The 115,343-nt window shown below is 41.8% G+C and carries 93 protein-coding genes (2 of these 93 only partly in view); 37 read left to right on the top strand and 56 right to left on the bottom strand.

The window, feature by feature from the left end:
* The 4 genes in view from GVN16_RS05695 to GVN16_RS05710 are tightly spaced (at most 10 nt apart) and all read right to left on the bottom strand, a layout consistent with a single transcriptional unit that may run on beyond the window.
* Positions 1 to 146: the beginning of a hypothetical protein gene (locus tag GVN16_RS05695; protein ID WP_166562882.1), read on the bottom strand. Its footprint begins 598 nt before the window's first position; only the first 146 of its 744 coding nucleotides appear in the window; it begins with the start codon at positions 144 to 146; the stop codon falls past the left edge of the window.
* A complete protein-coding gene (locus tag GVN16_RS05700) occupies positions 133 to 678 on the bottom strand; it encodes a YceI family protein (RefSeq protein ID WP_166562883.1) in 546 nt (181 codons plus the stop codon). The genes GVN16_RS05695 and GVN16_RS05700 overlap by 14 nt, the downstream gene beginning before the upstream one ends.
* Positions 668 to 1,576, bottom strand: coding sequence for a DUF5777 family beta-barrel protein (locus tag GVN16_RS05705; protein WP_166562884.1), 909 nt, complete (start codon positions 1,574 to 1,576; stop codon positions 668 to 670). The genes GVN16_RS05700 and GVN16_RS05705 overlap by 11 nt, the downstream gene beginning before the upstream one ends.
* Positions 1,577 to 1,586: 10 nt before the next feature.
* Positions 1,587 to 2,006 (bottom strand): Rieske 2Fe-2S domain-containing protein, encoded by a 420-nt coding sequence (locus GVN16_RS05710; RefSeq protein ID WP_166562885.1) that lies wholly within the window; start codon positions 2,004 to 2,006, stop codon positions 1,587 to 1,589.
* A 168-nt stretch (positions 2,007 to 2,174) separates the two neighbouring features.
* On the opposite strand from GVN16_RS05710, the gene GVN16_RS05715 reads away from it, so the two are divergent.
* The 11 genes from GVN16_RS05715 (at position 2,175) to GVN16_RS05765 (ending at position 15,194) form a co-directional block, all read left to right on the top strand.
* On the top strand, positions 2,175 to 2,744 hold the full coding sequence (locus tag GVN16_RS05715; protein ID WP_166562886.1) for an RNA polymerase sigma factor: 570 nt from the start codon (positions 2,175 to 2,177) through the stop codon (positions 2,742 to 2,744).
* 3 nt (positions 2,745 to 2,747) lie between these two features.
* Complete coding sequence (locus GVN16_RS05720; RefSeq protein ID WP_166562887.1) at positions 2,748 to 3,950, top strand: hypothetical protein; 1,203 nt, start codon at positions 2,748 to 2,750, stop codon at positions 3,948 to 3,950.
* Between the two features lie 160 nt (positions 3,951 to 4,110).
* Complete coding sequence (locus tag GVN16_RS05725; protein ID WP_166562888.1) at positions 4,111 to 5,724, top strand: sulfatase; 1,614 nt, start codon at positions 4,111 to 4,113, stop codon at positions 5,722 to 5,724.
* A 121-nt stretch (positions 5,725 to 5,845) separates the two neighbouring features.
* Positions 5,846 to 7,345 (top strand): sulfatase, encoded by a 1,500-nt coding sequence (locus tag GVN16_RS05730; protein WP_166562889.1) that lies wholly within the window; start codon positions 5,846 to 5,848, stop codon positions 7,343 to 7,345.
* A 1-nt stretch (position 7,346) separates the two neighbouring features.
* A complete protein-coding gene (locus GVN16_RS05735; RefSeq protein ID WP_166562890.1) occupies positions 7,347 to 8,126 on the top strand; it encodes an SUMF1/EgtB/PvdO family nonheme iron enzyme in 780 nt (259 codons plus the stop codon).
* A 427-nt stretch (positions 8,127 to 8,553) separates the two neighbouring features.
* The gene (locus GVN16_RS05740) at positions 8,554 to 9,912 is read left to right on the top strand and encodes an FAD-dependent oxidoreductase (RefSeq protein WP_166562891.1); all 1,359 of its coding nucleotides are present in this window, start codon (positions 8,554 to 8,556) and stop codon (positions 9,910 to 9,912) included.
* 1 nt (position 9,913) lies between these two features.
* Positions 9,914 to 10,885 carry a phosphotriesterase gene (locus GVN16_RS05745; protein ID WP_166562892.1) on the top strand — a complete coding sequence of 324 codons (972 nt, stop codon included), beginning with the start codon at positions 9,914 to 9,916 and terminating at the stop codon, positions 10,883 to 10,885.
* Between the two features lie 5 nt (positions 10,886 to 10,890).
* The gene (locus tag GVN16_RS05750) at positions 10,891 to 12,090 is read left to right on the top strand and encodes a Gfo/Idh/MocA family protein (protein ID WP_166562893.1); all 1,200 of its coding nucleotides are present in this window, start codon (positions 10,891 to 10,893) and stop codon (positions 12,088 to 12,090) included.
* A gap of 278 nt (positions 12,091 to 12,368) precedes the next feature.
* Positions 12,369 to 13,313 (top strand): fasciclin domain-containing protein, encoded by a 945-nt coding sequence (locus tag GVN16_RS05755; RefSeq protein ID WP_166562894.1) that lies wholly within the window; start codon positions 12,369 to 12,371, stop codon positions 13,311 to 13,313.
* Between the two features lie 53 nt (positions 13,314 to 13,366).
* Positions 13,367 to 14,416, top strand: a complete 1,050-nt coding sequence (locus GVN16_RS05760; RefSeq protein ID WP_166562895.1) for a sensor histidine kinase — start codon at positions 13,367 to 13,369, stop codon at positions 14,414 to 14,416.
* Between the two features lie 13 nt (positions 14,417 to 14,429).
* Positions 14,430 to 15,194: a LytTR family DNA-binding domain-containing protein gene (locus GVN16_RS05765; RefSeq protein WP_166562896.1), complete on the top strand. Its 765-nt coding sequence runs from the start codon at positions 14,430 to 14,432 to the stop codon at positions 15,192 to 15,194.
* A 127-nt stretch (positions 15,195 to 15,321) separates the two neighbouring features.
* Here GVN16_RS05765 and GVN16_RS05770 read toward each other — a convergent pair whose 3' ends face one another.
* Complete coding sequence (locus tag GVN16_RS05770; protein ID WP_166562897.1) at positions 15,322 to 19,371, bottom strand: hybrid sensor histidine kinase/response regulator transcription factor; 4,050 nt, start codon at positions 19,369 to 19,371, stop codon at positions 15,322 to 15,324.
* 163 nt (positions 19,372 to 19,534) lie between these two features.
* Here GVN16_RS05770 and GVN16_RS05775 point away from each other — a divergent pair, with 163 nt between their 5' ends.
* The 5 genes from GVN16_RS05775 (at position 19,535) to GVN16_RS05795 (ending at position 30,456) form a co-directional block, all read left to right on the top strand.
* Complete coding sequence (locus tag GVN16_RS05775) at positions 19,535 to 22,813, top strand: TonB-dependent receptor (protein ID WP_166562898.1); 3,279 nt, start codon at positions 19,535 to 19,537, stop codon at positions 22,811 to 22,813.
* 16 nt (positions 22,814 to 22,829) lie between these two features.
* Entirely contained in the window at positions 22,830 to 24,608 is a 1,779-nt protein-coding gene (locus tag GVN16_RS05780) for a RagB/SusD family nutrient uptake outer membrane protein (protein ID WP_166562899.1), read from the top strand.
* 578 nt (positions 24,609 to 25,186) lie between these two features.
* The gene (locus GVN16_RS05785; protein ID WP_166562900.1) at positions 25,187 to 26,419 is read left to right on the top strand and encodes a glycoside hydrolase family 88 protein; all 1,233 of its coding nucleotides are present in this window, start codon (positions 25,187 to 25,189) and stop codon (positions 26,417 to 26,419) included.
* A gap of 719 nt (positions 26,420 to 27,138) precedes the next feature.
* Positions 27,139 to 29,067 carry a heparinase II/III family protein gene (locus tag GVN16_RS05790; RefSeq protein WP_166562901.1) on the top strand — a complete coding sequence of 643 codons (1,929 nt, stop codon included), beginning with the start codon at positions 27,139 to 27,141 and terminating at the stop codon, positions 29,065 to 29,067.
* Positions 29,068 to 29,724: 657 nt separating this feature from the next.
* Positions 29,725 to 30,456: a tyrosine-protein phosphatase gene (locus GVN16_RS05795; protein ID WP_166562902.1), complete on the top strand. Its 732-nt coding sequence runs from the start codon at positions 29,725 to 29,727 to the stop codon at positions 30,454 to 30,456.
* Positions 30,457 to 31,182: 726 nt separating this feature from the next.
* Here the strand turns inward: GVN16_RS05795 and GVN16_RS05800 are convergent.
* Positions 31,183 to 32,586, bottom strand: a complete 1,404-nt coding sequence (locus GVN16_RS05800; protein WP_166562903.1) for an undecaprenyl-phosphate glucose phosphotransferase — start codon at positions 32,584 to 32,586, stop codon at positions 31,183 to 31,185.
* Between the two features lie 1,292 nt (positions 32,587 to 33,878).
* On the opposite strand from GVN16_RS05800, the gene GVN16_RS05805 reads away from it, so the two are divergent.
* The gene (locus GVN16_RS05805) at positions 33,879 to 34,205 is read left to right on the top strand and encodes a GIY-YIG nuclease family protein (RefSeq protein ID WP_166562904.1); all 327 of its coding nucleotides are present in this window, start codon (positions 33,879 to 33,881) and stop codon (positions 34,203 to 34,205) included.
* Between the two features lie 467 nt (positions 34,206 to 34,672).
* Here the strand turns inward: GVN16_RS05805 and GVN16_RS05810 are convergent, their stop codons facing one another.
* From GVN16_RS05810 to GVN16_RS05825, 4 genes are all read right to left on the bottom strand, one after another.
* Positions 34,673 to 35,893, bottom strand: coding sequence for a YjbH domain-containing protein (locus GVN16_RS05810; protein ID WP_166562905.1), 1,221 nt, complete (start codon positions 35,891 to 35,893; stop codon positions 34,673 to 34,675).
* Positions 35,886 to 36,728, bottom strand: coding sequence for a YjbH domain-containing protein (locus tag GVN16_RS05815; RefSeq protein WP_166562906.1), 843 nt, complete (start codon positions 36,726 to 36,728; stop codon positions 35,886 to 35,888). Before GVN16_RS05815 ends, GVN16_RS05810 begins: the two co-directional genes overlap by 8 nt.
* An 11-nt stretch (positions 36,729 to 36,739) precedes the next feature.
* Positions 36,740 to 37,801: a hypothetical protein gene (locus GVN16_RS05820; protein WP_166562907.1), complete on the bottom strand. Its 1,062-nt coding sequence runs from the start codon at positions 37,799 to 37,801 to the stop codon at positions 36,740 to 36,742.
* Between the two features lie 1,075 nt (positions 37,802 to 38,876).
* Complete coding sequence (locus GVN16_RS05825) at positions 38,877 to 39,278, bottom strand: VanZ family protein (protein ID WP_166562908.1); 402 nt, start codon at positions 39,276 to 39,278, stop codon at positions 38,877 to 38,879.
* 326 nt (positions 39,279 to 39,604) lie between these two features.
* On the opposite strand from GVN16_RS05825, the gene GVN16_RS05830 reads away from it, so the two are divergent.
* On the top strand, positions 39,605 to 39,931 hold the full coding sequence (locus tag GVN16_RS05830; protein WP_166562909.1) for a GIY-YIG nuclease family protein: 327 nt from the start codon (positions 39,605 to 39,607) through the stop codon (positions 39,929 to 39,931).
* A gap of 403 nt (positions 39,932 to 40,334) precedes the next feature.
* Here GVN16_RS05830 and rfbD read toward each other — a convergent pair whose 3' ends face one another.
* The 22 genes from rfbD to rpsJ form a co-directional block, all read right to left on the bottom strand.
* Positions 40,335 to 41,186: a dTDP-4-dehydrorhamnose reductase gene (gene rfbD, locus GVN16_RS05835; protein WP_166562910.1), complete on the bottom strand. Its 852-nt coding sequence runs from the start codon at positions 41,184 to 41,186 to the stop codon at positions 40,335 to 40,337.
* 140 nt (positions 41,187 to 41,326) lie between these two features.
* The gene (locus GVN16_RS05840; protein ID WP_205748790.1) at positions 41,327 to 42,718 is read right to left on the bottom strand and encodes a nucleotide sugar dehydrogenase; all 1,392 of its coding nucleotides are present in this window, start codon (positions 42,716 to 42,718) and stop codon (positions 41,327 to 41,329) included.
* A gap of 755 nt (positions 42,719 to 43,473) precedes the next feature.
* A complete protein-coding gene (locus GVN16_RS05845) occupies positions 43,474 to 43,932 on the bottom strand; it encodes a hypothetical protein (RefSeq protein ID WP_166562911.1) in 459 nt (152 codons plus the stop codon).
* Positions 43,933 to 44,020: 88 nt separating this feature from the next.
* Positions 44,021 to 44,779, bottom strand: a complete 759-nt coding sequence (locus tag GVN16_RS05850) for a WecB/TagA/CpsF family glycosyltransferase (protein ID WP_166562912.1) — start codon at positions 44,777 to 44,779, stop codon at positions 44,021 to 44,023.
* Between the two features lie 44 nt (positions 44,780 to 44,823).
* Positions 44,824 to 46,608 (bottom strand): right-handed parallel beta-helix repeat-containing protein, encoded by a 1,785-nt coding sequence (locus tag GVN16_RS05855; RefSeq protein ID WP_166562913.1) that lies wholly within the window; start codon positions 46,606 to 46,608, stop codon positions 44,824 to 44,826.
* 26 nt (positions 46,609 to 46,634) lie between these two features.
* Complete coding sequence (locus tag GVN16_RS05860) at positions 46,635 to 47,633, bottom strand: NAD(P)-dependent oxidoreductase (protein ID WP_166562914.1); 999 nt, start codon at positions 47,631 to 47,633, stop codon at positions 46,635 to 46,637.
* On the bottom strand, positions 47,630 to 48,712 hold the full coding sequence (locus GVN16_RS05865; protein ID WP_166562915.1) for a glycosyltransferase family 4 protein: 1,083 nt from the start codon (positions 48,710 to 48,712) through the stop codon (positions 47,630 to 47,632). The genes GVN16_RS05860 and GVN16_RS05865 overlap by 4 nt, the downstream gene beginning before the upstream one ends.
* A 13-nt stretch (positions 48,713 to 48,725) precedes the next feature.
* Complete coding sequence (locus GVN16_RS26190) at positions 48,726 to 49,217, bottom strand: serine O-acetyltransferase (protein ID WP_166562916.1); 492 nt, start codon at positions 49,215 to 49,217, stop codon at positions 48,726 to 48,728.
* A gap of 7 nt (positions 49,218 to 49,224) precedes the next feature.
* Positions 49,225 to 50,385, bottom strand: coding sequence for an O-antigen ligase family protein (locus GVN16_RS05875; RefSeq protein ID WP_166562917.1), 1,161 nt, complete (start codon positions 50,383 to 50,385; stop codon positions 49,225 to 49,227).
* A gap of 1 nt (position 50,386) precedes the next feature.
* Positions 50,387 to 51,379 carry a glycosyltransferase gene (locus GVN16_RS05880; protein WP_166562918.1) on the bottom strand — a complete coding sequence of 331 codons (993 nt, stop codon included), beginning with the start codon at positions 51,377 to 51,379 and terminating at the stop codon, positions 50,387 to 50,389.
* Position 51,380: 1 nt separating this feature from the next.
* Positions 51,381 to 52,379, bottom strand: coding sequence for a glycosyltransferase (locus tag GVN16_RS05885; RefSeq protein WP_166562919.1), 999 nt, complete (start codon positions 52,377 to 52,379; stop codon positions 51,381 to 51,383).
* An 18-nt stretch (positions 52,380 to 52,397) separates the two neighbouring features.
* A complete protein-coding gene (locus GVN16_RS05890; RefSeq protein ID WP_166562920.1) occupies positions 52,398 to 52,910 on the bottom strand; it encodes a DapH/DapD/GlmU-related protein in 513 nt (170 codons plus the stop codon).
* A gap of 67 nt (positions 52,911 to 52,977) precedes the next feature.
* Positions 52,978 to 53,991, bottom strand: a complete 1,014-nt coding sequence (locus GVN16_RS05895; protein WP_166562921.1) for a glycosyltransferase family 2 protein — start codon at positions 53,989 to 53,991, stop codon at positions 52,978 to 52,980.
* Positions 53,991 to 55,127 carry a polysaccharide pyruvyl transferase family protein gene (locus tag GVN16_RS05900; protein ID WP_166562922.1) on the bottom strand — a complete coding sequence of 379 codons (1,137 nt, stop codon included), beginning with the start codon at positions 55,125 to 55,127 and terminating at the stop codon, positions 53,991 to 53,993. Before GVN16_RS05900 ends, GVN16_RS05895 begins: the two co-directional genes overlap by 1 nt.
* A gap of 113 nt (positions 55,128 to 55,240) precedes the next feature.
* Complete coding sequence (locus GVN16_RS05905) at positions 55,241 to 56,980, bottom strand: thiamine pyrophosphate-binding protein (RefSeq protein WP_166562923.1); 1,740 nt, start codon at positions 56,978 to 56,980, stop codon at positions 55,241 to 55,243.
* Positions 56,981 to 57,006: 26 nt separating this feature from the next.
* Positions 57,007 to 58,071: an NAD-dependent epimerase/dehydratase family protein gene (locus GVN16_RS05910; protein ID WP_166562924.1), complete on the bottom strand. Its 1,065-nt coding sequence runs from the start codon at positions 58,069 to 58,071 to the stop codon at positions 57,007 to 57,009.
* A 19-nt stretch (positions 58,072 to 58,090) separates the two neighbouring features.
* Positions 58,091 to 59,551, bottom strand: a complete 1,461-nt coding sequence (locus tag GVN16_RS05915; RefSeq protein WP_205748791.1) for an MATE family efflux transporter — start codon at positions 59,549 to 59,551, stop codon at positions 58,091 to 58,093.
* A 334-nt stretch (positions 59,552 to 59,885) separates the two neighbouring features.
* Positions 59,886 to 62,276: a tyrosine-protein kinase gene (locus tag GVN16_RS05920; protein WP_166562926.1), complete on the bottom strand. Its 2,391-nt coding sequence runs from the start codon at positions 62,274 to 62,276 to the stop codon at positions 59,886 to 59,888.
* A 56-nt stretch (positions 62,277 to 62,332) separates the two neighbouring features.
* A complete protein-coding gene (locus GVN16_RS05925; RefSeq protein WP_166562927.1) occupies positions 62,333 to 63,154 on the bottom strand; it encodes a polysaccharide biosynthesis/export family protein in 822 nt (273 codons plus the stop codon).
* 242 nt (positions 63,155 to 63,396) lie between these two features.
* A complete protein-coding gene (locus tag GVN16_RS05930; protein WP_229244061.1) occupies positions 63,397 to 63,912 on the bottom strand; it encodes a UpxY family transcription antiterminator in 516 nt (171 codons plus the stop codon).
* 654 nt (positions 63,913 to 64,566) lie between these two features.
* A complete protein-coding gene (gene gmd / locus GVN16_RS05935; protein ID WP_166562928.1) occupies positions 64,567 to 65,661 on the bottom strand; it encodes a GDP-mannose 4,6-dehydratase in 1,095 nt (364 codons plus the stop codon).
* A gap of 707 nt (positions 65,662 to 66,368) precedes the next feature.
* Positions 66,369 to 66,674, bottom strand: a complete 306-nt coding sequence (gene rpsJ, locus GVN16_RS05940) for a 30S ribosomal protein S10 (protein WP_166562929.1) — start codon at positions 66,672 to 66,674, stop codon at positions 66,369 to 66,371.
* A 624-nt stretch (positions 66,675 to 67,298) separates the two neighbouring features.
* Between rpsJ and ispE the strand changes: the two genes are divergently transcribed.
* From ispE to recO, 3 genes are all read left to right on the top strand, one after another.
* Positions 67,299 to 68,105 carry a 4-(cytidine 5'-diphospho)-2-C-methyl-D-erythritol kinase gene (gene ispE / locus GVN16_RS05945; RefSeq protein ID WP_166562930.1) on the top strand — a complete coding sequence of 269 codons (807 nt, stop codon included), beginning with the start codon at positions 67,299 to 67,301 and terminating at the stop codon, positions 68,103 to 68,105.
* A gap of 261 nt (positions 68,106 to 68,366) precedes the next feature.
* A complete protein-coding gene (locus GVN16_RS05950) occupies positions 68,367 to 68,954 on the top strand; it encodes a cytochrome c oxidase subunit 3 (RefSeq protein WP_166562931.1) in 588 nt (195 codons plus the stop codon).
* Positions 68,944 to 69,633, top strand: a complete 690-nt coding sequence (recO, locus tag GVN16_RS05955; RefSeq protein ID WP_166562932.1) for a DNA repair protein RecO — start codon at positions 68,944 to 68,946, stop codon at positions 69,631 to 69,633. The genes GVN16_RS05950 and recO overlap by 11 nt, the downstream gene beginning before the upstream one ends.
* A gap of 24 nt (positions 69,634 to 69,657) precedes the next feature.
* Here the strand turns inward: recO and GVN16_RS05960 are convergent, their stop codons facing one another.
* The 6 genes from GVN16_RS05960 to GVN16_RS05985 all read right to left on the bottom strand — a co-directional run bounded on the left by GVN16_RS05960 (position 69,658) and on the right by GVN16_RS05985 (position 79,512).
* Positions 69,658 to 70,920 carry a hypothetical protein gene (locus tag GVN16_RS05960; protein WP_166562933.1) on the bottom strand — a complete coding sequence of 421 codons (1,263 nt, stop codon included), beginning with the start codon at positions 70,918 to 70,920 and terminating at the stop codon, positions 69,658 to 69,660.
* Positions 70,921 to 71,043: 123 nt separating this feature from the next.
* Positions 71,044 to 73,677, bottom strand: coding sequence for a valine--tRNA ligase (locus tag GVN16_RS05965; RefSeq protein WP_166562934.1), 2,634 nt, complete (start codon positions 73,675 to 73,677; stop codon positions 71,044 to 71,046).
* 297 nt (positions 73,678 to 73,974) lie between these two features.
* Positions 73,975 to 75,174 (bottom strand): DUF1501 domain-containing protein, encoded by a 1,200-nt coding sequence (locus GVN16_RS05970; RefSeq protein WP_166562935.1) that lies wholly within the window; start codon positions 75,172 to 75,174, stop codon positions 73,975 to 73,977.
* 21 nt (positions 75,175 to 75,195) lie between these two features.
* Entirely contained in the window at positions 75,196 to 76,629 is a 1,434-nt protein-coding gene (locus tag GVN16_RS05975; RefSeq protein WP_205748792.1) for a DUF1800 family protein, read from the bottom strand.
* A 222-nt stretch (positions 76,630 to 76,851) separates the two neighbouring features.
* On the bottom strand, positions 76,852 to 78,903 hold the full coding sequence (locus GVN16_RS05980) for a prolyl oligopeptidase family protein (protein ID WP_166563127.1): 2,052 nt from the start codon (positions 78,901 to 78,903) through the stop codon (positions 76,852 to 76,854).
* A gap of 153 nt (positions 78,904 to 79,056) precedes the next feature.
* Positions 79,057 to 79,512 carry a GreA/GreB family elongation factor gene (locus tag GVN16_RS05985; protein WP_166562937.1) on the bottom strand — a complete coding sequence of 152 codons (456 nt, stop codon included), beginning with the start codon at positions 79,510 to 79,512 and terminating at the stop codon, positions 79,057 to 79,059.
* A 56-nt stretch (positions 79,513 to 79,568) separates the two neighbouring features.
* On the opposite strand from GVN16_RS05985, the gene GVN16_RS05990 reads away from it, so the two are divergent.
* Both GVN16_RS05990 and GVN16_RS05995 read left to right on the top strand, forming a co-directional pair.
* Positions 79,569 to 80,690, top strand: a complete 1,122-nt coding sequence (locus tag GVN16_RS05990) for a hypothetical protein (protein WP_166562938.1) — start codon at positions 79,569 to 79,571, stop codon at positions 80,688 to 80,690.
* 96 nt (positions 80,691 to 80,786) lie between these two features.
* Positions 80,787 to 81,950, top strand: coding sequence for a hypothetical protein (locus GVN16_RS05995; RefSeq protein WP_166562939.1), 1,164 nt, complete (start codon positions 80,787 to 80,789; stop codon positions 81,948 to 81,950).
* On the opposite strand, the gene GVN16_RS06000 is transcribed toward GVN16_RS05995, so the two are convergent.
* The 3 genes from GVN16_RS06000 to GVN16_RS06010 form a co-directional block, all read right to left on the bottom strand.
* Positions 81,951 to 83,201, bottom strand: a complete 1,251-nt coding sequence (locus GVN16_RS06000) for a glutamate-5-semialdehyde dehydrogenase (protein ID WP_166562940.1) — start codon at positions 83,199 to 83,201, stop codon at positions 81,951 to 81,953.
* Positions 83,202 to 83,282: 81 nt separating this feature from the next.
* Positions 83,283 to 84,155 (bottom strand): alpha/beta hydrolase, encoded by an 873-nt coding sequence (locus GVN16_RS06005; RefSeq protein WP_166562941.1) that lies wholly within the window; start codon positions 84,153 to 84,155, stop codon positions 83,283 to 83,285.
* Between the two features lie 31 nt (positions 84,156 to 84,186).
* Positions 84,187 to 85,860, bottom strand: coding sequence for an alpha/beta hydrolase-fold protein (locus GVN16_RS06010; protein WP_229244062.1), 1,674 nt, complete (start codon positions 85,858 to 85,860; stop codon positions 84,187 to 84,189).
* Between the two features lie 226 nt (positions 85,861 to 86,086).
* On the opposite strand from GVN16_RS06010, the gene GVN16_RS06015 reads away from it, so the two are divergent.
* From GVN16_RS06015 to GVN16_RS06025, 3 genes are all read left to right on the top strand, one after another.
* Positions 86,087 to 87,136: a 6-bladed beta-propeller gene (locus GVN16_RS06015; protein WP_166562943.1), complete on the top strand. Its 1,050-nt coding sequence runs from the start codon at positions 86,087 to 86,089 to the stop codon at positions 87,134 to 87,136.
* Between the two features lie 165 nt (positions 87,137 to 87,301).
* The gene (gene upp, locus GVN16_RS06020; protein WP_166562944.1) at positions 87,302 to 87,946 is read left to right on the top strand and encodes a uracil phosphoribosyltransferase; all 645 of its coding nucleotides are present in this window, start codon (positions 87,302 to 87,304) and stop codon (positions 87,944 to 87,946) included.
* An 18-nt stretch (positions 87,947 to 87,964) separates the two neighbouring features.
* Complete coding sequence (locus GVN16_RS06025; protein ID WP_166562945.1) at positions 87,965 to 89,224, top strand: MFS transporter; 1,260 nt, start codon at positions 87,965 to 87,967, stop codon at positions 89,222 to 89,224.
* Positions 89,225 to 89,433: 209 nt separating this feature from the next.
* Here GVN16_RS06025 and GVN16_RS06030 read toward each other — a convergent pair whose 3' ends face one another.
* Together GVN16_RS06030 and GVN16_RS06035 are read right to left on the bottom strand one after the other, a co-directional pair.
* Positions 89,434 to 90,708, bottom strand: a complete 1,275-nt coding sequence (locus GVN16_RS06030; RefSeq protein WP_166562946.1) for a sterol desaturase family protein — start codon at positions 90,706 to 90,708, stop codon at positions 89,434 to 89,436.
* 218 nt (positions 90,709 to 90,926) lie between these two features.
* A complete protein-coding gene (locus GVN16_RS06035; protein ID WP_166562947.1) occupies positions 90,927 to 91,793 on the bottom strand; it encodes an aldose 1-epimerase family protein in 867 nt (288 codons plus the stop codon).
* A 111-nt stretch (positions 91,794 to 91,904) separates the two neighbouring features.
* On the opposite strand from GVN16_RS06035, the gene GVN16_RS06040 reads away from it, so the two are divergent.
* From GVN16_RS06040 to GVN16_RS06050, 3 genes are read left to right on the top strand one after another with little or no spacing between them, the layout of a single operon-like run.
* On the top strand, positions 91,905 to 92,231 hold the full coding sequence (locus GVN16_RS06040; protein ID WP_166562948.1) for a nucleotide pyrophosphohydrolase: 327 nt from the start codon (positions 91,905 to 91,907) through the stop codon (positions 92,229 to 92,231).
* 6 nt (positions 92,232 to 92,237) lie between these two features.
* On the top strand, positions 92,238 to 93,128 hold the full coding sequence (locus GVN16_RS06045) for a hypothetical protein (protein ID WP_166562949.1): 891 nt from the start codon (positions 92,238 to 92,240) through the stop codon (positions 93,126 to 93,128).
* Between the two features lie 34 nt (positions 93,129 to 93,162).
* Entirely contained in the window at positions 93,163 to 93,669 is a 507-nt protein-coding gene (locus GVN16_RS06050) for a DUF2480 family protein (protein WP_166562950.1), read from the top strand.
* A 78-nt stretch (positions 93,670 to 93,747) separates the two neighbouring features.
* Here GVN16_RS06050 and GVN16_RS06055 read toward each other — a convergent pair whose 3' ends face one another.
* The 10 genes from GVN16_RS06055 to GVN16_RS06100 all read right to left on the bottom strand — a co-directional run bounded on the left by GVN16_RS06055 (position 93,748) and on the right by GVN16_RS06100 (position 103,812).
* Positions 93,748 to 94,335: an OmpH family outer membrane protein gene (locus GVN16_RS06055; protein ID WP_166562951.1), complete on the bottom strand. Its 588-nt coding sequence runs from the start codon at positions 94,333 to 94,335 to the stop codon at positions 93,748 to 93,750.
* 47 nt (positions 94,336 to 94,382) lie between these two features.
* A complete protein-coding gene (locus tag GVN16_RS06060; RefSeq protein WP_166562952.1) occupies positions 94,383 to 94,904 on the bottom strand; it encodes an OmpH family outer membrane protein in 522 nt (173 codons plus the stop codon).
* Between the two features lie 103 nt (positions 94,905 to 95,007).
* Positions 95,008 to 97,635, bottom strand: a complete 2,628-nt coding sequence (locus tag GVN16_RS06065) for an outer membrane protein assembly factor (protein WP_229244063.1) — start codon at positions 97,633 to 97,635, stop codon at positions 95,008 to 95,010.
* Between the two features lie 5 nt (positions 97,636 to 97,640).
* On the bottom strand, positions 97,641 to 98,384 hold the full coding sequence (locus GVN16_RS06070; protein ID WP_166562953.1) for an isoprenyl transferase: 744 nt from the start codon (positions 98,382 to 98,384) through the stop codon (positions 97,641 to 97,643).
* Positions 98,385 to 98,495: 111 nt separating this feature from the next.
* On the bottom strand, positions 98,496 to 99,227 hold the full coding sequence (locus GVN16_RS06075; protein ID WP_166562954.1) for a DUF6089 family protein: 732 nt from the start codon (positions 99,225 to 99,227) through the stop codon (positions 98,496 to 98,498).
* Between the two features lie 73 nt (positions 99,228 to 99,300).
* The gene (locus GVN16_RS06080; protein ID WP_166562955.1) at positions 99,301 to 100,368 is read right to left on the bottom strand and encodes a DUF6089 family protein; all 1,068 of its coding nucleotides are present in this window, start codon (positions 100,366 to 100,368) and stop codon (positions 99,301 to 99,303) included.
* Positions 100,369 to 100,448: 80 nt separating this feature from the next.
* Entirely contained in the window at positions 100,449 to 101,336 is an 888-nt protein-coding gene (locus tag GVN16_RS06085) for an NAD kinase (protein ID WP_166562956.1), read from the bottom strand.
* 49 nt (positions 101,337 to 101,385) lie between these two features.
* A complete protein-coding gene (locus GVN16_RS06090; RefSeq protein ID WP_255490225.1) occupies positions 101,386 to 102,051 on the bottom strand; it encodes a CBS domain-containing protein in 666 nt (221 codons plus the stop codon).
* A 15-nt stretch (positions 102,052 to 102,066) separates the two neighbouring features.
* On the bottom strand, positions 102,067 to 102,852 hold the full coding sequence (locus GVN16_RS06095) for an alpha/beta fold hydrolase (RefSeq protein ID WP_166562958.1): 786 nt from the start codon (positions 102,850 to 102,852) through the stop codon (positions 102,067 to 102,069).
* Positions 102,853 to 103,071: 219 nt separating this feature from the next.
* Positions 103,072 to 103,812, bottom strand: coding sequence for a 1-acyl-sn-glycerol-3-phosphate acyltransferase (locus tag GVN16_RS06100; RefSeq protein WP_166562959.1), 741 nt, complete (start codon positions 103,810 to 103,812; stop codon positions 103,072 to 103,074).
* A gap of 261 nt (positions 103,813 to 104,073) precedes the next feature.
* Between GVN16_RS06100 and GVN16_RS06105 the strand changes: the two genes are divergently transcribed.
* The 8 genes from GVN16_RS06105 to pnuC all read left to right on the top strand — a co-directional run bounded on the left by GVN16_RS06105 (position 104,074) and on the right by pnuC (position 113,136).
* Positions 104,074 to 105,054 carry an acyl-ACP desaturase gene (locus GVN16_RS06105; RefSeq protein WP_166562960.1) on the top strand — a complete coding sequence of 327 codons (981 nt, stop codon included), beginning with the start codon at positions 104,074 to 104,076 and terminating at the stop codon, positions 105,052 to 105,054.
* 400 nt (positions 105,055 to 105,454) lie between these two features.
* Positions 105,455 to 107,281: a translational GTPase TypA gene (typA, locus tag GVN16_RS06110; protein ID WP_166562961.1), complete on the top strand. Its 1,827-nt coding sequence runs from the start codon at positions 105,455 to 105,457 to the stop codon at positions 107,279 to 107,281.
* 85 nt (positions 107,282 to 107,366) lie between these two features.
* A complete protein-coding gene (locus tag GVN16_RS06115) occupies positions 107,367 to 107,657 on the top strand; it encodes a YciI family protein (RefSeq protein WP_166562962.1) in 291 nt (96 codons plus the stop codon).
* Between the two features lie 10 nt (positions 107,658 to 107,667).
* Complete coding sequence (gene ribD / locus GVN16_RS06120) at positions 107,668 to 108,678, top strand: bifunctional diaminohydroxyphosphoribosylaminopyrimidine deaminase/5-amino-6-(5-phosphoribosylamino)uracil reductase RibD (protein ID WP_229244064.1); 1,011 nt, start codon at positions 107,668 to 107,670, stop codon at positions 108,676 to 108,678.
* Between the two features lie 99 nt (positions 108,679 to 108,777).
* Positions 108,778 to 109,374 carry an RNA polymerase sigma factor gene (locus tag GVN16_RS06125; protein ID WP_166562964.1) on the top strand — a complete coding sequence of 199 codons (597 nt, stop codon included), beginning with the start codon at positions 108,778 to 108,780 and terminating at the stop codon, positions 109,372 to 109,374.
* A gap of 1 nt (position 109,375) precedes the next feature.
* Positions 109,376 to 110,824 carry a hypothetical protein gene (locus GVN16_RS06130; RefSeq protein ID WP_166562965.1) on the top strand — a complete coding sequence of 483 codons (1,449 nt, stop codon included), beginning with the start codon at positions 109,376 to 109,378 and terminating at the stop codon, positions 110,822 to 110,824.
* Positions 110,825 to 110,912: 88 nt separating this feature from the next.
* Positions 110,913 to 112,469: an amidase gene (locus GVN16_RS06135; RefSeq protein ID WP_166562966.1), complete on the top strand. Its 1,557-nt coding sequence runs from the start codon at positions 110,913 to 110,915 to the stop codon at positions 112,467 to 112,469.
* A gap of 10 nt (positions 112,470 to 112,479) precedes the next feature.
* On the top strand, positions 112,480 to 113,136 hold the full coding sequence (gene pnuC, locus GVN16_RS06140) for a nicotinamide riboside transporter PnuC (RefSeq protein WP_166562967.1): 657 nt from the start codon (positions 112,480 to 112,482) through the stop codon (positions 113,134 to 113,136).
* A gap of 39 nt (positions 113,137 to 113,175) precedes the next feature.
* On the opposite strand, the gene GVN16_RS06145 is transcribed toward pnuC, so the two are convergent.
* From GVN16_RS06145 to GVN16_RS06155, 3 genes are all read right to left on the bottom strand, one after another.
* Positions 113,176 to 113,880 (bottom strand): SDR family oxidoreductase, encoded by a 705-nt coding sequence (locus GVN16_RS06145; RefSeq protein ID WP_166562968.1) that lies wholly within the window; start codon positions 113,878 to 113,880, stop codon positions 113,176 to 113,178.
* Positions 113,881 to 113,973: 93 nt separating this feature from the next.
* Positions 113,974 to 114,576, bottom strand: coding sequence for a hypothetical protein (locus GVN16_RS06150; protein ID WP_166562969.1), 603 nt, complete (start codon positions 114,574 to 114,576; stop codon positions 113,974 to 113,976).
* Between the two features lie 456 nt (positions 114,577 to 115,032).
* On the bottom strand, positions 115,033 to 115,343 hold the 3' portion of the coding sequence (locus tag GVN16_RS06155; protein WP_166562970.1) for a hypothetical protein. It continues 391 nt past the right edge of the window; 311 of the gene's 702 nt are visible here — the last part of the coding sequence; its start codon lies off the right edge, out of view — the gene reads right to left on this strand; its stop codon occupies positions 115,033 to 115,035.

A 115,343-nucleotide genomic window follows, 5' to 3' on the forward strand; every position in this document is an offset into this window, starting at 1 on the left:
GTGCATTTAAGAGCTACCTCCGCAATATCAGGAGATGGGCCAGCCGGATTCGGCTCATCATTTTTCTCGTATAAACACGAATACATGATCACAGTAGACAAAACAAACCCTGCAATCTGTTTCAGTAAAGATTTATTTTTGTACATAAATCATCTTATTTTTTACAGTTATCACTTCAGAAACTTTGGTTATAAGCAGTGAAGGCACTTCAATATTGAATTCTTTAAGCACAATATCCATGTTACTAAGAAGGACGATCTGCCCGTTGCTGATCGACACTTTACCTTTCAGAAGCATGTCCTTCGTTACGCCATGTAAACTGAGAGCCCCTCTGGCAGAAATATCATATGTCCCGTTCCTGCCCCAGTCAATTTCTTCCTGTATTTTACCTTTGAAAATACTTACGGGATATTTTTCTGACTCAACATAGTTTTCATTAAAATGTTCTTCCATCAGATGATTCTGAAATTTAAAATCTGTCAGATTCATTCTCACGGCGATCTCTCTTTTTGCGATGTCAATAATAGAAACCACATTCTTATTCTGTGCAGAGATATTTTCAATGACAGTCTCAGAGAAAAAACCCGTTTCTCCTTTTTTACAAATCCATTGATTCTGTTGAGAAAAGGCTGCTCCTGAACAAAGGCAGAAAATCAAAAACCAAAGTTTATTTTTCATATTTTTTCTTTTTATCAAAACTAAATGTCCGTGAAATATTGAACCCATAATGAACATCTCCTTTTCCCCACTGACCTTCAGTCTGGGTAATAAACTGCCGTTCAATCATTCCCGGAGAATTGGTAAAATGCAACTGAAACACATGCCCCCCTGTTTCAATATCAAAACCAAGTGATAGTGAATTATGATAAGCGGGATTGGGTTGCAATCCTTTTTCGAGACTAAACGGAAGCCTGTAAAAATACTCAGCATTGAAGGAGGTCCTTTTGCTTATTTTTATCCTTCCCCCAAGCCCTAAAGCAAAAATATCATTGGGGTCGGCCGAAGTTTCTACTTTGTTTCTGTGAATGAAGGTAGGACTCAGTTGCATTGAAAGTCTCTCTCCGAATTTTCTGGCGATGAGCAACTGCCCCACGTAAGTAAGCCTCTCCATGTTGTTGTAAAACTTAAACTGGGGACTCGTATTAAGTGAGATGGCATCAATAGCTCCAAATGCAGTAATGCTTACAGGAATACCTCCATTTGCGGAAGATTGTCTGACTATCTTATATTTTGCGAAATAATCAAAAGCTTTCTGACTTGTACTCCTACCAAACCCCAACATAAGTTTATCTGTCACTCCATATTCGAAACTCATCCGCATTGTGGCCTGATCTAAGCCGAAAAAATTATACGCTCCATCATTCAACATTCCAAAACGGTGAGCAATTCTGAAATCAAGGTGATTTCTGGCTATGGTCTCCACAGAATGCCCGTTAATAATACGGGTGGATTTAAACGTAGCGGCAGCGAAAGCTTTTTTTGGTTTGGCTACTTTATCCAGCTCGTCCAGTAAGTCCTGTCCTGAAGCAAGCAGATGAATGAGTACCAATACAATGGTACCGATAACATTTTTCATATCAAAACAATTAAGCTGTTATGGTAAGAGTATTTCCAGATAACGACGTATTATAAACGAACAAGCCTTTTTTCCCTTCAGAATTTAGTCCTTTGCCTGTAGTATCAAATCTTGCTCCGTGAGCTGTACAATACCATTCTCCGTTTTTAAAAGTAATCTGTTCCCTCCCTTCATGACTGCATATCAGCGTAGCTGCAATATAATTTACACCCACCCTTGCAATTACCACATTGTTGTTGATTACATAGCCGCCATCTTTGGCCAGATTGGCGTTTGAAGCAGCTGAAAGATCGAGGGAGAAGGTTCCGGATGGTGTAATATTACTTTCATTCTGGCAGCTGTCAAGGGTATACAAAGCCAGTAAAGAAGCCCCGGTGAATCCTAATTGCTTCAAAAAATCATTGCGGTTAATCTTTTCTTCTAAATTCATATCATTAAAGTATTTTAAATATTTACATTTACATACGCCCCGGATTCCCCTTTGCTTCCAGCCGGACATTTTTTTTATTTAATTCATATTCAAACTAAATAAAGGAAGCAAACCCGGCACTGGTTGCGTAAGTGTTTTAAGAAACCCACTGTATCCAGTAATTAAGAATTGATTTTTAAAAGACGAAACAAGGATTCTGACCTGTCAGGAATCATTGAAGGTTGTGTACGAAAAAAGCCTCTGGCAGAGAGAGAGCTTTTTGACCGCTATGCCAACTTTGGCAAGAATATTTGCATGAGATATGCTTCAAGCGACAGCGAAGCAGAGGAGATGCTATGTGACGGATTTTTGAAAATCTTTACGAATATCCAGAAATACGACCTTTCTCAACCTTTTGAAGCATGGTTCAGGACAATAATGGTGCATTCAGCCATAGATTACTTCCGTAAAAACCATTCCAGGATAGAATTTACCCATCTTGAAAATGCAAGAGACATCGAAAACAGCGAAGAGCATCTTAAATTGTTATCCACGGAAGAGATCATGGATTTTGTACAAAGACTTTCTCCCGTTTACAGAATGGTCTTTTCGCTCTCTGTAGTAGAGGGATATTCCCATCAGGAAATCTCTCAGTTACTGGGTACCACCGAGAGTGCTGTCAGGGCAAATCTGGCAAAAGCACGGGCAAACTTACAGAACTGGATCACTGAATATATATCAAAACAATCAAAAATATAATCTATGTCCAACGATCTATTTGATAAAAAAATAAAAGAGGAACTTGAATCAGCCAGAAGGCAGGTAAGTTCCGGACTGTGGCAAAAAATACAAAAACAAAGGCCTCTTCCATGGTATTTCGATTTCGGGAGAAGGTTTGGGTTTCCTTTATATTCCTTCATTACTACGCTGGCACTACTTTGGGGCATAAAAAAGTATAACGATATTGAGCAACAATTTAAACTATTGAATGATAAAATCTCTGAATTCCGTACGATAGAGCCACAGTCAACAGAACAGACCATAATTCATAAAGACACCATCTACATTGAAAAAACCGTCTTCGTAATAAATAAACAGTCATCTGTTCCTGACCTGGCAACTGAAGCTCATTCGGAAACAGGCAAAAATGAAGTGCAGGAATATTTCAGTTCTACACCAAAAATAACAACCGGTGAAACCACCACCCGGGAAGAATCTACTGATGAAACGAAAAACAGAGACAAAAAAGCCGGTGATCAGGAAAATGCAGTTGTAGCTTTGAAAGAAGAGAGCTTAAAGGACAGCACTCATCTGATCATCCCGAAAAAAACATTATCTGAAACACCTCCTGAAAAGAAGTTTCCATGGCCAAAGCTTAACTCCCGGGTAGGCATAGCCGGTGGTGCAGGTTTCGACCGAAGTAACAACCTGGGTGCCGTATTTGAATTATTTTTCAGAAAAGACCTGAGTGTGTCTTCCGGAATTCTCATTAACAATTATCCGGAAAATGAATATGGCTCTGCCAGACATTTTAATGCCAGTACCGGAAAGAACTTCGAGCAGATTTATAAGCCTCATTTGCCTGAAAAATATGACCGGCTGGCTGAAATACAACTAAAAACTACTATTGTAGAATTACCAATAAATCTGAATTACTACCTGCCTTTAACGCGAAAACTTGACCTAAAATTTTCATTTGGAAGCCATATTGATTTAAGGACTTTCCAGAGTGTCAGGTTCGAGACCTACCAGGAAGATGAGGAAACTTATACCCGGTTTAATAATCCTGTCGGAAGAAACTATTGGCACAATCTGAATTTTTCAGCCGGCTTACAATACAAGCCGGGAAAGTTCGCTTTCCAACTTTCACCAGGATACTGGTATAGCTTCAGAGAAGTTGACTACCTGCCTTCAGGCAGCTCATTCAGGATTAACGGTTCTGTTCTGATCGATTTGAGGAAATGACCAGAAAAGACTTATATCTTTGGCCATTTCCTATCTTGATTAAGGCCTGACCCACGATGTAAAGCTCATCTGTGAAAAAACAATCCAGGGCTTTTGCTCTGTATTTTTACAAAAAATACAGAAATTGAATGACAATTCAGATGAAATAAATATCAACCTTATGAAAATTATACTCGTATTGGCCATTTCTATTGCCTCCTCTGCCTTCATCACCAAAAGCGATACCCTTCCGAAGCAACCCAACATTCTCTGGATTACCTGCGAGGACATGTCGCCGCACCTGGGCAGCTACGGTGAGAAAATCGCCAAAACACCCAACCTCGATCAACTGGCCAAAGAAGGCGTCAGGTATTGCAATGTGTATTCGACCGCCGGTGTTTGCTCGCCCAGCCGTGCCGCCCTCATTACCGGCATGTACCAGACCTCTATCGGGGCACAGCACATGAGGACCCTGCAGACTCCGGCCACACAGAAATATTCCCCGGTACAATCTTACTCGGCTGTGGTTCCTGAGCAGGTAAAATGCTTCCCGGAATATCTGAGGAAAGCGGGTTATTATTGTACCAACAATGAAAAACAGGATTACCAGTTCATTGCTCCCGTTACCGCCTGGGACGAAAACAGCAGCAAAGCCGACTGGCGTGGGAGAAAAGACAAAAACCAGCCGTTTTTCTCTGTGATTAACCTCATGGTCACACACGAGTCGCAGGTATTCATGCGGGACAATGTGCCGCTGGAAGTCGATCCGAAAGAGGTCGTCGTTCCTCCTTACCTGCCGGACAATGACATCATCCGGAAAGATATCGCCAGGTTCCTGACCAATGTGCAGACCATGGACAGACCGGTCGGAGAAATCATTCAGAAACTCAAAGACGACGGTCTTTATGACAACACCATCATTTTCTTTTACAGCGATCACGGTGACGGCCTGCCGATGTCAAAAAGAGAACTTTATGACCGCGGACTGAAAGTCCCGATGATTGTCCGTTATCCGCATGCTGTCAAAGGCGGGACCGTCGACAAGCAACTGATCAGCTTTGTGGACCTCGCCCCTACCGTTTTGTCGTTAAGCCATATCCCTGTACCTGCTCATCTGCAGGGTCAGGCCTTCCTCGGCGATCAGAGGGCCAAAACCCCGAGAAAATACATCTATGCGGCCAGGGACAGGATGGATACTGAGCTGGACAGGGTCAGGGCGGTGAGCGACGGGCGTTTCAAATACCTCAAAAACTATATGCCTGAAAAGCCATATTACCAGGACATAGAATTCAGACTCGGGCAAAAAGGCATGAAAGAAATCCTGAGACTGAAAGACGCCGGGCAACTGAATGAAACCCAGATGCTGTGGTTCAGAACTTCAAAACCTTCGGAAGAGCTTTTTGACACCGAAAATGATCCGTATGAATTGAAAAATCTGGCCGGGAACCCTCAATACCAGGCTAAACTCAAAGAATTAAGAGCGAAACACGAGGAATGGGTAAAGCAATATGGTGACAAAGGGGCCATTCCTGAAAGAGAAATGCTTAGCCGGTGGTGGAACGGGCAGAAAGAGGCCGCGGCCACTCAAAAACCGCAGATCATTACAAAATCCGGCAAAACCGAACTTGTCAGTACCACCAAAGGGGCTTCTATCGGGTACAAAAAGCATGAAAATGACAAGTCCTGGAGTGTTTACAGCCAGCCGGTTACCCTCACCAAAGGAGACTCATTGTATGTGGTAGCCCACAGGATCGGTTATGCTCCAAGTGAAACGGTAAAACTGAAAGTAAATTAATTTTTGGAACGACCGGAAATTTCCGGCAGAGATTTATAATTTTGTTAGCATAATTCAGATCGGAATTAAAAACAGGAACCGGAGGTGTTCATCCGGTTCTCAACCTTAAATTATCAGACTCATGCTAAAAAAACTATGCTTCTTTCTGGCATTTCTCTCCATCAACGCCCTGGCACAAACCGCTCCTAAAAAGCCTAAAAATATTATTTTTATCCTGGCCGATGACCACCGATATGACGCCATGGGCTTCATGAACAAAGTGCCGTGGCTGAAAACCCCCAACATGGATAAAATGGCCAGACAGGGGGTACATGTCAAAAACGCGTTTGTCTCAACTGCCCTTTGTTCACCCAGCCGGGCTTCCATCCTGACAGGACAGTACCCGCACACCCATACCATCGTCGACAACTTTGCCCCGCTGCCAAAAGGGCTGAAGTTTTTTCCTGAATACCTGCAGAAAGCCGGCTACAAAACAGCTTTTATGGGTAAATGGCACATGGGTGACACCGATGATGCTCCGCAGCCGGGTTTTGACTACTGGCTGAGTTTCAAGGGACAGGGCATTTACACCAACCCTACGTTCAACATCAACGGCAAGCAGGTAGCTCATAAGGACAGCAGTTATATTTCTGACCTGCTGACCAACTATGCTTTAGACTGGATGGGAAGTCTCGACAAATCGAAACCTTTCTGTCTGTACCTTTCGCATAAAGGCGTTCATGCCGAATTCCAGCCTGCGAAACGTCACAAAGGCATGTACAAAGACAAGGAAATTCCTTACCCGAGATCTATGTACCTGACCAAATCCGACACCAGTAAAATCTGGGGTAAAATACCGGAACTGCCTGCTGACTACAAATACAACATGAAAGACATGCCTCAATGGGTCAAAAATCAGCGTTATTCATGGCATGGCGTTGACTTCCTATATCATGGCTATACTGATTTCAACTCTTTTTACAGGAATTATCTTGAAACACTCGCAGGTGTCGACGACAGCATCGGTAACGTAATGGACTGGCTCAAAAAGAACAACCTGGAAGAAAATACCATCGTGATTTACATGGGAGATAACGGTTTCTCAATGGGAGAACGCGGATTGATCGACAAAAGACATGCTTACGAAGAATCCATGCGGGTACCTATGCTGGTGCATGCTCCCGGTATTGCTCCGAAAGGCTTAGTGATTGAAGAAGTGATCCAGAACATTGATATCGCTCCTACTTTATTGGAATACGCCGGGGTGGCCAAACCTGCTCAGATGCAGGGGAAATCTTTCCTGCCGCTGATCAAAGGCCAGAAGATTCCATGGACCAACCGGATGTTCTATGAATATTTCTGGGAGTTTGATTTCCCGCAAACCCCGACCATGTTTGCGGTCAGAACCGATAGATACAAATACATTTTTAACCACGGGATATGGGATGCCAACGAACTGTATGATCTTGACAGCGATCCTGACGAGGTCAATAACCTGATCAGAAGTAAGGAGCACCAGGAAATTGCCAAAGGCCTCAGAGGCGAACTCATGGACTGGCTCGAAAAAACAGGCGGATTACAGATTCCATTAAAGAAAATCAATCAGAAACGAAACGATCATGTGTTCTGGGGTAACTATTAACATGAAGCATTTATCCGGATTTTTATCTGTCATTTTCTCTGTTTTTCTGCTGGCGGCCTGTCAAAACAAACCCGTAGAGAAAGACGGCATGGTGCTGATAAACGGGCATGACGACATTAAAAGCTACTGGCTGGATGTTTCGCCGGTCACGGTGGCTCAGTTTGACAAATTTGTCAAAGCCACAGGATACCAGACTGAGGCAGAGAAATTTGGCGACGGGGGTGTGTTTGATTTTAACCTCGGCGTATGGAAACTTCAGAAAGGAGTTACCTGGCAATATCCTTTCGGACAAGACTCCGGAGCAGCCAAACCTGACCATCCGGTCACTATGGTGTCATGGAACGATGCCGTAGCCTATTGCAAATGGGCCGGTAAACGCCTGCCTACGAGTGAGGAATTTATTCTGGCAGAAAAAAACGGGCACCCTGATTATGACAAAACCTATACCTGGGGACAGGATTTTAAAGAAAACGGCGTTTATAAAGCCAACTTCTGGCAGGGTAGTTTCCCCGGCAAAAATACAGTAGATGACGGCTACCTGACCACCTCTCCGGTAGGCCATTTCGGCAAAAACGAACTTGGCATATCTGACCTGGGCGGCAATGTCTGGCAATGGTGTCAGGACGACTCCGACGAAAGGCAAGGAGAAAAAGTGCAACGGGGCGGCTCCTACCTCTGCGACCCGTCCGTTTGTCATGGATTTAAAGTCGGTGGCATTGCTTCCTCTTCACCGGAAACCAGCCTGGTTCATGTCGGCTTCCGGGCGGCGAGGGATGAGTGATAACGCTTAACATTCTCTTTTTATCCTTATAAAAAACCTTCAAGGGATTGCCACGAGGGTACAAAGACACGGATTCCCATCGTAACTAAAAAATATAGAGATACAGAATATGTCGCCCCTACAGGGCTTGCCTTTGTTGATACCTCTTTGACTCCACCGATATTTTGCCCCAACGGGGCTTTTTTTATGATCAGGCTTCAAAATTCAATTCTTCGTCAGCCTTCTTCATGATTTCAACGCCACACGAACCCCCACACCCTATCATCATATCAAAATAGTATCGTAATTCTTCTCCTCATCGGTGGATTATCAACTTCTTCTGATCCAATTTTGCATATAATTTATTTTTAATTTCAATTTTCGAATATACACAAATACTTTATTTGCAGATCGTGACAGAAAGCCATTCTGCTGAACAACTCCGGATATGCAAAATACCTACAGAAATATAGCCACCCTGCCATCCGTTGACATCCTCGTCATTGGGGCCGGGTCTTCCGGCTGTATGGCCGCCCTTTCTGCTGCTGAATCCTCCGGTTATTTAGTCATGCTGGTCGAACGCTATGGATTTCCGGGAGGTTCGTCCACACAGATGCTCGACACCTTTTATGGCTTCTTCACTCCCGGCGACTCCCCCAGGAAAATTGTCGGTGGCTTACCCGACCTTGTCGTCAACGAACTGGATGGCCTGGGAGAGATATTCCTCAGACCCAATACCTACGGTGCGGGAGCAGGGGTCAATTATAACCCGGAAAGACTAAAGAACGTATGGGATAGCCTCATCCTCAGGTCAGGTATCCGTTATCTTTTACATACTACCTTAATTGACGTGAATCCTCTGACAGATGGCAGATATGAATGCATCTTCTGGAACAAATCAGGATTAAGCCAGGTAACCGCCTCAAGGGTCATCGACGCCTCAGGTGATGCGGACTTTTGTCACCTGGCCGGTTTTGCCTATGAAACCGCCGGAGAAAAAGAACCTGCCCAGAGCATGACCACCACTTTCAGGATGGCCAACGTCGACCTGGAAGCTTACGAAAAAGCAGGGGGTAAAAAGATATTAAAAGAACTCATGCAGGCTACTGCCGAACCCCTGCCCAGAAAAGAAGGCTCAGCCCATGCCATGAATGTCAAAAGCTGTATTTCGACGGTGGCCGTCAAAGTGGCCGGATTGAATGCCCTGAATGTGGAAGACCTCACCAAAGCCGAAACGGAGGGCCGCAAACAGGCCTTTGTCTTTGAAAAGTTCTTTCAAAAGGAGGTGCCGGGGTATGCCGACGCCAAAATCATTGGCTTGTCCAACCAGATCGGTGTGCGTGAAACCCGCAGGGTTTATGGTGAACACCGCCTCACCAAATCTGAATGCATGGCCGCTTCTATCCCGGACAGTTCCATATTCTTGTGTGGTGCCCCGATCGAAGACCACCGGGAAGGCAAAAACGGGGAGAGCGAGACCCACTGGGAATACATTCCGGGCAGCGGGGTCTATGGTGTGCCTTACGGAACGATCGTCCCCGAAAAGAGTCAGACGGTCTGGATGGTGGGCAGGTGCTTTTCTGCTACCCATGATGCCCATGCCTCCTGCCGCTCAATGGCACAGACCATGGCCATGGGACAGGCCGCGGGCCTGGCTGCCGTTCAGTCTCTCAGCAGGGAAGAGGCGGCTTCAGTCATAGATATCAAAGTACTCAGAAACTCATTATATAAAGCCTCCGCTGTCCTCGAGATGCCCGGTAACCCGGCAAAAACAGGGGCGGAAGAATGGAAACATAATTTTATGTAATATGTCATTTATCAGAACGATATTGGGGGATATTTCCTCAGAAGGCATAGGCATTACCTATTCACACGAGCATATCGTGATTGAAGAGGGTTTCGTCACGCGTCAGCATCCGGAATTCCTCCTCAATGATGTGGCCAAAATCACCGAAGAACTGAGAAGCCTGAAAGTTTTGGGGTGCAGCACGGTCGTCGACACCATGCCGGCCAACGCCGGGAGGAACATATTGAAGTCTGCTGAAATATCCCGCGAAACGGGCATCAACATGGTGGTGCCAACGGGCATTCATCTTGAAAAGTATTACCCGGACGATCACTGGAGGTATCACTATTCTGAAGACCAGCTCACGAGGCTGTTTATTGAAGATATTGAGACAGGTATTGACACGCATGATTACACAAGGGAAGGCGTTGAACGTGGTCCGTATAAATCAGGGCTGATCAAACTCGCTACCGGCGATGAACGCATTACCCCGCACCAGGAGAAAATATTCAGGGCCGTTGTCAATGCACATCTTCAGACAGGGGCTCCGATACTGACCCACAGCAATTACGGCAAACACGCCCTGGCCCAGGCAGAAATGTTCAGTAAGCTGGGGGCTGACCTCAATCATGTGGTCATTTCACACTTAGACAGAAACGAAGACCTGGCTTATCATCTTGACCTGATGCAAACCGGTGTAAGTGTGGAATATGACAGTGCTTTCCGTTGGAAAACCGGCGAAGAAAATCGTACATTTACCTGTCTTGAAAAATTACTGCCGCAGTTTCCGGATCAGATCGTAGTAGGCATGGATGCAGCTAAAAATACGTACTGGAAATCTTACGGAGGAAAGCCCGGACTGGACTACCTTCTGACAGATTTTACGGCAGAACTTTATAAAAGAGACCTGGGGCAGTATTTCGAGTACCTTTTTGTTTATAATCCTTCAAGAATTTTCAGTTTTACACAAACCTATACATTAAACAAACCTTAAATATTATGGCAAAAATATGTATCCTCGGTGGCGGTTTTATCGGTCGGTTTTATGCCGATGCCTTGTATGGCCGGAGAGGAAAAGACGTGGTGACCACCATGTATGCTAGAAGAGAAGAGACTGCAGCCCGCTTTGCAAAAGACTTTTCACTTACCCATTATTTTACTGACATGGAAGAAGCCATCGCTCACCCGGAATCTGAGGTGATCGTCATTTCCCTTCCCAATCACATTCACGAAGAAGCCGTCAACCTGTGTGTCAAACATAAAAAGGCCGTGCTTTGTACCAAGCCACTTGGCAGAACTGCCGAAGAAGCTCTTCGCATGACCAAAGCCTGTGAGGAAGCCGGTATTTTTGCCGGATACCTGGAAGACCTTTGTTACACACCCAAATTCCTGAAATCACTGACCAGTGTCAAAGCCGGGGCCATCGGAAGGGTACTCTGGGCCAAGTCACGAGAAACACACCCTGGCCCGCACTCCGACTGGTTCTGGGACATCAACATGGCCGGAGGCGGTGCCATCCTGGATTTGGGATGTCACTGTATCGAAATCTCGCGGAATTTTATAGGCAAGGATGTCAAACCTGTCGAGGTAATGTGCTGGGCAGACACCCAGGTAAAACCGATCGATGCAGAAGATCATGCCATAGGACTGGTTAAATATGAAAACGGGGCCATCGGCCAGTTTGAAGTTTCATGGACTTTCAGAGGCGGCATGGATCTGAGAGACGAAGTCATGGGATCAGAAGGTACGATATGGATCAACTCTTTCCTCAGAACAGGCTTCGAGATGTTTACCAGCGGTGCAGGCGACGGAGGCTATGTAGCCGAAAAAGCAGAGTCCAGCAGTGGATGGCAGTTTCCGGTGGGTGATGAAACCCACGAGCTCGGCTACACCCACATGTTTATCGACATGTTTGATGCCTACGAAAAAGGTATCCAGCCAAAGGAAACTTTTTATGACGGTTATGTGGTCAATGCGATCATCGATGCGGCTTATAAATCTGCAAAGACCAAACTCTGGGAACCGGTGCAGCTGCCTGAATGGAGAGGGCAAACCGGCCTGACCAAGCCTTCTGTTTATCAGGAATATGACGCGGGACACTGGTTTATCAAAGATGAAATATTGCCCAACGGCGATAAGAAAGTGATCCTTAAGGAAAAAGATACAGGCAAGATCATAGAACTGGAAACCTGGAAATAAACAAGGTACCCGGAGCAAGATAACAGAGCTTTGGATGAGTCCTTCAGTGGATACCATCCAAAGCTTTTATTTTTTACCGCTCGCCACTATATTTCGCAAAACCTATATTTTATTATTGTTTTACTACATATTTCTGCCCGACTTTTCACTCCGCCAATCTCCCCTGTTCACTCCGCTTATCTGCCCGTTCGTCCTGAAAGGCCCCAGGTTTTATACAGAATGAAGAAGATTCAAAGTTTTAATTGAAACGAATATTTTCACATTTTAAACACGCAAACATGAATACCTTCTTTAAACCAGCACGTCTTCTGACCTATTTTATGGTGGCTTCTTACGCCGTAGCCATGACCTCCTGTGACGACAACAGTACTCCTCCGGATCCGGAAACCGGCACCATCAAAGAAGTAGTCACTGAAACACCCCAGCTGTCAAAACTGGTCACAGCCCTCGCCAAGGCTGAGCTGGCGGATACGCTGGACAGCAACGGACCTTTTACGGTGTTTGCTCCGAACAACGATGCCTTTACCAAAGCCGGGCTTAACAACCTGGACTCTCTAAGCTCTGCCCAGCTGAAACCGATCCTGAATTCTCATGTGGTGAACGGTGAAATAAAATCGTCGGATATCCAGAGCGGGGCCAAAGAGACTGCAGGCGGCAATCACATCTATTTCTCGAAAAACTCTACAGGTCTTTATATCAACGGAACTATCAAAGTGATTTCTTCAGACCTGGATGCTTCTAACGGGGTTATTCATACCATTGACAATGTGATCACTCCTCCGACCAGTTCGCTGGTACAGCTGATCGGTGGTGACAGCGACTATTCGGAGCTGGTGGCCCTGGCAGCCAAAGCCGACACTTCGGTGGCCAATGCCCTGGCAGCCGCTGCTCAGAATGGCATGACCGTATTTGCTCCTTCCAATGCCGCATTTACAGCCCTGTATACTACCACACCTAAAGATTCGCTGTTAGCTCCCGGCAACAAGGCCATGCTGACCAATATCCTGCTCTATCATGTGCTGCCGGGAAGGGTGTTTACGACCGACCTGCCCAATGTAACAGGAGAAGTAGCAACAGCCAATCCTGCGGCTAAAGTCACCTTCGATTTGTCAGGAGGAACTAAAATTGTAGGCAAAACCAGTGGTGCATCTAATGTCACTACAACCAATATTCTGGGTACCAACGGCGTTATCCATAAGATCGACAAAGTTTTGATTCCTTAAAAGGAACCCAAAACCGGCCACATGCTGGTCCGCATCTGAAACCGCTATGCTCTATGTTTGGTATCCAATACAGATTCACATGTATGATTCTTCTGGCAGGGTATTCCTTTCTGAATGCCCTGCTGCTGGAATCTTTCGAATATTATCCCATCACTACCCATAAGCTGATTATTTTTCTGCTCTTCATTGTCCTGACCATTTGTATCTGGGAAGGAAACAGGATTTTAGATTTATATATTGCTCAACGGAACTTCCGCCAATTCTGGAAAAGTGTGATTTTCCAGTTTGGCGGAAGTTTGTTTATTACCTTCGTTCTCTCGCTGGTTTTAGGGAGTTTTACCGCTTTCCTTACCTTGTCCGGCCCCTGGCAGCACTGGATATTGCCTTTGAAACTGCTGCTGATGTTCAGTCTGAGAACCAACCTGTTTCTCAACACCATCCACCTCATTTTTGTGTATCATCAGAAACTCAAAAAGAGCCGTGAAGAACTGGAAATCTACAAAAGGATCAGCAGCCAGGCCCAGTTGCAGTCTTTAAAAAACCAGGTTAACCCCCATTTCCTTTTCAACAACCTGAGTGTGCTCAGTGCCCTGATCCCCACCGACGCCAATGCTTCTGTCGAGTTTGTCAGGCAGTTTTCCAGGGTTTACCGCTACGTACTTAAAAGTCATGAAATGGAGCTGATTGAACTCAGCGAGGAACTGGGTTTTATTGAAGCCTACTTATACCTCCTCAAAACCCGTTTTGAATCCGGCATCAGTATTAAGGTCAATGTACCACCCTCCTGCCTGTCCAGTTATATCGTCCCTATTTCCATCCAGATGCTGGTGGAGAATACGGTCAAACACAACATCGTTTCCAGGAACAAACCGCTGAAAATTGAAATCACCAGCTCCGACGGCAAGAGTGTCACGGTCAGGAACAACTATCAGCCTAAGATGGTAGAAGAAGAGGAATCGACCAAAACAGGACTCAGAAGCATTGCCAGGCGTTATGAATTCCTGGGCTATCACAGCATCAAAGTACATCAGACAGAAGAACATTTCAGCGTAACCATACCTTTGATAGGATTTAAACCCACAGACATGGCCATGACGGCCTAAACCTCTGAACTATATGAAAGTACTCATTTTAGAAGACGAAGCCCTTTCGGCCAAAAGAGCGTCACAACTGCTCACAGAACTTGACCCGGATATTGAAGTAATCGACATCCTGGAATCTATCGAAGAAGCCACCCAGTGGTTTCACCAACACGCAGAACCGGACCTTATTTTACTGGACATACAGCTTTCGGACGGACTATGCTTCAATTTGTTTGACAAGGTGTCTGTCAGCAGCCCGGTCATTTTCACCACGGCCTATGACCAGTATGCCCTCCAGGCTTTCAAAATCAACAGCATCGACTATCTTCTGAAACCCCTTGACAGCACTGAGCTCGGCAAAGCCCTGGGCAAATACCAGATGCTGAACCAGGACCGCCGGGATATTTCACCACTTGACATTAAACAGATCAGGGAATCCATGGAAACCCTCAGTAAAAAATATAAAAACAGGTTCCTCGTTAAATTCGGGGATACGATTCAATATAAGAACATCGACGAAGTAGCCTACTTTTATGCCGACGACAAAGTCATTTACCTGGTTACCAATGAAGGGAGAAAATTCCTGGTCGATTATAACCTCGAACACCTGGAAGAACTCCTTGACCCCCACTTTTTCTTCAGGGTCAACCGCAAGCTCATCATCAGGATAGAAGCGGTCCAGAAAGTAAAGACCCTGGTCAACAGCCGCCTGCAGGTATTCATTGAACCGCCCTTTGAACAGGACATCTACGTAAGCCGCGAAAAAAGCCCTGAGTTTAAGGTGTGGCTGGATAATTGATGTTGGCTGGAGAAAGCCCGCCCGGCCTGGCCGCCAGGTCGGGCGGGGAGAAAGGCTATTCAATTACAAGATTTTGCCCATTTTGATTTATCTGAAATAACCGGGGCTTCAGGCCTGAGCGATGGGGTCAGAATTTTCCTGGTGAAGTACCATATTGTTTCTTAAACTCGCGGCTGAAGTATTTCCAGTCATCAAAACCGACAGCATTGGCTACTTCGTAAACCGTCATGTCCTTTTGCTGCAGGAGCCTGACAGCATTTTTAAGGCGGATCGATTTGACAAAATCATTTACTGTCATATTGGTTACGGCCTTGATCTTTTTATAGAGTATCGGTTGGCTCATGCCCACTTCCCTGGAAAGATTGGCTACATTAAAGTCAGGATTTTCCAGGTTGTCTTCAATGATCTTAATCAGCCCGGTAAGGAAAATATCGTCGATCTTACCTGTTGTAGACAGTACGGCATTTCCGGCTGCCACCTCCTGGCTGAACATTCTTCTCAACTTTTCCCTGGATTCGAGCAGGTTCCGGATATGCAGTTCAAGAATCCTGATGCTGAAAGGTTTTGTCAGGTAAAGGTCTGCTCCCAGCTCCAGTCCACTGACCTGGTTTTCATGGGAAGTCTGGGCGGTGAGCAGGATAACCGGAATATGACTTGTCCTCGGATCAGACTTCAGTTTTTCACACAAAGCAAATCCATTCATGCCCGGCATCATCACATCCGAAATGATCAGGTCCGGGATTTGCTCTGTGGCTGTTTCCCATCCGCTGATCCCGTTATCACTTTCAATGATTTTGTACTGCTGATTCAGCGATTCCGAGAGGAAGGCCCTTACTTCCGCATTGTCTTCCACCAGCAAGACCACCGGGCTGTTTTCCGAAACCGGGATCAGTTCCCGCTCAACTTTCGGCTCCGCGATATCAGACTTGTTCATCATTTCTTTCACCGGGCCAGCTGAATGTTCTGCCTGACTTGTCAGTTGTTCCGGTTTGAAATGCCCCTTGCCTTTGGGCAGTGTCACGGTGAAAGTAGTCTGTCGCTCTTCTGCATTTTTAGGTACTTCACTCACCACGTTCAGCTGACCACTGTGCAGCTCCACAATACTTTTGGAAAGGGCGAGCCCGATGCCATAACCCGTATTCTGTGTGCCATGGTCTTCTTCCTGGAAATAATTGACAAACAGCTTGCTGATATTTTCCGGCGAAATGCCCTTGCCATTGTCAGTCACTTTTACTTCTGCCTTCTGCTCGTTTTCCAATATTTCCACCACGATTCTGCCCCCTTCAGGCGTAAACTTACAGGCATTGGAGAGCAGGTTATAAAATACCTTCTTTAGCTGCTCCCGGTCAAAATACAGGTCAATGCCTGTTTCCGGAGTTACGAGCTCTATAGAAATATTTTTAGCTTCAGCGATATTTTTAAACGACACAAAAATTTCCTCCACAAAACCCACCAGGTTGTTTTTATTCACGTGCAGCACCAGGTGTCCGGTTTCCGCCTTCCTGAAATCCATCAGCTCATTCACCAGCTCCAGCAGGTTATCTGAGTTCTTTTTAATGATTTTCAACGACTTGTTGTCCTCCCCTGACGAAAGGATCAGCTTATCCAGCGGCCCGATGATGAGCGATAAATGGGTCCGGATCTCATGCGAAATATTGGTAAAAAAATTGAGTTTGAACAGGTGCAGCTCATTCTCTTTTTTGAATAATTCCCTGAGGAAGAAAAAGCGGGAAACAAAAAAGATGAGGGCAGCAGCCAGTATAAAATAGAGACAATAAGCCCACCAGGTTCTCCAGAACGGTGGTAACACCGTGATCTTCATTTGGGCCGGTTCGCTCCAGATGCCGTCATTATTGGCCCCTTTGACTAAGAAAGTATAAGTTCCGGCCGGTAAATTGGTGTAGGTTGCATCCGGCGTATTGACATAGTTCCAGTCTTTATCAAAGCCTTCCAGGAAATAGGCATACTTGTTTTTATTCGACTTGATGTAATTCAGTAAAGCAAACTCAATCGTAATCACGTCCTGGTTGTGCCGGAGGGTAATCTCCCTGGTCATGCTCATGTCTTTTTCGAGCACCCCATCTTTCCCGTTGATTTCGACAAGATTATTAAACAGTTTTAACCCGGTAAAGAGCACGGGCGAAGCCGCTTCATTGGTCTCTACCCGGTCAGGTCTGAAACTTACAAAACCGTTGATACTTCCAAAGAAAAACTCTCCTGAGCTGCTTTTGAAATAGGCATTATTATTAAACTCATTGCCACTCAGGCCATCGCTGGTATTGTAGTTTCTGAAAGTCTTCTTAACAGGATCAAACTTGGACAAGCCATTACCCGTACTCATCCAGAAAAAACCGTTGCGGTCCTCCAGCATACCGATGACATTATTATGGACCAGGCCCTCTTTCTCCGTAAATACCTCCCCGGTTTTTGAATTCAGGCGACCGAAACCAAAATCCGTCCCCACCCAGATTTGTCTGTGATGGTCCTCCAGGATACAGAAAACATTCCTGGATTTGAGATGAGACAAGTCTGCTTCTTTGATGGTCTTCGCTCCTTTTTCAAGATAAAACAGACCTCCGCCCCCACCCATCCACAGTTTCTGGTCCGACGACTCAAACAATACGCGTGGATTAATGCTCTTGTCTCCGAAATATGTATTAGGTATTGAATCAAGACTGGTGCCGTTTCGTCTGAAAAGCTTAAGTCCCCTTTGGGTACAAACCCAGAACCTTCCCTGGCTGTCTTCCAGCACATTGGAGATCTCGGACCGGAAAGTCTCCGAATCTTCTTCCTGGTAAATAAACCGGGTAAATTTCTGCTTTTTGGGATCGTATAAATTAAGCCCTCCGGCGTGTGTACCGGCCCAGATGTTACCGTCCCTGTCTTTAAAGAGTGTCTTAATCAGGTTGGAACCCAGGGTATTGGGATTGCCCTGTTTGTTTTTGAAAGCCGTAAACTGCCCCGTCGACGGGTTGGCCGGGTTGCGTTTAAAATAATTAAGCCCGCCACCCTCCGTTCCGATCCAGAGGTTATGCTGGTCGTCTTCCTGGAAACTGCTGATCACGTTATCACTGATGCTTGAGTAATAGCTGCTGTTCTGATAAACCGTAAACGGGATGCTCTGCGGATGACTCACGTTCATTCCGCCATAATAAGTCCCGATCCAGAACGACCCTTTCGAATCCTGGAAAATACTGTAAATGGAATTCTGACTCAGGCTCTTTTTCTTATGGTCTTCATGCTGGTAAGATACCGCCGTTCCTTTTTCCGGATCAAAAATACTGAGGCCTTCCAGTGTTCCGATCCACAGTTTACCATTTTTGTCAGGCACAATCTCCCGGATATTGTTATGGATAATCCCGGAAGGAATACTCCTTGTAAAATAGGAGAATGAAGACTTTGCCCTGTCATAAAGATTCAAACCTCCGCGAAGCGTACCGATCCACAGCCTGTGAGCAGGGTCCTCATACAAAGCCGTCACGTAATCGTCATTCAGGCTACCCGCAATATTTTTGTCATGGTTGTAAATCCTGATGTCTTTCAGTGAAGACGACATGCTCACCAATCCTGTGGAAGTACCCACCCAGATCACCCCGGCGTGGTCTTGCCAGATGGCCTGAATCTCTTCCCTCCGGATCTTCTTCCCGGATTTTTCTGCCAGGGTGATTCTTTTAAACGTCTTTTTCTTTCTGTCGGTCAGCAGGTTGAGGCCGTCCACCGTACCCACCCATATCCGGCCTTTGCGGTCTTCATAAATGCATTTGATGAGATTAGAGCTCAGCGTTCCAGGCACTTTGGGATCAGCATACATCCGCTCAAAATTATCAGTCGAGTCCACATACTGATTTAATCCGTAAGATGTCCCTACCCAAAGCGTCTTACGGGAATCAAACAGCAAGGCATTGATATAATTACTCGTCAGTGCCGACGAACTCCGGGGATTGCCCCGGTACACCCTGAAGTGGGTGCCGTCATACCGGTTCAGCCCGTTGCGGGTCCCGGCCCAGATAAAGCCCCGGTCATCCTGGGTGATACACATCGCAGAATTATGCGACAGTCCGTGCTCTACATTCAGGTGATCAAAGGTAAGGTTTTGTGCCCGGCACAAGGAGAAACTCCAGGCCAGCAGGTATAGACAATATTTGATCTTTTTGGGCATTTCTATGGCTAAAATCAAAGCAAAATAAAGAAATTTATAAAATTCATCCTATTTATTTAAAAAAATCACCCCTGTTTTTTTCAGCCCCCACTCATCTTTGTCCACGGAATCTTTTCCTTTTTCCAACCTTCAGAATGTCTGTATTCTGTCTTTTAAACTCTTAACTTAAAACAATTAAAGTATGAAAAAAACTTTATTACTGAGTAATCCCCCAAACCAATGGCTGGTATTATTTTTTGGTCTGCTGATGGTGACCTGGACGGCCTCTGCCAGAGCCGCAGACATCCAGGTGTCGGGATCGGTCTCCGATGCCCAGGGACTTATGCTTCCCGGCGTCAGTATTTCTCTTAAAGGTACATCAAAAGGAACGAGCTCCGACGCAAACGGCAGCTATAAAATTACAGTGCCGCAGGACGGTGTCCTGATCTTCTCCTTTATCGGATACGACACCCAGGAAATCCCGGTAGGCGGAAGAAGTCTCATCAATGTTTCGCTGGCCGAAAACGCCAAAATCCTGAGCGAAGTGGTGGTAGTGGGTTATGGTACCCAGAAGAAAGTGAACATGACCGGATCAGTAGCCTCGGTCTCAGCCAAAGAAATCGAGAATCGCCCGGTAACGAACGTTTCTTCATCACTGGCAGGTCTTGCTCCAGGTGTGTTTGTCAGGCAGGGTTCCGGCAAGCCGGGCTCAGACGGAGCCACCATCAGGGTGCGTGGAACAGGTACGCTTAACAACAGCGACGCCCTGGTGATCATCGACGGGGTACAGGGATCAATGGATGCCGTTAACCCGAACGACATCGAAAGCATCTCTATTCTTAAAGATGCCGCGTCCGCGTCGATCTACGGATCGCTGGCCGCCAACGGGGTCATCCTGATCACCACCAAAAAAGGATCGTCCAAGAAAACAACGGTTACTTATTCAGGCATCGTTTCTTCAGCCAGACCGAGCAATCTTCCCGATTTTATTTCAGACTATGCCCGTTTTATGAGGCTGACCAACGAAAGTAACCGCAACATGGGTGTTTCTGAAGTTTATGCCGCCAACACCATCAAACTGTGGGATGAGGCCAACAAAAACCCGAACGGCACCAGTGCCAGCGGTGTGCCTAATTATGTGGCTTACCCGAACACCAACTGGGCCGACTTTGTTTTCGGTGACGAAATCGTGCAGAACCACAACGTGGCTGTGAACGGCGGAAGCGAAAAGGCTCTTTATAATGTTTCGTTCGGATTCCTGGACAACAAAGGCATCATGCCCAACACAGGCCTGAAAAGATACCAGCTGCGTGCCAACATCGAATCGAAAATCACCAAGTTCCTGACGGTAGGAACCCAGACTTTCGCCTCGACGCAATCGGCCGGAAAAGCCAATACCGACAATGCCTTCAACTATATCTGGCAAACCACGCCGGGCATTTATCCTTTTTATGACAACCGTTACGGATTTGCCCCGGCACCCGAAGAACCGGTGACCAACAACAACATCCTGACCTACCTGAACGGCACGGGCGGGATGGACAGAACTTCCCGCTTCAACACTACTTTATACGGCGTGGTGACTTTATTCAAAGGCCTTACCCTTGAACCGAAAGTCAATTTCCAGACTCGTTTTAATGAAGGCAATTCATTCAGTTTACCGATCGAAAGATGGGATTTCGCGACCAACACGCTGAAAACCCAGCTGACTACGCCTGATCAGTTGTCTACCAGTTATTCATTTAACAGGGACTACCTGGTTACTTTCGACAACGTATTGAGATACAACAAGAGTTTCGGCAGAGACCACGATTTCGGGGCTTTGGCGGGCTACAACCAGTTCTATTTCAAATACTATGACTTCAATGCCTCTAAAAAAGGCCTGATCGATTATTCAACTACCACCCTGGGGTCAGCCGGAGAGGTGTCCAACACCGCCGGAGGACAGGAATATGACCGTGCCATGCGGTCATATTTCGGCAGGGTAAGTTATGCATACCAGTCTAAATACCTTTTTGAAGCCAACTTAAGATACGACGGCTCATCCAGGTTTGCTTCTGAAAGCCGCTGGGGGGTATTCCCTTCGTTCTCGGCCGGATGGAGAATCACAGAAGAGAACTTTGCTCAGAATCTGAAAAACTATGTTCAGAACCTGAAGCTGAGGGCTTCCTGGGGTAAACTCGGCAACAACGCTTCCGGTGACTATGATTACCAGGCTACCTACAGCAAAGTACCGTATTCTTACAACAACATCACCTTCACAGGTCTGGTACAGGGCAAATACGCCAACCCCCTGCTGCAATGGGAATCTGCCACAGTCATAGACCTTGGCCTGGAAGCCACTTCCTTCCGTGGCCGCCTGAACGCCGAAATCGACCTGTATCATAAACTGACGGACGGTATCTTAACCACCCCGCCGATTTACCTGACTTCAGGTACTAAAAGTGCTCCTACGCAAAACACTGCCGCGGTGCTGAACAAAGGGATTGAGATCTCCTTAGGCTGGAGAGACAAAATCGGTGCAGTAGATTTCTCTATCTCAGGTAACATCGCCCGTAACTTCAACAAAGTGACCAACTTTAAAGGAGATCTTGTAGAAGGATGGACAACCGACGCAGCAGGAAACAAAGTGTACAACTCCAATATCGGCCTGGTGTCCAGTGGTGGAGACAACCGCATCCTGGCCGGTCACCCGATCAACGAATACCACCTGATGGATGTGTACCGTGGCAATGGCTCTCATAACAACACCGACGGTACCCTGAACATCAACGGCGGACCACAGGACGGTATGATCAGAACGGTGGAAGACATGAACTGGGTGAAAGCCATGATCGCTGCCGGGTACAAATTCCAGCCTGTGGGCACGGTCGGCAAAGGCCAGCTTTACTACGGTGACCTTATTTACGCAGATATTAACGGGGACGGCATTTACGGTAACAGCTTTGACAAGCAGTTTACCGGAGCCACCAGCACCCCCAAATACATCTTCGGTTTATCGCTGAACGCTGCCTGGAAAAACTTTGATCTATCGGTACTCGTGGCCGGAGCTTCTGGCATGAAATACCTGTATAACCAATCAGGTATCAACAGCACGAGGACCAACCTGGGTAACGCCATCGGTACGGCCATTGCAGATGATCACTACTATTTCAATGATGCCAATCCTGAAGATCCGACCAATAACCTGACCGGGAAATTCCCGAGACTGAAATGGGCTTCTTCTGACGCTCAGACCAACATTCCGAGCAAATACTGGCTTTATGATGCTTCTTATCTGAAAGTGAAAAACGTACAGCTGGGCTACACCCTGCCTGAAAGTGTGTCTTCAAAACTGGGAATGAGTCGTGCAAAAGTATTTGTAACCGGAGAAAACCTTTTCATGCTGACCAAATATCCGGGACTTGATCCTGAGGTGGGGGCCAATATCTCTTACCCGACCATGAAGCAATATGCAATAGGTTTAAATGTGTCATTTTAATTAAAAGTACTTAACAATGGAATTCAATCAATCATTATATAAAAAACTGGCCGTCAAAGCAGGGATCCTCGTCGCAGTGGTCCTGTGCAACCCGGCCTGTAAGCAGGATTTGCTCGACACGGCTCCTTACGGCTCTATCAGTTCGGCCAACATGTGGAATACCGACAACCTTACAGACCTTGGAGTAGCAGGTGTTTACAACGCCATGAGACTGGGCATTCAGAACGGTGGTGCCTCAGACAGGGAACTTTACCAGATGGATGGCCTTGGATTCACTTCCCTGGCCAGGGGAGGCAACGACATGACCAACGGCACCTCGACCACTTCAAGCGGCCGCTTCAGCAACACCTGGAAAGAACTGTACGAAGGGATACACAGGGCCAATGACGCCATTGCCAACATCACCACAAAATCACCTTCGGCACCGGAAAAGAAGGCAAGGCTGATTGCGGAATGTAAATTCCTGAGAGCTTATTTTTACCTGAGACTGAACCAGCTTTATAAGGGTGTCCCCGTTTATCTTGAACCCCTTCAGGTGACCGAAATGAACAGGGCCCGTGAAACCGAAGCCAAAGTGTGGGAAGTGATCGTTAAAGACCTCACCGATGCCATCAGTGAACCTAACCTGCCGGCCAAATACGCTGCCAAAACAGCTAATTATGGCCGCGTTACCCAGGGAGCCGCTTATGCACTGAGAGGGAAGGCTTACCTGTACATGAAGAAATATGCGGAAGCTGCCGCCGACTTCGCCAAGGTAAAAGACGCCGGTTACAAGCTTTTCCCGAACTACAAGACCTTGTTTAAAGAAGCCAACGAACAGTCGGATGAAATGATATTCTCATTGCAGCATACCGGAGTGGATACCTACGGGTCAACCACCCAGTGGTATTGCGGCACCCGCTCTTCTTTCGGATCATGCTGGAACAACTACTATGTGTCTCCGGGTGTGGTTGATTTGTTTGAAAACGCAGACGGAAGCCCTTTCAACTGGGACGATGTCATCCCCGGATACAACAGCATGCCGGTCAACAAACGTGAGGTATACTTCTTCAGAAACGGCTTAACCGCCGCTGAAATCAGCACAGGTACTTCAAAAGGCCTCGACATGAGCCAGTACCTTCCGAACGGCAACGAAGAAAGGATCGCCAAGGCATTTGCCAACCGTGACCCGCGTCTGGGAGCCAGTGTAATCGCTCCCTATGCTACCTACCTCGGACGTCCTCAGAACGGAGCCGATCAGGTGTATGTCAATCGCTGGCCGTCCAGGAACGAAGCTCCCCCGGTGCTTGATTTATTCACAGATTCGAGAAACCAGCTGTTTTACCTTCACCGCAAATTCGTTTATGAAGGTTCTGCCGAATTGCTCAACCGTCAGTTTGGTCCTATAGATTTCCCTCTGATCCGTTACGCAGACGTGTTATTAATGTGGGCTGAAGCCCTGAACGAACAGAATAAAACACAGGAGGCCGTTGCCCTGGTCAATGAAGTAAGGGGAAGAGCCGGAATTGGCTTGCTTAACACTTCCGCCTCGACGATGGTCAAAGACCAGGCAGATCTGAGAACAAGGATCCGCAACGAACGCCGTGTGGAATTCATCAATGAGGGCATCAACTACTTTGATGAACTGAGATGGGGAACACTGAAAGAAAAAGTATTTGCCACCGGCAACGGTGTTAACCAGATCTGGGGCGGCGTTACTGTGCCTTATACCTGGAAAGATAATATTACTACCTGGCCGATTCCCCAGGTGGAGATTGAGATGAACCCGAAACTCACTCAAAACCCGGGCTGGTAATGTAGTTTTTTTTCATAGGACCCTAGTCCGAATCAGACAGCCATCATGTGCTGTCTGATTCTTTATTGACAGCTATAAGCTATTTATTTCTAGACTGTTAGATTTCTTGAAATAGAAGATATAATCAAATCTGTTGGCTGGTAATTTTAATCAAAAAGGCACGAAAATAATCGACGACAAAAGAAATAATGTCCTAAGAAATGAACCATCCAGCGGAACGCCGCCCGAACTAAAATTCTCTGTCTGAGCAAAGCTAAAAATTTCCGTTGTTAAAATTTTCAGACCCTAATTTTTAGATTTGTGAGTTAGAATTTTGAGTGTTTTTTTGCGGATCGCCGCCCGGTTACTTTTTTTGAAAAAAAGTAGGGCAAAGAAAAAGGTAATCTGCGCTACAGAAATCACCTAGCCAATAAACCAACCACAAAGACACCAAGACACAACGACTGTCTGATGCGACGGTAAAACCGGGTCTCTTTTGCGACGAGTTAGCTTCGTGCCCTCGTGGTGAAAAAACCGTCTCAACAACAATTTCATAGTAAAATGAGCCTGTTAAATACATCTCCTCAATATAATAAAACATGAACCGATCAATCATTTACCTTTTTATATCAGCCCTTTCATTTATCGCAGTCGTTTCCGACCCAAAGGAAACGCAGTTTATTGATGAGAACTTTTCTCATGCCACCGGTCAGCTGAAGAGAATGCTCAAAGCAGCTGATCCTCAATCTTTCCCGCGGACCCTTGACCAGCAAGGTGCCCTCAAATCCACGAACATGTACGACTGGACTTCCGGTTTTTTCCCCGGCAACCTCTGGTATGCCTATGAATATTCCGGCGATCCGGAGCTGAAGTCAGCCGCCATCGCCTGGACAGAAAAACTGGAGCCCCTCAAAGACTTCAGAGAACACCACGACCTCGGCTTTATGATGTACTGCAGCTATGGCAATGCCTACCGGCTCACGGGCAATGAGGCTTATAAAGCCATCCTTATCCAGGCTGCACGATCACTTTCTACCCGCTTCAGTACGCAAACAGGCAGCATCAAGTCATGGAACCGTTTTGTGTCCTGGAACGACAAAAAGACCTTCGACTACCCGGTCATCATCGACAACATGATGAACCTTGAGCTGCTTTTCTTTGCCTCCAAAGTCAGCGGTGATGATACCTTCCGTAAAATCGCCCTGACCCATGCCGGTAATGTCCTGAAAAACCAGGTTAGGAAAGATTACAGCCATTACCATGTCGTCAATTATGACGCTAAAACCGGCAAAGTAGTATCACGCCAGACTGCCCAGGGCTATGCCGACAATTCCACCTGGTCACGCGGACAAGCCTGGGGGATTTACGGCTTTACGGTCATGTACCGTGAAACCAGGGACCGGAAATACCTGCTGACCGCTCAGAAAATGGCCGATTTCTTCCTGAATCACGAAAACCTTCCGGCCGACAAAGTACCTTACTGGGACTTTGATGTCAATAAACCGGGATTTGTACCGGGTCCGAACGCCTATACCCGTCACGTGGCTCCTGTTCACAGGGATGCCTCTGCTGCGGCTATCACGGCCTCTGCCCTTTTGGAACTGGCCAACTATGACCCTAAAACCAAAGCCAGGTATCATCAGGCAGCCACTCAAATGCTGCATACCTTATCCGGCCCTCTTTTCAGGGCTGAGCAAGGTGACAACGCCAATTTTATTCTCAAACACAGCGTCGGCAGCATCCCGCACAAAGCCGAAATAGATGTGCCCCTGGTCTACGCCGACTATTATTTCCTGGAGGCTTTATTGAGGTATAAGAAAATTTTGGAGTAGATGATGTCATCTGGAGGGATAATTTTACAATGCAAAAAATAATATGTAATGACGTTCAGTAATCAACCTTGGTCATTTTAGATGTCCCAGCGGGACAAAATATCTGTAAAAGTAATCTCAACTATGATTTAACATCCCGGAGGGATGGAATATTTGTGCAAGCTTTTCCTCAGACATATTAAATCCCCGCCCGACGTGATCGCCAGAGCTTGCCCCCGTAACGGGGTCGGGCGGGCCTCCGGGATAATAATTGTAAAGTAGCGTAGTCGAGAGGCAACCGGTGTTACTTTTTCAGCAGAATTATTTGCACGAACGTTGTGCATGTAAATTAACGGTTCTCGACGGGCCTGCCCGACCTGGTGTAACACGCCGGGCGGGCTCGAACTGACAATGCGGGCTCGAACAGACAAATAAATGAAACATCCGAACCAAAAATTCTCTGTCTGAGTAAAGCTGAGAATTCCCAAAGTCAAACTTTCAGCAGCTAATTCTCAGATTTACGAGTTAGAATTTTGCGGGTCGCCGCCCGTTCGCTTTTTTGTTACTTTTTTTTCAGCCAAAAAAAAGTAAGAGCGAAGAAAAAGCGAGGCTGAGAAATTGTATTTCGGTATTGTAACTATTCAAAGATCAGCATCCGGTTAAAAAACATCCCTTTCAACAGTCCTTAAAAATTCATATTTTTATCAATACAAAACAGCATATCAAACAATTCAACCTTTATGAAACCGATCTTAATCTTTTTATCCGTGTTGATCTCAGCCACTGTCAGTGCCCAGCAGATACAGCGGAATATCCTCAGCACCAAATACCCGGCAGCGGCTTTTAAAGAAAAACTCCTCCCGGCCAAAGACTGGAAACCGTATCCCAAAACTCCGGATGAATGGGCTAAGGCAGTACCCGATACTATCCTGACCCTCTTGGTGAAGGCCGGCGAAAAAGCCCTGCAGAAAGAAATGACACAGACCTCTGCCAGCCTGCTCCTGGAATACGTCAGGTCAGGAGACCGTGAGCGGTATCAGAAAGTATCCTATGACCGTAGAAACAACCTCACTGATATGGTCCTGGCAGAATCCATCGAAAACAAAGGAAGATTTACGGAAGCCATCATGAACTATACCTGGGCCATTTGTGAAGAAACCTACTGGGGTGTTCCGGCTCACCTGGGCGTTCAGAAAGCTAAAAACGGTCTTCCTGATGCTGAAGACCCAACGGTCGATTTATTTGCTGCCGAAACAGCCGGAGTGCTCGCCCTCACTGATTATTTCACGGGTGAAAAACTGGATAAAATATCGCCGCTCATCCGCAAGAGGATTTACCACGAAACCAATCAAAAGATCTTTGAACCCCTGAAACAGGCCCAGCGGTATAATTATCTCAGTAAAACCAACCTCGTCAACAACTGGAACCCCTGGATTGTGTCGAACATCGTACTGGCTGACCTCCTCCTGGAAAAAGATGAAACAAAGCGGGCACAAAATGCTTACACTTACGCGGCTTTTATGGACAGTTACCTGAACAGCCTCGGGGATGACGGAGGCTGCGATGAAGGCCCCAGCTACTGGTTTGCGGCAGGGGCCTGCGTGTATGATGCCCTGCAACTCCTGCACAGTGCCAGCGGCGGGCAGATCGACATCTATGACGACCCATTGATCAGAAACATGGCGGCTTACATCTACAAAACCCATATCGCCAATGACTATTTCGTCAATTTCGCGGATGCTGACCCGAAACTAAAACCTGACGGGCTGATGCTTTTCAATTTCGGAGAAGCCATCAAAGACACCCAACTCATGGCTTTCGGGCAATGGGCCTTCGGCAAATACCCCAACGCCATCTCCAACAACGGCTTCCACCGGATGCGTAAAGTAAACAACCTGTTGAGCCTTAAACGCATTAACAAAGAAAAATACGAATTCAAACCTGTGAAGGAAGCCTGGTTAAAAGACATCCAGGTACTGACGGCGAGTGCGTCCAACGGTTTTTACCTCGCTACGCACGCCGGACACAATGCCGAAAGTCACAACCACAACGATGTGGGTGATTTTATTCTTTATTACAACGGGGAGCCGGTCATCATTGATGCCGGAAGGGGGAATTATACCGCCAGAACCTTCTCTGCCCAGCGTTACGAGTTATGGTTTACCCAGTCAGAGTACCACAACCTGCCCATCATCAATGGCTACGGTCAGGTGGCCGGGAGAAAATATGAAGCCTCCGGCGTTTCTGCCGTCACAAACGACAAGGAAGATATTTTACTGATGGACATCGCCCCTTCTTATCATGCCGAAGCGGGCGTCCGGTCATGGAAAAGACAGGTAAAGCTTAACAAAGTCAAAAACCAGGTGGAGATTGCCGATAATTATGAGCTTAAACAGGCTCCTAAATCGCTTCAGCAGGTCTTTATGACGGTCTGTGATACTGATTTGTCGGTACCGGGGAAAATCACGTTAAAGACACCCAAAAACCAGTCCGTTAACCTCACCTATGATGCCAGACGATGGGACGTAAGCTCTGATTTACCTTCCACAGAAGGCATGGAATACAACAGTTTCAAAACCAAATGGGACAACAGACCCGTCAAAAGAATCATACTGACCGCGAAAAAACCCGGGATGAAGGATAAACATGGGTTTGTTTTGGCGGAATAATATTTCTGGTTTTAGCAAGTTACCACTTAACCATTAAGTTCATTAAGAAAAGAGCATTAAGGTCCAACGCATCCTTAATGCTCTTAATTCCTGCCCGGCCCCGATTGCCGGGACAAGCCGTGACCGTCAGAACTTGCCCGGTAATGGGGTCGGCGGGCACAATTCTTTTGCGACGAATACGCTTCGTGACTGCGTGCCGTTGTGGCATAATTACAAATAATCCGGAAAGAAAGTATGTCGCCCCTACAGGGCTTTGTTCTTTTCTGACATCTTCCCTATCCGCCAACTATCTGTCGCCCCGATGGGGCTTTAATGATTACTATTTTATTTGAATAAATCAAAACATTCAAAGCGAAAGAACCGTGACTTCGTGCCCTTGTGGCCAAAAAACAGCGAGTCCGGAAAAACCAGATGATAAAACCACGAAAATCAACTATCGATTGCCAGGCTATTTCTTCGATGCTCCGGCCTGAAGGTTATGCTTACCGTCTCAAATTCTCTCAATATCTCGGGTAAATTCTTTCTGCTTTCTCCGGTCTCCCTGTCCGACCTGGCGGCCAGGTCGGGCGGGCTTCCTCCGGAATACTTGCAAAATCAACAATCTCTCCTTAGCTTTATATCCATTACAAAAGATCAATAAATACCAAATCAGAATAAGTGCTCTCATTTTTTTCTAAACAAGACTTTTCGGACGCTTTTGCCTTTTTGCATACAGACATGCACTCACATCTGCTGCCCGGCGTTGACGACGGTAGCCCGGATGTCGAAACTTCCGTTGACCTGCTCAAAAACCTGCAGGACATCGGTTTTAAAAAGATCATCACCACCCCGCATATCTATCAGCCATTTCACAAAAACACCAAAGCCGGACTGGAAGGTGTCTACAACACCCTGAAGCCCCAGCTGAAAGACAAAGGCATTCACCTCGACTTTGAAGTAGCCTCTGAATATTTTGTAGACGAACACTTCGAAAAACTGATTCAGGACGATGAAATCATGTCTTTCGGAGATAAATATGTGTTGATCGAGATCTCTTTTGTGGCTTATCCCAAAAACCTCGACGCCATCATCTTTGAACTGACCTCAAGAGGGTATAAACCCATCCTGGCCCACCCGGAGAGGTATCTGTACCTGGCTGATAATATTAAGTTCTTCGAAAACCTGATCAGGGTAGGTTGTATCCTGCAACCTAATATCAACTCTTTTATGGGCTATTACGGCCGTAAATCTGAAGAAGTGGCGAGGTTCTTCGTAGAAGAAAAATTCGCATCCCTTTTAGGCACCGACCTGCACCACTACCGCCACCTGGATGCCCTGAAAACCCTCATGAAGAATAAAAAAATCATGAAACTCCTGCAGAATCATAACTGGCTGAACCCTGGTTTGTAGTATTTAATTCTGAATCATTAACTATTAAGGCATTAAGAAAAGAGCATTAAGGTCTTACGTATCCTTAATAGTAAAAAATCAAGTCCAGGAAAAACGAGTTTAGAGAAAGAGAGCAACGAACACCCGACCCTTTAGCGGGGAGTTTGACCAGTATTTGTGGCTAAATAACAAATAATCCGGAAAGAAAATATGTCGCCCCTACAGGGCTTTTTCTTTTCTGACATCTTCCCTATCCGCCACCTATCTGTCGCCCCGATGGGGGCTTTAATGATTACTATTTTTTTTGAATAACATTGCGAAGAGAAAGAACCGTGACTTCGTGCCATTGTGGCCAAAAAACAGCGAGTCCCGAGAAAAAAACCACGAAGACCCGCCCGACCTATTATCAAAAAATTAATCCAATCGATTATAAAAGAATAAAAAAACAATTAAATATCTGCTGAAAAAATTCTCTGTTTGAGTAAAGCTGGGAATTCCCGATGTTACTATTTCGGCATTTAATTCTCAGATTTACGAGTTAGAATTTGCGGATCGCCGCACCGTAGTTTTTTTGCGGATCGCCGCCCGGTCACTTTTTTTCGAAAAAAAAAGTAAGTCAAAGAATAAGAGAAGCGAAGAAAACGATGTTCGAATAAAAGTAAGACCGAAGACAAAATGCCTTTACTGCAAATATGCTTCGCGACTTTGTAAGTAGTCAAAAGTAAACAAGTCTTGAAAAGCTAACAGCTAGTACGCATTCTCCTCCCCCTTCAAAGCATTATATATCGTCATGAAGATGATCCTGATATCCAGCCAGAACGTGTAGTTTTCAATATACCAGATATCAAACTCCACCCTTTTCTGCATTTCATCGATCGTCTTGGTTTCACCTCTGAAGCCATTCACCTGGGCCCAGCCTGTGATGCCCGGTTTAACCCAGTGTCTTACCAGGTAGCTCTCCACTTTGTCCTGGGTTCTGAGGTTATGCTCATGAGCATGAGGACGCGGCCCTACCACAGACATTTCGCCCAACAGTACATTGATAAACTGCGGGAGTTCATCAATACTTGATTTCCGTAAAAACGCCCCCACCCTCGTAATCCGGGGGTCATTTTTCTTGGCCTGCTGAAACTCGTCTTTATCATTGACATCCTTGCTCTCCGGCCGCATCGACCTGAACTTGAAACACTTAAACTTCTGCCCGTTACGACCCCAGCGGTCCTGCTTAAAGAACACCGGGCCTTTAGATTCCAGTTTGATGATCAGGGCAATGATCGGGAACAGCCACGAAAACAAAAAGATAAATACGAGTATGGAGAAAATAATATCAAAAACACGTTTCACTACCTTCCAGTGATATTCCTGCAGGGGCTCACTCCGGAGCGTGATCATCGGGTAGTTGCCAAACATCTGGAACTGCAGCCTGCTTTGGTAATAATCTACATAATTGGGCACGATCTTCGTCCTGATGGCCTTGCTCTCTGAATACAGGAAGATCCGCTTCAGCATATCCCTGTCCAGGCGGTCCGTCGTAATGATCAGCTCATCTACCTTTATCCCGTTATTATTTTTGAAAAACTTATCCAGGTCACCCAGGTAACTGTACCCTTGTACCTCCACTTCTTCTTTGGCAATAACCCCCAGTACTTTGAAACCATAATGGGGACTTTGTATGATCTGCCTGATCAGGCTTTCGGTAATTTCGTTGAATCCCACAAAAACCACATTGCGGGTATTTCCGCCTTTGCTGCGGTAATAAACCAGTATTTTCTTAACCAGGTAACTTTTCAGGGTCAGGAAAACGAGCAGCAACACAATGTAATAAGCCACAAAAGTCCTGGAATACATGTGCTGGTTCAACAGGAAATACAACTGCCCTGCCACGATGGCCTGCACGATGATATTCTGAAACAACAGCAGTAACTCCCCTACATATTTTTCTGTCCTGAAGTCGTCATAAAGATTAGACATCTTGGCAGAGAAATACCAGGCTACCACCAGGGTAATGATGATGATACGGTCTACTTTTTCTATGCCCCGCTGACTTAAGTAAGAACCCACGTAAAAAGAAAACAGTATGATGAGGATGTCCGCAAACAGCCTCATGTAACTTATCTTATTGATCTTATCTTCCATGTATACAATCCGCAAAAATTTAAAATTTCATCTGTTTCAGGGGTGGTCAGTTCCAGATTTTCATTCGGAAGGAATTCAATGTCAACTGAATAGAACTTCCGGTAGGCGGAGATAGTTTTCGTCGCTGTTTAACGAGGCCTAAATGTAACAGAATTTAGACAATAATACTAACATTGGTCATCGATTTTTAAAGCATATTATCTTAGAATAATGAAAGTCGGTATTTTCCCTCCCGTATTTATACTTGCCGGATGTACCCCTGACGCTTATCCTGAAAAAAAAATAATTACCCAAAAAACGCCATAATCATATGCCATTTTACGAAATTATAAAATTTTCTACGGAATGCAGCTCAGAATACATTCTGGCGTGGATTTTGCACCCAACGTATAGAATGATAATAATTAAAAATAACCTAGAAAAAATACAACAGAATGGGCCGTTTTGATACCGTTGGATAAATACTTTAAATTTATCTTTTTTTTAGAAAAAAGAAGGATTAAATTTAGCTTAAATAACGCCAAAGAAAACAATTTAACATTTACAATTGCACCTCTAAAACACTTAAAAAAATGGAAAACGAATCAAGATACAATGTGACCATTTGGAAAAGGATAATCGTATTGGCAGTACTTATCGTCATCGCTTATTTAACTTATCTTTGAGGTAAATCTCAACTAGTTGGCCAGGAAACTTTATTTATCAAATGAAAAGACTTTAAGCAGATCCGCAAGGGTCTGCTTTTTTTATTGTCAGTTCGAGCATAACCTGTCCCGACCCTTCGGGAAATAAGAACGCAAGTTCGAAGTTTGCCAGCGTAGCTGCCGAGAACCGTTAATTTACATGCACAACGTTCGTGCAAATAATTTCGATGAAAAAGTAAGATCGTGCTTCAGCCTCTCGACTATCGCCTGTCCGACCTGATTTTATCGGGCGGGCTCGAGGTGACAGTGTTGTTGTCAGTTCGAGCAACCTGTCCCGACACCTCGGGATAACCTGTCCCGACCCTTCGGGAAATGAGAACGCGAGTTCGAAGTTTGCCAGCATAGCTGTCGGGAACCGCTCGAGCCCACATTGTCAGTTCGAGCGTAGTCGAGAACCGTTAATTTACATGCACAACGTTCGTGCAAATAATCCTGGTGAAAAATTAACATCTGTGCTTCAACTTCTCGACTACGCTCGAAGTGACAAAACCTCAGCCTCCCGACTACGCCCATGACGACAGGTTTCTTAAGCTGAAAAAAGATTTTCATTTTAGAAAAAAACTATACATTTGAGTCCTAAGTCTTACACTATAAATTCAGACCATGTACATTAAATCCTATTGTGTTTATATCCTCCACTGTAGTGACGATACTTACTATGTTGGCCTATCCAGTTTTCTGGAACAAAGACTTATCCAACATCGGGAAGGCTTATTCCCCGATTCCTATACCTTCAAAAGAAGGCCTGTAGAACTCCAGTTTTATGCAGAATTTACAATGGTTCACGATGCTATTGCTTTTGAGAAGAAGATAAAAAAGTGGTCCCGCTCCAAGAAAAAAGCTCTGATCGAAAGTGATTGGAACAAATTAAGACAATTGGCCGCTTGCAAAAATGAGACCAACTACAAAAACTACAACAAAGACAAATGACCCTCTGTCAGTCCGAGCCCGCATTGTCAGTTCGAGCAACCTGTCCCGACACCTCGGGGATAACCTGTCCCGACCTTCGGGAAATGAGAACGCACGTTCGAAGTTTGCCAGCTTAGCTGTCGGGAACCGCTCGAGCCCACATTGTCAGTTCGAGCATAACCTGTCCCGACCCTTCGGGAAATAAGAACGCAAGTTCGAAGTTTGCCAGCGTAGCTGCCGAGAACCGTTAATTTACATGCATAACGTTCGTGTAGATAATTTCGCTAAAAAAGTAACATCTGTGCTTCAACTTCTCGACTATGCCTGTCCGACCTGATTCATCGGGCGGGCTCGAAGTGACAAAACTTCAGGCTATCGACTGTCCGACCTGATTTTATCGGGCGGGCTCGAGGTGACAGCGGGCAAATAAAAAACCCGGCTGTTAACCGGGTTATATCAATATTATCAATTTAAAAAAGCAACTTCATTTAAAACCGCTTAGCCTGGTTCTGCCAGTAACTCTGATGATACTGACGCAGTTTCTCATCCAGCTGATAATTCAGTCTGAATTTCTCTCCGATTTTATTTCCCCGGGTATAAATATATTCCCATCTGAATTCATCCGTTGTTCTCAGCCTCGCCCTTTTGCCCTGTATGATATTTCCGGGAGGGATCGGAATCGCAAAGTTGAAACCTATGGTCGTACCGTTGGTCGTCATCAGCCCGAAGAAAGCAATCTCCACCCTCGTAAACTGGCGGATCATGTCGATCCTCGCCCCACGGTCATTGTGCATATATTGCCCGCCGGACAACTTAAAAGAAATATCATGTTTATTCATCCGATAGGCAATGTCGGCCAGCAAAACCAGGTGTGAAGGCTTCGCATATTCCAGGTAGCCCGGCACAAACCGGTAATAGCCTGAGTAAGCCCACTCAAAACCATACGACCAGGGTTTGTTGAGGTTGCTGTGCCGGTACTGCACATTCACCCCATACTGGTCCGAATAAAAGAACCCCGCCGATGCACTGATGAAGTTATGGGTGCTCAGCACCGCAAACTTATTCAGATACGTAGGAGCCAGTCTGACTTTCAATGGCTGGGAATCAATGTCATTGATGAGCGGAAAAACCACCCCGGTATTCAGCACCAGACCACGGCTCAGGTTCAGTTGCGTATTGAGCAGGATATTGGTCTTGCTCTCCACCGGGTTATTGAAATTACCAAAGTTAGCAATAAACTGCGGCTGCAGCCAGAAATCAAACTTGTAGTCTTTAAACGGAAACCATTGCTTCACCCCCATTTTCCTTTGGTAGGCTTCCTCCAGAGAGGTCAAAGTCACGGTTCTGTTCTTTTGCAGATACATCGCAAACGGCACCCCCTGTATCATCGGCACATAAGCCTGCCGTCCGGCCGTATCCCCCAAAGCATACCGCAGCCCCATAAACCCATCATAAGGATTCCGGAACAACCTCTGCTCATACGACACGACCTTCGCCGAGGTGTCCTGATGCACATTCTCAAACCCCAGCAATACTTTCTCCCTACCCTTCTGAGCTATAGCTCCTAAAGTCATCATCGTCAAAGCCAGTCCCCAAAAACCACTTTTCAATAAGTAAGAATAAACATCCTTTTTCCGGACGCTACTGCGTCTTCCTTTCTCCCCTTCCGATCTTTGATCAGGCCGGGCAGGCTTTCTCCTTCTACTCATAAAGTTTTTCAATTTTCCTAGTCGGCTTAAACAAATCCACAGCAAAAGAAGACCCGAACATCACCTGGTCAAAGTTCAGTAAACCCGCCTGCACGGTCCATCGCTTCCCGATGATCCCATAAGCACCCAGATTCAGTTTCTGAGAATCCCACTCAGCCATGAGACCTGCTTTCTTTTGATAGTCCAGTTTCACACCACCAAATGGCCCGGTCAAATACCCATTATTAAACTTGTACTCACTTTTTTTCTGCCATTTCATGTTGGAAAAGATATTAGAATTGGTAAGATTATCTTCTGACCTGTATAAAAAATACGGACTTCCATAACCTGCAGTAGCCTCCAAACCTACATTTTCACTAAGTTTGAATTGCTTGGTAGCTACAATCACCTGAGTAAGCATCGCCGCATCAATGGTAAAAGGCGTAGACAAAGCAATAGCGATAGAAGGCCATTTTTCTTTTTCTTTCATCAATAAGTATCTGATATCTAATTGTCTATCCCCGAGAGCTTCTTTTACCTTATTTTCGTTGGTAGAAATTATTTGCAATAGACTGAAGCTTATGTCTAACCTAGGAACTACAGTTAAGTTGGCAAACAATGTTCTTTCAGGATTGCTTCCTTTAGACCTTAAACCGTAATTAACAGGGTTGTAATTGTAACCTAAGCTAAACATTCCATCAGACACCTCAAGAGCGTCAGGGATATACATTAAACCGGACTTTCCTGACAAATTCATTTGCCCAAAACTTATATGGCTTAATAGAATAAAAAGAAAGGGTAACCATCTGGCACCCTTTCTTTTCTCAATAAATATAGAATATAATCTTTTCAACATTGAAGCTAAGATTAGTTTCCTCCTTGACCTTGGTCATGACACAACTTAAAGTTAGCTTCAAGTATTACCTTAAGTGGGGCCAAAGCAGCATCATAGGAGGTTTTAATTTTACCCAAATCAGTTGTTTGAACCGCCTTCAAAGCAGCAATTCTGGCAGCAGCCTCAGTATCACAAGCTTTAGTTGAAGCAGTGGCTGTAGTTACCAGAGCTCCAATTTTTACAGAATAATCAAAATAAGCAAACAAAGTCAAAAGACTACCTTGAGTTGCAGTAATGGTCTTATCAGTGACCAATTTTTGGATACCAGATAAAGAAGCATCTAAAGCAGCTTTAGCGGCAGTGGCTCCCGCCGTAAAGTTAGCAGTCACAGAGGTCTTACAAGTTGCACTACTAATTGCAGCTGAAGCGGAATTATAAGTATCATTTACAGTTTTTTCCAAGGCTGTTTTTGAATCATCCAAAATTTTCTTAGCGGACTCATAAGCCGCAGATGCCTGATCTGTACATTCAGAAGCAGTTCCTGCTACTGAGAATGACGGGTATGATAACGGAAGGGACTCCGAGTTTTCCTTAGATTCTTTTTCGATCAAAAGAGAGACCGGTGCTCCATTAACAGTTGGCAAGGTGACACTTGGTAAGTAAGCGGCCAAAGCAGCATTACCTTTTAAAGCATCAATCTCAGCTTTCAATGAAGCTGGTAATGCACCACCACTTTGAAGAGTAGAAACCACATTTGGGGTAAATGCACTGGCAATAGTTTCAGCCTTTTCTGCTGAAACAACTTTAGCCACATCTGCGGCAGTTGAAGTCACCGCAGCAGTTAAGCTACCAGATGCTAAACCAGAACTGGCAGCAGAGGCAGCAGCAGAAGCTGTAACAGAAGCAGGAGTAGTCGTTACTGCGGCAGGGGTTGAAGGAGTGATGGCAGGAAGAGGTTTAACGTCTTTGTATCCTTCTTCAAAATCAGGAATCTCCGGTTCAGTTTCTTTGGGTTTACAATTGTACAGACCTACGACCAGGCACATAGCCAAACCCAGGCTCAAAGCCTTCATAAAAGAATTACTTGTTTTCATCGTTTTTTTTAAATTTAAGTTCTTGTAAGAAATGTATTAAGTGAGTATATTTTAAAAGGTATTAAAATAAGAATTTTATGGCTATAAATCCGTCAACAAAAATAGTGTTTTCATGCTAAGGAATTAAGACTGTGATATTAAAAAATTGAAACTTTTCGAATATCTATTCTGACCTTAATTTTGCTCTAAACTATCGCTTAATGTGAAGATAACCAAATTTAATTTCAAAAATTTATTAATCGGTAGCAAGAAAATTTAAGATTCTTCTAAAATAACAAAAAAATATAAATGAAATACAATCAAGGGTTTATCCATCTTTTTGTCCTGAAACCACCCCGCTCCCTATACTTTCTGCCACTACCCTCACCATCTTCCGCAAATCCAATGCCATCCTCCTGACATCCAGATGAAAAGCTAGATTTTTTTGTATTTTTCTTATGTGCTTGTCAGTTCGAGCCCGCCCGGCTTGTTACACCAGGTCGGGCAGGCCCGTCGGGAACCGCTACAAAACATGCACTAATGTTTGTGCAAATAATTCTGCTGAAAAAGTAACATCAGTGTATCATCCTGTCGCCTGTCAGACCTGATTCATCGAGATGGTTCAATACGATAGAGGTTCAAGCCAGTTGATACATCTATTTTTTATTTTTACTGATTTTTTGAAGTTGATCAATATAATTGGGTTAAATAATATTCTTCGAGTGAGTTTATTGACGATATTCCATTTCTTAGCCTTACTTTTTCTTCGCTTTTACTTTTTTTGAAAAAAGTAACAAAAAACATTAAAAATTCTAACTCGTAAATCTGAAAATCTCTTGATTTGAAAGAAGAATTCGTTGATTTTCAGCTTTACTCAAACAGAGAATTTTTGGCTTGGATATTTTATTACTTAGGACGTTATTTATTCGCCCGCACTTTTTCTTAACTGTTCTTGAAAAAAGTGACTACTCCTCTAACGTCGAGCAGGCATTAAGGTAGTAGTATGTCTTAATGTTCTTCTTAATGCTCTTAACTCCTTAATGCCTGCCCGACGTGACCGCCAGAAGGGCCGGGCGGGGTGAAAAGCGGTGCAAAATCATTCCCCTTCAGGCGTGAATAAGAAATTAAGAAAACCACCAATCAACATCCCCGCAGTGGTGCCGGCTACGCCCCAGAAAATATCCGTGTAGGAAAAATGCCGGTGCGGCAACCGCAGCTGCCCGACTTCGACGACGACGACCAGGACAAACAGCAAAAACCAGAACCCCAGCCGCCTCATCCAGTTATTGCTTTTCTTCATCAACAGCTCAAACACAATCCCCAATAGGAAAAACGGCACTGCCGTCCGCAGGTCTCCGTTCCGGGACTCATTCGCCCAGTCCATCACCCACCCCGGCAAAAACCACGCCTCCCGCAAGTCCGGATAAGCAATCCAGCTGAAGTAAAACACACTCAAGACCAATAAAAAAGCAAGGAATATCAGGAAGATTCTTAACATCGAAAAATTATTAACTTCTCGACTACGCTCGAAGTGACAATCCTCATGTCAGTTCGAATTGCTCTGTCCTGTCAGTTCGAGCGTAGACGAGAACCGTTAATTTACATGTAAAACATTGGGTAAAAAGATATGCTAAAAAAGCAACATCCGTGCTTCAACTTCTCGAATACGCCTGTCCGACCTGATTCATCGGGCGGGCTCGAAGTGACAAAACTTCAGCCTCTCGACTCTCCCGAAGTGTCGGGACAGGCAGCTCGAAGTGACATAAATGTTCAAAAAAAATCAATTAACTTTAACCGAAAATCTCACATCAAAACACTCAGCTTATGTTTACTAAATCCTATTCCGTCTATATTCTGCTTTGCAGCGATAATACTTACTATGTTGGTCTGTCGAGTTTCCTTGAGCAAAGGCTTATTCAGCATCAGGAAGGTCACTTCCCCAATTCATATACCTTCAAAAGGAGGCCTGTAGAGCTGCAATTTTGTGCAGAATTTACGATGGTTTATGATGCCATTGCTTTTGAGAGAAAACTAAAGAAATGGTCCGCTAAAAAGAAAAAAGCTCTCATCGATAGTGCCTGGAATAAGTTAAAACAATTATCAGAATGTAAAAATGATACCCACTACAAAAATTACTACAAAGACACATGAACCCTGTCAGTTCGAGCAGCTTACCTTGTCAATTCGAGCGTAGACGAGAACAGTTCGAGCACAAATGAGAACGCAAGTTCGAAGTTTGCCAGCGTAGCTGACGAGAACCGTTACAATACATGCACAATGTTTGTGCAAATAATTCTGCTGAAAGAGTAACATTGAGCATCAGCCTCTCGACTACGCTCGAGGTGACAGATTACATGTCAGTTCGAGCCCGCAACTGTCAGTTCGAGCGTAGACGAGAACCGCTACAAAACATGCACAATATTTGTGCAAATAATTCTGCTAAAAAAGTAACATCTATGCTTTAACTTCTCGACTACGCTCGAAGTGACAAAACTTCAGCCTCCCGACTACGCCTGTCCGGCCTGATTCATCGGGCGGGCTCGAAGTGACAAAATTAGTTGAGCCTTCCGATACAAACCTCCAGGCTCTCCCTCCAATACGGCACATGAATCCCGAAAGTTGATTTAATCTTTGATTTATCCATCACTGAATACGCCGGACGTACCGCTTTGGTCACATACTCAGACGTCTTCACCGGTTTAAGTTTCACTTCTGTGCTGCTGATATCAAATACCGCCCTCGCAAAGTCAAACCACGAGGCCACCCCCTCATTGCTGTAGTGATACACGCCATAGTGAGCCTCCCCCGACTGTATAATATCCAGGATAGCACCGGCCAGGTCGATGGCGTAGGTAGGCGTACCCACCTGGTCCACAATCACCCCCAGCTCATCCCTTTCCTTGCCCAGTCGCAGCATCGTCTTCACGAAGTTGTTACCGTATTCAGAATACAACCAGCTCGTACGCAGAATAAAATGCTTGTCTAAAGCCCCTATCACGGCCGCCTCGCCTTCCAGCTTGGTCAGTCCATATATATTGACCGGCTCTGCCGGATCATCCTCCGACAACACGCCTGTCACATCTCCCTTAAAAATAAAATCTGTAGACACATGCACCAAAGCCGCTCCGTGGGCTGCACAGGCCTTAGCCACGTTCTCAGCCCCTTCGGCATTGACCCTGCGGCAAAGATCCACCTCATCTTCTGCCTTATCCACGGCCGTATAAGCAGCACAATTGATCACAAAATCAGGTTGCTCCCTGGCAAACAATTTCTCCAGCAGCTCCTTATCCAGGATATTGGCTTCTTTCTCGTCCGGGTAAATCATCCCTTCAAAATTCCTTTCTTCAGCGACTTTCTTCAGACAATGCCCCAACTGCCCCGAGGCTCCCAATACCAATATCTTCATATTTTGCTTTTTTTTCTAACCCCGCCCGACCTGTCGGTCACGTCGGGCAGGCATTAAGGCATTGAGGACATTAAGAGATCATTAAGTCTTAATGGTCCGTCCTTAATGCTCTTAATCCCTTAATGGTATTATATATAGAACTATTTTCCAATCTGATGTACCCTGAATCCTATCTCTGTTAAGGCCGCTGCATTCAATAAATTCCTGCCATCAAAGACGTGAGCCGGTTTAAGCATCTGATCATAGATCCGCTGCCAGTCATAGGTCTTAAATTCATCCCATTCCGTTAACACAGCTATCGCATGAGCCCCCTTGGTTACTTCATAAGGATCAGTGCCCACGGTCAGTAATTTCTCATTCTCCTCACTGCTACGCGTGTTCAGGTAATCCAGGTCTGCATACACCTGCTGTGCCCCTACTTTAGGATCATAAACCGCCACAGCCGCCTGCTCAAACAAGAGATGATCAGCCACATATATCGCTGCCGATTCACGGGTATCGTTGGTGTCTTTTTTAAACGCCCAACCCAGGAAAGCAATCTTTTTATCGTTTACGGTATTGTATAAAGCCTTGATGATTTTCTTGGCAAAACGCCTTTTCTGGTGGTCATTCATGATGATGACCTGCTCCCAGTAATCCGCCACATCCTCCAGTCCGTAAGTGCGGGCAATGTACACGAGGTTCAGGATGTCTTTTTGAAAACATGAGCCCCCAAAACCTACCGAAGCCTTTAAGAACTTAGGCCCGATACGGCTGTCTGCCCCGATGGCCCTTGACACCTCGTCAATGTCCGCCTCTGTATGCTCACATAACTCCGACAAGGCATTGATAGAAGATACCCTTTGTGCAAGGAAAGCATTAGCCGTCAGTTTTGATAATTCAGAAGACCAGATATTGGTGGTCAGGATGCGTTCACGCGGCACCCAGGCCCCGTAAACATTCACCAGAGCCTCTATCGCCTTTTTACCTTCCGGCGTATCATCACCCCCGATCAGCACACGGTCAGGAGCCATCAGGTCTTCCACCGCCGTGCCCTCTGCCAGGAACTCCGGGTTCGATAAAATCTGGAAATTAACCCCGTTACCGGTATTCGATAAAATATCTTTCAAGGTACTGGCCGTACGCACCGGCAGCGTCGATTTTTCTACAATGATCTTATCTGTTTGAGAAACCCTGGCGATCTGCCTGGCACACAACTCAATCCACTTCAGGTCTGCTGCCTGCCCTTTGCCTTCCCCATAGGTTTTGGTCGGCGTATTCACCGAAATAAAGATCATATCAGCATCCGCAATGGCCTGATCTACTTCTGTAGAAAAAAACAGGTTACGTCCACGGGCCTCGCCCACTACTTCACCCAGTCCGGGCTCATAGACAGGTATTTTATCCGTATCCGGATCATTCCAGGCATTGATACGGGCCTGGTTCAGGTCCACTACCGTCACCTTGATTCCCGGGTTTTTTAAAGCGATCACAGACATGGTCGGGCCACCCACATAACCGGCCCCTATACAACAGATTGATTTTACAGACATATTTTTAATACTTATAAGAGGTACTTTAATTTCATGTTACTTTTACCACAACTTTCCTACCAAAAGCCCAAGATAATACATTTTATTTAATTCACCTGTGTCAGGTCGAGTCCATTGTCAGTTCGAGCAGCCTGTCCAGCACCTCGGGATAACCTGTCCCGATCCTTCGGGAGACGAGAACCTGTTACTCAACATGCAAAACTTCCTGAACCTATAATTATACCCTCTAGAACCTATAAGAAGACCTTCCGAACCTATAATTATACCCCATAGAACCTATAAGAAGACCTTCCGAACCTATAATTATACCCCATAGAACCTATAAGAAGACCTTCCGAACCTATATTTATACCCCCTAGAACCTATAAGAAGACCTTCCGAACCTATAATTATACCCTCTAGAACCTATAAGAAGACCTTTCGAACCTGTAATTATACCCCCTAGAACCTATAAGAAGACCTTCCGAACCTATAATTATACCCTCTAGAACCTATAAGAAGACCTTCCGAACCTATAATTATACCCTCTGGAACCTATAAGAAGACCTTCCGAACCTATAATTATACCCTCTAGAACCTATATTTACAGGTTTTCAAACTTATACATATAGCTTCATATGATAAATTGCAATGGTCAGAAATGATCCGTTTATTTCTTAATGTCCTGAAAACCTTAATGGTACATTGGAGAATTAGAATAAAAATACTCCACTCATTGAGATAAGTGGAGTATTAAAATTTTCTGCTTGTGTTGATTATTCCGAGACCTTCTTCCGCTCCTTCTTATGATGCAGAGCCATTTGTTCCATCTGCACTTTAAGACCCGCATCCTTCCTGACTCCCTGCTTCAGATACCCATAAATCGAGTCGGATTCTACCATTGCGTTAGATCCGGCCATCATCCGGGTATCCTCAAGCCTGTCTGCCAGCCCTTTGACGATCACCATAATATCGTTAATTGTGTTCATTAACTGAAAATCCCTTTCCAGCTTTGCCACTTCCACGGTCGGAGGTAAGATATTGGGAAACGATTTGGCGATTCTCAGGCAATCTCCCACATAACCTTCTTTATGCCCGATTTTTCTCACTTTTTGTCTTTCAGAGCGGGTCAGCTCAACAAGGAAAGGAAGTTTAGCGGTGATTTCACCCAGTTTGGTGAGGATTTCATTTTTGTCAGCTTCGGATAGGGAAGCGTTGACTAACGTTTTACTCATGTTGATTTGGTTTAGTATTAAAAATAAATTCAATATTAAGACGACACCAACACGTTTTAGTCACATATTTTCCCCAAGAAATTATAATTCAATCTCTAGCTGGTCTGAATCCCTGCCTTGCCCATTGTTTAAATAAAAGATAAATAAAAATAGAGTTGGTAACAGCATACCTTTTAAATAATCTTTTCGGTTCCTGCATCAGACGGTATAGCCACTCCAAACTCGCCTTCTGCATCCATAAAGGAGCTCTTTTTTGCATACCAATCATAACTGGTAAAGCTCCGCCTATACCAATCATACAAGCATTAATTCGGCCCTGCATTGACGCCATCCATTTTTCTTGTTTCGGGCACCCTAATGCAACAAAGACAAACTTAGCTTTACTATCATTTATTTTATCAATAATTTCTTGTTCTTCATCTATTGTCAGTGCCCTAAACGGCGGACTCCAAAGTCCGGAAATGATCAAATCAGGATAAGAAGATTCACAATAGATTTTGGTCTTATCTAACATTTCCTGAGTACCACCGTAAAAATAAACAGGTATATTTTTTGATTCTGATTTTGCCAATAAATCAGGTAACAAATCCATTCCTGCAACTCTTTCTTGATTCAAATTGTAAAGAAATTTCAAGCCTTTTACTAATGGCATACCATCTGTTGTACAAATCTCAGAGTTATTAACAACGTCTAAAAACTCACTATTAAGATGAGTTTCGACAAGCATATGAACATTGGCCACACAGACATAAGAGGATGTTTTAAATTTAGCTAAACTTATGATCTCATTTAAAATATCATCATAAGAACCTAAAGATATCTGTAAATTAAGAAAATTCTTTCTCATACAACTAACCTAAAACAATTATACATACAATAAAACTATTACTCTTATTTTCTATTCTTGACTTTTAAAAAGTCCTTATTATCTCCTTTTTTTTGAAAATAATTGAGGCCAAATTTAATTTTAGTAGAATCTGTGTTATTGTATCTTATATCCTGATTCTGAATATTTAAAACAACATTCTTATCTACTAAGAACCCAGAAGAACCTTCGTCAAAAAAGAACCCATTATTATTTGAGCCTATGGCATTCTTCGACTTATATATATTTTCAATATAATTACCCCTATAGATGCTACCTGTTTGCTTACCCAACGTGTAAATTCCTCCACCATCAGCTAGTGTCCTCATTACGCTATAAATGTGATTATCTTCAATTAAATTATAATTTGTATAGTTTTCTTCAAAATTATAAGTCCAACCTACACTAATTCCAGTATATGGAAGATTGAAAATTTTATTTTCTTTGATCAAACAATGATTAGCCTGCATAATACCAATCCCAACACCGGAAGGGAAAATCACACCGCAATTAGAAATTTGACAATTGATGATTTTGTTATAAGATGGGGATTTTTCTTCTGGAAAGTCTGTTCGTTTTCCTCCTGGTATATCAAATCCAATTATAATGCCACCTCCTCCAATATCATTAAATCTGCAATTAACGATAGCGTTGTCAGATGAGAAAGATGCTATCCAGATTGCGTAGTTTCCTAAATGTTCAAATGAACAATTTACAAAAGAACAATTCTTTGCCCAACGAAGTAATATTGCTGGTCCACAATCTAAAGATGCCTGAACAGACGAAAAACCTTGCTTCAAATCTAAGTGTGGAAACTTTCGAAAAATTTCACTTCCATGATCAAGTTCAACTTTATTAATTCCCCATGCTGATGATGAATAACTAAAGTTTATGTTTGTAAACTTAATATTAGTTACAAATTGTTTTTTTTCTGAATTCCCATTAAGCGTAATCAATGATTCTAAAACAGGGATCGTAAAAGTCAAATTATTTGGATTTAGTTTAGAAGGGGCATAGTACAAAAGTTCCCCAGTATTATAATCCAACACCCATTCATCAGGCTTATCCAAATAATCTAAAGAATTTTCAATTCTATATCTAACTCTAGGATGGAAGAAACCAACGGGATAAGTTAATGGGTTTTTAAAATACAAAATATGTTTATCTCTGTCAATATTCCAAAGCTTGTGCCAAGATGCTTCCCAGCTATTATACACGATAACCTCCGCAGAACTTATATTCTTTAGCTTGTCTAATGTTCCCCTCTCATAAGCAAATCCGCAAAAAACATCTATTGAATCTTTTGCCAATTTCTTTATTGCCTTAAAATCCCACACTTTATAAAGTCCTGCATATTCAGGTATTGGCCCCTCACTAAACAAAGTGTCAGATGTTGCTCTCTGCAAACGTTTATGATCCAGGAATAAGGATCTAAAAATATCCTTTTCCTTAGAGAATTTATGGATTTTCAGTTTCCAAACATTTTCTTTTTCTGTTCTTTCCCATACTCCTGATAATTTTTTTCCTCCACTAATGGTTACTCTTTCATTTCTATATGCTATGTACTCAACCCCATACAAAGAATCTCCACCATCATTAGGAGCAAAAATCAATGGTTTTGTCAGCTCATATATACCTCTTCTTAAAACAACCTTTATATTATAATCTTTACTTTTCCGACTGTTAACGGCTTTTTGAGCATCTACCAAATTATTAAATGGCTTCTTAAATGTTCCATTTCCCCCATCAGGTGAATTAACAGATACATAAAACACCGCATTATTCTGACCGTACAAATCAAAAAAAAACAAAGACAGTATATATATTTTGAGATGCCTCACTTATTCTTCCAATATTCGAAATAGCCTTTCCCCTCTCCTTTCAGCCACAAAATAGTCTCTTTAACATTATTCCTCAAATTAGAGTCGGCCTGACCAAACAACCCTATGGTAACATCTGTAGGAGCAGGGTAGTCTTCAATCATGTTATTAAATCTCTTTGAATATAAAGGAAAAGGTATTTTAAGTAATCTCAAAAAATCACCACAAAGAGCTGCAGTCTTAAAAATAAACTTAGGTAACCTTTTAATCTTTTTATCAGTTAACCCCAAGGACAACTCGTTCAACCACAAATAAGAATCTATCGGGGCGTCTCCTAGATAAAATACTTTTTTATTAGTTAATTCCGAAGGAGATTCTAGAATTTTTAAAATTTGGTAAACCGTATTTCCAACATAACCATATGTCCTAATTACTTCATGCTTAACAGGATGGAAATAAATACCTTTATCAATGACTTTCCATAGTTCAATTGGATATCTCATATGCCAAGGCCCCCAAATATTGGTTGGTCTTACAATAGTAAAGTCACACTCCAGATTAGCTTCTCTGGTATATGTTTCTGTTAATACCTTACTTTGTCCGTAAATAGTGTGCGGTGAAAAATCAACTTCGTTGGAAGGGAAAACATTTTCGTCTGATTTGTAAACATACTGAGTTGAAGTAATAATTGCCTGTTTTACAGATTTAGTTTCTTTTATTACTTCTAATAGATTTTTCGTACCAATATGATTTTCTACATAATCTTCCAGTTTATCACTTAAGGTATCTGTTCTAGCAGCTAAATGAATAACCACATCTGGATTATATTCCCGAAAAGCACTCTTAAGACCACTTATTTCCATTATATTACCTTCGTACCAAAATTTAGCATGATCTGGTTTGACTGGGGAAGCCTTATCAAAATTGATTATCTCTTTGTATCCGCTAGTAATCAATAAATCTATTAAGTTAGTACCTATAAAACCTGAACCTCCGGTTATCAAAAATGATTTCATTTCAAAGAGTTAAAAAAGTTTAAGATATTTTTTTTAAAAGTTTCATCAGAATAGTATGCCTCATAATCCTGCCTTGCATTTCTAGATAGCTCAGCATACAACTCTTCATCATTTAAGAGTTTCAGTATTGCATCACTCATTCCTTGAATATCATGAACATCATATCGATATCCATTTCTTCCGTTTGATATTTGATTCAAAACCCCTCGCCAATTTGTAGAAACAACAGGCAAACCAGCCGAAAATGCTTCTAAATTAACTGTCGGGAAGTTCTCGTGTTCGAAGAATGTAGGAAATAAAAACACATCTGATTCACAAAATATTTTCCGTTTCTCATCACCGATCTTTACGCCATCATAAATAACAATTCCCAAATTAACAGCTTCTTTAATCGCGGTCTCTTCTTTCATAGAAAAAGCCTTCCCAACAATTCTACCAATAACTCTTTTATCAACAGAATTTGCAACTTTAATTATTTCGATAAAATCTAAAATACCCTTTGATTCTCGGCATACACCAACAAAAAGAACTTGAAAAATCTTACTTCTTGTCTTTTTTGCTTGCTTGCTAATATCTTCTACACCATAGGGTATTATTGTATTCTGTTTACTTTCTAGGAAAATTGGATCTTTCAACCCAGTCTGACTCATACATATTGAGTGTTCCGGATTGAAGAAGGCATATTTGAATGCCTTTTTTATAACCGGATTTAAAGAATCATACAACTCTGAAATGCCCCCTGCATGAAAATGAAAAATAGTTTTTATTTTGAAAAGTCTGATAAAAAACAACATTAAGATATCACGATAAACCGGAACTTTCTCACATCCTGATGGGGGGTAGTAGACAAAGTCTGGTCTATAGAAAATAACATTCTTAAGTATTACGAATTGTAGAACTATTAGCTTCCATACTTTCTTTAAACTAAATTTCCCAGTTTCATCCATTTCTTCGCTGAAATTCATTCTTACCAGTTTGAAATCCAGCTTTTCCTCATTCAATAAAGAAACTATTTTTCCTATATGAATAATTTGTCCTCCATAAGGTGGAGGAGTCTGACCTATTATCAATAAACGCATTTGATGTATTTTTCTATGAAATAGTTTTTATAACTCTTGCAGGATTTCCAACCACAACAGAATTTGGCGGAATATCTTTAGTGACAACAGATCCAGCTCCTATTTTGACATTATTTCCTACCTTTATTGGCCCAATAATGCATACATTAGAGCCAACATCTACATTGTTACCAATTTCAGGGCTTTTTGTAAACTTATCGTCATCCAGCTGCTTATTACCTATGGTAGTACTATGTCGTAAGGTGCAATTATCTCCGATTCTTGTTGAGTCATTTACTACTAAAGCGTGACCATGATGAATTATGAGCCCCTTACCGACTTTAGTTTTATAAGGTAGTTCAACTCCCAATACCCACTCAACCAAAATTCTATACAAAACCAGATATGGGATAAAAAGGATAAAAATAAATCTATTTTTTGTTGCAATTGTTGCTAAACGAAAAGAAAATAAGACTAGACGTCCCTTGATATTACTCCGGTTTCTTTCCCAATCTTGAAAAATCATTATAAACTTAAATTTTATTCTTAATAGGTATATATTTCACATTTAACTTATAAATAATGATTAACATAATAATTAATTGCAATGCTCCATATGTGTAAAACCCATTTAGCATAGCAGTAATCAAAATGAACCAAAAGATACTTCTTGATTTGGAAACTTTAGAAAAGAAATACAAGGCGTGTAAATATAAGGCCATCCCTACCAACCCGTAGCAAAAGTAAACCTGCATAAAATCATTATGCATCCAGTAGTATTGTCCATACAATTTATTTGCCAATATTTCTACAGAGTCTGGCCCTTGTCCTAAAATAAACTTAAAACTAAGTACCGGATTTTTATTAATCTCACTCAATCCATTATACCAGAACAAGCTCCTTCCTGATGTAAAGTTTCTATAATCTTGATCCATTAAAACATTGGAAACATTGTTCCAATTAAAAATGGGTTCCAAAAAAGTATAATAGAAAATCATAGAAAGAAGCAAGAAAAAAACAAAAAGAGATGCTCTTTTAATAGAAGCTCTTATTACTATGTTATTATTTCCCTCCAAGTAAATGATAAATGATGCCGCTAATGCTAAGTATGAAATTCGATTCCCGACAATAAGTGACATGGTAATTAAAAGAATCACCCATAAATATTTTTTGAATTTCAGAAAAATGAAAGCTAATAAAATGGTAAAATAACTGAATTGATGAGATATCACAAATCCATTATAATAGAATCTATCAGTTCCTTCAAAACTTGAATAAACAGCCTTACCTTCAATAGCAGCAGTTACTATAAAACAACCTACAAAAAGAACAGTAAAGTATTTAAAAAAAATAAACAGGTCATTCTGAGAAACTTTAGAAAGATTTCTAATTAAATCTTTAGAACAATACAAAGTAGCTAAATACAAGATAAAGGGGGTAATTTCCCGTGCACTCGAAGTTAGTTTTTCATTAAAGAAAACTAGATTAAACGCTAAATAAGCAAAAAGGAAAAAAAATAAATAGAGAGACCATTTTGAAGTATTAGTATACAAAATATATAAAATTGATACTAGGAAGAAATAAGAGCTTATACTTGAAGCACCTAATTTCCCAAGAATATAACTGACCAGATATCCTAAAGGAATGATAGTAAATAAGAAAAGTACATGGTTTTTTTTAAAGAAATCTATCATATTATCGTTTTCCTAGAATAGCATATTTTAGTAAAAAAAATTTATCGTATTTATACTTTAAAAGAAAATTCATTAATTCCTTTATCTTTCTTAATTGAAAAAAATATTGAATACATCTGTCACAATATATATTTTTAAAGTATTCCAGATCAAATTCTTTTGGAATTTTCTTTAGTATTAGTTCTAAATCAGCTAATAATTCAGATGCGGTAAACGAATCCTTTAGCTTAAACCTTTCTTTATAGGAAATTATCCCCAGGGTATTTAGTTGTTTCTCTTGAAGTCTAATATCCCATTTTTCACAAAATCTATTTAATAATTCCTGGTTTACCTGAAAATCCTTAGCAATATTATCTTTATATGTGTTCGTAACATTGGAGTCATGCCTTCTATATTTTAAAAGAACTTTATTAATATTTGCAAATGTCGTCTTCCTTGTCAACTCTATCCAAAATGCATGATCCTCATTCTTAGGAAAGTTTAACGGGTAAATATCTTTCTCCCCTAAGATACTCGACTTAATAATTACAGTAGGATGAAACAGTGGATTGTAAAACATAAATGTCGAAAGAATCTGCTTATTTTGAGAAGGTCTGAAAACAATTCTCTCTTTTTTGTCATCATCTGAAAAATATTTCATTGCAGAACCTACAACACCAACTGAAGGATTCTTTTTCAAAAAATCGATTTGTTCCTGAAACCTATCTGGCATTGAGATATCGTCAGCATCCATCCTTGCGATATAATCAGCTCCTTTAGAAAGCGTAATACCTCGATTAAGCGAGTATATTAAGCCCATATTTTTTTCATTTGAAACAACTTGTAATCTTTCATCATATATGTCTGACAATTCGTTCAGTGTACTATCCTGCGATCCGTCATTAATAACAAATAATTCAAAATCTGTAAATGTTTGATTTAAAATACTAATTACAGATTCCTTAATATACTTTTCCCCGTTATATACCGGAAGAATTACACTTAAAAAAGCCATGTTAAAACCAATTATTATGTATATTAAAAATTCTAATATAGCTTACATCTAAATTCTTTGTGGAAATGAGTTTCAAAATATCCATTTTTCTCCCACATTTAAATAAATATACCAAACCCCTCTCCCATAATAAATGCCTTAAATAATCTATATCTACATTATTTTTTGGGTGTTTATCTACAACAGAGTTTATACTTTCGTACAAAATTTCCAGAGGAATAAATTTATTAATCTGCCACCTATAAACACTTGTAATTATTGACAAGACCTCTAATTCTTCTTTTGAAAATTCAATATTCATTTTCTCAGCATATGAAATAATGATTTTTTCTATCATTATTAAATCAGATTCTAACTGATAATTTTCCTGATTTGAAACATTGGCATTATGCCTTCTGTAAGATAAAAGTATATTTTGAATATTGTAAAAATCACATTCATTGACTAAGTCCAGCCAAAGTTTATAATCCTCATACTTAGGATAATCGTAATCGTATTTAAGTCCCAAATCCTGGATTAAACTATTCCTTAACATTACAGTTGGATGAACAATTGGATTCTTACATAAAAAAGCCGGAGTTATTTTGCCAGTAGTTTCCGGCAAGAAAACATCCATTGGTTTATACCCGCCGCCAAAATAGTTTATTGAAGTCCCCACAATTCCAACATTCTTATTATTATCCAAACATTCGACCTGAATACGGAAGCGATCAGATAGGGAGATGTCATCAGCATCCATTCTTGCAATATACTCAAAATCTTTCGACAAGTTAAGTCCAAGATTTAAAGAGTAAATTAACCCCATATTCTTTTCGTTTGAGATTACATTTAATCTTTTGTCCTTTATTTTCGACAATATCTCGTGAGATTTATCTGTGGACCCATCGTTTATGGCGAATAAAATAAAATCTTTATAAGTTTGATCAAGAATACTCGTAACAGCCTCCTGAATAAATTCTTCGCTGTTATATACTGGCAGTACTACGCTTATTTTAGGCATATCAAAACATGAGTTGAGTTAGATATCTAGTCTCTTGGGTATTATTTTTATTGGGTTGCCATAAGCAATATGATCAGGCGGGATAGATTTCGTAACAACACTTCCAGCTCCAATAGTTACATTATCTCCAATAATGATATCTCCAATAATTATCGTATGTGCCCCAATATCAACATTATTACCAATAATCGGGCATCTTGATCCATCAAATTTATTCCCTATTGTAGTACAGTGTCTTAGTAACAAATTATCCCCGGCTTGAACATCTGAATTGATAACAATCCCAAATCCATGCCAAATCTGAAGGCCTGTACCTATTTTTACTCTATCAGGTATTTCTATCCCCCACCACCAATAAAAAAGACTTCTATAAAGTTTAATATATGGATATCCTATTATTCTCAAGAACAAATTATTTCTTTTATTAGTCGTGTAATAGTTAGCAATTCTATACATAGAAGAAATGATTTTTCCTTTAGGATTTCCTCTATTTGCTTTCATATCCAGTTTTATCTCAGAAATCAGTTTCATTAGGTAATAAGGGTTTCTCGCCAAAATATATTAATCGCTTTCATAAATTAAATACTAGTTAACAATTTCATTTTTGAAATCTTACGATAATATTTCCCAACAAACAATATAAATAAAATGCTCTATACTTTAGTAAGATTTTACTCACCTTGCCTTTCAATTCTAATGGTTTATAGTATTTTGCAAGCAAATCATAATCATCCTTTGAGATTTGACTAAGCTGACTTACTTGCTTTGCTATTGTTAGATTTGATTTACTTTTATACACACTTTGCACGCATCTGATAAATGGATCCTCTACATTTTCCCACAGTATTTTCTTACTTAAGCTGTCAGATATATGTTCATATTTTTTTTGCAATCTACAAAAACTTTCTTTCCATAGATTAAAGCCTAAAAACTCAGAATCAAAATCATTGAAAGTTTGCATTAGAGAATCCTCTCTTCTAAAAATCAAGTAATTACATTTATCAGCAGTAATTAAATTATTAACAAAATCTAAATACCTCATTAGAAAAATAGCATCCTCTCCCATATGTACACCTAATGGAAATTCTATTTTATTATCCCTAATAATTTTAGCATTGAATAGTTTGGAATAAGGAGCTGAAAATCTGGTTAGTTTTTCCTTAATGATTAACTTAAAGAAATCATCACCACTCACTTTAGAGTTAATAAGAACTCTATTATTAAAATCCAAAGTCAAATTTTCAACTACGTATTTATGCATAACTAGGCAAGGCTGAGCAGCTATCAAATTATCCTGATATAACTCTTTAAGATAATTCGGCAATATGGAATCATCAGAGTCAACAAAACATATATATTCGCCTTTTGAACTAATAATTCCTAAATTCCTTGCAGAGCTTACTCCCCCATTAACTTTATTAATTACACGTATTCTATTGTCCCTCTTTGCATATGCTTCACATTTCTCTCTAGAGCTATCGGGACTACCGTCATTCACAAGCAAAAGTTCAAAATTCCCATAAGTCTGCAAAAGGATACTATCGATACATTTTGATATGTAGTTCTCAACTTTATAAACCGGTACAATTATTGAAATAAGTGGAGAGTCCATTAGGTTAAACTATCATTTAAAAATTTGTTTGATAACATTCGCTTTTCTTTTAATATAACTTCTACATTCTTCCAATTAATATTTTCCATGACTCTCTCATAATCGAGAGGATTTGAAGATGAAATCAATCTATTCTCCAAACCAAACATTTTAAGTAGTGAATGAAACCTTACCATTCCTCTCCCCTCATTACCATAAACGAAAAAAGGCTTATTAAATAATATCGAGAAGACACAAGCATGGAATGAATCTGTAATAACAAAATCTGCGTCCCTAAAACCTGCAAGCCAACCATCCATAGGTGGTGCAATTCTATCTTTCAATTCAACGTTAAGGCTTTCAACCTTAGAGTTTGTATGAAAAACATCTAATTTCAACGTGTTCGAAAGAAAATCAATAGCCTTGGTTTTATCTAAAGATTGATCTAATACGTAAACTAATATTCCTTTTTTTATATGAGTTTTATCCGGGTCAATCACTGTTATATAATCTTCAGGCCCTAGGAGCATAGTTGGATCTAATACGTGTGATGGTGTAATACTAAAATACTTTTTACACATATCCACACCAATATCCTCTCTAACCGAAACTGCATTAAATTTCTTAAGGTATTGTTGACAAGTTTCAGTTTCTAATTCTGAAAACTCCCAATTATCTGTTCCAAATGATGCCGCGTAAGAAATTCGTCTTACATTATCAGCATTCCAAAAACTTAAAAAATAATCACTAATATTTGGTGTATATGCTGGCCTCCAAACCTGATCGCTTCCAACTATAATTGCATCAAAATTATAACTACCAATTTTATTTTTTAAACTAGAAGATGAATAAAATGGAGTGGTTTGTGGAGAAATATACTTTTCAATAAAGGGTTGTGTTTTCTCCCTTATGACTTTATCTTCTCTATTTCTCCTAGCCTCAAGAAATATTTCTGTTTCTTTTTTCCCAAACAGATACTTTAATACAAACCGTTTCAAAAAGAATACCGGCATCTTCCATTTAGGTGGCCTATTTAGTTGTCGGTCAATTAGGCAAACTTCATGACCAGCCCGTTTAAGGACAGTCATCAAAGCGTAAGCTTGAATATTTCCCCCATAATTTGTATGCAGAGGTAATGTCAATATTCCTATTTTCATTCGTATGTATTATTTTAACTATTACAGGCAAATTCTTACGATATACTTCTACAATATAAATACGTTCGTAAAAGAAACTGCATTTTAAGATATGAAAGCATCAAAATTAATAACTACTTTCCCATAACCCTTTTCAATATATTGAGACTGTTTTCTCCAAGAACCTGCTTAGCCACCTGCTTTACCTTCCCTTTTATATTTTCCTCAATATTCATTATTTTTTCAAGTGCTTCACTCTCATCTAAACTATTAGTAAAAACTTCTAAAATAATTGGCTTCTCAGTAACTTCAGAAATTAAAAATCTCTCAAACACTTGATCAAAATCGCCTTTATTAGAAGCACTCAAATATTCAAACCCAAGATCTTGGGCATAGTGCTTCACAAGCACAGGTGATTTCTTGCCAAAATGCCCTCCGGCAGCTATATATTGATCGGCATCTTCACCGAATTGTGCACCAAGATGCTGATATTGTCTAAATTCCGTTCCTGTTCCATTATTTACCAATAAAATACGGAGATTATTCCCTACATGTCGATTACCAAGAACATTCATATCATAGAAAAATGCTAAATCACCGAGCACTCCAAAATATAATTTATTTTTATTGGAAAAAGAAGCCCCTATCAAAGACGAAATAATTCCATCAATTCCAAATCCTCCTACATTTGATGCCGATAAAACAGACCCGGGTATTTCGAAGAAATTCCAAGAGCGTAAACTATTAAGAATCCCAAAATGTATTGTTGAGTCTTGTGGGATTCTGTGAGAAATCTTAGAAGCAATCCAAATGTTTGAGAATGGCAGTTCAGGAATTTTATTATAAAGCTCATTCAAGTGATTTTTGCAAATCTTCAAATAACTGTCTGAATCATTTCTATCATTATTAGTATAATGTGCAAAAAAATTCTTTTCAGACATTTCAAATACGTAACGTAACTTTCTAGTAGTATCGCGTATTTCTCCGTCCTCACTGACCCTCCATACTTGTTTTCCAGTAATTGCCAAACTATAATAATCACCCGTGAGTTCTCCTATATGTATCAATATGTCAGGGTTATTTGAATGATCATACATTTGCTGACAAGCTGCAAGAGAGTATACCACCCTATATTTCCCTTTATAGCCGCTTGAATGATCACAAAATACGACTGCATTATTTGAAGCACAAAACCTGTCAAGTAAATCTGTTTGTTCTGTACTCCAAGTCGAATGTGCTCCAACAAACACGCCCACTTTCCCTTCAGGTAATTCAGGGAACTCATTTCCAAAAGTAATACGATTTATCACCCTATACTTGGGAAGTTCCTTTACAGAATATGTTTTATTATAAGTAGTTGGAAGATTAAGATGTACTGGCCCTCCCCCATGCCTCCGAAGTTCTAAAATAGCACGATTCACTTTTATCTCACAATCCCAAAGATCTTCTTCATCCTTGATAATTGGAAGGGATAAACTTAATTTTGCTACGTCGTTAGGTATCGAGCTTCTATCAATAATTTGAGCGATGTGGTGCCCCACTTTTGAAACAGCTTGTGTAGAAGTAATCGCTAATATTGGAAGTTTACGATAATAAGCTTCTGTTAATCCTGGAGAATAGTTTCTTGAAGCAGTTGCTCCAGTACAACTCAACACTACAGGTTCGCCAGATTCCGCGGCTAAACCACAAGCCATATAGGCAGCCGAACGCTCATCTACAGATGAATACATTTCAAAATATGGATCATTTTGCATACTTACAACCAATGCCATATTTGTAGTTCCGGGAGAGGCTATAACTTTACGAATGCCATGTTCCTTTAATAGTGAAACAATTACTTGTGCATTCCTTTCCTCCGTATAATATTTTTCCATAAAAATCTTTTGTTTTAGATTATAGACTATTTAAAAAAAAAAGAATATCTGAAAGTCAAATATTTCATTTTTTGTAAGATTCCTTTTATTTCACTTAATGGAGTATTTTCTCCCATTTGCCTATCCTTTAAGGCTTCAGATTTCCAATTTATGTCATTAAACTTCGGGTTTTTCAAAAACTCTTCTAAACATTTTTTTAACCCTTCATCTATTCTAGTAAAACTATTTGTGTTAACATAATGATCAATTTTAGAACTATCAAATTTCCTGTTAAAAAACCTGTCGTAAATTACCTGATACTTTGCGGGTCTAAATTCTAAAAACCTATCTAAATCCTGAAACAGTACTTTTGGTTTATATCCCAAATGATCTTCTAATACTTCCAGATAAATATTTAAAATATAATTCCAAGTATGTGAATCTTTGGTTGTTATATGGAATGTTTCTCCCAGGGATTTTGAAATACCAATTAAAGAATTAATTCCAGTCGATACATCAAGCCCATAAGTTAAGGTTGTTTCTTTAGAATTAATGTCCTTTGAAAACACAATTGTCCTACCGTTCAAAGCTCTGTACAGCCACTCCTCTTTCTCCAAAACACCTAGCTGCAGACGACTCTCACTATATGTAATATACGGACGAACTATCGTCCAATTTTTTCGTCCGGAGTCTCTTAAAATATCTTCCTGTCGAGCTTTTGTTAATGAATACTCATCAGTTGAAAGGAATTCTCTATCTTCAGAAACATCAAGTAATCGAGACGACGTCTCAATTATTGGTTGCTGGGATTCCGCATACACTCTAGCTGAACTTAGAAAAACATATTGAGATGTAGCATCTAGCAACAAATTAACCCGTTCTTTAAAACCCGGTGTTGAATAAACCATAAAGTCAACAATCGCGTCCCAATTTTCTTCTAAAATTGTCCGAAGAAAATCAATATTATTCGCGTCTCCCTTAACATAACGTGTTTTCCCAACAGATTCACGATCCCTACGAGAAGTAACAACTGTGTCAACATCATTGCTGGACAAGAGTTGAATCAGATGTACGCCCATAGCCCCTGTACCTCCTAAAACTAAGACTTTCATATCAATAGTATCTAATGTCTCAAAACATTTTATAAAATCGTTTCATAATAATACTTCTTACTTTTTCCTGTTCTCCTTTATTCATGCCAATAAAATACATACTTGTACTTGCAAAAATCATACTGGATATTACAGACATGAAGACGAAAAACAATCCCTTCGCCATATACCAGTGAATTACGAATGAAGGTATTGTAGATAACAAAATTACCAAAGAAACAGGGAATACTACTCCCATGAAGAATGGCTTTAAAGGAAATTCAATCAGTTTTCTGACAATGAATAAGCGAGCAATAAACATTATTAGGTTTGCCACTATAGCGACTAAGAAAACCGAATATGCTGGAGCTCCTATTTTCAAGACAATCCAAGATAAAATAAGAATTCCAATCTGGATAGACCCAAGCACTATCTCATAAATTTTCATTCTCCCTGGTGCTCTAGCAGCGGTAACAATAGGTAGGCTTATTGAGTTTATTAACACTTCGACTAAAGCTAATCGGGTAAATAGTACAGATTCCAGAGGTGGGTTTTTTAGCCACAACTTCAATATTGTATCCATTTCAAGAAACAATGGCAATGCAAAGACCCACATCAGGAAAAAAGTGATTTTAGACCCATTTAATATGAGGGAAAACATTTCCTTTTTTTCGTCTGCCGCATAAGACTTTATTATTGGTGGATAAAGTCCTAAATTAAAATTATTAGAAAACAAATTAATTTGACTCGTAACATTCATCGCTATCGCTCTTGCTGCCACTACGACTGGATTAAAAACCTGGTTCAACAGAATAGTAACCGCCTGATTACGACCGACTGTAGTAATTTGACCAAATAATGTCCACCCTGTGAATCCAACGATTTCAAGCAATAAGCCCTTGTCCCAATAAAATTGTCGGAACTGGCATTCTCTATACTTTCTAACACAAATAAAAATATAGGTTAAAGCAATAATAACCGACACTATATAAACCAATATTCCATACAATTCCAGTTTATCCCATGGCAAATACACTAACAAAAAAACTAAACCCAATTTCAGAATAGTTTCAACTATAGATACATATGCATAAATCTTCATATCCTCGTGTGCAATAATAATTGCCATAAAAGGAGTCGTAAAAATTGTAGAAATAAACGTCAATACTGAGAAATGGAATATTAGGCGTGCGGATTCAAATCTTTCCGAAGGGACATGTAATTTTTCGTTTACAAACCATAATCCGATAGTTTCGAGGAGTATTAAAGAAATAATGGCAATTGCGACATAAATAATCAAGTTAACAGTAAATGTCTTTTTTAACTTTTCAAAATTATCTTGCCCTAGAGCAAAAGAAAAAAAACGCTGAGTTGCAGAAGCCATTGTTCCGCTAAAAAATGAAAAAAAAGTAACAATCCCCCCAACCACATTGTAAATCCCGTAATCTACAACACCAAGTGTATTTAAAACTATCCGATAGGTATACAGAGTTACTGCCATTGTCAGAAACATCCGTATATATAAGAATAAAGTATTCTTTATTATGCTTTTTGAATTGGACACTACTACTAATTAAAGAATATTATATTCTATTTTGTAAAACAACTAATCTAAATTTATCACAAATTCGAAACCCTTTTGTGATAAATATTTACTCACATATCTTTAAACTAACTCAATAATTTAAATCCTGATTATATTAAATAATAATGAAGCATGCAATTCAAAATTGACGACAAACTATCGTAACAAACAAATGAACATACTGTGCCTCATTCTTGAAGACAGTATGTTTTTATTTTTCATCGATATATTTTTATAAAAAGAACCTAAGTCATTTTTTTTTGAAACCAAACCAATTTTTAAACCCTTTCTTTACTTCTTCCTTTCCATATGCTTGACCATAACCGTAACCATAGCCGTAGCCATAACCATAGCCATAGCCATAATCTTTTAAATTCTTATAATTAACGGCATTAAAAATTACGGATAAGGACTTGAATATATTCTTCTTGTTTAATTCAGACAAATTACGAAGGAATTGTTTAGGTGTTCTCTCATGGCGTACAAGATAAAAGCAAGCATCTGCAAGTGGGGCTAATAAAATTGCATCAGTAACTAATCCTGTTGGAGGAGTGTCAATAAGAATATAATCGAAAGATTGTCTAAGGACGTCTACTAATTCTTTTATTCTACCATTCATTATCAATTCAGATGGATTTGGAGGAATTGGCCCGCTTGGAATTGCATACACGTTTACAATATTAGTTTTTTGAATTATAGCCTCTTCAGTGGCCTTTCCAATTAAATAGTTCGATACTCCTTTGCTATTTCCTACTCCAATATACTCATGTAATTTAGGTTTTCTTAAATCTAAGCCTATGATAACTACTTTTTTATCTAGTAACCCTAAAGATGCGGCAATGTTAGCTGTCACAAAGCTTTTACCTTCTCCGCTCGTTGAAGAAGTAAAAAGTATAACCTTCCCCTCTTCTTCTTTCAAATCAGAAAATAGAAAACTCAAATTAGATCTGATCATTCTAACCTGTTCAGATACAAAACTTCTACTATTCACATCTAGTATTTCCCCTTTCTCTTCTGATGGCTTTTGTCCAATTTCTCCAAAAACCGGAATTCCTGTTTTATCTTCAATTTCTTTTCTGGAATTAACCGTATCATTAAGCATATCTTTTATATTAATGCTAGCAATCGGAATGACCAAGCTAAGCAGCATTCCAACTAAAAGCACAAGATTTTTTTTAGGTTTTACCGGATCTCCTGAATCAAAAGGGACATCCACGATACGACTATCTGTAACAGTTGAAGCGTATGAAAGAGCAGTTTCTTCTCTTTTTTTGAGGAGAAGGAGATATAAATTCTCTTTGATACCAGCCTGCCTTTTAATTTCTACATATTCTCTTTCCTTACGAGGTATTGTACTTATTGCTCCTTCTAATCTATTATTTAAAGCTTGAAGACTATTCCGAGTAACCTGTAACCCAGACTTTTGATTACCCAAATTTTCCTTTATAGCCTGCTTAACATTCTTCATCTGAGTGTTAATAGTCTGTAAAAAAGGATTATTAGCTTGAGCGGATCTTGACAACTTCTCTCTTTCCAACTCAAGTTGAGATAATTGACTAATATAAGATGTCAATACAGGATCACTGACCATTAAAGTAGCTGGGGCAACATTCCCCACCTGGTCAGATTGCAAATAGCGGTCTACACCTTCCAATACCTTTAATTGAATGTCGACTTCATTCAATTTAGAGTCATTATCTTTCACTTTTTCCAAAAACAAATTAGCCTCTGTACTTAAATCCGTAATACCTCTAGATGTTCTATACTGTTCAACATCTTTCTCTACATCTCCCAATTCAGATGTGATCAGTTTCAGCCGGCCTTCTATAAATCTAAGTGTGTTAGTCGCCTCTCTGTTTTTATCTTCCAATGATGCAAAAGAGTATTCTTCTAGAATCTTGCTCATTATATCTTTCCCCTTGTTTTTCAAAGGCGTTTCAAAACCTAAAGTAATTACAGTACTTTTCTGATTTAATAGTGCAACATCAAGCCCAGCGATTATACTATTAATCAATTTGTCTTTATCTAAAATTACTACTTTTATTGGATCTTCATTTTTGTAAGTCGAGTTAGGATTTTTAAAAACTCTAAACTTCCCATAATCTGAAGTAATAGACTCACTAAAATCAAATTTCCCTAATGAGTTCTTATTTTCACTTAACAATTCATATTTATTACCTTTCAGAACTTTTATATAAAGAGAATGAGAAAAGGCATAATTTGTAGAACTAATCATAAATATTTTTATAGGGCTTTCTTCTCCATAAAGCTCTACATCTCTAATACTTCCCTCTTTCCAATAAGAAACTGTTAAATTTAATTGATCAACAACTGACTGAAGTAAAGTTCTAGATTTTAAAACTTCAATTTCATTTTCTACTAATTTACTTCCACCAATTATATCTAATTCAGCGAGCATCTCGTTACCTACTGAAGCCCCTTTCTTCTCATCTTTGACTAATAATGTAGCATTTACTTTATAAATTGGAGTGCTAAATTTTAAATATAAAAAAGCACTTCCAAAACAAACTAATACTGAAATTACAAACCAATACCAATATCTTACATACTTAAATAATGCAGATTTTAAATCAAAACTCTGTTGATTCTCTTCTGAGAAAATACTTTCACCTAAAGCCATTTTTTTAAAATTTACTTCAATTATATTAGAATCTTATACAATTTTATCTTTACTATTTACTTAATAATAAAGTTTAATAGAACAACAAGTGTAGTAGCTATACCGGTAAAAATAGGGACCAATTGAACCCTTTGCTCTGTATTTGTTACCCTTCCCTTTATTGGCTCCACATAGATGACATCTCCATTCTGAATGTAATAATAAGGCGATGTGAATAAATCTCTGTTTAAGAGACTGACTTTCCCAACTTCTCTCAGCCCTAGTGAATGTCTAATAATGGTTATGCTGTCCCTCTTACCATAAATAGTCAAATCTCCAGCCATTGCAAGAGCTTCAGGCATAGTTGTACGATCATCTAACAAGTTAAAAGTTCCTACCCGGTTTACTTCTCCTAAGACAGAGAATTTATGATTCAAAAAAGTAATATTTACAGCTGGGTCTTTCAAATATTTTTCTATTTCAACTTTAATCTTTTCCCCTGCCTCTTCAAGTGTTAACCCCCTTAAAAATTGTTTTCCAATGAATGGAACTACTACGTTACCAGATGAATCAACACGATAGCCTAATGGCTGTTCTCTTGGCCCTCCTCCATTTGTTATCCCTGGAAAAGAAGACATGGTCAAAGAATTAATATTCTGAAAGTTCAGAATTTCATTAGACTCTTTACTCAGACTACTTACCGTAATCGCAAGGATGTCATCTGTAGAAATCTTAGTAACCTTTGGCAAATGTGTCTCAATGTAATTCGGATACTGCGGATTGTTACTCTGGAAGTAAACTACCTTTTTGGTATCGACACAGGAAAACAGGGTAAAAGAGGACAAAACGATGATGGCAAACAGCCGTATCTTGGCCAGGCGGTCGGTTTTTAGGTTCATGCTAAATGTTTTCTTTTGTAAGATTGTGTATAAAAGTAGAGATATTATCTAAAATTTGCAATAAGTGGCTTTTATTAATCAATAAAAAGCTATTTAAACGGGGTAAATTATAAAATTTGGATTTTACATAGATTGGCTGCAGGTGATAAGCCATAAGCTGTAGGCTTTAGGCTCGATGTCCACAAAATCTAAAATTCATGTTAAATAACGCTTAAAGCTTACTGCCTAAAGCTTACCGCTCCTCACAACCTACTCACTTCTGTTTGGGTTAAATCTACTGTGACTGTCATTTGTAATGACTCGATGTGTACATAGATCTTTTTGCCTTGTTTGCCGACTATTTCTCCGTCTGTTTCAGCCAGGGAACCGGATTTTATCTTGATCCTGTCGCTGGTTTCGAGTTGGGTGACCGAGATGGTTTTATGATCGTAGTGATCCAGTAAATCTTTGATCGCCTGTATCTCCTGGTCTTTGACAACGGCGGCTTGTCTGAGCCAGAAAAGGTATCTTACTACCCCTTGTACTTCAAAAACCTTTGCCCTGTGTTTTTCTTCCAGCCTCACAAACACATAGGACTTGAAAAGAGGTTCTTCTATCGTCTTTTTCCGGTCCGACCACTGTTTGGTGGTTTTGACGACAGGGCAAAAAACTTCTATGCCTATCTGACTGAGCCGCTCTGCGACAATCTTTTCATTCCTCGACTTGGTATATAAAACAAACCACTTCAATTGAGTTTCGATATTGTTCTGTGTTTCCATAAGCCAAAATTAATGATTTTTTGGCTTTAAGCTGTAAGCCTTAAGCAGTCATCTATCGTCGAATTGTTTTTCAGGCATTTAGGGTATCAAGAATTCATTTTTGTAATTACGCTCCTTTCTGCCTTTTTCCATTCTACCCAGTCCGCCCCCGTTACCTGGGCAAGCTCTGGCGGCCAGGCCGGGCGGGCTTTCTCCAACACCCCACGGCTTCGCCCTTTCAGTCCCATTTATTGAACCTATGAAAACAAGAATCTATTTAAAAATGAGCAACCAGCTGCTCCAAAAAACCTGAAACCCTACAGCTTATAGCCTATCATCGCTTATAGCTTAAACCTTACAGCCTACCACTTAAAACCTTACAGCCTACGCATCCAAACTCTCCCTTTTTACGTATCTATACCGAAATACTCGTCAGTTTGACTTGTTTTCCGTTAGAGGTACAACGGCTAAACCGCACACTTTTTTCCATAGAAGTCCTCCCTGGGCATTGGTATGCCGGTACACTCCATTTTTTGTGGTAAAATTTATTCTTTATATGTTTCCGGTTTTAAGGCCGGGTCTTTTTGGGCGGGACTTAGTTTTCATGGCTAAAATTATAAGTTCCCTTGTCTATAAAACACGCGTACTGTATTATCAAATCAATAATTCAGCTGATTAGTCAGCGAAACCACTGTAGGTTTTATTCGTATTCTTAAAAATGTTCAGATCAGACCAGACCATTTCTTCAGCCAGGGCCTGCAAATCATATTTAGGCTCCCAACCCAGTTTGGTTTTTGATTTGGTAGGATCACCGATCAGCAATTCCACTTCTGTAGGTCTGAAATATTTAGGATCAACAGAAACGACTACTTTACCGACAGGCAACAGGTATTCAGGATTGTTACATGCGGCCACGATCCCTTTCTCGTCAACGCCTTTTCCTTCAAAAGTCAGTTCAATACCCAATACCCCGAAGGCCATTTTCACGAAATCCCTGATGGTGGTGGTCACTCCTGTGGCAATCACGAAATCTTCAGCCACCTCCTGCTGCAGGATACGCCACATAGCTTCCACGTAGTCTTTGGCATGTCCCCAGTCTCTCCTGGCATCGAGGTTACCCAGGTAAAGACAGTTTTCAAACCCTGTCAGGATCTGGGCTACGCCCCTGGTGATCTTACGGGTAACGAAAGTCTCTCCCCTTAACGGAGATTCGTGGTTAAATAATATCCCGTTACAGGCAAACATTCCGTAAGCTTCACGGTAGTTGACTGTGATCCAGTACGCATACATCTTGGCAGCAGCATACGGCGATCTCGGATAGAACGGGGTGGTTTCTTTCTGAGGTACTTCCTGCACAAGGCCGTACAACTCAGAAGTAGAAGCCTGGTATATTCTTGTTTTTTTGGTCAATCCCAAAATACGGATGGCTTCGAGCAAACGAAGGGTTCCGATTCCATCCACATTGGCTACATATTCAGGCTGGTCAAAACTTACCTTAACATGCGACATCGCACCCAGGTTATAAATCTCGTCAGGCTGTACTTCCTGGATGATCCGGATGATGTTGGTAGAGTCACTCAGGTCTCCGTAATGAAGATGAAAGTTGACATTATTTTCATGGGGATCTTTATATAAGTGATCTATTCTTTCGGTATTAAAAAGAGAGGCTCTACGTTTTACACCATGTACATCATATCCTTTTTCCAACAAAAGTTCGGCAAGATATGCACCGTCCTGACCGGTTACACCTGTAATTAATGCAGTTTTCATGTTATTAGAATTTCATTTGGTTACACAATAATGATAAAAATAATTCTCAAAAAAAAATAAAAACGGAAAATTTATTAAATGGTATCAGAATAATAATACAAAAACGTATAAATGTAATTTTCCCAATTATTATTTAGATAAAACCGGAATTTTCCATATAATCTATCATTTATGGGTAAATTTTAAAGGAAAAGTACTATTGATACTTTGAAGAGTCCGATGTTTTGAATCTTGGAAATGTCACATTTATATACCCCTTTCGAATAGGGTTTCGCAAAAGATTTAAAGATGAAGAAAATTGTAATAAAACAAGATTGGTGGTTTTTTAGCTTTAAGCAGTAAGCTATAAGCTATAAGCCATTAGCTGCCGGGTGCATGAGGTATATTATCCGGCTTAACCGGATCCGCTGTTTTTGGCTTTAAGCAGTAAGCTGTAAGCTTTATTGTGCATGAATGTTCTTTTAGGGATTCATCAAGACTCACTGTTTTAAGCCACGAAGGCTCTGAGACACGATGCGTTTAATGCGAATTTACCTCACACATAAATAGGTAAAGAAGAAGATTCAAAACTCAGACACCAATTCATTTCCCTCGAATCTACTTTGTGACCGCCAGGCCAGAGGCATTGGGTCGGGCGGGGTGGATCCAAAACAAAAAAGCCTCATCCGGGGATGAAGCTTTCTTAAAATGTCTGACAGCATTAAGTACTATACTTTGATCTCAACGTCAACCCCTGAAGGCAATTCTAGTTTCATCAAGGCATCAACAGTTTTCGGGCTGGCCGAGAAAATGTCGATCAGACGCTTGTAAGTACATAACTGGAATTGCTCTCTTGATTTTTTAGAGACGTGAGGAGAACGAAGTACTGTAAATTTCTCAGTACGGGTCGGAAGTGGAATTGGACCGCTTACGGTAGCACCGGTAGATTTTACAGCTTTAACAATCTTCTCAGCTGAGTTGTCAACCAAATTATGGTCGAACGACTTCAATTTAATTCTGATCTTTTGTGACATATTGGTTCAAATGTTTAAATGTGATCCCCTGAGAAAGAACCATTCACTCCTCACGGGGCCGCAAAGATAAGAAGAAATTTTTAATTTGCCATATTTCAATACTTGTCAGTTCGAGCAGTTTATCTTGTCAGTTCGAGCGTAGTCGAGAACCGCTACAAAACATGCACAATGTTTGTGCAAATAATTCTGCCGAAAAAGTAACATCTGTGCATCAGCCTCTCGACTACGCTCGAGGTGACAGTTTTCATGTCAGTTCGTCCCTCAGTTGTCAGTTCGAGCAACCTGTCCCGACACCTCGGGATAACCTGTCCCGACCCTTCGGGAAACGAGAACGCGAGTTCGAAGTTTGCCAGCGTAGCTGTCGAGAACAGTTACAACACATGTACAAATTTAGTGCAGACAATACTACTGAAAAAACAACATCGTGCTTCAGCCTCTCGACTCTCCCGAGGTGTCGGGACAGGCAGCTCGAGGTGACATAAGTGCAAGTCAGTTTCAGGCAATGTTAAATATCATTGAAGTCTTAATGTTCTCTCTTAATTACCTTAACTTCTTAATGGTTTAAAACCGTAGCGTAATATTTTTGTACTAAGTTTACACCAGAATTAATAAAACCTGACTTTTATGCTCTCGTTTCCGAACGCAAAGATCAATCTCGGCCTGAATATCATTGAAAAAAGACCCGACGGTTTTCACAACATCGAGTCGGTTTTTTATCCTATCGGATGGAGCGACGTCCTGGAAATCATCCGATCAGATGCTTTTGCTTTCTCTTCTTCAGGCCTTGAGATCCCCGGCGACCCGGAAAACAACCTGATTGTGAAAGCGTATGATTTATTAAAACAGGAAAACCTGGTCAGCTCACCCGTCAAAATACACCTCCACAAGGTGATAGCGATGGGAGCGGGCATGGGTGGCGGCTCTGCCGACGGAGCTTTTGCCCTGAAAATGCTCAATGATCTGTTTGAGTTGAACTTAAGTACAGAAGCTTTGGAAGCTTATGCCATACAATTAGGGAGTGACTGTCCGTTTTTTATAGAGAACAAACCGATGCTTTGTTCCGGGAGGGGCAATGAGTTTGAAGCGATTGACCTTGATCTGAAGGGTAAGTATTTGCTGGCGGTGAACCCGGGCATCCATATCTCAACGGCAGAAGCCTACGGAGGCGTGAGTCCTGAAAAGCCGGAAATAGGAATCAAAGAAACTATTTCACGCCCGGTAACAGAATGGAAAGGAATTTTAAAAAACGATTTCGAGAATAAATTGTTAATAAAGTATCCGGCCATCGATAAGCTGAAAGAGCTCTTGTATAAAGAAGGGGCACTGTACGCGTCCATGACCGGTAGCGGCTCAACGGTGTACGGGATATTTGAGCAAGAAACAGAAGTTAAGGTGCCGGAGGGATACATGAGCTGGGAAGGAGTGCTGTAAACGGCTGTTAGCGATTGCCCTTAGCAGTAATTGGATTTCGTGTTTTTGCTCAGTTTTTTTGCCACAAAGACACGATGCAGATTTCACGAAAAAATGATCGTTTTCGAATGAGTTTACTCGTAGTAAAAGAATCGTGTCTTCGTTGCTTTTTTTGCGACGAATAAGTTTGCCATCTTGTGGCTATTAAATATGATTATTTTTAAAGAACAAGTTTCGCCACTCACCAAACCCAAAAGCTAATAACTAAACAGCCAAAACAACATGCCCAATATATTAACAAGACGCCGCGAGCCTTTTACTTTTATGCTGTACCTCGGTATGGCCGGCAGCTGCATTTTGTTTTTATTCATCTTCCTGGTATTTGTCCGGAAAGAAATCCTGAATCAGCAAATCCCACTGCATTTACCGGTGGTGTTCTGGTGGAGTACTCTATCCATCCTGCTGAGCAGTCTATCCATTGAATTTGCAAAGCATGCTTTTAAAAGGGAAAAATTCTTCACCTATAGAGTCAGTATTTCTTTGTGTTTTGCCCTGAGTCTGCTTTTTCTTTCATTCCAGTTTTTCGGCTGGCAGCAGTTGACTTCTTCAGGCATCACAATGGCCAACAGTACGAGCGGGTCATTTATTTATATATTGTCCGGCCTGCACATCGTCCATACCCTGGTAGGCATCATCGGTCTGACGGTGGTGATCCGGGATGCTTTCAGTAACCTGAGTTACGTGGACTCGTTCATTTACAGTGTCAATGCCCCCAACCAGCTGCGGCTGAAACTCTTCAGTATTTACTGGCATTTCCTGGATGCCCTCTGGCTGATCATCTTTTTGTTCCTCTTATATCATGCTTCGTAAAACCCGCGGAATAGTACTCAGTTTTGTGAAGTATCGTGAAACTTCCATCATCGTCCGGATTTTCACCGACCAGTTCGGGGTGCAGTCTTACATAGAAAACGGGGTTCGGAGCAGTAAGGGCAAAAACAAGATTGCCCTTTTTCAACCACTCACCCTGCTGGACCTGGTGGTGTATCATGACGATAAAAAAGACCTGCACAGGATTTCAGAGATCAGGTGTTTACATCCTTTTGCATCTTTACCTTATGAGGTGAGCAAATCCTGTGTAGGGATATTCATGGCAGAGGTATTGCATAAAACCCTGAAGGAGCATACTGAGAATGTGTCTTTGTTTGAATTTATCCATGATGCGGTGATTCAGCTGGACCAGCAGAAAGAGGGGTTTGAGAACTTCCACCTGCATTTCCTGATCCAGTACAGTCTTTATCTGGGTTTTACACCGCATTCGGCCGAAGAAATATTTGAGCAACTGGATGCCTTGTCCGTCCCGTATGTGTTCAATGCCCAAACGGCAGAAATACTGAATGACATGATCGTGAGAGAAAGCGGCCTCGAAAACCGCCTGTCAAGAAAAACCCGCTCGGAGCTGCTGGACATCCTCCTCCTCTTTTATCGCATCCATATCGAAGACTTCGGAGAGTTAAGGTCTTTGCCTGTTTTGAAGGAGGTTTTGGCTTGAATGATTACAACTTATCAGGATATCTCATCTCTTGGGGATATCTACCGAATATTTCAGAGAAAAATTGATAAACATAGCATTTGATAAAATATGGATATAATCCAAATCCTGAAAAAGTATTTTATCGCTTGCCAAAGGAGTAGTGTTTTCAATACTTTTAACCCGCGAAAAATTAGTTTTATCAAAACGAACCCTTAAATACCTAACAGACAAGTCAAGCTTTATCTTATCAGAAACATTCAAAGCTCCACCAATTCCCCCATGAACCCCACCTCTGAACCCAATTGACTCCATTCCTCTTGTTTCCCGGTAAAACTTATATTCCTTTTCTCCGACCCCATTGAAATAATTCAGATGCAGCTTCATTTCACCTGAAGCTTTTACAAAACTGGGGCCACCAAAAAGATATGGGTTAAACCGACGAGGCAACTTATTAAATACGTAGTACTTAATATTGGGTTCCAAGACAACAAAGCTCATCTTGATTTTGTCTAGTACAGGACTTTCATAAAATCCTTTAAAAACTACATAATCAGGTGTAATTATCTTTGCCCAACCAATATGCGTATCAGCAACTTTTAAATCCTTATATTCACTTAAATAATAGGCATCAAAGCCGAATCTGAATGTATTATTCAATTTTAAGCCTAAAGAAATCCCTCCGCCCCCATTAAGTGTGCGACCCATAGAATTACCTTTAACAATGTTCAATTCATTTGGACCGGCAAGGAATAAAGTCCCTATTTCAATACTGGTTTTTATAGCTGACCTTTTATGAGGTTTACTTTGGTAGTTATTTACGTAATCAATAAAACCAACGAGATAATTTGAAGAATAATTAGGCAGTAAATTACTCTTCACAGCATATTCATCTAAAGCCTTCTCTCCATAAATCAATTTTAATGCGTCCTTAAAATACCGTTTGGAGAGAAAAAGTAGGGTGTCCGGAGATTGAATATAGTATCGATGAGTCCTGGGTTGATAATATAAACTATGATTCCCTTCTATCATCTGGAACAACAATTCATACCTATCTTTAAAAATCCGGGGAACATACCTTCCGCCATACCCTGATTTTAAACTTTCAATATCTTCAAATTTAACAAAGTCTCTTTTCCCGGATTCAGGATTCTTAAATAGTACCTTATTACTTTTGAAATCAAGAAAAGTAACTGCGATGATTTTTTTGTTATCCCTTAACAGGTTAATAGTGTCTTTAACCAAAGATTGCGAAAAACAAAAAGAAGAAAACAGAAATAGAAAGGTGGTTATCAGATATTTTCTCATCCTTATATTAAAAGTTGTTTGGTGCTATTACTTACACCTTCAATTTCGAAAAAAATGCACATTTTAAAAGCATGGAATAGGATAAATATTAAACCCTATCCATACTTTAATCTCTTATAAAAATCAACCCAGTTTCCTGATCGCTTCTTCCAGAACCTTTATCTTGGAATCTGCATCGGCCAGCTTGTCTTTTTCACGTTGGACGATGTCACCTTTGGCATTGGCTACGAAACGTTCGTTGGAGAGTTTAGCCTCCACAGACTTTTTGAAACCTATGATGTATTCGAGTTCTTTCTGAAGGCTTTCTTTTTCTGATTCCACGTCCAGGTTACCTCCCAGGTCAAGACCGAATTCGTCCGCCTTGATGACCAGACTCTGACCTTTTACGGCCTCCGTCACAAAAGTAATTTCAGTGATATTCCCCAGTTTTTTGATCAAAGCCACCAGGTGATCATACCTGGAAGGTGTTTCTGCCTTGATGCTCAGCGGCAGGGCTTCTTTGGGAGAAATCTGTTTGCTGTTACGGGTATTTCTGATCCAGGAGATCAGTTCAGATAAAATATCAAAATCTGCCAGTATCTCTTTATCAATATCGCCGCCCATTGGAAATGCTTCCACACAAATACTGGCCTTCTCGCCTCTCGGCTGAATGCTGTGCCAGATTTCTTCAGTGATAAATGGCATCCACGGATGTACCAGACGCATCAGCTCGTCAAAGAAAGCAAGTGTGGTATCGTACGTCTGCTGATCAATCGGCAGGCTTTTACCATCCACATAAGCGGGCTTCACCATTTCCAGGTACTGGGAACAGAAATCGTTCCAGATCAGGTTATAGGTACTCAGCAAAGCATCAGACATACGGTATTTGTCGTAGTGATCGAGCACCTCCGCTACCGTAGTGTTTAACCTGGCCCTGAACCACCGGATAGCCGAAGCATTGCCCCCTGACTGGGTTTCTTCTGAAGAAATCTCCCAGCCTTTTACCAGCCTGAAGGCATTCCATATCTTGTTGCTGAAATTACGGCCTTGTTCTACGAGTTTTTCGTCAAACGGCAGGTCGTTCCCGGCCGGAGAGCTGAACAACATGCCGGTTCTTACGCCGTCTGCCCCGTATTTTTCGATCAGATCGAGCGGGTCAGGGGAATTACCCAGGGATTTGGACATTTTCCTTCCCTGCTTGTCTCTGACGATCCCGGTCAGGTAGATATTTTTAAACGGATAAGTGCCTTTGTACTCATACCCGGCGATGATCATCCTGGCTACCCAGAAAAACAGGATTTCGGGGGCGGTTACAAGATCATTGGTCGGATAATAATATTTGATGTCTTCGTTTTCAGGGTCTTTGAAGCCGTCAAAAACCGAAATAGGCCACAGCCATGAGCTGAACCAGGTGTCCAGAACGTCCTCATCCTGGTGCAAATCCTGCTCACTTAAGGCAAAAAGCTGGTATTTCTCCCTGGCGATCTTGAGGGCTTCTTTTTTAGACTTGGCCACGATACAACGGCCGTCTTCCATATAATAAGCCGGAATGCGGTGTCCCCACCACAACTGGCGGCTGATACACCAGTCACGGACGTTCTCCATCCAGTGATTATAAGTATTTTTAAACTTCGGTGGAATCAATCTGATGGTGTCATCCATCACGTTCTGATGGGCAGGCTCGGCCATGCGTTTCATTTTCATGAACCATTGCAACGAGATCCGAGGCTCTATGACGGCACCGGTACGCTCAGAAGTACCTACGTTCGATTTATAATCTTCTGATTTCACCAGGTGGCCGGCTTCGTCCAGGAGTTTGATAATTTTCTTACGGGCAATGAAACGGTCCTCCCCTACCAGTATCCTGGCTTTCTCGTTCAGGGTACCATCTTCATTCAGGATGTCAATGACTTCCAGGCCGTGTTTTTCACCCAGGGCAAAGTCGTTCTGGTCATGGGCGGGAGTTACTTTCAAACCGCCTGTACCAAATTCTATCTCTACATATTCATCGGCAATGATCGGAATTTCCCTGTCAATCAGCGGAATTCTCACTTTTTTACCGATCAGGTGCTGGTATCTCGGGTCAGCCGGATTCACACAAATGGCCGCATCAGCCATGATGGTCTCTGGACGCACCGTAGCGATCGTGACGGAACCTTCGTCTCCATCATAACGGATATATACCAGCTTTTGCTGGATTTCTTTGGCAATTACTTCTTCGTCAGAAACGGTGGTTTTGGCCTGCGGGTCCCAGTTGACCATCCTGTAACCTCTGTATATTTCACCTTTGTTATGCAGGTCAACAAAAACCTCGATCACCGCATCATAAAGACTTTCTTCCATGGTGAAGCGGGTACGGTCCCAGTCGCAGGAAGCTCCGAGTTTACGCAGCTGTGAAAGGATGATCCCGCCGTATTTCTCTGTCCATTCCCAGCAGTACTTCAAAAATTCCTCGCGGCTCAGGTCTGCTTTATTAATGCCTTTTTCCTTGAGCATAGCCACTACTTTGGCTTCCGTGGCAATAGACGCATGGTCGGTACCCGGAACCCAGCAGGCTTCCTTTCCTTCCATCCTGGCCTTGCGGATCAACACATCCTGTATGGTATTGTTAAGCATATGTCCCATATGAAGCACCCCTGTGACATTCGGCGGTGGAATGACGATGGTATATGGCTCTTTATCCGGATTCGGTTTAGAACTGAAAAACTTGTTTTCCGTCCAGTATTGATACCATTTGTCTTCAATTTCTTTGGGAGAGTATGTCTTTGAAATTTCCATTATTAAGTGTTGGCTTGCGGCTTTTGGCAATAAGTTCTTTTTATCAGATGAAACAAGGTGCAAAAATAGTAAAAATGTAAGGAAGCATTATTATGGCATGGAGAAAATGTGCACAGCCCCGGGTTGAAACCCGGGGTAGAATATTAAAAAAGCCGGCACAACAAAATAATGACCGGAAGGATGCCAAGATCGCTCTCTTCAGATCTCAGTTTATAATCCAGGAAAATGAAGGTAATTGCGTGTAACCGCAAAATTCGGGATAAACGCTAAGGACTCGATTTATATTTTCCCCAATTTTTAAATAAAATCAAGGGCCTCAAAACTTTTATTCAGAATGTGCTGGTCTTTAACCTTGAGCCATTTCTCCAGAAGGGTGCTGTAAACCTGGCGAAAGTCGACCTGGTATTTCAGATCTCCTGAATCAAGATTGGCGAGGTCTGGAGCATGATTATAAATACCGCTCTTTTTCAACTTTCCTCCAAAGATATGTACATTATTAGCGGTGCCGTGATCAGTGCCTTTGCTGGCGTTTTGTTCTACCCGTCGGCCGAATTCAGAAAAAGTAAAGACCAGTGTATCGTCAAGCTTGTCATTAAGTTTGAGATCTTTGAGAAAAGTACTCATGCCCTCACTGTATTGTTTCAACAGGTTTCCCTGTTGTGCCACCTGGTTGGCGTGGGTATCAAAACCACTCAGGGAAACGTAATAAACCCGGGTCCTGAGTCCTGAACAGATAAATTTAGCAACCGTTTTCAATTGATTGGCGAAACCTGACTTGGGGTACTCCGTCTGCGAAGTGTAAATTTTGGACGTGTTCTGAATGTAGTCAGCAGAAGAAGAAGTTTCGATCATCGTCTTATACAGATAGCCCAGGTTATCTTCTCCCATCAAATCTTTCTCCTGGTTCAGGATATTCTTAAAAAAGGGATCCCTGGTATTGTTGTAAAGCCGGGCAGGGTCTTTAACTGCCAGACCTTTTTTATTCACTCCTTTCAACGCGAGTGACAGTTTGTCATCCACCTCGATGGCATGATAAGGGTCACTGCAGGTCTGGCAGTTGCTGTCGAGGTAGCGGCCGATCCATCCGGTAGACAAAAACTGGTTGCTGTCACTCCCGCTTTGCCAGATGTCCATCGAGCGGAAGTGGGACCGGTCGGGATTGGGATAACCCACATCATTGATGATACCCATCCAGCCCTGGTCATAAATTTCTCTCAAAGCCGACATGTTGGGATTCAGGCCCTGCATGTCATTCAGCTTGATCACCTCTTCAGCTTTTAAGGCTATATTTTTACGTTTCTGATAGTAGATATCATTGCCATAAGGTACGATGGTATTGAGCCCGTCATTACCCCCGGAAAGCTGGATGATCACCAGGTTTTTAAATGAAGCGATATCCTCCATCCCCATGGCTTCAACGGGTTTGATAAACGCCGGAATAAGGAAAGTTCCTGCTGCTGCAAAGGCCGAGTTTTTTAAAAAGTCTCTCCGTTTCATTTTAATCTTTGGTTAAGTGTATTAACAAAGCTGATATTCAGGCATACTGGCAATTTCAATGGCGGTACTCCTCAGGCCCTTATTATCTGAAATCATTTGGGTGATTTTAGGGGTTAGTTGAGGCTGAAGCAGGAAGGCCGCCATATCCATAGGCTTGAAATTTTGAGGAAAAGTACCGGAAAACTTAGCCCAGTTTACAACCGTTTTGACCTTTGACTTGGGTTTCACCATTTGGTTAGCCATATCTGTGCCTGATTTACTCATCGCAATGGCGGCCTCGTCTTCAGGATCGGCCTTTCCACTGAAATCAATGACCCCGTTATTCAGGATAGTTGCCGGAAGTTTTAATCTGTACATCAGAGAAGAGCTGTCGATCCAGTTTTTCCCGCCCGGCCAGCCGGCTACGTTGGGAGGATTGAACAGATATTGTCCCATGCTGCTCTGGAATTGAATAAGGACCAGTGGATCTTCATACTTCACAAAGAATCCCCTGCTGAGGCCCACAAGTAATTCAACCGGCGATTTGATTTTGGAGCCCACATAAGCGGGATCATAAAACCAGTCTGACTTAAACAGGGCTTTCATCATGGCCGAGATGTTGTACTTGTTTTTATAAAGCACCTCCGCAAGTTCTTTGATATGGCCATCATGAGGAGTATCACTGACAAAAAACAGAAAGACTTTGGAAGCAATAAAAAGGGCCGTTTCCTTTTTCTCCAGGAGGATATCAATGATGGCCTCTCCATCAAAGTTACCCGTTTTCCCGAAAAAGGTCTTTTCTCCTTCGTCATGGAATTTGGGGTTAAATTCAAATGCCCAGTCTTTGTTATAAGTCCAGCCGGTAAAGGCACGAGCCGATTCTTTGATATCTTTTTCAGTGTATTTGCCTTGCCCTAAGGTAAAAAGCTCCATCAGTTCACGGGCAAAGTTCTCGTTGGGTTTTCCTTTTCGATTTTGCTGATTATTGAGATACTGCAGCATCGCCGGAGATTTGGATACCTCTATCAGAAGAGTCCGGAAATCACCCAATGCGTTCCGATGCATCAGGTTATATAATTGTTGTGCAAAATAGGGGTTGTCAGACCGGCAGGCAAAATGGCCTTGCCATAAAAGGGTCATTTTGTCACGCAGAGAGGATGATGCATTCATCATCTTTTGCATGTAAAATGTATTTAAAAATGTGCTTTGATGGTTTCTTACTTTCACAAAAGATTTCTTCAGTTCTTTTTCCTCTTCTGTCAGTTCTCTTTTACCATTTAGTAATGCACTGTCTTCATACTGCTTTTTTATCTGCTGATATGAAAACAAGGTTATTTCTTCAACCTTCCGGGCTTCTTCGAATAAGAAATCAACGGTCCCGGATACTTTCTTCTTACGTAGTTTGATCAGCTGATCGTAAGGAATCCCGAAACCGGCACGACTGAAGAGGTGTTTTACAGCTATCAAGTTATCCATGGCATTTATATTTAACATTGGACACCATTCTGACGAAATGGTTTAAGAGAGCCATCGTGATTTCAGTAAACAATCGGGTTCTGCCCCAATGATCTGAAAGGTTTTTAAACTCAAAGCAGTTATTATGTCAATAAATCCAAAACAGCCATATCCCTATGGCACTTCACAACGAAGCCGGCACAATCACATTGCACCGGCTTCTTAAAAATCTTATCAGAATCCTCAAAACTTAGGTTTCACGCCCATATTCCAGAAAATAAAGGAATAAATATCTGAGGTCATTTCGATGTTCTTTTTGGTGTTGGAGGCTCCGTGCCCTGAATTGACATCGACCCTGATCAGCAAAGGGTTCTTAGAGGATGCCGCTGCTTTTTCCTGCAGCTCAGCTGCATATTTAAACGAGTGGGCAGGCACCACACGGTCGTCATGGTCAGCCGTAGTGATCAGTGTAGCCGGATAATTAACACCTGTTTTGATATTGTGAAGGGGTGAATAAGCCCTTAAGACTTTGAACTCTTCCGCATTATCAGCCGAGCCGTAATCTGCGATCCAGTTCCAGCCGATGGTGAACTTATGAAAACGAAGCATGTCCATCACTCCTACCTGTGGAATGGCTACCTTGGCCAGGTCTGGTCTCTGGTTGACTACCGCACCTACTAAAAGGCCACCATTAGAACCCCCGCGAAGGGCCAGATGCTGATTATCACAATATTTATTGGCCACCAGGTATTCTCCGGCAGCAATGAAGTCATCAAAAACATTCTGCTTTTTAAGTTTCATGCCTTGTTCGTGCCAGCTTTCGCCATATTCGCTTCCTCCCCTGAGGTTGGCCGAGGCATATACGCCACCCTGCTCCAGGAACGGGATCAGCAACGGGCTGAATGACGGGTTAAGGCTGATGTTGAATCCACCGTAGCCATACAGAATGGTCGGATTTTGTCCGTCCAGCTTCAATCCTTTTTTATAGACGATAAACATCGGCACTTTGGTGCCGTCTTTACTGGTATAAAACACCTGCTTGGTCTCAAAATCTGAAGCCTTGAAATCTACCTCCGGATTTCTGAATACATCACTTTTCTTAGTCTTAAATTCATAGGTGAAGATCGTCGGCGGATAAGTGAACGAGGTAAACGTGTAAAATACAAAAGTATCTTCTTTTTCGCCCCCGAAACCTCCGGCTGTTCCCAGGCCCGGTAACTGGATTTCATTTTCCAGCTTACCTGCCAATGAATAAACATAGGCCCTGGTTGTGACGTCTTTCAGATAGGTCAGAATCAGTTTTCCACCCGCACTGCTGACACCCTGAAGCGGTTCTTTTTTCTCAGGAATCAGGTTTTTCCAGGTTTTGGCCGTCAGATCATATGTCTCCACTTTTTCATTGGGAGCACCCTTGCTGGTCTGGATAATAAAGGTTTGGTCTGTATTCTCCACCACTCCGTAAGAGAAGTCTGTGATTTCTTCTACCACCGGAACGAACGTCTTCGAACCTTCCTTACGGTAAAACAGGGCGTTTCCGTCTTTACCCTTACCACGGTCGCTGATGTATAGCAAGGCAAATTTCTCATCTTCTGTAGTACTTACTGTATGAAAACGCTGCGGATTGGCTTTGTCCTCATAGATCAGTTCATCTTTGTCCTGTGAAGTACCGACCTGGTGATAAAATACCTGGTGGTTTTCATTTTTGGCAGCCAGGGCCGAGCCTTCAGGTTTCGGATAACGGCTGTAATAAAATCCTCCCTTCTGCCAGGCCAGGCCTGATATTTTTACCCATTCCAGTTTGTCCGCAAGGGTTTCTTTGGTATCAATATTCATAATAAAAACATCCATCCAGTCGGAGCCACCCTTGGATAAGGCATAGGCTGCGTATTTCCCGTCTTTGGAAATAGAAAAGTTCATCAGACGCGTAGTGCCGTCGGCAGATAATTTATTAGGATCAATCACCAGCTCCGGTGCGGCTTTCAGGCCTTTCTGACGATACAACACCGACTGGTTCTGCAAACCGTCATTTTTCGAGAAGTAAAACCACTCTCCTTTTCTGAAAGGAGCAGAGTATTTGGGATAATTGAAGATTTTTTCGAGCCTTTCCTGGAACTGCTTGCGGTAAGGAATCTGGGAAAGGTAATCAAAGGTGACTTTATTTTGTTCTTTGACCCATTCAGCAGTTTCCGCAGAACGGTCGTCTTCAAGCCAGCGATAAGGGTCTGAGATTTTTGTACCGTTGTAATCGTCTGTATGGTCAATTTTCCTGGTTTGAGGATATTTGTACTGGGCCATTATATTGAATGAAATGCTTAAAAAAAGAACAACGGCAGCGAGCCGGCTAAGATTCCTCCTGAGAATAGTTTTCATAATTTAAATTTATTGATGATTAAGTTTTTGTAAATCTAAAAGGAAATTATCAAAACTGAAAACAGGATTAACACAACACTAGCTGACAGAAATTATTTTAAAGGTTTTGTCCCTGAAACTGAAGCTGTCTCCTTCACTTTTGCCCATCAATACCTCCCCGATAGGCGACTGCGGAGAGATGATCATGATCTTTTGCTGATCAATGGTAGCAACGCCGATGCTGATGGCAATCATAAACCAACCCATGGAGGTCTCCGTCAGGGCTCCGGGTCTGATGATTTTTGTTTCTTCTTCAAATCTGATTTTCTCAAGCATATTTCGTTCTCCTTTGGCCTGATGCAGTTGCATGGCATACATATCCCGGTCGTTCTGAGCCATGGCCCTTCCGGTTTCGTACTTGTCGCCTGCCGAACTTTTCGATTCCCCATTGGCCGAATCCTGTGCGGCCTTTACCGCTTTTTCAGAGGCAAGTATCCTGTTATCAAGGTGTTCGAAGATGAATTCCTTCAGTTTTTCTTTAAAAAATAATTCCATTAGGATTTAAGGGTTTGGCAAAGTTTTTGCACGTATACTGGCTAAATTTATTAATAATGAGTGAAAAAATACAAAAGCAGTTATCCGGTTACGGATTACTCATCCTTCTATTTTCTATTGTCCCGCAGCTGTGTCAGGCCCAGATCAAAGCAGAGTTTGTCAGCGGTTATTACATTACCCTCAGCAAAGATACGATCAAAGCTGATATCTATTTTGAAGATTGGGTCATTTCGCCCTCGCAGATCAAAGTAAAGACGCCCGGCGAGCAGAAAACCCTGACCACGGATGATGTGCTGGGGTTTGGAATCAAAACAAAAACACTGAAAGTCGACTTCACCCCTGTCAGAATGGGGATCAAATACATTCAGTATCCCGATGAAGTGGTTGACTTCGGCAAATCTCCTTATAGTGAAATCGGAGAAACTTCTTTTTTTGCCAAAAACCTGATCATCGGTGAACATGGGTCTCTTTTCCGCATGGTAGATAAATTTGAAAAGGAAAGATTTATATTCGGCAAAAACGGATTCAACACTGAGCTTGAGTATTTCACTTACCTAACCCAAAAGAAAGGCTCTGGCGGTCAGACGTTTCAGTTTGTGTACGACAACTACAAGTCACAGTTAGAATCGCTCTGCAGCGACGCTCCCAAAATGAAAAACAAAACGGCCAAGTATAATGAGCAATCACTGAAAGACTATATACTGGAATACAACCGCTGCTTTTTAGGAAATGTCGTGGAAGTCCAGAAAACAGAAAAGTCTACTTTGAACTTCATTGCAGGTCTTGGTTACGAAAAGACATTTGAATACCTTTCAAATACAGGCTCCGGCATACTTAAGTTTGGCCACACGAACTACCTGCCAAGGATAGAATTCGGAGTCAGGATCAACTTCCCTTATAATTTCAGAAACAACTACGTTGAAATTGATTATAATGTGATGGTTTTAGTCATCAAAGAGAAGTCTGCCGTGAGGGGCATCAATCTGACTTATGGTGGATTTTTAAAAAGTAAAAACAACATACAGCTGGGCTATGCCACAGGAATCACGGAAGGGAAAAACATATTCATAGGCAGTGGACTCGCCTACAAAAAGAAAATCATCCTGGACATTAAATATGGTGTGTACCCTATCAAAGGCACTTTGAGCGGGGTGCTCAAATATGCGATCGGTAAGTGATCAAACTCATTTTTAAAGGTCGATTAACGAATAAAACTTATTCAAAAATTGCATATGTAAGTAAGAAAACATATTTTTGAACACATATACGTCCCTATGCCTGAAAATAAACCTCTCCTAAAAGTCCTAACGGCTTTTATATTCCTATGTGCACTCATTACTTCCGATAATTCTTATGGTCAGAAGGCCTATGAGTACACCCCGGGCTATTATCTGACCTTAAACAAAGACACAGTCAAGGCCGATATCTTTTTTAACTACTGGATTATCTCTCCAAATCAGGTCAGGGTAAAAGATCCGAAATCAGGAGAAGTAAAAGACCTCAGCACCGACATAATAGCAGGTTTTGGTATCAACACAGAAAATATAAAGGTAGACTACCGAAGTCTGAATTATAAGCTCAGGCACATTACTGGTACAAAGGGTTTTATATGGTATGGAGAAAGCCCGTTTTCAGAGATAGAAGAAACAGGTTTCTTTGCTAAAGTTTTAATTTTAGGAAAGCAGGCATCGCTTTTTCAGATGGTTGATAAATATGAAAAAGAGAGATTCTTTTTAGAGAAAGACGGAGTTGTTACTGAACTGGAATCTTACTCCTACCTGATGCAAAAAAGGAATGATAGCCGGCTTTACATGATCAAATCTGAACAATACAAAGTTCATTTAAGCAGCATTTGTAGTGACGCTCCGCAAATGTCAGACAAAGTACCGGCTTATTCCGAAAACGAATTAAAAAATTATGTTTTAAAGTATAACCAGTGTTTTACAGGTGAGGTGATCGAAGTAAAGAAAAGCGAAAAGGCTACGGTAAACTTTGTAATCGGACTAGGCCTTACTGACCGGAATGTCCATCAGACTCCTTTTTCTTCCTTTGGGTCGGAATATAAATCCATTCCTGTCAATCCCTTTCCACTCGCAGAAGTCGGCCTGAGGATAAACTTCCCGGGCACTTTCAAAACCCTTTTTTTTGAAACGGATTTTAATTTAATTCCGAATAATTTTACAAAAAAAGAAATCGGGGGATTCCTTAACCACTTTAATTTCTATTTCGGCAAAACCTTCAGGAACACAAAAAAAGTACAACAACGTCTTTTGTTCGGAGCATCAGAGGGTGCCCAGGGCATTATTCTCGGAACGGGCCTGGTTTTTAAAAAGAAAATGAACCTGAATCTGAAATCTAAAATATACAGAGTGCCTGATGAAAACGAAATCCAGATGCCCATTTTCAGACTTGATCTTACGTTTCATTATGTCCTGTAATCACCACCTCGTCTGGCCTTCGCCTCTGACTACCCATTTCTCGGTGACAAGTTTTTCAAGGGCAAATGGTCCGCGGGCATGGAGTTTCTGTGTAGAAATACCGATTTCAGCACCCAGGCCAAATTGCCCGCCATCCGTAAACCTCGTAGAAACGTTATGATAAACAGCAGCAGCATCCACTTCTGAAAGGAACAATTCAGCTAAATCATGATCTGCTGTAATAATAGCTTCTGAGTGCCGTGAAGAGTACTCCTGGATATGATTAAGGGCATCCTGTGGTCCGGATACTGTTTTAAAGGTAATTTTCTGGTCGAGCCATTCTTTGCCGAAATCTTCCGGTTCGGCTTTATATAATTTCGGGTAACTGTTTTGTTCAAAAACCGCAAAAGAAGCTTCGTCTGCGTAAACCTCAACGCCCCATTTTTCAAAATCAGGAATCAGCAGAGGCACCAGACCTGTCAAAGCGGCCTCATCCACAATGGCACAGTCAAGTGAATTACAAACCGACGGTCTGGAGACCCTGGCATTAACAATGATATCCGCAGCTTGTTTTAAATCTGCAGATTGTTCCACATAAGTATGGCAAACCCCGGCACCGGTTTCAATGGTAGGGATCAGAGAATTTTTCCTGACAAACTGGATGAGCGAATCAGAACCCCGCGGAATAATAATGTCTACAAAACGGGTGGCCGTCAGCATTTCGTTGAGATACTTCCTGTCTGCAGGCAAAAGTAAAACCACCTCTTTAGCAATCCCGAAATCTGTCAGCACTTCATGGATCAGTCCCACGAGACATTCGTTGGAAAACAAAGCTTCTTTTCCACCTTTAAGCACACAGGCGTTTCCTGACCTGAGACAAAGCGAGGCCACATCAACCGTTACATTCGGCCGGGACTCATAGATAACACCCACTACCCCTAAAGGCACCGCGATCTTTTGAAGGGCAAGACCATTCTGAAGCTTCTTTTCCATCAGGATTTTCCCTGCCGGGTCTTCCAGTTCAGCCACCTGCCTTAAAGAATCTGCCAGTTCCAGGATACGTTTTTTATCCAAAAGCAAGCGGTCGTATTTGGAGTCTTGCGGATCCATCAGGTCCAGGTCTTTTTTATTCTCGCTGATGATCAGCTCAACATTTGCTTCAATTTTTGCAGCAAGATTGCTCAGCAAAACCGTCTTTTCTTCTGCACTCAATCGCCTGATTTCTGCTGCTGCCTTGTAAGTTTGTTCCAAAAGAGGAAAAATGCTCTCCATAAAATTATTGATAAACCGCAAAATTGGCGATTCATTCCGGATTATGCTACCCGTTTTGTTAAAATAATGTTTAACCGACCATTAAAAACCCTGTACCTTCAGCCACTCGCCGAATCTTTCGATCCACTGATCGGTCGGCAGATTTTGTTTTCGCATCCCAAAACCGTGTCCGCCTTTCGCATAAATGTGAAGTTCCGCAGGCTTTTTCGCCGCAATCCAGTCATTATAAAGATTGGAACTATGGGTAGCCAAACCCAACTGGTCATCTGAAGCCGCACAGATGAATATGGGAGGGGCGTCTTTCTGAATCGTTTTCTCAGTGAGAATACCCATGTAAGCATAAACCGGTGCTGAAAAATCCGGACGGCTGTCTGCAGTATAACCGAAAGTAACACCCATGGTGATCGTTCCTCCCGCCGAAAAGCCCATAAATCCGATTTTTTTAGGATTGAGTCGAAATTCCCCGGCATGTGACCTGACATACTTCATGGCTTGCAGACCATCATTAATGGCCAGTGCAACAACCGGGGCACTTTCCTTGTCAAGACTTCCGCTATTCATTTTGGCAAGAAACTCCTGCACTGGATCATTCGTAAGACAATGGACCAGGCGATATTTTAAAACAAATGCCGCAATGCCTCTTTCATTCAGCCATTTGGCGACATCAATGCCTTCACTGTCAATGGAAAGATTATGAAAACCACCTCCCGGGGCTATGATGACGGCTGTGCCCGTAGCTTTGGCCGGATCCGGCAAATAGGCCGTGATCGTAGGTCTGGATACATTATAGACTACCCTGGTATTGAACAGGTTCTTATTGTTTTCTTTTTCATCCCAGGTCCATGACTCGGAACCGGGGGCTTTGCCCGGATACAAAGCAATAACCTGCTGGGCAGAGAGACCCGTGGCATACAAAAGCAACAGGGCAATGATTTTAACAGAACTGTTTTTCATGGGTAATGATCATTTTAAGGTAACAGGAATATCATTTAAGAATGACCGCCTCTGTACTTTTAAGCTTTTTCGCATCTTCAGGACTGATTTTCCAGTTTTTGTTAAAACTGGAAGCCGAAAGAGCCTCCGGTTTATCTTTCTCAAAAAGGACCCAGTCGCCAAAAGCTGCGAGGTTTCCTGCCGGAAGCGGACTGCTCAAAGCCGCAAAAGGATGATTATTCTGAACTTTGTGTTCCCACCAGGGCAGGCCAGAATTGACCAGTACATACTTTTTACCTATCGGAAAAACATAAGCCAGCCCATTGGTTTCCAGCTTATCTTCCTTGAGTTCCATAGGGAGCTGATCACCAAACTTCGCAATTAATGTATTCGTTTTAGCCGTACCAAACAAAACCAGGTGAGATCTTTCAATGTCATTGGGTCTTACTTCGCGATCACTCAAAACCCTTGGAAACACCATCACCCTGCCTAAAAAATCACCACGTGAGTACGACCATTCAGCGGCTTTCTGAGCCACAGCCTGCCGCCTGGCCAGTTCATCCTTGCCGGGATTTCCACCAGTGCCATAGACATAAATATGGCGGTCAGAAACTACTTCAAACATGGGTCCTTCTGAGCCACTTGTTTTCCTCAGGCCGGGTGTCTCGATTTCAATTACCTGCCACGAGCTTCCCGAACGGCTGATCACATGACCGGCCTTCAATTCGGCAAACGAAAGCACCTGTCCGTCAACATTGATGGTTACTTTTTGCTTCGGACTGAAAGAAGGGTGATTGGTAAGGTCCAGAGAAAAAGCATCCACATTTTCTGTTTTGATCACCAGGTTATTTTTACCTTCAAAACCTGCTTCTATTTTAGCGGTATTACCTTTCTTGAAATCTTCTATTTTAAGCCAGAAAGCCGTATTATACTTGTGCATGGCCGTCGAAAGCTTCACTTTCTCAGGATACGGATTCCTTTTAAATTTCGAGAACCAGGTAAAAACATTCCCGTTGTCGTAAGCATTTACCCAGCTGTCATGCAACACGCCGGGATATTCCACATACTCCACCTGCGAGCCGGCACTTTTAAAGTCCTCCACCAGTTTCCGTGTTCCTTCCGGCTTAACCACCGGGTCTGCTCCGCCCTGGAAAAAGTGAACCGGGTAATTGAAAGCATTGCCGATATATTTTTCAACCCCTGCAGGTGCGGCAGGACATACCGGGGCGATAGCCGCCCAGAAATCAGGCCTTGTCAGACCCAGCCACAAAGTGCCGCCGCCTCCCATTGACAAGCCTGTCAGATAAGTGCGATCGGGGTCAATGCTAAATCTGGATTTCACATCGGCAATCATGTCCCAGACATCTTTTTCTGCCACGCCCTGGTAGCCCATGGTGCCTCTGGCCAGCGGTGTGGCCACAATATATTCCACGTCTTTCCATTCAGGGAAATACAAACTCGCTTCCACATCATTTTCACCCTCGAAATTACTCTTCCCAAATACCCTTCTCATGGCCAGCCTGTGATTGGAGCCTGCTCCGTGGAGCATCACCACAAAAGGATAAGACTTTTTGGGGTTATAGTTTTTAGGAACATAACACGTGTAAGGTTGCTCCGTATCATCCACGTCAGAATGAAAACTCAGCACCTGTGGGCCAGACTTGATCATTTGTGCCTGGGCGGCAGAAGCAAAAGAAATAAACAACAAAAATTTAAGCCATTTCATAAACATAATTGACAGATTAAAACCATTACGGGCAAATACAATATTAACTTATTCGCGGACAAAAAGAAAACATCCTTATCAATTTATCCTGACAGGATAATGGTCATCATGCCGTTCCTGCATCCTGCCCTCTGATTTGTATAAATTCAAAAAAAATAATACTTTGCAGGTAAATAACCGGCTCTTGTTCTGACGGTTTACAACCAATATTCAACCCTCATAAAAAATGAATTATCTTAACCGCAGGAATTTCCTCAAAATCACAGGAATTACCACTTCTCTGAGCCTTCTTCCCGATCTGAGCTTCGGGCAAAATGATGAAGTTATCATGGGTCACAACACTCATAAATACAGGGTTGTTCCGGGATGGGGCATACTTGACGCCGGTAAAAACCCTGTGAACGACTGCCATGAGATGGTTGAAGATGCCAAAGGACGTTTGATACTACTCACCAATGAAATCAAAAACAATGTCCTGATTTACGACAAATCGGGCAAACTGCTGGAATCATGGGGCAATTCATATCCCGGAGGGCATGGCCTCACCCTTTTCAACGAAGGGGCTGAGCAATTTCTGTTGATTTGCGATACAGACAGGCACCAGGTCATCAAAACCGATTTAAAAGGAAAAGAAATATTCAAGATAGAGTATCCGAAAGAAACCGGGAAGTATGACTACCCTACCCAGTTTAAACCGACTGAGACCGCTGTTAATCCGTTAAACGGAGATATTTATGTCGTAGACGGATATGGACTCAACTATGTGGTACAATACGATTCAAAAGGAAAATATATCAGGCACTGGGGAGGCTACGGCGACGAAAACGGCCAGTTCAAGTGCAACCATGGTGTAGTAGTGGACCTCAGGAATCCGCAAAAACCGACTTTGATCGTTACCTCAAGAATAGATAACTGCTGGAAGAGGTTCACCCTTGACGGTAAATACCTTTCGACCATCCCTTTACCCGGCACTTTCATTTGCCGCCCGGTTATTAAAGGGGATTATCTTTACGGTGCAGCCTACAGATCAACCCAGGGGGATTATCCAAACTCAGGATACCTTCAGATCCTGGATAAAAACGACAAAGTGGTTTCCAGCCCGGGAGCCTCAGAACCGACTTTTACAGATGGTAAACTTCTGGAACAAAGAAAGCTTGATCCTGCTAAAATATTCATGCATCCGCATGACGTTTGTGTGGACTCAGATCAGAATCTTTATGTGGCTCAGTGGGCTTCTAAAAAGACCTACCCTGTCAAACTGGAAAGAATCGCATAACATATTTTTACAGGTTCAAAAGTTGAGTTCATTATGCCTGCGGCTTAAGGGGTTGTTTTGCATACTTCCGGACAAGCACTTTAAATCATATTTCCATCAAATTAAATTTGGTTATTTTTACCTATATAAGTTTTTAGTTTCTAATTTTGAGAAAAAACCCAAACTATGTTTGTATTATCGGAATCGAACTCAATTGCCAATCATTTTCTTGCCGAACTAAGAGACAAAGACATTCAGAAGGATGCTTTCAGGTTCAGAAAAAACCTCGAAAGACTCGGTGAATTATTTGCCTACGAAATTTCAAAGACCCTCACCTACAGAAATAATTCGGTAGAGAGTCCTCTGGGCAAAAAAGATGTTTCTTTATTGGGCGATTACCCCGTTCTGGTTACCATCATGAGGGCGGGTTTGCCGCTCCATCAGGGGCTTTTGAATTTTTTCGATAAATCTGAGAACGGGTTCATCGGAGCCTACAGGGGTTTACATGATACCAAAGACCACTTTGAAATCGAAATGGATTATATCAGCAGCCCGAGTATACAAGGCAAAACCCTGATCATCTGCGATCCGATGCTGGCCACCGGCAAATCTATCGAAAAAGCTTATCATGCCATGCTGAGATATGGTATTCCTTCCAGAACACACATTGTTTCTGTCGTAGCCAGTCAGAGAGGTATCAGGTTTATCAATGCCAGGATGCCTGAATGCAGGATATGGGTAGGAGACATCGACGATGAACTTAATTCAAAATCATATATTGTACCGGGTCTTGGTGACGCCGGTGATCTTGCTTTTGGCCCTAAAAATTAAAAAATAAACCCTATTATAATGAATGTGACGACCGAAAAATCGGATCTGCAACACCTCTTCAGCCTGCCTGTTATTGTAGCAGCCCTGGGATACTTTGTAGATATTTATGACTTACAACTCTTCGGTATTGTAAGAATCCCCAGCCTCGAAAGTCTGGGCCTGAACAAAGAACAAGTAGATTCCATAGGAACTGCTATCCTCAATTACCAGATGATCGGTCTCCTGCTCGGCGGACTGCTCTGGGGGGTACTGGGAGATAAAAAAGGAAGACTTTCCGTTTTATTCGGATCTATCATTACCTACTCGCTTGCCAATGTCGCCTGCGGAATGATCCCGCACATTGAGTTTATGGACAAAATAGTAGCCTACAAGTGGTTGAGATTTATCGCCGGTGTCGGATTAGCCGGTGAATTGGGTGCTGGAATCACACTGGTTTCGGAAGTCCTCCCCAAAAGACTCAGGGCCATAGGTACTTCATTGGTGGCCGGTATCGGGCTTCTGGGGGCTGTGGTGGGCACATTTACAGTAAAGTTGTCAGGTGACTGGACCATCGCTTACTATATCGGTGGTGGAATGGGCTTTGCCTTGTTGTTATTGCGTGTAGGGGTTATTGAATCCGGCATGTATAAAAGCATTACCCAAAATCATGAGATATCAAGGGGTAATTTCTTCGCCTTCTTTACCAACAAAGAGCGTTTCATTAAATACATCAAATGCATAGGCATAGGTCTGCCTACCTGGTATTGTATCGGAATCCTGGCTTATATGAGTAACCAGTTTGGAGAGGCCCTGGGCATTCCTGAAAAAATAGAGCCCGGACTCACCATCATGTGGGCATACATTGGTATATCTGCGGGAGACTTTTTAAGTGGTATCATCAGCCATACCCTGCAATCCCGTAAAAAAGCTATTTTCTATATGATGGCTTTCTCTCTGGTCATTGTGGTTATTTACCTGTTCGGAGGAATCAAAACAGCCAATGGCCTATATGCCCTGGCTTGCTGCTTTGGTTTAGGCACCGGATACTGGGCTATGTTTGTCACTGTGGGAGCGGAACAGTTTGGCACCAACCTGAGGGCTACAGCAGCCACCACAGTACCCAATATGGTAAGAGGGGCATTGGTGGGTATGACGACTTTGTTTACTTACCTGAAGCCCGGTATGGGCGTTATTTATGCCGGTGCTATAGTGGCCGCTGTATCTTACCTTATCGGTTTCTACAGTACGCTCACCATACCGGAAACCCATAACAAAGACCTGGATTACCTGGAAGAATAAATCTTTAACGTAGATACAAATTGTACCCCGTCCTATGTCATCCGGGCACCAGCCCAGATTTTCACGGACGGGGTTTCTTTTTCTCTGCTTATCTATTTCAAAAATGGCTTGCTTGGTTATATTGTCTCCTTCTTCCTTTCTCCCTCCCAAAAAATAAAAAAAGGGCTCGAAAACAAACGTCTCCGGCCCTTCTGGGTTTTTAGTTTAGGTTAATTAATATTGAGCTTTGGCTGTTTGTTTAACTCACTGAGATAGAAAGTCAGAGCAGTTGCCAAAATGAAGTATATGATCAATGAAGGTTTTATCAAAGGAGAGCCGGCCACCATTTCCTGCCAGATGCCGGAGAATGAAAACAAGTAAATCCCAAGGCCGTTTCTGAAGAATTCATACCTCCAGGCATTGGGGTTTTTATCCATAAATTCGGTATAACTGTAAACACTCAGGTATACAAATGCCCCGAAACTGAGCACAGCAGGTAAGTTGCCGGGAGTTTTAAGCATGCCGATATTCAGATACAACAGCACAACAAGTCCCAATACAAAAAAGAACTGAACCCAGGCCCAGGCTTTTGCACCGTTTGACAACTCGGGGTTATATTTCTGATAGTTGTACAAATCTGTTATTTTCTTCACAGGATACTGACTTTCGACATCTGCCGGTCTCCATCCGGTAGGCATAAACCATATCCTGAATTTATCACGGATACTTTCAGTCCGGAAAGCATCCTTAATCAGCAAAAAAAGGTGCTGAAAATTAATTTTGATCGGATTCCATGTGTCTGAGGGGCGGGTAATGCCATAAACGGGCTTAACGTCATCCAGTTCTTCCTGAAAAGTACCAAACCATTTATCCCAGAAAATGAATATCTGTCCGTGGTTCTTATCCAGGTACTCCGGGTTAATGGAGTGATGCACCCTGTGATGCGAAGGCGTAACAATAATATGTTCCAGAAAGCCCATCTTCCCGATGTAAACAGTGTGATACCAAAACTGAGCGAAAAGATGAAGCGGTGCAATGATTGCAATGGTCTGGGCAGGCACTCCGAATAAGGCCGCAGGAATCAGGAAGAAAGTAAAAATATTAACGAAAGTAGAAATGCTTTGTCTGAGGGCACAAGCCAGGTTAAACTCTTCACTGCTGTGATGGATGGCATGTTTATTCCAGAAAAAATTGATTTGATGGCTGAGTCTGTGAATCCAGTATCCCGCAAAATCAAGGGCAAAGAAAGCAATGATAACTACCCAAACATTGGATTTAATATGAAAAACAGCAATGTGATCCACAAGCCAGCCGTAGGTAAGAATGGTAAAACTCAGTCCAAGAACATCCTTAAGAGAATTTGTGACACCGGAACTCAGACTTGAGATCGTGTCCATAGATCTGAACGGATCACGCCTGAACCAGTAACCATACAATTTCTCAGCCAACACCAATCCTAAAAAGACCGGCATTGCAACCAACAAGATCCGTGCGTAAGTCTCCATTTATTATGCTTGCATACTATCAACTCCACAAAGATAGCTATTCTTTAAATAATTAAAAAAATTATTAACTAAATCTTATTCCTGAAATTTTTAGAATATTTTTCCAGACTCTTTATAGAATTCAGGATTTTATCAATACGTAAGAAAACAAAAAATAGTCTGGTCTTCTGTAAAAAACCAGACTATCACAAAGTCTTAATAATAAAGCAGCTAACTGCTCAGATTTCCACTTCCCACGACTGCCGGAAGGTTTGTCCGGCCGCTAAATGGTTTATTCCCTCCTTTTGTGTCAGTTCCTGGTTATGATTTGCCGCATCTGCAATGCCGCACCAGGGCTCCAGACATACAAAATCAGCATCTTTTGCCGCCCAGATCCCAAAATAAGGAAACCCTTTAAAGCTGAACTTCAGCCTTGCATCCGTCTTATCTGATTGAATACTGATAGATTCTGATTTCAATCCCTTAAAAACAAGAGCATCTTCATAAAACAATGATTTTGTAAGAGGTAGCTTATCGGATGATTCGTGAAAACTGACAGCACTTTCCAATGTCAACCCTTCTGCGTTCAACGGCCACTTTAAAAACTCCTCCGGCTTTTCAAATGCCAGGTAATAATCTTCATAAGTGGTTCCTGCAGCAACCGGTACCTTAAAAGCCGGGTGGCCTCCGACAGAAAACCACAGGGCAGAACCCGAAGGATTGCTGACCTGGTAAGTAACCGTCAGTTTATGACTATTCAATTCATAAATAAGCCTCAGTTCAAATTCGAAAGGATAAACTTCGAGACTGGTCTCATCACTTTTCAGTAAAAAAACAACCCTCTCGCCGGTTTGCTCTTCTACCTCAAACACCTTCTCACGGGCAAAACCATGTCTTCCAAGCGAATAAGACTTACCTTCATAATGATAAGCATTTCCCTTTAACCCTCCGACTATCGGAAAAAGCACCGGGGAGGTTTTAGCCCAGAAAGCAGGGTCGGCACTCCACATCATTTCGGTCTGGTTCTCTTTTTTAAATAAAGAAACCAGCTCAGCTCCCAAAGGCTTGATTTTCGCCTCAATTATATCATTCTCAAGTTTTATCATTTGCAATTCTGTTTTAACAAAAATAGCGGATAAGATCATTTTATTTCAACAGATCATCATTTAAAACCTCATAATTTCTTCTATTTTTGTAAGAATCTAATATCATAAGTAATGACGATCGAAGAAGCACAAAAAACAGTGGACGGCTGGGTGAATACCATTGGGGTCAGATATTTCAGTGAACTCACCAACATGGCCATCCTGACAGAAGAAGTGGGTGAAGTAGCCAGGATCATGTCCAGAAGATACGGAGACCAATCTGAAAAGGAATCTGATAAAAATAAAGACCTGGGAGACGAGATGGCTGATGTTCTCTTTGTGCTGATTTGCCTGGCCAATCAGACAGGAATTGATCTCACGGAAGCTTTCAGAAAAAACCTGCAAAAGAAGACTGAAAGAGATTTTGACCGGCATAAAAACAACGCCAAGTTAGCCTGAAACCATATGACCCGGATACTCACCAGTTCGTTCAGACTTGTTAACCTCAAAGCAGTTTTGTTTATCTATTCAGTGCTATTGATACTGGCCCTGTTGATTGCCGTTCCTTTCTATTTCACGATACTCAGCCAGGCAGGGCATTCCATGGCACCCGACAAGTTGGTACCAGACTTTGAGTTCTCTGTTTTTTCAGATTTTATGAGACAAAGCGGCAAGGCCTTCAGGCCTTTTTTCTTTTTCTCTGTGATCCTGAGCTTAGCTTTTATGATGGTCCAGGTATTTTTTTCGGGAGGTTTGGTCTCAGATCTTCAAAAAGCGGATAAGGTATTCAATCTAAAGGTATTTTCAGGAAATTCGCTGGCCCTATTTCCAAAATATGCCGGATTATTTTTCCTCCAGTTAACTTACCTGCTTCTTTCAACGCTCGTGTTTGTACTCTTACTTTTTATTTTTCTTAGTTTCAGTACCGATGGCAATGAACTCACTTACGTCTATCTGAGTATCATACCACTAGCCTTCATATCTGTTGCGGCCAGTTTTATAATGACGGGCAACGAGTATGCCAAAAACCTGATCTCCCAACATCAATACTTAAGTCCGCTTTCTGCCCTTCATTCGGCCTTCAGTTATGTATTCCGTCATTTAAAAACCATCTTACTTTTCTGGATAATACTTGGTGGCTTGTTGCTTACAGGAGTGATATATCTTTTTTCTGATGCCATGATAGGTATGAGTTCTACGGTTACCATAGTGATTATGGTTATTCTTCAGCAATGTTTCATAGTTGCCCGGATATTCTTCAAAACCTGGTCGTTAGCTGCAGCCGCGGAATTCCTCAAGGCCGAACCCGTAACAGTTCCTCAAAAAATTGAGTTACCTGAAGAAAGCCCTGAGTAAACTTTCGGCCGCCATTTGATGTTAATCTGATACAATGGAAGAACTAATAGTTAATAAAGTAGCCGCCAGCGGCTTGATTACCCTTGATCTCGAAGATTTTTATCATCCGGGCGAAAGAGTTGTATATGATCTCAAAGACAACCTGTTTATGGGGATGATATTAAAAGAAAAAGACTTCAGGGAGTTCCTTAAGCAGCATGACTGGAGTCAGTATGATGGTAAAAACGTCGCCATTATTTGCTCGGAAGACGCCATTATCCCTACCTGGGCTTATATGCTCATGGCGGTCCATCTTGAAGCCCATGCCCATATTTTTGTTTTCGGCGACCTGAAAGACCTTGAAAATAAATTGTATGAAGAGGCTTTAAAAGGAATCAATTTTGAAGATTATACCGATCTCAGAGTGGTCGTAAAAGGCTGCAGCAAAGTAGAAGTACCTGTTTCTGTTTATGTCGAAATATCGAGGAGACTTAAGCCCTTTGTCAAGAGCTTAATGTTCGGGGAGCCCTGCAGCACCGTACCGCTGTACAAAAGAAAATAACATTACCTGTGATAAAAATGAAAAAGCCTCAGAGGAAATTCTTCTGAGGCTTTTTCGATATCGATCGCTATTGCTTTCTTAGTTCTTTGCAGGCGTAGCCGGAGTTGTTGTACTTGTGCTCTTAGCTGCATCTGCAGGAGGTGTAACACCCAGTTTCTTAAATACAAGGTTAGTGATGTTATCTGACTCAGGAGCAACCAAAACAACCACTGCTGACTGGTATCCGGCATCAGAATTAAGTACGTAAGTGTAACCCGCTTCTTTAGCCACATCATCAATAGCTTTCTGGATTTTATCCATTACAGGAGCCAAAAGCTCTTGTTGCTTACGTCCTAAAGCTACTTCAGAATTCTGTTGAAATTCCTGGATTTCACCTTGCTTGTTTTGAAGAGATTTTTCTTTATCGGCACGAATCACAGCTGACATAGAAGCACTGTTCTTCTGATAATCTTCATACGACTTTTGAAATTCAGCTACTTTCTCACCGTAAATTTTGTCATATTGAGCTTTTTCTGTAGCCAGCTTAGTCTGAATATCTTTTGCTGCAGGTAGGTTCTGCAAAATATAATCTACATTGGTATATCCTATTTTGATGCCCTGTGCATTAACGTTAAATCCAGCAAAAAAAACGAAAGCTAAAACTGTTAAAAAAAATTTGATTTTCATTTCTGTAGTATTAAATATTTAATTTGGTTGTTTATTTATATAATAAATTATTTTTTACTCACGCCAATTCCAAGATCTTCGATGATGTAATCTGTGTAATCATGCCTTGGATCAGCATAGATCATACTCATATCGGAAGCTTTGTCAAAGATAAACATAAGTTTTTTCTGTCTCGCAATTTTTTCACAGGATTTGTATATTTCATCCATGATCGGCTTGATTATCTCCTTTTTCTTCTGAAAAATAAGTCCATTCATTCCGAAAACGTTATTATTCAGCTCCTTAACTTCTTCTTCCTTCTGCTGTATCTCATTCAGTCTTTCACGTTTCATATCGGCAGTTAAAAGGATTTCTTCTTGTTGAAACTTCTCTTTTAACTTATCCAGGTCATTATATTTGGTCTTGATATCCTTTACCCATTTATCAGCATATTGATTCATCGACTCATTCGCTGCTTTATATTCTGGCATCTTATTCATGATATATTCAATATCAATATACCCGAATTTCTGAGCAAAAACCTGCGTACTACCAACCAATAACAATAGAACAAATAATATCTTTTTCATTTTTGCTCAATCAAAACCTTTTAATGTTGCTGATTTATTCATTTGACTTACTAAACGTACCAATGGTTAATTTCTGATATATTATTAACAGAGTTTTAACACATTAACGGATTTGCTGCCCGATACTGAACGTAAAGTTTTTCAAGCCTTTATTCTGTAATCCCGGAATCGGGTCAAAACCATAACCATAATCAAGACCCAGCAAACCAAAGGCAGCCATGAAAATCCTGGCACCCACACCGGCTGTACGTCTGAGTTTGAATGGGTTGTAATCCTGATAACTTCCCCAGCTGTTTCCGGCCTCTGCAAAACCAAGCACAAAGATGGTTGCCTGCGGATTAAGTGACACAGGATATCTGAGTTCAAGAGCGTATTTGCTATAGACGATACCACCTTGTCTGGTACTGATACTGGAGTTTCCGGTAAGTAAGTCAGTTTGTTCCTGCAGTGACCTTTCTTTTACAACGGCTTCTTCATAACCTCTTAATCCTATCAGGTCAGCACCCACGTTCATGGCATTCTGCATACCCATACCTGCACCACCGAGAATAAACCTTCCGAACGGACTGAATCCGGTAGTAGAAGAATATTTACCCAGGAAGCCCATATTGGCTTTGGCGTGGAATACCAGCTTGCCTACCACAGGAGTATACCAGTCGGCATCAAACATCCATTTATGACCTTCAAGCCAGTTATAAGGACTTGCAATTACTTTTTCTTTGTCTCTCAGTAGTGAGTACGGCGGGTTAAATGTAGCTGACAGGTTAAATGAAGACCCCGATCTTGAGAAGGTAGGGTTATCCAGACTGTATCTTGAAAGGTTGATACCCAATGAAAGGTCGTTGGCCACCCCTCTTGTAAAGCCGGGAATAAAATAACTGTCAAATACATTATAACGCTGATAAGAGAGCGTACCACTCAGGTTGAAGTTCCTGTCAGGCCAGTTCAATCTTTTACCATATGTTACAGAGGCACCGGTGTTTTTGAAATAACCATTACCGTAAATACTTGAACCCAGCAATGCCGAGCTGCTTGAACCATATAATTTGGCAAGTCTCGCAGAATAACTCCTGTTATCAGACGAAGTATGGAACAAACTCACAGAGAATGAATTCGGTTTTTTACCGCCCATCCACGGTTCTGTAAATGAGATCGAATAAGTCTGATAAAAACGTCCACTGGCCTGCATACGAATAGCCAGACGCTGACCGTCTCCTTTAGGCAAAGGTTTGTAAACACCTTGTCTGAACTTAAGCATGTCTTTAATCGCAAAGTTGTTAAATACGATACCGAACGTACCGACAAACCCTTGCAAACCTCCCCATCCACCGGAGAGTTCTATATTATCATTTGACTTTTCTTCTACATTATATTCCACGTCTACTGTACCGTCTGCCTGCGGAACAGGCTTAGGTTCAATTTTCTGCGGATCAAAATAACCGAGCTTTGAAAGCATCTGGGTAGTTTCGATCAAGTCGGTTTTACTGAATTTCTGCCCCGGTTTGGTCAGAATCTCACGCATCACCACATGGTCGCTGGTTTTGGTGTTACCATTCAGGACAATCCTGTTGATGGTAGCCTGCTTACCTTCAAAAATCCTCATCTCTATGTCTATCGAATCACCTTCAATGGCTACTTCAATAGGCTGACAGCTAAAATAAAGATAACCATCATCCATATAATAGGAACTCACGTCATTCTGAGGAATACCGTTAATCTTTTTCTCCAGTTCTTCCGGATTATACAAATCTCCTTTTTTAACACCCAGAATCATAGAAAGGGTATCACTTGATCTGAGGTAGTTACCACTCCAGGTGATATTACGATAATAGAACTTCCTGCCTTCATTCAGATTAAGAACGATATTTACGTTTCTGTCATCCACTTTAATGAGAGAGTCAGATACCAGCTGGGCATTTCTGTATCCCCGCTTCTGGAACCATTTAACCAATGTTTCCTTGTCTTCGGCAAATTTCTTTGGTACGTACTTTGAAGGAGAAAAAATTCTGAGGGGGGCTTTCACTCTGGTGCCTTTCATTTTAGAAAGGGCTTTCCATTCCGGCACTTCTTCTATACCGTTCAGTTGTATACCGGATATTTTGACCTTATGCTTCTTATCGATATTAAATACCAAAGCTGCATTATTGGCTCTGAGTGTATCTCCTATCTGCTGAACCTGCACCGTTGTATTCAAAAAACCTTTTTCGATAAAATGCTTCTTAATGGTCAGCTGAAGGTTTTTCACCATGGCATCGGTGATTACCTTGCCCTTATTGGTTTTGATCTTTTCCTCCACACTTTCCTGCTCACCTTTTCTGATACCTTTGAGAACAATCTTGTTCAGCCTCGGCCTTTCTTTAAGATTAATATCAAGCCAGACTTTCTTACCCTCTACTTTGGTGATGTTAATGGCTACTTCTTCAATAATCCCTTGGTCCATTAATCTCTTCATGGCTGTCGAGATCCTTTCACCAGGAATGAACAACTGGTCATTGACATTAAGGCCTGAAACTGAAATCAGTGTATTGGGATCAAGGAATTTCACACCGGAAACGGTGATACCTGCAATGACATACTCCTGAGGATTCTCAAAATCGACTATGTTCTGAACTTTGGGGGTTTCATTTTGTTTTGCTCCGATACCAATCCTGAACTGGGCTTTGGCCATAAAACTGTAAAAAAAACAAAAACAAATGACCAGTGCCGGTCTAAGCCTTATAGCTTTCATCATGTATGTTAGGTACTTTTAACTTGATCTCCTGTTTTTCCAAATCTCCTTTCTCGTTGCTGATAGGTCAAAACAGCATTAAATAAATGTTCTTTTCTGAATTCAGGCCAGTAGATATCATCCATAAAAAGTAATTCAGCATAGGCAGATTGCCATAACAAATAATTACTGATCCTGTGATCTCCACCCGTCCTTATTAGTAAGTCGACATCCGGGGCCTCTTCCGTTGCCAGGTACTCACAAAAATTTGTTTCATTTATATCTTCAACCGCCATTTTACCGGCTTTGACTTCTCCTGCAATGCTTTTAACGGCCTGAATTATATCCCATTTCCCACTGTAACTCAGGGCCAGGATAAGCGTCAGTCCGGTGTTGTCTTTAGTCATCTCAATCGCCTCATCCAGTTCTCTTCTTGCCCTGGAAGGCAACTGATCCTTATCTCCGATGGATTTAAGTTTTACATTATTCTTGTGTAGTTCAGGCACCTCATCCCGTATGGTTTTTACGAGAAGTTGCATGATTCCGTCCACCTCCAGCTTAGGCCGGTTCCAGTTTTCAGTTGAAAAGGTATATAATGTAAGGTACTTTATTCCAATTTCAGAACATGCCTCAACAGTATCACGCACAGATCTGATGCCGTGATGGTGCCCGAAAATCCTCATGGCACCCTGTTTTTTAGCCCACCTGCCGTTTCCGTCCATAATAACGGCGATGTGCTTGGGTAAATTGCTTAAATCAATTTTTTCTTCCACTTACTATTGCATTAAAAATCGGGTCAAATTACAGCTTTTTCTTCATCAAAATCAAAAAAGGAATGCAAAGTTAAGAAAAAACAAGGCTAATAAAAATAAATTGAAAATCAGTTATCTACCGGGAGGACAATAAACCTTATAAAAGACGTAGCTGATATAAAAATTGGTGTAAAAATACTTGTCTGCCTGTGGAGTATTGGCCATGTCATAGAGATCGATTGGGGTACTTCGTCCTTTATAGAAATTCCTCTGAGGACTGTAGCTAAGTCCGTCAAACAGATCCGACTGCTTCTTATTTAACAGAAATCTTGAACCAAACTCAATACCGAAATTCCATTGGTACTTCCACACCTTTTTTATTCCTACACCAATCGGTATATTATAGTTAGGTGTGTTTCCATGTTTTATAACACGTACAATGCCACCGGAATAAATGTTCTGTCTGGGATTCTGATGAGCTCCGAAACCACCAAAAAGATAAGGAGTCCAGTTCGAGTTAGACCTGGAAGTTGATCTGAAATTCAGGAAATTATACTCTACCTGTCCTGAATATTCCACAATAAGGTTCCTGAAACGAAAACCCCTGGCTTCATTTAAAGCATATCCTGACTTTTTATCATCCCCACTCACCCATCCTCCCATAGCCCCTACTTTAAAGGAAAGTGAGTTATTGAAGTTATACCTGGCCAGTAAATTCCCGGCAGCATGGATATTAAAAGGCCGGAATGAAGGGTTAAGGTCTCCCTTATAATGTGTAACGCCCGCTCCTACACCCACTTCCATTTTCTGGGCTCTTAAAGAGGGTATACAAACAATGAAAAGGAATAAGGTTTTTTTTATCACAATAATACTTTTGGGTATTCAGGAAACACAAAGTTCCGTTTTTTATTCCAATTATAAAAATAGTAGTATTATATCATTTAATCGGTGGGCATTTAATGGAGTTACTGAGTATATAGCTGATAGTAAACTGGGTAACAATATATACATCTAAAGGACTTTGTCCTCCTCTTTTACTTCCTACCCCAAATCCATAATAATCCGCTGCGTTGTTTACAGGAGACATTCCTGTAGTACTTGTCCCCGGAGACAGTTTCTGGACAATTTGCAAAAAAGAAGGCAGCCTGTCTTTTAAACCATTAGCTGTCCTGTTTTCATCAGCTCTGTAAGCCAGACCGGCAGCATCAGGACCAAGATTACTTAATAACACCGCAGGATCGACATAAGCATCAGAGCCGACATCATCCAGATAATCAAATGGTGTTATTCTTAAGGAAGCCTCAGCAGTAAAATCGAACTTTTCATTGATTTTTACTCTTACTCCGAAACCTATCGGCATTACCGGCTGAATGAGCGAATAGGGCTTCTTATATCCCGGAATACCCTGACCCGCAGTACTGTAAGGCTTAAGAGATGCCCAATCTGACTCAACAAGATTACCGCTCGCATCAAGGGTGGGCCTCAATTTAGCCTGGGGGTTGTGCCCGTAAAAGCCGATACCGATAGCAAAATAAGGAACTACTGAACTTCTGCCCTTGGCTCCTTTGCCCTCCTGTGGTACCAGGTTAAAAAGACCTGAAATAGTAAATTCTTTGATATCGTTTCTGAAGTGCAGGTTTCTAAGGTAATTATTGAATAATTTCTCAAAATTACGATTGGAGTAAGTATGATCATCTCCGGCAATCCTGGCATAGGTAAAAGACACCCTGGCCGCAGCATTGGTGGTAAGGAAACGGGTGTAATTGATGCTTCCGTTCCATCTGACATTGGTGTAAAGACCGTAGTAAAAATAAGTGTAAGGTGCCAGATCTCCGAAATAGTGCGATGTGCCCGCCCCGACTCCTATCGTAGCATATTGACTCAGTAGTTTTTGTTTACTGAAAATTCCGTTTTTTTGTGCAAAAGTAAGATTACAAAAAGCCAGTATCAAAATGAAAGCAAGACCTGTTTTTCTTCCTGATCTATAGAGCATAGTTATTCTCATAAAATTTTGAAAAGCGTATTCAGAACGCTCAGAATGTTTTTTTTATTGTCTACTTTTTGGTTTAGCGAAAAATCATTCTCTCACACCCTGTTTCTGACATCCTTTCCCCAGCTAAGTTTTTCCCGCAATGTGGTCAGGAAACCCTCTCCTTCTATCGTTACGAGCTTAGCCTTAAAGTCTTCTTTCCTGATGTTGATATCTGCCTCCACATCCCCGATAATTTTAGCCCTGGCATCCATCGAAACCAGGTAATTATTACTCCGGCTTTCTACTTTCAACGAGATCAGGCTGTCACTGGAAACCACAATCGGCCTCACGAACAAATTATGAGGACAGATGGGTGTTATAATAAAGTTATCGGAATGCGGCATGACCAGCGGCCCTCCGCAACTCAGATTATAACCCGTTGATCCGGTGGACGTTGCCACCATCAATCCGTCAGCCCAATAGGAATTCAGAAACTCTCCGTTGATATAAGCATGAATGATAATCATGGAAGAGGTATCGGTCTTCGATATCGCTATTTCATTCAAGGCAAAATTCGTGCCTTTTTCAAATAATTCGATATCTGAATCCGCGTGGACCATCGTCCGCTCGTCTACCGAATATTGCTTATTAATGATTTTCTGGATCGTTTCCTTGATGTGCTGTGGCTGAACGGCGGTCAAAAAACCCAGTCGCCCGAAATTAATACCCAAAATTGGAAGCTCCCTGTCGCCAACATGACTGAGGGTTTCGAGGAAAGTACCATCACCGCCCAAACTCAGTACAATGTCCGCGTCAAAGATTTCACTCCTGGAATCGTAGAATTGTTGTGTTTTGAAATTGATCCCTGATGAAGAGAGTATTCTGGCAAAGGAATTGGAAATCTGAACAGGTAAATCATTTTTATCCAACTCGTCAAAGATTTCCTGAACATGTGCTTTTGATTCAGGTTTGAATTCACGACCATGAATGGCAAACTTCATAAGACAACTATTTTTTTAACAAAAATAGCTTAAAATGCATTAAGGGGAATTAAATACTCAAATATTTCATCAACATATCATACCTGTCTTTTTCAAGACTATCGACAGGCTCGCTGGTATGATAGGATTCTACCTCAAAACCAAAGCGGTTGAGGGTGCTGAGCAGAGAAGAAATGTCTTTCCTGTTAAGTTTCAGGGTAAGCTTAAGATTATTATCAAGGTCGTAAGTCGAGCCGGTCAGATAAGATCCGATAATTTTGATTTTTTCAGACTCAACCAGCCTTGAAATCTCCGTAAGAGAGTAATCTCTGTTCTTAAGATTGATCTCAATCACAGAACCCTGCTCTCCGAAACCAAGTTCGGTTATAAATGACCTGGTGACCTCAGAGGTATTGATGACACCCAGAAAATGGCTTTCGTTGTCCAGAACCGCCATAAAAGAAACGTTTTCTTCTACCAGACTTCCGATGATCTCGTAAATATGCTGGTGTCCGTAAACAAACTTGTCCTGATATAAGGGCAGAATAGCGTCAAGCTTCTCTTCGTAATCAAAATTAAGCAGGATGTCTTCTGTGAAAATACCTAAATAAGTCTGCCCGTCTGCATAAACCAGCTGGTCGTAACGAAAATCGGTCATCAGCTGTAAGGCTCTTTCAACAGAGTCTCCAGGTTTCAAAACCGGTAATTCATTATTTATAAGATCTGCAGCCAGCATATTGCTTAAATTTATTTATACTTCTTCCGGTATAACACTGGTTTTGAGTATCGTGTTCAAAAACTTACCCATTATTTCATTAAACCGCTCAGGTCTTTCCATCATCGGAGCATGGCAGCACTTATCAATAAAGTGCAATTCTGAGTTAGGAATCAGGCGGTTAAATTCGTGTCCTACGTGCGGCGGGGTGATGGTGTCATTGAGTCCCCAGATCAGGCAGGTAGGCACGTTGATGGCCGTAATATCCTTGGCCATATTGTGACGTTGTGCAGATTTCGCAATCTGAACAATATTCATACACTTGGGAATGCTCGAAGTTATTTCAAAAACTTCGTCAAGAAGCTCTTTTGTAGCTGTTTCGGGCTCGTAGAAAGTGTAGGCTACTCTTTCCTTGATATATTCATAATTCCCTCTTTTAGGGAAAGATCCGCCCATGGTATTTTCAAACAACCCTGATGAACCGGTAAGGATAAGCGATTTCACGTTGTCAAGATGAGCAAGAGTATATAGCAATCCCACGTGACCGCCAAGTGAATTACCCAGTAAAATGATATCTTTCAATTGTTTGAATTCCACAAAACGCTCAATAAAAGAACGAAGTCCGTCAAGACTGGCTTCTCTCATCGGCATATCGTATATCGGCATCACCGGAATGATGATCCTGCAGTTATGTCTGAATCCTTCTATTACCCCGTCAAAATTACTTAAGGCCCCAAAAAGACCATGTAAAACCATCAATGGCTGACCCTCTCCTTCATCTATATAACGGAATTCACCGTGGGTTTTTACGTCGTAAGTCATAAAAAACTATTCGTTTTTATTTGCTGATTTTTAAAATAATACACAAAATACTACTATTAATGTGAAGAATCAAAACATTTTTGTCGTATCAATGATATTAAACGACCTGAATCTTGAAATCCTTCTCTTCTAACCTCTTATAATATAGTAATTTAATAGACTAATAACTTCAAAAGTAAGCTAACAGACTACCGGAACTCTTAGAAATTTTCCGGATTTCTACTGACGGTCTTTCAGGAAGTCCCTGATCTGAGCCTCGGCCAGAGTCACAATTTCTTCAGAAGTTTTACCTTTCGATTCAATGGGCTCAAGGGTGTTCCAAGCCATCCTGGTAAAGGACCTCAGCGGAAAAACCCCGGTAGGATTAAACTTCCCGGTGTTTTGAATGGCGATAGGTACCACGAGAGCATCAGGGCAACGTTTCAGAAGCGTAGATACCCCACCTACTGAAAACGGCTTTAACTTCCCGGTTCTGGACCTTGTGCCCTCCGGAAAAATAACGCCTGAATACTGATGCTCGTAAATGTATTTGCCAAAACGGGCAATCTCAAGGATGGCCTGTTTAGTGTCTTTTCTGTCGATAAGTGCTGCTTTACCTACCCTGAGATTATAAGAAATACTGGGAATACCTTTTGATAATTCGATTTTGGAAACAAACAAAGGCGTATGTTTTTTCAGGAACCAGATGATTCCCGGAATATCAAACATGCTTTGGTGATTGGAAATAAATATCTTGGTGCGGCCCTCAGGAAGTTCTGTTTGCTGATGAAAATGAATGGTTGATCCGGTAAGGTACCAGCCGTGGGTGATGAAGAAATTCAGCCATTCCACAGATTTCTGGTGGACTTTCTGCCCGAAAAACTCGTAGCAGATGTATTGAATCCCATGAAAAATAACTAAAATTAATCCGAAATACAACAGATAAACCGCACTCAGAACATAATCTAAAACTACCTTCATTCATTTAAAGTTTAAAATTCCGGGTGCAAAAATACTCAAATTTTCCTGCCGATTGACAGGCCGGTGAGTTAAAAATCATTTCTCATAAAAATATAACACGAGATGAATGCCTTAATAAAGACGGTCGTTTAGACACCATAACCTCAAAGAACTACCCTGCATATATACCTCCCGGAGGCAGAACTTATTTATTTTGCAATTTTATCTGGTATGATTTTTTATCATTACTTTTGTTGTATTGTTAAATTAAAAAAGAATCATATGAATTTACCCATGTCAAGGATTGAGGTAATGAAATTTTTGGGTCAAAAAATAGATGAATTGGTTAATGAATTCCTTAAACCGATTGATAAAAACTGGCAACCTGCTGATTTCCTCCCCGATTCGAGTTCGGAAAAATTTATGGAAGAGGTAAAACTTCTGCAGGAATCCTGCAAAGAGTTACCTTATGACTATATGGCTGTATTGATCGGAGATACCATTACAGAAGAAGCTTTACCCACTTATGAATCCTGGCTGATGACCGTTGAGGGCATAGACCAGGTGAATGAGCCGGCCGGATGGTCGAAATGGGTAAGGTGGTGGACCGCTGAAGAAAACCGTCACGGAGATTTACTGAATAAATATCTGTACCTGTCCGGACGTGTCAATATGAGAGAGATGGAAACCTCAACGCAGTATCTTATTGCTGATGGTTTTGACATCGGAACGGGCGTGGACCCTTACCGAAACTTTGTATATACTTCTTTCCAGGAGTTGGCTACGAACATTTCCCACAGGAGAACAGCTACGCTTTCAAAGCAATACGGCAACAATCAGCTTTCGAAAATCTGCGGGATGATTGCTGCAGATGAAATGCGTCATGCCAAGGCTTACAAAACTTTTGTAGAGCGAATCTTCGAAGTGGACCCTTCGGAAATGATGCTGGCTTTTGAAGATATGATGAAAAAGAAAATTGTTATGCCTGCCCACTTCCTGAGAGAAAGCGGAGTGAAAATGAGCCAGACTTTTTCTCACTTCTCTGATGCCGCACAGCGTCTGGGTGTTTATACTACTTATGATTATATCCAGATACTGGAAGACCTGATCGCTGAATGGAAGATAGAAAATATGGGAGGGTTCAATGACGCGGCTGAGCGTGCGAGAGACTATGTGATAGCCCTGCCGAACCGTCTGAAAAGAATTGCTGAGAGAACCAAGGTGCCTCAGCTGGAATATGAGTTCAGCTGGATAACCAGGTAATTGTCAAGACAAAAGAGAAAGAAAAAGGCTAAGTTTATTTTCTGTTCTCAATCTGATTCCTGTATTAACAGAAATAACATGAGAAAAGCACCGTTTTAAAAGGCGGTGCTTTTGTTTTTATTTATGCCTGAAAAGAGGGTGATTCTCTTCGCCGGCAGTAATTTAACTCAAAAACCCCGGATTAAACTTTTTTTCACAATTCAGACCTTCCGGATAAATTTGGACTCTTCCAATTAAAACTTTGACAATCAAGAGTTTACTTAAATTTAATTTTAAGATATTTATTTATTCGGTTTTTAATTCCTACCTTTGCAGACTTTTTGATAAAGACTGCCTTAAAACAGCCTGTTTTCAAAGATTTAAAGTTCATCAAAATTATCCCTCGAAAAGAGGAAATTCAATGCAAGAAATAAGAAATATTGCGATCATTGCTCACGTTGACCACGGTAAAACTACGTTGGTTGATAAAATCATTCATGCGTCAAAAATCTTCAGAGAGAATCAGGAGTTTGGAGACTTGATTCTGGACAACAATGATCTTGAACGTGAAAGAGGTATTACCATCGTTTCCAAAAACGTTTCGGTAAGGTACAATGGTGTAAAGATCAATATTATCGATACTCCGGGTCACGCCGACTTCGGTGGCGAGGTTGAGCGTGTGCTTAAACTGGCTGACGGTGTTATTTTGCTCGTAGATGCTTTTGAAGGCCCTATGCCTCAGACACGTTTCGTGTTAGGAAAAGCTCTTGACTTAGGTTTGAAGCCAATCGTGGTAGTAAATAAAGTTGATAAAGAAAACTGCAGACCTGACGAAGTACATGAAAATGTTTTCGACCTGATGTTTAACCTTAACGCAACTGAAGATCAGTTAGACTTCCCTTGCCTTTACGGTTCATCAAAACAAGGCTGGATGAGCACTGACTGGAAAACGCCAACAACCGATATCATTCCTTTATTGGATTCGATCATCAAAAACATTCCGGCGTCTCCTGTTAATGAAGGAACTGCACAAATGCAGATTACATCTCTTGACTATTCTTCTTTCGTAGGCCGTATCGCTGTAGGCCGTGTAGCCCGCGGTACTCTGAAAGAAGGGATGCAGGTTGTATTAATCAAATCTGACGGTTCTCAGAAAAAAATGAAAATCAAAGAACTTCATGTTTTTGAAGGTCTTGGCAAAGTGAAAGTAGCAGAAGTAGGTTCTGGAGAAATCTGTGCCGTGACAGGTATCGAAGATTTCGAAATCGGTGATACTATCGCTGATGCGGAATTCCCTGAAGCATTGCCAAGAATTTCTATTGATGAGCCGACAATGAACATGTTGTTTACCATCAATAACTCTCCGTTCTTTGGTAAAGAAGGTAAATTTGTAACTTCAAGACACATCCGTGACCGTTTGATGAAAGAGACTGAAAAGAATCTTGCATTGAGAGTTCAGAGTGGTGATACAGAAGATAAATTCATCGTATTTGGCCGTGGTATTCTTCACTTGTCTGTTTTGATCGAAACGATGCGTCGTGAAGGTTATGAACTTCAGGTAGGACAGCCTCAGGTATTGTACAAAGAAAATGAAAACGGTGAAAAACTGGAGCCTATCGAAACTTTGGTAGTTGACGTTCCGGAAGAAACCGCAGGTAAAGTAATCGAACTGGCTACGCAAAGAAAAGGTGAGCTTCTGATCATGGAACCGAAAGGAGATTTGCAACACCTTGAGTTCAACATTCCTTCGAGAGGTTTGATCGGTTTGAGATCAAATGTTTTGACAGCTACGCAAGGTGAAGCCATCATGAACCACAGATTTAAATCTTACGAGCCGTACAAAGGCCCGATTCCAGGTAGAATTAACGGTTCAATGATCTCTATGGGTAATGGTCCGGCCATCGCCTACTCCATTGATAAACTTCAGGACAGAGGTACATTCTTCGTAGATCCAGGTGAAGAAGTTTACATGGGTATGGTTATCGGAGAGCACAACCGTCAGAATGATATCGTGGTGAATGTTCAGACTTCGAAAAAACTGACCAACATGCGTGCTTCAGGTTCTGATGACAACGTGAAAATTGCTCCGAAAATCAATTTCTCTCTTGAAGAGTGTATGGAATATATCCAGAAAGATGAATACCTGGAAATTACACCTAAGACACTTCGTATGAGAAAGATTTATCTTGACGAAAACGAACGTAAGCGTATGGAGAGGGTTTCAGAGACCAACTCTGTATTTGCATAATACTGACCGGATATTGATACAAAAACCTCAGAGAATTAAGCATTCTTTGAGGTTTTTTTTTAGTTTTGGACATAATTAAAAGAGAATGAAACAATACCTGGTTTTAGGAAGAGACGGAAAAGATGAACAGGCCCTTGAAAGAAGAATGGGTCAGCGGCCACAGCATTTTGAAGGGGCCAGAAAACTAAAATCCAAGAATAATTTTATTGTGGGCGGAGCCATGCTCGACGACAACGATAAAATGATCGGTTCGGCGATGATCGTTCAGTTTGAAACGACCGACGATTTAAATGAATGGCTGGCTGAAGAGCCTTATATCAATGGTAAAGTGTGGGATTCTTATGAGGTAATTCCCTTCAGAGTAGCCGATGTCTGAGATAAAATACATGCAGAGAGCTTTGGAGCTTGCAGCCCTGGGAACAGGCTCTGTGAGCCCGAATCCTTTAGTGGGCTGCGTGATTGTTTTCCAGGACATCATCATCGGAGAAGGCTGGCATCAGCAATATGGCGGACCACATGCTGAGGTCAATGCCGTCAATAATGTTTCTGATCCTGAAAAATTAAAGGAGTCTACAGTTTATGTTACCCTTGAACCCTGCTCCCATTTCGGCAAAACGCCGCCGTGTGCTGATCTGCTGATCAGGCAGCAGGTTAAAAAAGTAGTGATATGCAACATCGACCCGTTCCCTTTGGTGGCCGGGAAGGGCATTCAAAAGCTAAAAGATGCCGGAATAGAGGTAGAAACAGGTTTGCTTGAAAAAGAAGGCCGGCACCTGAACCGGAGGTTTTTCAAATCGGTTGAATCGGATCGTCCGTACATCATCCTGAAATGGGCAGAAACAGCGGATGGTTTTCTGGCAGGGGCAGATCAAAAGCCGCTTAAAATAACCGGTGCATTTTCAGATATGCTGGTACACAAATGGCGTTCTGAGGAAGACGCCATTATGGTAGGCACCAATACAGCAGCGATTGATAATCCATCTTTAAATGTAAGACACTGGGAAGGAAAAAATCCGGTGAGGATATTGATTGACAGCACCTTAAAACTCGATAGAAACCTGAGGGTATTTGATCAGTCACAAAAAACCATCATTTTCAATACTGTTGAAGACCGAACAGAAGGAGAAAATCTCTATATCAGAATCAGCAAAAACTCCGAAAACCTCAGCGAGATCCTGGATAAACTTCATGAGCTGAAAATAAGGTCCGTTTTTGTAGAGGGAGGAGCCACACTGCTCAACAGCTTTATCCGCAGCGGATTATTTGATGAAATAAGAATTTTAAAGAATAAATCAGCCATCAAAAGCGGGATTCCCGCACCACATGTACCTCCCGGAATAAAACTGATAAAAACCGGGCTGTTTGAAGAAGATGAATTAAGCGTTTTTTTAACCTGAGTTCCAACCTTTGGATCAAAATTTGAATCATAACCTGTAACCCTTATACATAGTACATCAGACATTTTTCGTTTGACGGTATTATACTCTTTTCAAAACATGACGAGTCATACCGAGATAGTTGAGGCTTGCATCCGTCAGGATCGGGCAGCTCAGAAGCAGTTTTATGAACTGTTCTCAGGGAAACTATTTGCTGTAGCGATGAGGTACATGAAAAACAGAGATAATGCCCAGGACGTTTTACAGGATTCTTTTGTCAAAATTTATAAGAATCTGCAAAATTTCAGGTTCGATTGTCCGCTTGAAGCCTGGTTAAAAAGAATAGTGATCAATACTGCCTTAAAAGCTTTACAAAAGCAACCGGACTGGCAAATTGGAATGGACGATAATCTGCAGATAGAAACGACGATCACCCATTCGAATTTCGGATTCGAAAACCTGAAATATGATGCTTTACTGGCCATGATCGGTGAGCTGCCGGAAGGTTGCCGTATGATTTTCAACCTTTTTGCGATTGAAGGCTATAAACACAATGAGATATCTGACATGCTGGGTATCACAGAGGGAACATCCAAATCACAATATTCCAGGGCGAGACAATTGCTGATGGAAAAATTATTAAAAGAAAAGAGGAAGGAAGACAGGTCGATGGAAGATTTAAATTTAGAAGAAAACAGGAAGGATATTTTATTATAAAATGGAGTCTAAACCTAAAAAAACATTCGAGGACCATTGGGCAGAGGCGTTTAAAGACGCTTCGATGGTTCCGCCTGATCAGTGTTGGGATAACATTGAAAAGGAGTTGGACAAAAAAGAAGAAAGAAAGCCTTTTCTCCTGATCTGGAGAAACAAAGGCCTGGCCTCGGGCATAGCTGCCATGCTTCTGCTTACCTTAGGCTACGTACTGTTTCAGAAAAACGGCCGTTTGAATACAGTTAGATCTGAAAGTGTTGCTCTGAAGCCTGAAATCAAAGCTTCAGAAAAAATGAATGATACAGATAAAGAATCACAGGTTATTGATAAAAATACAGCTATTGTTACTGAAAAAGTAAAAACACCGGAGCAGAAAAACGACCTGGCTGAGGCCACCTATTCGCGGAAGCCTGAGGTATCTATCAGCAAAATTTCTGTTGCAGCCACCAGTGTTGTCAGCACAAAAGAGACTGTAACCGTTGCGGCAATTCAACCGCCGGCATGGATTGATGAATCAAAAACCCTGGCCGCTTCAGATCAGATTGAAAAAACTACATTCGGTAATGTAACCACTCTGGCTGCCGCTGATTTTGAGCCTTACGGCAACCGATTTAACAATAAAAGAGAAAAGCTGTCTTACGAATTCCCTGAAAATACAGATGTTGTAGCTTCTGACAATAAAAGCAGGAAAGGATTCTGGATGGGATTAAATTCCGGTGTTTCACCGTTTAATCCTAATTATTCAGATTCGAATTTTGGTAGTGACGCCGTAAGTTCTGCCAATAAAGTATCGTCCGAGTCCTTTAATTATGCATCTTCGTCTTCTGTTCTTCCCAACAACAGACCCTCTTCACAACCAACCAATCAGATTCAGAACGGGAGAGCAGTGAACATCGGCATAACCATGGGCAAAAAACTAAGCAAAAGACTTGGGCTTGAATCGGGTTTCCGGTATTTAAGAGCCAACTCGAGCCTGCAAACCAATGTGTATGCCATCAATGAAAACACGGGAGAGATCCAGGCTTATTTTCAGGCCAATTATCTGAATCAGAGAGTCAATACCGATAATACCATCATTTCTTTGTCTGAAAACGGCAATCAGGCCTATGATTACATGAGCATCCCGATGCAAATGAGCTATCAGATTCCTATTTTGAAAAAACTGGACCTGCAATTACTCGGTGGTTTATCCGGAGACCTTTTCCTCAGAAGTGTTTTAAGTGGAGCTAACTCCGGCAAAAATACCTTGACAGCCTCTAATTCAACTTACAAGTCACTGAATGTAAGCGGACTTGGTGGAGCAAGACTGAACTATGCCGTAGGTAAAAACTGGGAAGCTGTTTTCGGATCATTCTATCAGCACTCACTGAACTCCGGCTTAAAATCAGGGAATCATCTTTCTTTCAAGCCCAAGATGTTTGGTTTGACTTACGGCCTGAATTATAAGTTCTGATTTCACCAGCGACAATCAGGTACGATTATCTCCTAAATTCAATTTCTTTGCTTATTTTGCAATATTAAACTGCTTTAAGCCAAAGAATATGAAAACATTTTACTGCATTATTTTTGCCGTTTGTTTTTGCCTGTCTTCTTCCATCAGTCAGGCTCAGTCTTTTGAACTGGAAGAAATCACGGTAGATCAGCTGCAAAACCTGTATAAATCAAAAAAGTATACTGTAAGGCAGGTCGTCAACATTTATCTGAAAAGAATAGATGCGATAGACAAGAAGGGCCCAAAGCTTAACTCTGTCATTGTTGTTAATCCTGACGCTCTCAGAATAGCGGATCAGCTGGATAAAGAGCTTAAAGCCGGCAAATCCAGGGGGCCCCTTCATGGTGTGCCGGTCATTATCAAAGACAATATTGATACCCATGACAAAATGCCCACTACTGCCGGATCCAGGGCCCTGATGAGCTCCATTGCTCCGAAAGACAGCAAAGTAGTGGAAAAACTGAGAGAGGCCGGAGCAGTGATCATTGCCAAAGCCAACCTGAGTGAATGGGCTAATTTCAGAAGTGACAAATCGTCCAGCGGATGGAGCGGCGTTTTAGGACAAACTAAAAACCCGTATGACCTCAGCACCAATCCCTGCGGCTCAAGTTCAGGATCCGGAGCGGCCGTGTCAGCCAATTTATGTGTGCTTGCCATTGGCACCGAAACCAACGGCTCTATCGTTTGCCCGGCCAATGCCAACGGTGTAGTCGGTATAAAACCTACGGTGGGTTTAATCAGCCGCTCAGGCATCATCCCTATCTCATTTTCCCAGGATACACCCGGGCCGATGACCCGGACCGTAAAGGACGCGGCTGTTATGCTGGGTTCACTGACCGGAACAGATAAGGAAGATTCAAAGACCGCTTTAAGCGATAAAAACGGCTTGAAGGATTATACACCATACCTCAAATCGGACGGATTAAAAAACAAGAGAATCGGCATTTATAAGGGCCCTCTCGGCAAACTGGCGGAAGTGGACACGCTGTTTTTCCAGGCGATAGAACAAATGAAAAAACAAGGGGCTATCTTCGTTGAGATTGATAAAATGACGCAGGTAAAAAACACGAATGGTTCTTCTTTCCAGGTCCTGCTTTATGAGTTTAAGGACGGCCTTAATAAATACTTTGCCTCACTGGGTGATAAGGCCCCTGTAAAAAGTCTGAAAGAGTTGATTGCATTCAACAAGACCGATTCTGTGGAAACCAAAATTTTCGACCAGCAACTGCTTGAACTGGCAGAGGCAAAAGAAGACCTCAGTTCTCCAAAATACTTGTCAGCCTTAGAAAACATGTTAAAAGGCACACAATCGGGTGGTATAGACAGTGTGATGAATGCCCATAACCTGGATGCCATCATTGCTCCTACCGGCGGCCCGGCCTGGGAAACCGACTGGAAAAACGGCGATAAGTTCTCCATCGGCAGCTCCTCTCCCGCAGCCATTGCAGGGTATCCAAATATCTCCGTACCGATGGGATTTGTCGGCAACTTACCTGTAGGAATCTCATTTTTTGGCAAAGCCTGGACAGAACCCGTTCTGATCGAAATCGCCTACGCCTATGAGCAAAAAAGCCTGAAAAGAAAAGCCCCGCAATTCCTTAAATAAAACACTTCCGATGATTGATTTTTTTGATATTAATAAGGTCTTCATTACTTTGATGGGGTATTCCATGAGTCATCTGGAATTCTGGGCCACGGTAACAGGGGCTGTGGCGGTTTGGCTTTCGGCCAGAGAAAACGTCTGGTCGTGGATCATCGGTATCCTGAATGTTATCCTGGCTTTCATTATGTTTTACCAGATTCAACTGTACCCGGACATGTTCCTGCAGGTGTTTTTTCTGATTACCAATCTTATCGGTTTCTGGGCCTGGAAATTTCCGAAAGAAATTGATGCCAACCATAAAAACGAATTAAAGATAAGCAAGTTAACACCCAAAAACATCGTTACACTCGGCGTCATAGGGATACTTTTTACGATACTGATGGGAGCATTCTCTAAAAATCTTCATGCTATTATGCCTAAATTGTTCAGCCTGCCGAGTGCGTTTCCTTATATGGATTCATTTACGACCATCATGAGTATTCTCGCGACATTTTTGCTGATCCGGAAAAAAGTGGAAGCCTGGTGGGTATGGTTACTGGTGGACGTGATCAGTACCTATATGTATTATATCAAGGAAGTGAAGTTATACTCCCTCTTGTACCTGATCTTCTGTTTCATCGCGGCTTTCGGAGCCATGGAATGGACAAAAAGATATCTGAAACAAACGTAAGAATTCTCACCGATTGATGGTGAGAATTCCTACCTGTCATTATTTAGGCATCGAAGGCCTGACTTCAATTTTACTTGGGAGCGTTCTTGCCGGCATTTTGATCAGATCAGAAACGATCTGGCCGATATCTTCCGGCTGTATTTTCCAGGCATCAGCATCTGAGGGTGTATGTCCGTTAAAATATGTGGCTACTGAGCCCGGCATAATGGTCGTCACTTTAATGCCTTCATTTCTTACGTCCATCATCAGGGCCTGAGAGAAACCAACCAGACCGAATTTGCTGGCATTATAGGCCGTCCCTTTGTTAAAAAAGTTAGTGCCGGCCAGACTGGCAATGGTAATGAAATACCCTTTGGTGGCTTTCAAAGCTTCCAAAGAAGCCTTTGCTGAATAAAACACGCCTGTAAGATTGATGTCAATGGTTTCATTCCACTGTTCCAGGGTAAGGTCCTGAAACGGCACCAGATGGCCTACACCGGCGTTGGCAATGAAATAGTCTATCCTGCCCCAGTGCTTTATCACAGTATCTACAGCATGCTGCTGTGAAGCAAAGTCTTTCACATCTGAAGCCAGTCCCAAGGCAAAGCCTTCTTTGATCTGGTTTAATTGGGCTGCGGCCAGTTCGGCGGCCACAGAAGAGCGGCTGGTAATGGCCACGTTGATGCCTTCCCTGATCAATACTTCTGCGATACCCAGTCCGATTCCTTTAGAACCTCCGGTAATGAATGCTACTTTTGTTGTCATGAGCTGTTGATCTTTTATGGTCTTTAAACTGTAAAACATTTTATCCCGGATAGAATTCCAAAAATCTGCATGTCACAGATAAAATCTGCATTCCTAAAAAGCATAATAAAGCCCCAGGTTTATATTTTCTTCCACGTCTCCCCTGATAAACAGCTGATAATCGACGTGGAAACCTGCCAGGAGATTGTTTTTTATCTTGTATTTATAATCGATTCCAATACTGCCTCCCATGGTAAGATCTTTCCTGTAAGTGGGCCGCGTAAAGAAGTATTGGAATTCTTTCGGGGCATTAGGATCAGGGTTTCTGAAGTAACTGCCTGATCTGAACTTGGCCGTTTTCAGACTGACCCCATTCACACTTAGTCCCAGACTGTGTTTTCTGATTTCGAACAGATTTACCAACACCCCAAGATTGAACTTCTGAGAATGATTGGCATTGTAAAATATAGGGTATGGATTATCCGGAACATTGCTTTCGATAAAATTATTCCCTTGGGCCAGGCTCAACCTGGTCTGAAACCAGAGCTTTTTCCAGAGTTTCCGCTCATACGTTGCTGTGGCATTGGCTCCCCAGATGTCTCCTGACCCGAAGAATGTTTTCCCGGCAGACAGGCCGATGATGTTCTTTTTTTCCTGGGCTGAGACCTGTGCAGCCCTTAATGAAAACAATAAGACGAGTAAAGAGAGTTTGTTCATAAGGAAATTACGGAAATTCTGTGTTTAAAATACTGGAGTAAGTCTCATTGGAAATTGACACATTAAAATTTTACTTACAAACACCAAAAGTCTCAACCGGTTTAAATGCTCCGATTAAGACTTTGAGTTTTGTTTCCCGGAATTAAAAAAACCGGAATTTCTAAGAAGAAAAGTGTTTCCTATTAAAAAGGAATAAACCCACGGAAGCAATTTCAAAAACTACTCCAAATATCATCATGTAGCGTGCAAAATCTATATAAGCATGCTTGATAAAAAGCAGAACGCCGACGCTTGCAATTACGAAACCAATTAGGAAAAGAATAGTGTATTTTTTCATTATTTTGATATTTAAAATGAATACTTATTTGCTAATAAATCAAACCCTATTTCATTCTCTATAATAACAGTTAAATGTACAAATTTACAACTACTAATTAATCTAAGGTAGTAAGTATTCTATACACAAACTGTACAGGCAATTATAGCCGCCACAAGATACAAAGACCAATTGCCGGCAATGTCGCATTGCCAATCTGACTCACATGTGGCTTTAGCTAATTGATACTCACAGTTAAAGTCATTTCCTACGCATTGCCAGGTACACGCCTGAGACGACGCCGGGCGAGCATTGCTTAAAGAAAACCTTAAATCAGATGTAAACTTCTTAAATTTTGTAATTTTATTATTGGTAAGAGTTACTTCATTTAGCCTGGAATAATCTGCATTGTAAAAGTTAATATCACCATTAAAGGAAAGTTTCCCATCAA

It is taken from the genome of Emticicia sp. CRIBPO (assembly GCF_009905725.1).
Lineage (GTDB): Bacteria > Bacteroidota > Bacteroidia > Cytophagales > Spirosomataceae > Leadbetterella.

Coding starts and splice junctions, on each gene's coding strand:
- GVN16_RS05905 (WP_166562923.1), bottom strand. CDS start 56,980: ATGGAAAAATATTATACGGAGGAAAGGAATGCACAAGTAATTGTTTCA.
- GVN16_RS05740 (WP_166562891.1), top strand. CDS start 8,554: ATGCAAAATACCTACAGAAATATAGCCACCCTGCCATCCGTTGACATC.
- GVN16_RS05915 (WP_205748791.1), bottom strand. CDS start 59,551: ATGGCAGTAACTCTGTATACCTATCGGATAGTTTTAAATACACTTGGT.
- ispE (WP_166562930.1), top strand. CDS start 67,299: ATGCTCTCGTTTCCGAACGCAAAGATCAATCTCGGCCTGAATATCATT.
- GVN16_RS05975 (WP_205748792.1), bottom strand. CDS start 76,629: ATGGATAACTTGATAGCTGTAAAACACCTCTTCAGTCGTGCCGGTTTC.
- GVN16_RS05785 (WP_166562900.1), top strand. CDS start 25,187: ATGAACCGATCAATCATTTACCTTTTTATATCAGCCCTTTCATTTATC.
- GVN16_RS05745 (WP_166562892.1), top strand. CDS start 9,914: ATGTCATTTATCAGAACGATATTGGGGGATATTTCCTCAGAAGGCATA.
- GVN16_RS06150 (WP_166562969.1), bottom strand. CDS start 114,576: ATGAACAAACTCTCTTTACTCGTCTTATTGTTTTCATTAAGGGCTGCA.
- upp (WP_166562944.1), top strand. CDS start 87,302: ATGTTTGTATTATCGGAATCGAACTCAATTGCCAATCATTTTCTTGCC.
- GVN16_RS05805 (WP_166562904.1), top strand. CDS start 33,879: ATGTACATTAAATCCTATTGTGTTTATATCCTCCACTGTAGTGACGAT.
- GVN16_RS06040 (WP_166562948.1), top strand. CDS start 91,905: ATGACGATCGAAGAAGCACAAAAAACAGTGGACGGCTGGGTGAATACC.
- GVN16_RS06105 (WP_166562960.1), top strand. CDS start 104,074: ATGAATTTACCCATGTCAAGGATTGAGGTAATGAAATTTTTGGGTCAA.
- GVN16_RS05830 (WP_166562909.1), top strand. CDS start 39,605: ATGTTTACTAAATCCTATTCCGTCTATATTCTGCTTTGCAGCGATAAT.
- GVN16_RS05775 (WP_166562898.1), top strand. CDS start 19,535: ATGAAAAAAACTTTATTACTGAGTAATCCCCCAAACCAATGGCTGGTA.
- GVN16_RS06085 (WP_166562956.1), bottom strand. CDS start 101,336: ATGAAGTTTGCCATTCATGGTCGTGAATTCAAACCTGAATCAAAAGCA.
- GVN16_RS05755 (WP_166562894.1), top strand. CDS start 12,369: ATGAATACCTTCTTTAAACCAGCACGTCTTCTGACCTATTTTATGGTG.
- GVN16_RS05710 (WP_166562885.1), bottom strand. CDS start 2,006: ATGAATTTAGAAGAAAAGATTAACCGCAATGATTTTTTGAAGCAATTA.
- rfbD (WP_166562910.1), bottom strand. CDS start 41,186: ATGAAGATATTGGTATTGGGAGCCTCGGGGCAGTTGGGGCATTGTCTG.
- GVN16_RS06030 (WP_166562946.1), bottom strand. CDS start 90,708: ATGGAGACTTACGCACGGATCTTGTTGGTTGCAATGCCGGTCTTTTTA.
- GVN16_RS05950 (WP_166562931.1), top strand. CDS start 68,367: ATGCCCAATATATTAACAAGACGCCGCGAGCCTTTTACTTTTATGCTG.
- GVN16_RS05965 (WP_166562934.1), bottom strand. CDS start 73,677: ATGGAAATTTCAAAGACATACTCTCCCAAAGAAATTGAAGACAAATGG.
- GVN16_RS05725 (WP_166562888.1), top strand. CDS start 4,111: ATGAAAATTATACTCGTATTGGCCATTTCTATTGCCTCCTCTGCCTTC.
- GVN16_RS06045 (WP_166562949.1), top strand. CDS start 92,238: ATGACCCGGATACTCACCAGTTCGTTCAGACTTGTTAACCTCAAAGCA.
- GVN16_RS06015 (WP_166562943.1), top strand. CDS start 86,087: ATGAATTATCTTAACCGCAGGAATTTCCTCAAAATCACAGGAATTACC.
- GVN16_RS06135 (WP_166562966.1), top strand. CDS start 110,913: ATGAAAACATTTTACTGCATTATTTTTGCCGTTTGTTTTTGCCTGTCT.
- GVN16_RS06065 (WP_229244063.1), bottom strand. CDS start 97,635: ATGATGAAAGCTATAAGGCTTAGACCGGCACTGGTCATTTGTTTTTGT.
- GVN16_RS05925 (WP_166562927.1), bottom strand. CDS start 63,154: ATGAACCTAAAAACCGACCGCCTGGCCAAGATACGGCTGTTTGCCATC.
- GVN16_RS06145 (WP_166562968.1), bottom strand. CDS start 113,880: ATGACAACAAAAGTAGCATTCATTACCGGAGGTTCTAAAGGAATCGGA.
- GVN16_RS05910 (WP_166562924.1), bottom strand. CDS start 58,071: ATGAAAGTCTTAGTTTTAGGAGGTACAGGGGCTATGGGCGTACATCTG.
- GVN16_RS05730 (WP_166562889.1), top strand. CDS start 5,846: ATGCTAAAAAAACTATGCTTCTTTCTGGCATTTCTCTCCATCAACGCC.
- GVN16_RS05865 (WP_166562915.1), bottom strand. CDS start 48,712: ATGCGTTTATTGATAATAGGTCAGACTCCTCCACCTTATGGAGGACAA.
- GVN16_RS05750 (WP_166562893.1), top strand. CDS start 10,891: ATGGCAAAAATATGTATCCTCGGTGGCGGTTTTATCGGTCGGTTTTAT.
- GVN16_RS05810 (WP_166562905.1), bottom strand. CDS start 35,893: ATGAGTAGAAGGAGAAAGCCTGCCCGGCCTGATCAAAGATCGGAAGGG.
- GVN16_RS05760 (WP_166562895.1), top strand. CDS start 13,367: ATGTTTGGTATCCAATACAGATTCACATGTATGATTCTTCTGGCAGGG.
- GVN16_RS05845 (WP_166562911.1), bottom strand. CDS start 43,932: ATGAGTAAAACGTTAGTCAACGCTTCCCTATCCGAAGCTGACAAAAAT.
- GVN16_RS05930 (WP_229244061.1), bottom strand. CDS start 63,912: ATGGAAACACAGAACAATATCGAAACTCAATTGAAGTGGTTTGTTTTA.
- GVN16_RS05900 (WP_166562922.1), bottom strand. CDS start 55,127: ATGAAAATAGGAATATTGACATTACCTCTGCATACAAATTATGGGGGA.
- rpsJ (WP_166562929.1), bottom strand. CDS start 66,674: ATGTCACAAAAGATCAGAATTAAATTGAAGTCGTTCGACCATAATTTG.
- GVN16_RS06035 (WP_166562947.1), bottom strand. CDS start 91,793: ATGATAAAACTTGAGAATGATATAATTGAGGCGAAAATCAAGCCTTTG.
- GVN16_RS05890 (WP_166562920.1), bottom strand. CDS start 52,910: ATGAAACTGATTTCTGAGATAAAACTGGATATGAAAGCAAATAGAGGA.
- GVN16_RS05880 (WP_166562918.1), bottom strand. CDS start 51,379: ATGGCTTTTTTAAGTGTAATTCTTCCGGTATATAACGGGGAAAAGTAT.
- GVN16_RS06080 (WP_166562955.1), bottom strand. CDS start 100,368: ATGAGAATAACTATGCTCTATAGATCAGGAAGAAAAACAGGTCTTGCT.
- GVN16_RS06125 (WP_166562964.1), top strand. CDS start 108,778: ATGACGAGTCATACCGAGATAGTTGAGGCTTGCATCCGTCAGGATCGG.
- GVN16_RS05780 (WP_166562899.1), top strand. CDS start 22,830: ATGGAATTCAATCAATCATTATATAAAAAACTGGCCGTCAAAGCAGGG.
- ribD (WP_229244064.1), top strand. CDS start 107,668: ATGCAGAGAGCTTTGGAGCTTGCAGCCCTGGGAACAGGCTCTGTGAGC.
- GVN16_RS05765 (WP_166562896.1), top strand. CDS start 14,430: ATGAAAGTACTCATTTTAGAAGACGAAGCCCTTTCGGCCAAAAGAGCG.
- GVN16_RS05885 (WP_166562919.1), bottom strand. CDS start 52,379: ATGCCTAAAATAAGCGTAGTACTGCCAGTATATAACAGCGAAGAATTT.
- pnuC (WP_166562967.1), top strand. CDS start 112,480: ATGATTGATTTTTTTGATATTAATAAGGTCTTCATTACTTTGATGGGG.
- typA (WP_166562961.1), top strand. CDS start 105,455: ATGCAAGAAATAAGAAATATTGCGATCATTGCTCACGTTGACCACGGT.
- GVN16_RS05960 (WP_166562933.1), bottom strand. CDS start 70,920: ATGAGAAAATATCTGATAACCACCTTTCTATTTCTGTTTTCTTCTTTT.
- GVN16_RS05985 (WP_166562937.1), bottom strand. CDS start 79,512: ATGGAATTATTTTTTAAAGAAAAACTGAAGGAATTCATCTTCGAACAC.
- GVN16_RS06095 (WP_166562958.1), bottom strand. CDS start 102,852: ATGACTTACGACGTAAAAACCCACGGTGAATTCCGTTATATAGATGAA.
- GVN16_RS05825 (WP_166562908.1), bottom strand. CDS start 39,278: ATGTTAAGAATCTTCCTGATATTCCTTGCTTTTTTATTGGTCTTGAGT.
- GVN16_RS05850 (WP_166562912.1), bottom strand. CDS start 44,779: ATGAGAAAGAATTTTCTTAATTTACAGATATCTTTAGGTTCTTATGAT.
- GVN16_RS05990 (WP_166562938.1), top strand. CDS start 79,569: ATGAGTGAAAAAATACAAAAGCAGTTATCCGGTTACGGATTACTCATC.
- GVN16_RS05980 (WP_166563127.1), bottom strand. CDS start 78,903: ATGGCCCAGTACAAATATCCTCAAACCAGGAAAATTGACCATACAGAC.
- GVN16_RS06000 (WP_166562940.1), bottom strand. CDS start 83,201: ATGGAGAGCATTTTTCCTCTTTTGGAACAAACTTACAAGGCAGCAGCA.
- GVN16_RS05970 (WP_166562935.1), bottom strand. CDS start 75,174: ATGAAACGGAGAGACTTTTTAAAAAACTCGGCCTTTGCAGCAGCAGGA.
- GVN16_RS05700 (WP_166562883.1), bottom strand. CDS start 678: ATGAAAAATAAACTTTGGTTTTTGATTTTCTGCCTTTGTTCAGGAGCA.
- GVN16_RS05705 (WP_166562884.1), bottom strand. CDS start 1,576: ATGAAAAATGTTATCGGTACCATTGTATTGGTACTCATTCATCTGCTT.
- GVN16_RS06055 (WP_166562951.1), bottom strand. CDS start 94,335: ATGAAAATCAAATTTTTTTTAACAGTTTTAGCTTTCGTTTTTTTTGCT.
- GVN16_RS06005 (WP_166562941.1), bottom strand. CDS start 84,155: ATGAAAAACAGTTCTGTTAAAATCATTGCCCTGTTGCTTTTGTATGCC.
- GVN16_RS06130 (WP_166562965.1), top strand. CDS start 109,376: ATGGAGTCTAAACCTAAAAAAACATTCGAGGACCATTGGGCAGAGGCG.
- GVN16_RS06115 (WP_166562962.1), top strand. CDS start 107,367: ATGAAACAATACCTGGTTTTAGGAAGAGACGGAAAAGATGAACAGGCC.
- GVN16_RS05860 (WP_166562914.1), bottom strand. CDS start 47,633: ATGAAATCATTTTTGATAACCGGAGGTTCAGGTTTTATAGGTACTAAC.
- GVN16_RS05995 (WP_166562939.1), top strand. CDS start 80,787: ATGCCTGAAAATAAACCTCTCCTAAAAGTCCTAACGGCTTTTATATTC.
- GVN16_RS06025 (WP_166562945.1), top strand. CDS start 87,965: ATGAATGTGACGACCGAAAAATCGGATCTGCAACACCTCTTCAGCCTG.
- GVN16_RS06090 (WP_255490225.1), bottom strand. CDS start 102,051: ATGCTGGCTGCAGATCTTATAAATAATGAATTACCGGTTTTGAAACCT.
- GVN16_RS05875 (WP_166562917.1), bottom strand. CDS start 50,385: ATGATAGATTTCTTTAAAAAAAACCATGTACTTTTCTTATTTACTATC.
- GVN16_RS05840 (WP_205748790.1), bottom strand. CDS start 42,718: ATGTCTGTAAAATCAATCTGTTGTATAGGGGCCGGTTATGTGGGTGGC.
- gmd (WP_166562928.1), bottom strand. CDS start 65,661: ATGAAAACTGCATTAATTACAGGTGTAACCGGTCAGGACGGTGCATAT.
- GVN16_RS05790 (WP_166562901.1), top strand. CDS start 27,139: ATGAAACCGATCTTAATCTTTTTATCCGTGTTGATCTCAGCCACTGTC.
- GVN16_RS05815 (WP_166562906.1), bottom strand. CDS start 36,728: ATGTTGAAAAGATTATATTCTATATTTATTGAGAAAAGAAAGGGTGCC.
- GVN16_RS06010 (WP_229244062.1), bottom strand. CDS start 85,860: ATGAAATGGCTTAAATTTTTGTTGTTTATTTCTTTTGCTTCTGCCGCC.
- GVN16_RS06100 (WP_166562959.1), bottom strand. CDS start 103,812: ATGAAGGTAGTTTTAGATTATGTTCTGAGTGCGGTTTATCTGTTGTAT.
- GVN16_RS05720 (WP_166562887.1), top strand. CDS start 2,748: ATGTCCAACGATCTATTTGATAAAAAAATAAAAGAGGAACTTGAATCA.
- GVN16_RS26190 (WP_166562916.1), bottom strand. CDS start 49,217: ATGATTTTTCAAGATTGGGAAAGAAACCGGAGTAATATCAAGGGACGT.
- GVN16_RS05920 (WP_166562926.1), bottom strand. CDS start 62,276: ATGGCTTTAGGTGAAAGTATTTTCTCAGAAGAGAATCAACAGAGTTTT.
- GVN16_RS05895 (WP_166562921.1), bottom strand. CDS start 53,991: ATGGACTCTCCACTTATTTCAATAATTGTACCGGTTTATAAAGTTGAG.
- recO (WP_166562932.1), top strand. CDS start 68,944: ATGCTTCGTAAAACCCGCGGAATAGTACTCAGTTTTGTGAAGTATCGT.
- GVN16_RS06060 (WP_166562952.1), bottom strand. CDS start 94,904: ATGAAAAAGATATTATTTGTTCTATTGTTATTGGTTGGTAGTACGCAG.
- GVN16_RS05735 (WP_166562890.1), top strand. CDS start 7,347: ATGAAGCATTTATCCGGATTTTTATCTGTCATTTTCTCTGTTTTTCTG.
- GVN16_RS05820 (WP_166562907.1), bottom strand. CDS start 37,801: ATGAAAACAAGTAATTCTTTTATGAAGGCTTTGAGCCTGGGTTTGGCT.
- GVN16_RS06050 (WP_166562950.1), top strand. CDS start 93,163: ATGGAAGAACTAATAGTTAATAAAGTAGCCGCCAGCGGCTTGATTACC.